This window comes from Epibacterium sp. ABV4_022, from assembly GCF_056159345.1.
Genome location: NZ_JBSWVA010000001.1, coordinates 284,699 through 395,526 on the forward strand (window position 1 = coordinate 284,699; position 110,828 = coordinate 395,526).

Annotated in this window: 110 protein-coding genes (2 of these 110 running past the window's edge); 50 read left to right on the forward strand and 60 right to left on the reverse strand. The window is 60.9% G+C overall.

Annotation, left to right across the window (positions count from 1 at the left end; translation table 11 throughout):
- A protein-coding gene (locus ACXAF5_RS01340; protein ID WP_239322180.1) for an ABC transporter ATP-binding protein crosses the window boundary here: on the reverse strand, positions 1-199 show its 5' portion. The gene continues 398 nt to the left of window position 1, outside the view; the window shows 199 of its 597 coding nt (coding positions 1-199); the start codon lies at positions 197-199; the stop codon falls past the left edge of the window.
- Positions 199-1,884: a flagellar basal-body MS-ring/collar protein FliF gene (fliF, locus tag ACXAF5_RS01345; RefSeq protein WP_474945265.1), complete on the reverse strand. Its 1,686-nt coding sequence runs from the start codon at positions 1,882-1,884 to the stop codon at positions 199-201. The genes ACXAF5_RS01340 and fliF overlap by 1 nt, the downstream gene beginning before the upstream one ends.
- 119 nt (positions 1,885-2,003) lie before the next feature.
- On the opposite strand from fliF, the gene ACXAF5_RS01350 reads away from it, so the two are divergent.
- The 9 genes from ACXAF5_RS01350 to ACXAF5_RS01390 all read left to right on the forward strand — a co-directional run bounded on the left by ACXAF5_RS01350 (position 2,004) and on the right by ACXAF5_RS01390 (position 11,687).
- Positions 2,004-2,528 carry a flagellar basal body-associated FliL family protein gene (locus tag ACXAF5_RS01350; RefSeq protein WP_239322178.1) on the forward strand — a complete coding sequence of 175 codons (525 nt, stop codon included), beginning with the start codon at positions 2,004-2,006 and terminating at the stop codon, positions 2,526-2,528.
- Positions 2,529-2,537: 9 nt separating this feature from the next.
- Entirely contained in the window at positions 2,538-3,017 is a 480-nt protein-coding gene (locus ACXAF5_RS01355; RefSeq protein WP_474945266.1) for a hypothetical protein, read from the forward strand.
- Positions 3,017-3,628 carry a MotE family protein gene (locus ACXAF5_RS01360; RefSeq protein WP_239364000.1) on the forward strand — a complete coding sequence of 204 codons (612 nt, stop codon included), beginning with the start codon at positions 3,017-3,019 and terminating at the stop codon, positions 3,626-3,628. Before ACXAF5_RS01355 ends, ACXAF5_RS01360 begins: the two co-directional genes overlap by 1 nt.
- 74 nt (positions 3,629-3,702) lie before the next feature.
- Positions 3,703-4,572: a flagellar motor stator protein MotA gene (motA, locus tag ACXAF5_RS01365; protein ID WP_239322175.1), complete on the forward strand. Its 870-nt coding sequence runs from the start codon at positions 3,703-3,705 to the stop codon at positions 4,570-4,572.
- The gene (locus tag ACXAF5_RS01370; RefSeq protein ID WP_474945267.1) at positions 4,569-7,013 is read left to right on the forward strand and encodes a hypothetical protein; all 2,445 of its coding nucleotides are present in this window, start codon (positions 4,569-4,571) and stop codon (positions 7,011-7,013) included. The genes motA and ACXAF5_RS01370 overlap by 4 nt, the downstream gene beginning before the upstream one ends.
- A gap of 369 nt (positions 7,014-7,382) precedes the next feature.
- Positions 7,383-9,422: a flagellar biosynthesis protein FlhA gene (gene flhA / locus ACXAF5_RS01375; protein WP_370687480.1), complete on the forward strand. Its 2,040-nt coding sequence runs from the start codon at positions 7,383-7,385 to the stop codon at positions 9,420-9,422.
- Positions 9,419-10,198 carry a flagellar biosynthetic protein FliR gene (locus ACXAF5_RS01380; protein WP_474945268.1) on the forward strand — a complete coding sequence of 260 codons (780 nt, stop codon included), beginning with the start codon at positions 9,419-9,421 and terminating at the stop codon, positions 10,196-10,198. The genes flhA and ACXAF5_RS01380 overlap by 4 nt, the downstream gene beginning before the upstream one ends.
- A complete protein-coding gene (flhB, locus tag ACXAF5_RS01385) occupies positions 10,195-11,286 on the forward strand; it encodes a flagellar type III secretion system protein FlhB (protein WP_239322171.1) in 1,092 nt (363 codons plus the stop codon). Before ACXAF5_RS01380 ends, flhB begins: the two co-directional genes overlap by 4 nt.
- Positions 11,283-11,687 (forward strand): hypothetical protein, encoded by a 405-nt coding sequence (locus ACXAF5_RS01390; RefSeq protein WP_474945269.1) that lies wholly within the window; start codon positions 11,283-11,285, stop codon positions 11,685-11,687. The genes flhB and ACXAF5_RS01390 overlap by 4 nt, the downstream gene beginning before the upstream one ends.
- Before the next feature lie 70 nt (positions 11,688-11,757).
- On the opposite strand, the gene ACXAF5_RS01395 is transcribed toward ACXAF5_RS01390, so the two are convergent.
- The 9 genes from ACXAF5_RS01395 to ACXAF5_RS01435 are packed head-to-tail and all read right to left on the reverse strand — an operon-like array spanning position 11,758 to position 16,356.
- Entirely contained in the window at positions 11,758-12,282 is a 525-nt protein-coding gene (locus tag ACXAF5_RS01395) for a flagellar basal body-associated protein FliL (RefSeq protein ID WP_239322169.1), read from the reverse strand.
- A 12-nt stretch (positions 12,283-12,294) separates the two neighbouring features.
- The gene (gene flgH / locus ACXAF5_RS01400) at positions 12,295-13,032 is read right to left on the reverse strand and encodes a flagellar basal body L-ring protein FlgH (protein WP_239322168.1); all 738 of its coding nucleotides are present in this window, start codon (positions 13,030-13,032) and stop codon (positions 12,295-12,297) included.
- Positions 13,032-13,448 carry a flagellar basal body P-ring formation chaperone FlgA gene (gene flgA / locus ACXAF5_RS01405; protein ID WP_239322167.1) on the reverse strand — a complete coding sequence of 139 codons (417 nt, stop codon included), beginning with the start codon at positions 13,446-13,448 and terminating at the stop codon, positions 13,032-13,034. Before flgA ends, flgH begins: the two co-directional genes overlap by 1 nt.
- Positions 13,449-14,234 carry a flagellar basal-body rod protein FlgG gene (flgG, locus tag ACXAF5_RS01410; RefSeq protein ID WP_239322166.1) on the reverse strand — a complete coding sequence of 262 codons (786 nt, stop codon included), beginning with the start codon at positions 14,232-14,234 and terminating at the stop codon, positions 13,449-13,451.
- Positions 14,235-14,243: 9 nt separating this feature from the next.
- Positions 14,244-14,960, reverse strand: a complete 717-nt coding sequence (locus tag ACXAF5_RS01415; RefSeq protein WP_239322165.1) for a flagellar hook-basal body complex protein — start codon at positions 14,958-14,960, stop codon at positions 14,244-14,246.
- A 3-nt stretch (positions 14,961-14,963) separates the two neighbouring features.
- Positions 14,964-15,233 (reverse strand): flagellar biosynthetic protein FliQ, encoded by a 270-nt coding sequence (locus tag ACXAF5_RS01420; RefSeq protein ID WP_474945270.1) that lies wholly within the window; start codon positions 15,231-15,233, stop codon positions 14,964-14,966.
- A gap of 3 nt (positions 15,234-15,236) precedes the next feature.
- Positions 15,237-15,533: a flagellar hook-basal body complex protein FliE gene (fliE, locus tag ACXAF5_RS01425; protein WP_239322163.1), complete on the reverse strand. Its 297-nt coding sequence runs from the start codon at positions 15,531-15,533 to the stop codon at positions 15,237-15,239.
- A 23-nt stretch (positions 15,534-15,556) separates the two neighbouring features.
- The gene (flgC, locus tag ACXAF5_RS01430) at positions 15,557-15,949 is read right to left on the reverse strand and encodes a flagellar basal body rod protein FlgC (RefSeq protein ID WP_239322162.1); all 393 of its coding nucleotides are present in this window, start codon (positions 15,947-15,949) and stop codon (positions 15,557-15,559) included.
- A gap of 17 nt (positions 15,950-15,966) precedes the next feature.
- The gene (locus ACXAF5_RS01435) at positions 15,967-16,356 is read right to left on the reverse strand and encodes a FlgB family protein (protein ID WP_239322161.1); all 390 of its coding nucleotides are present in this window, start codon (positions 16,354-16,356) and stop codon (positions 15,967-15,969) included.
- 88 nt (positions 16,357-16,444) lie between these two features.
- Here ACXAF5_RS01435 and ACXAF5_RS01440 point away from each other — a divergent pair, with 88 nt between their 5' ends.
- Positions 16,445-17,773 carry a FliI/YscN family ATPase gene (locus ACXAF5_RS01440; protein WP_474945271.1) on the forward strand — a complete coding sequence of 443 codons (1,329 nt, stop codon included), beginning with the start codon at positions 16,445-16,447 and terminating at the stop codon, positions 17,771-17,773.
- 287 nt (positions 17,774-18,060) lie between these two features.
- On the opposite strand, the gene ACXAF5_RS01445 is transcribed toward ACXAF5_RS01440, so the two are convergent.
- The 6 genes from ACXAF5_RS01445 to ACXAF5_RS01470 all read right to left on the reverse strand — a co-directional run bounded on the left by ACXAF5_RS01445 (position 18,061) and on the right by ACXAF5_RS01470 (position 22,591).
- Positions 18,061-20,013: a DUF1217 domain-containing protein gene (locus ACXAF5_RS01445; protein WP_474945272.1), complete on the reverse strand. Its 1,953-nt coding sequence runs from the start codon at positions 20,011-20,013 to the stop codon at positions 18,061-18,063.
- Positions 20,010-20,414: a flagellar biosynthesis repressor FlbT gene (flbT, locus tag ACXAF5_RS01450; RefSeq protein WP_126136029.1), complete on the reverse strand. Its 405-nt coding sequence runs from the start codon at positions 20,412-20,414 to the stop codon at positions 20,010-20,012. Before flbT ends, ACXAF5_RS01445 begins: the two co-directional genes overlap by 4 nt.
- Positions 20,415-20,416: 2 nt before the next feature.
- Complete coding sequence (gene flaF / locus ACXAF5_RS01455) at positions 20,417-20,788, reverse strand: flagellar biosynthesis regulator FlaF (RefSeq protein WP_239322158.1); 372 nt, start codon at positions 20,786-20,788, stop codon at positions 20,417-20,419.
- A gap of 83 nt (positions 20,789-20,871) precedes the next feature.
- Positions 20,872-21,720: a flagellin N-terminal helical domain-containing protein gene (locus tag ACXAF5_RS01460; RefSeq protein WP_239363976.1), complete on the reverse strand. Its 849-nt coding sequence runs from the start codon at positions 21,718-21,720 to the stop codon at positions 20,872-20,874.
- A gap of 215 nt (positions 21,721-21,935) precedes the next feature.
- A complete protein-coding gene (gene flgN / locus ACXAF5_RS01465) occupies positions 21,936-22,304 on the reverse strand; it encodes a flagellar export chaperone FlgN (RefSeq protein ID WP_474945273.1) in 369 nt (122 codons plus the stop codon).
- Positions 22,301-22,591 carry a rod-binding protein gene (locus ACXAF5_RS01470; protein ID WP_239322155.1) on the reverse strand — a complete coding sequence of 97 codons (291 nt, stop codon included), beginning with the start codon at positions 22,589-22,591 and terminating at the stop codon, positions 22,301-22,303. Before ACXAF5_RS01470 ends, flgN begins: the two co-directional genes overlap by 4 nt.
- 828 nt (positions 22,592-23,419) lie before the next feature.
- Here ACXAF5_RS01470 and ACXAF5_RS01475 point away from each other — a divergent pair.
- Genes ACXAF5_RS01475 through ACXAF5_RS01485 form a run of 3 tightly spaced genes read left to right on the forward strand, consistent with a single transcriptional unit; the run spans position 23,420 to position 25,921 of the window.
- Positions 23,420-24,310 (forward strand): flagellar hook-length control protein FliK, encoded by an 891-nt coding sequence (locus ACXAF5_RS01475; protein WP_474945274.1) that lies wholly within the window; start codon positions 23,420-23,422, stop codon positions 24,308-24,310.
- Positions 24,311-24,314: 4 nt separating this feature from the next.
- Entirely contained in the window at positions 24,315-25,013 is a 699-nt protein-coding gene (locus tag ACXAF5_RS01480; protein ID WP_474945275.1) for a flagellar hook capping FlgD N-terminal domain-containing protein, read from the forward strand.
- 23 nt (positions 25,014-25,036) lie between these two features.
- Positions 25,037-25,921 carry a phosphotransferase gene (locus ACXAF5_RS01485; RefSeq protein WP_474945276.1) on the forward strand — a complete coding sequence of 295 codons (885 nt, stop codon included), beginning with the start codon at positions 25,037-25,039 and terminating at the stop codon, positions 25,919-25,921.
- Here the strand turns inward: ACXAF5_RS01485 and ACXAF5_RS01490 are convergent.
- The 5 genes from ACXAF5_RS01490 to ACXAF5_RS01510 form a co-directional block, all read right to left on the reverse strand.
- Positions 25,894-27,201 carry an NAD(P)/FAD-dependent oxidoreductase gene (locus ACXAF5_RS01490; RefSeq protein WP_474945277.1) on the reverse strand — a complete coding sequence of 436 codons (1,308 nt, stop codon included), beginning with the start codon at positions 27,199-27,201 and terminating at the stop codon, positions 25,894-25,896. The genes ACXAF5_RS01485 and ACXAF5_RS01490 overlap by 28 nt on opposite strands.
- Positions 27,198-28,016: an ABC transporter permease gene (locus tag ACXAF5_RS01495; protein WP_239322150.1), complete on the reverse strand. Its 819-nt coding sequence runs from the start codon at positions 28,014-28,016 to the stop codon at positions 27,198-27,200. The genes ACXAF5_RS01490 and ACXAF5_RS01495 overlap by 4 nt, the downstream gene beginning before the upstream one ends.
- Positions 28,013-28,894 (reverse strand): ABC transporter permease subunit, encoded by an 882-nt coding sequence (locus tag ACXAF5_RS01500; protein ID WP_474945278.1) that lies wholly within the window; start codon positions 28,892-28,894, stop codon positions 28,013-28,015. The genes ACXAF5_RS01495 and ACXAF5_RS01500 overlap by 4 nt, the downstream gene beginning before the upstream one ends.
- Positions 28,894-30,021, reverse strand: a complete 1,128-nt coding sequence (locus ACXAF5_RS01505) for an ABC transporter ATP-binding protein (protein ID WP_239363947.1) — start codon at positions 30,019-30,021, stop codon at positions 28,894-28,896. The genes ACXAF5_RS01500 and ACXAF5_RS01505 overlap by 1 nt, the downstream gene beginning before the upstream one ends.
- A 102-nt stretch (positions 30,022-30,123) precedes the next feature.
- The gene (locus ACXAF5_RS01510) at positions 30,124-31,209 is read right to left on the reverse strand and encodes a polyamine ABC transporter substrate-binding protein (RefSeq protein ID WP_239322147.1); all 1,086 of its coding nucleotides are present in this window, start codon (positions 31,207-31,209) and stop codon (positions 30,124-30,126) included.
- A gap of 86 nt (positions 31,210-31,295) precedes the next feature.
- On the opposite strand from ACXAF5_RS01510, the gene ACXAF5_RS01515 reads away from it, so the two are divergent.
- The 6 genes from ACXAF5_RS01515 (at position 31,296) to ACXAF5_RS01540 (ending at position 39,120) form a co-directional block, all read left to right on the forward strand.
- Positions 31,296-32,042, forward strand: coding sequence for a GntR family transcriptional regulator (locus ACXAF5_RS01515; protein ID WP_239322146.1), 747 nt, complete (start codon positions 31,296-31,298; stop codon positions 32,040-32,042).
- Positions 32,043-32,107: 65 nt separating this feature from the next.
- Positions 32,108-33,505 (forward strand): aspartate aminotransferase family protein, encoded by a 1,398-nt coding sequence (locus ACXAF5_RS01520; protein WP_474945279.1) that lies wholly within the window; start codon positions 32,108-32,110, stop codon positions 33,503-33,505.
- 314 nt (positions 33,506-33,819) lie between these two features.
- Positions 33,820-34,920 (forward strand): ABC transporter ATP-binding protein, encoded by a 1,101-nt coding sequence (locus ACXAF5_RS01525; RefSeq protein ID WP_239322144.1) that lies wholly within the window; start codon positions 33,820-33,822, stop codon positions 34,918-34,920.
- A gap of 96 nt (positions 34,921-35,016) precedes the next feature.
- Positions 35,017-36,120 carry an extracellular solute-binding protein gene (locus ACXAF5_RS01530; protein WP_239322143.1) on the forward strand — a complete coding sequence of 368 codons (1,104 nt, stop codon included), beginning with the start codon at positions 35,017-35,019 and terminating at the stop codon, positions 36,118-36,120.
- Between the two features lie 139 nt (positions 36,121-36,259).
- Entirely contained in the window at positions 36,260-37,939 is a 1,680-nt protein-coding gene (locus tag ACXAF5_RS01535) for an ABC transporter permease (RefSeq protein WP_474945280.1), read from the forward strand.
- A gap of 5 nt (positions 37,940-37,944) precedes the next feature.
- Positions 37,945-39,120 carry an ABC transporter permease gene (locus tag ACXAF5_RS01540; protein ID WP_239322141.1) on the forward strand — a complete coding sequence of 392 codons (1,176 nt, stop codon included), beginning with the start codon at positions 37,945-37,947 and terminating at the stop codon, positions 39,118-39,120.
- 85 nt (positions 39,121-39,205) lie between these two features.
- On the opposite strand, the gene ACXAF5_RS01545 is transcribed toward ACXAF5_RS01540, so the two are convergent.
- On the reverse strand, positions 39,206-40,573 hold the full coding sequence (locus ACXAF5_RS01545) for a lytic murein transglycosylase (protein WP_474945281.1): 1,368 nt from the start codon (positions 40,571-40,573) through the stop codon (positions 39,206-39,208).
- A 118-nt stretch (positions 40,574-40,691) separates the two neighbouring features.
- Positions 40,692-41,384 carry a helix-turn-helix transcriptional regulator gene (locus tag ACXAF5_RS01550; RefSeq protein ID WP_239363932.1) on the reverse strand — a complete coding sequence of 231 codons (693 nt, stop codon included), beginning with the start codon at positions 41,382-41,384 and terminating at the stop codon, positions 40,692-40,694.
- Between the two features lie 86 nt (positions 41,385-41,470).
- On the opposite strand from ACXAF5_RS01550, the gene ACXAF5_RS01555 reads away from it, so the two are divergent.
- A complete protein-coding gene (locus ACXAF5_RS01555) occupies positions 41,471-42,184 on the forward strand; it encodes a glutathione S-transferase family protein (protein ID WP_474945282.1) in 714 nt (237 codons plus the stop codon).
- A 186-nt stretch (positions 42,185-42,370) separates the two neighbouring features.
- On the opposite strand, the gene rnr is transcribed toward ACXAF5_RS01555, so the two are convergent.
- From rnr to dapE, 3 genes are all read right to left on the reverse strand, one after another.
- Positions 42,371-44,656, reverse strand: a complete 2,286-nt coding sequence (gene rnr / locus ACXAF5_RS01560; RefSeq protein WP_474945283.1) for a ribonuclease R — start codon at positions 44,654-44,656, stop codon at positions 42,371-42,373.
- Positions 44,657-44,761: 105 nt separating this feature from the next.
- Positions 44,762-45,184: a GNAT family N-acetyltransferase gene (locus ACXAF5_RS01565; protein WP_474945284.1), complete on the reverse strand. Its 423-nt coding sequence runs from the start codon at positions 45,182-45,184 to the stop codon at positions 44,762-44,764.
- Complete coding sequence (dapE, locus tag ACXAF5_RS01570) at positions 45,181-46,326, reverse strand: succinyl-diaminopimelate desuccinylase (RefSeq protein WP_474945285.1); 1,146 nt, start codon at positions 46,324-46,326, stop codon at positions 45,181-45,183. The genes ACXAF5_RS01565 and dapE overlap by 4 nt, the downstream gene beginning before the upstream one ends.
- A gap of 473 nt (positions 46,327-46,799) precedes the next feature.
- Here dapE and ACXAF5_RS01575 point away from each other — a divergent pair, with 473 nt between their 5' ends.
- Positions 46,800-47,897, forward strand: coding sequence for a Hint domain-containing protein (locus ACXAF5_RS01575; protein ID WP_474945286.1), 1,098 nt, complete (start codon positions 46,800-46,802; stop codon positions 47,895-47,897).
- Between the two features lie 70 nt (positions 47,898-47,967).
- Positions 47,968-49,035, forward strand: a complete 1,068-nt coding sequence (locus ACXAF5_RS01580) for a transporter substrate-binding domain-containing protein (RefSeq protein ID WP_474945287.1) — start codon at positions 47,968-47,970, stop codon at positions 49,033-49,035.
- A gap of 42 nt (positions 49,036-49,077) precedes the next feature.
- Here ACXAF5_RS01580 and ACXAF5_RS01585 read toward each other — a convergent pair whose 3' ends face one another.
- Positions 49,078-49,443 carry a hypothetical protein gene (locus tag ACXAF5_RS01585; RefSeq protein ID WP_239322132.1) on the reverse strand — a complete coding sequence of 122 codons (366 nt, stop codon included), beginning with the start codon at positions 49,441-49,443 and terminating at the stop codon, positions 49,078-49,080.
- A gap of 164 nt (positions 49,444-49,607) precedes the next feature.
- On the opposite strand from ACXAF5_RS01585, the gene ACXAF5_RS01590 reads away from it, so the two are divergent.
- On the forward strand, positions 49,608-51,188 hold the full coding sequence (locus ACXAF5_RS01590) for a choice-of-anchor L domain-containing protein (protein ID WP_474945288.1): 1,581 nt from the start codon (positions 49,608-49,610) through the stop codon (positions 51,186-51,188).
- Here the strand turns inward: ACXAF5_RS01590 and ACXAF5_RS01595 are convergent.
- On the reverse strand, positions 51,182-51,925 hold the full coding sequence (locus ACXAF5_RS01595; protein ID WP_474945289.1) for a GntR family transcriptional regulator: 744 nt from the start codon (positions 51,923-51,925) through the stop codon (positions 51,182-51,184). The two genes, ACXAF5_RS01590 and ACXAF5_RS01595, sit on opposite strands and share 7 nt — an antisense overlap.
- A 37-nt stretch (positions 51,926-51,962) precedes the next feature.
- Here ACXAF5_RS01595 and ACXAF5_RS01600 point away from each other — a divergent pair, with 37 nt between their 5' ends.
- Positions 51,963-52,493: a HutD/Ves family protein gene (locus ACXAF5_RS01600; protein WP_474945290.1), complete on the forward strand. Its 531-nt coding sequence runs from the start codon at positions 51,963-51,965 to the stop codon at positions 52,491-52,493.
- On the opposite strand, the gene ACXAF5_RS01605 is transcribed toward ACXAF5_RS01600, so the two are convergent.
- Positions 52,468-53,832: a formimidoylglutamate deiminase gene (locus ACXAF5_RS01605; protein ID WP_474945291.1), complete on the reverse strand. Its 1,365-nt coding sequence runs from the start codon at positions 53,830-53,832 to the stop codon at positions 52,468-52,470. The two genes, ACXAF5_RS01600 and ACXAF5_RS01605, sit on opposite strands and share 26 nt — an antisense overlap.
- Positions 53,833-53,908: 76 nt before the next feature.
- On the opposite strand from ACXAF5_RS01605, the gene hutI reads away from it, so the two are divergent.
- Genes hutI through hutU form a run of 4 tightly spaced genes read left to right on the forward strand, consistent with a single transcriptional unit; the run spans position 53,909 to position 59,098 of the window.
- On the forward strand, positions 53,909-55,126 hold the full coding sequence (gene hutI / locus ACXAF5_RS01610; protein WP_474945292.1) for an imidazolonepropionase: 1,218 nt from the start codon (positions 53,909-53,911) through the stop codon (positions 55,124-55,126).
- The gene (gene hutH / locus ACXAF5_RS01615) at positions 55,123-56,646 is read left to right on the forward strand and encodes a histidine ammonia-lyase (protein ID WP_474945293.1); all 1,524 of its coding nucleotides are present in this window, start codon (positions 55,123-55,125) and stop codon (positions 56,644-56,646) included. The genes hutI and hutH overlap by 4 nt, the downstream gene beginning before the upstream one ends.
- On the forward strand, positions 56,643-57,419 hold the full coding sequence (gene hutG / locus ACXAF5_RS01620) for an N-formylglutamate deformylase (protein WP_219174874.1): 777 nt from the start codon (positions 56,643-56,645) through the stop codon (positions 57,417-57,419). Before hutH ends, hutG begins: the two co-directional genes overlap by 4 nt.
- Positions 57,416-59,098: a urocanate hydratase gene (gene hutU, locus ACXAF5_RS01625; RefSeq protein WP_474945294.1), complete on the forward strand. Its 1,683-nt coding sequence runs from the start codon at positions 57,416-57,418 to the stop codon at positions 59,096-59,098. Before hutG ends, hutU begins: the two co-directional genes overlap by 4 nt.
- Before the next feature lie 77 nt (positions 59,099-59,175).
- Here hutU and ACXAF5_RS01630 read toward each other — a convergent pair whose 3' ends face one another.
- The 4 genes from ACXAF5_RS01630 to ACXAF5_RS01645 all read right to left on the reverse strand — a co-directional run bounded on the left by ACXAF5_RS01630 (position 59,176) and on the right by ACXAF5_RS01645 (position 62,293).
- Positions 59,176-59,571, reverse strand: a complete 396-nt coding sequence (locus ACXAF5_RS01630; RefSeq protein WP_239322123.1) for a VOC family protein — start codon at positions 59,569-59,571, stop codon at positions 59,176-59,178.
- A gap of 171 nt (positions 59,572-59,742) precedes the next feature.
- A complete protein-coding gene (gene dapD / locus ACXAF5_RS01635; protein ID WP_239322122.1) occupies positions 59,743-60,570 on the reverse strand; it encodes a 2,3,4,5-tetrahydropyridine-2,6-dicarboxylate N-succinyltransferase in 828 nt (275 codons plus the stop codon).
- A gap of 121 nt (positions 60,571-60,691) precedes the next feature.
- Positions 60,692-61,291 (reverse strand): GntR family transcriptional regulator, encoded by a 600-nt coding sequence (locus tag ACXAF5_RS01640; RefSeq protein WP_474945295.1) that lies wholly within the window; start codon positions 61,289-61,291, stop codon positions 60,692-60,694.
- A gap of 48 nt (positions 61,292-61,339) precedes the next feature.
- The gene (locus ACXAF5_RS01645; protein WP_474945296.1) at positions 61,340-62,293 is read right to left on the reverse strand and encodes a threonine/serine dehydratase; all 954 of its coding nucleotides are present in this window, start codon (positions 62,291-62,293) and stop codon (positions 61,340-61,342) included.
- Between the two features lie 210 nt (positions 62,294-62,503).
- On the opposite strand from ACXAF5_RS01645, the gene ACXAF5_RS01650 reads away from it, so the two are divergent.
- A complete protein-coding gene (locus ACXAF5_RS01650; protein WP_239322119.1) occupies positions 62,504-63,352 on the forward strand; it encodes an LOG family protein in 849 nt (282 codons plus the stop codon).
- A 206-nt stretch (positions 63,353-63,558) separates the two neighbouring features.
- Here ACXAF5_RS01650 and ACXAF5_RS01655 read toward each other — a convergent pair whose 3' ends face one another.
- From ACXAF5_RS01655 to ACXAF5_RS01670, 4 genes are all read right to left on the reverse strand, one after another.
- Positions 63,559-63,762: a hypothetical protein gene (locus ACXAF5_RS01655; protein WP_239322118.1), complete on the reverse strand. Its 204-nt coding sequence runs from the start codon at positions 63,760-63,762 to the stop codon at positions 63,559-63,561.
- Between the two features lie 154 nt (positions 63,763-63,916).
- Positions 63,917-64,072, reverse strand: a complete 156-nt coding sequence (locus ACXAF5_RS01660) for a hypothetical protein (RefSeq protein WP_474945297.1) — start codon at positions 64,070-64,072, stop codon at positions 63,917-63,919.
- 172 nt (positions 64,073-64,244) lie between these two features.
- Entirely contained in the window at positions 64,245-65,438 is a 1,194-nt protein-coding gene (rlmN, locus tag ACXAF5_RS01665) for a dual-specificity RNA methyltransferase RlmN (protein WP_239363869.1), read from the reverse strand.
- Positions 65,439-65,660: 222 nt separating this feature from the next.
- Positions 65,661-66,194, reverse strand: a complete 534-nt coding sequence (locus tag ACXAF5_RS01670; protein ID WP_239322115.1) for an invasion associated locus B family protein — start codon at positions 66,192-66,194, stop codon at positions 65,661-65,663.
- 227 nt (positions 66,195-66,421) lie between these two features.
- Here ACXAF5_RS01670 and ACXAF5_RS01675 point away from each other — a divergent pair, with 227 nt between their 5' ends.
- Positions 66,422-67,429, forward strand: coding sequence for an asparaginase (locus ACXAF5_RS01675; RefSeq protein ID WP_474945298.1), 1,008 nt, complete (start codon positions 66,422-66,424; stop codon positions 67,427-67,429).
- A gap of 18 nt (positions 67,430-67,447) precedes the next feature.
- Here the strand turns inward: ACXAF5_RS01675 and ACXAF5_RS01680 are convergent, their stop codons facing one another.
- Together ACXAF5_RS01680 and serB are read right to left on the reverse strand one after the other, a co-directional pair.
- Positions 67,448-68,206, reverse strand: coding sequence for a TSUP family transporter (locus ACXAF5_RS01680; RefSeq protein ID WP_474945299.1), 759 nt, complete (start codon positions 68,204-68,206; stop codon positions 67,448-67,450).
- A 4-nt stretch (positions 68,207-68,210) separates the two neighbouring features.
- Entirely contained in the window at positions 68,211-69,086 is an 876-nt protein-coding gene (gene serB / locus ACXAF5_RS01685) for a phosphoserine phosphatase SerB (protein ID WP_474945300.1), read from the reverse strand.
- A 235-nt stretch (positions 69,087-69,321) separates the two neighbouring features.
- Between serB and ACXAF5_RS01690 the strand changes: the two genes are divergently transcribed.
- Both ACXAF5_RS01690 and serA read left to right on the forward strand, forming a co-directional pair.
- The gene (locus ACXAF5_RS01690) at positions 69,322-70,467 is read left to right on the forward strand and encodes a phosphoserine transaminase (RefSeq protein WP_239322111.1); all 1,146 of its coding nucleotides are present in this window, start codon (positions 69,322-69,324) and stop codon (positions 70,465-70,467) included.
- Between the two features lie 93 nt (positions 70,468-70,560).
- Complete coding sequence (gene serA / locus ACXAF5_RS01695) at positions 70,561-72,156, forward strand: phosphoglycerate dehydrogenase (protein ID WP_474945301.1); 1,596 nt, start codon at positions 70,561-70,563, stop codon at positions 72,154-72,156.
- 67 nt (positions 72,157-72,223) lie between these two features.
- On the opposite strand, the gene ACXAF5_RS01700 is transcribed toward serA, so the two are convergent.
- Entirely contained in the window at positions 72,224-72,592 is a 369-nt protein-coding gene (locus ACXAF5_RS01700; protein ID WP_474945302.1) for a hypothetical protein, read from the reverse strand.
- Between the two features lie 141 nt (positions 72,593-72,733).
- On the opposite strand from ACXAF5_RS01700, the gene ACXAF5_RS01705 reads away from it, so the two are divergent.
- Positions 72,734-73,468, forward strand: a complete 735-nt coding sequence (locus ACXAF5_RS01705; protein WP_474945303.1) for a metallophosphoesterase family protein — start codon at positions 72,734-72,736, stop codon at positions 73,466-73,468.
- 228 nt (positions 73,469-73,696) lie between these two features.
- Here ACXAF5_RS01705 and tdh read toward each other — a convergent pair whose 3' ends face one another.
- The 3 genes from tdh to ACXAF5_RS01720 form a co-directional block, all read right to left on the reverse strand.
- Positions 73,697-74,728, reverse strand: coding sequence for an L-threonine 3-dehydrogenase (gene tdh, locus ACXAF5_RS01710; protein WP_474947781.1), 1,032 nt, complete (start codon positions 74,726-74,728; stop codon positions 73,697-73,699).
- 16 nt (positions 74,729-74,744) lie between these two features.
- Positions 74,745-75,929, reverse strand: coding sequence for a glycine C-acetyltransferase (locus ACXAF5_RS01715; RefSeq protein ID WP_474945304.1), 1,185 nt, complete (start codon positions 75,927-75,929; stop codon positions 74,745-74,747).
- 163 nt (positions 75,930-76,092) lie between these two features.
- Positions 76,093-76,659 carry a helix-turn-helix domain-containing protein gene (locus ACXAF5_RS01720; protein ID WP_474945305.1) on the reverse strand — a complete coding sequence of 189 codons (567 nt, stop codon included), beginning with the start codon at positions 76,657-76,659 and terminating at the stop codon, positions 76,093-76,095.
- A gap of 108 nt (positions 76,660-76,767) precedes the next feature.
- Here ACXAF5_RS01720 and ACXAF5_RS01725 point away from each other — a divergent pair, with 108 nt between their 5' ends.
- Positions 76,768-77,943 (forward strand): acetyl-CoA C-acyltransferase family protein, encoded by a 1,176-nt coding sequence (locus tag ACXAF5_RS01725; RefSeq protein WP_474945306.1) that lies wholly within the window; start codon positions 76,768-76,770, stop codon positions 77,941-77,943.
- 101 nt (positions 77,944-78,044) lie between these two features.
- On the opposite strand, the gene ubiB is transcribed toward ACXAF5_RS01725, so the two are convergent.
- The gene (gene ubiB / locus ACXAF5_RS01730) at positions 78,045-79,571 is read right to left on the reverse strand and encodes a 2-polyprenylphenol 6-hydroxylase (RefSeq protein ID WP_474945307.1); all 1,527 of its coding nucleotides are present in this window, start codon (positions 79,569-79,571) and stop codon (positions 78,045-78,047) included.
- 3 nt (positions 79,572-79,574) lie between these two features.
- Positions 79,575-80,327 carry a bifunctional demethylmenaquinone methyltransferase/2-methoxy-6-polyprenyl-1,4-benzoquinol methylase UbiE gene (gene ubiE, locus ACXAF5_RS01735; protein WP_474945308.1) on the reverse strand — a complete coding sequence of 251 codons (753 nt, stop codon included), beginning with the start codon at positions 80,325-80,327 and terminating at the stop codon, positions 79,575-79,577.
- An 86-nt stretch (positions 80,328-80,413) separates the two neighbouring features.
- Here ubiE and mutM point away from each other — a divergent pair, with 86 nt between their 5' ends.
- From mutM to ACXAF5_RS01770, 7 genes are all read left to right on the forward strand, one after another.
- Positions 80,414-81,265: a bifunctional DNA-formamidopyrimidine glycosylase/DNA-(apurinic or apyrimidinic site) lyase gene (mutM, locus tag ACXAF5_RS01740; protein WP_474945309.1), complete on the forward strand. Its 852-nt coding sequence runs from the start codon at positions 80,414-80,416 to the stop codon at positions 81,263-81,265.
- A gap of 66 nt (positions 81,266-81,331) precedes the next feature.
- Positions 81,332-82,108 carry an enoyl-CoA hydratase gene (locus ACXAF5_RS01745; protein WP_239322102.1) on the forward strand — a complete coding sequence of 259 codons (777 nt, stop codon included), beginning with the start codon at positions 81,332-81,334 and terminating at the stop codon, positions 82,106-82,108.
- Between the two features lie 288 nt (positions 82,109-82,396).
- Positions 82,397-82,660 (forward strand): 30S ribosomal protein S20, encoded by a 264-nt coding sequence (rpsT, locus tag ACXAF5_RS01750; RefSeq protein ID WP_239322101.1) that lies wholly within the window; start codon positions 82,397-82,399, stop codon positions 82,658-82,660.
- Between the two features lie 597 nt (positions 82,661-83,257).
- Positions 83,258-84,670, forward strand: coding sequence for a chromosomal replication initiator protein DnaA (dnaA, locus tag ACXAF5_RS01755; protein ID WP_474945310.1), 1,413 nt, complete (start codon positions 83,258-83,260; stop codon positions 84,668-84,670).
- Between the two features lie 282 nt (positions 84,671-84,952).
- The gene (gene dnaN, locus ACXAF5_RS01760; RefSeq protein ID WP_239363817.1) at positions 84,953-86,074 is read left to right on the forward strand and encodes a DNA polymerase III subunit beta; all 1,122 of its coding nucleotides are present in this window, start codon (positions 84,953-84,955) and stop codon (positions 86,072-86,074) included.
- A gap of 67 nt (positions 86,075-86,141) precedes the next feature.
- Positions 86,142-87,239 carry a DNA replication/repair protein RecF gene (gene recF / locus ACXAF5_RS01765; RefSeq protein ID WP_474945311.1) on the forward strand — a complete coding sequence of 366 codons (1,098 nt, stop codon included), beginning with the start codon at positions 86,142-86,144 and terminating at the stop codon, positions 87,237-87,239.
- Positions 87,236-87,856, forward strand: coding sequence for a LysE family translocator (locus tag ACXAF5_RS01770; protein ID WP_474945312.1), 621 nt, complete (start codon positions 87,236-87,238; stop codon positions 87,854-87,856). Before recF ends, ACXAF5_RS01770 begins: the two co-directional genes overlap by 4 nt.
- Here ACXAF5_RS01770 and ACXAF5_RS01775 read toward each other — a convergent pair.
- Positions 87,849-88,436, reverse strand: coding sequence for a TetR/AcrR family transcriptional regulator (locus tag ACXAF5_RS01775; protein ID WP_474945313.1), 588 nt, complete (start codon positions 88,434-88,436; stop codon positions 87,849-87,851). The genes ACXAF5_RS01770 and ACXAF5_RS01775 overlap by 8 nt on opposite strands.
- Before the next feature lie 114 nt (positions 88,437-88,550).
- Here ACXAF5_RS01775 and ACXAF5_RS01780 point away from each other — a divergent pair, with 114 nt between their 5' ends.
- Entirely contained in the window at positions 88,551-89,144 is a 594-nt protein-coding gene (locus ACXAF5_RS01780) for an NAD(P)H-dependent oxidoreductase (RefSeq protein WP_474945314.1), read from the forward strand.
- A gap of 84 nt (positions 89,145-89,228) precedes the next feature.
- Positions 89,229-91,646 (forward strand): DNA topoisomerase (ATP-hydrolyzing) subunit B, encoded by a 2,418-nt coding sequence (gyrB, locus tag ACXAF5_RS01785; protein WP_474945315.1) that lies wholly within the window; start codon positions 89,229-89,231, stop codon positions 91,644-91,646.
- Positions 91,647-91,832: 186 nt separating this feature from the next.
- Here gyrB and ACXAF5_RS01790 read toward each other — a convergent pair whose 3' ends face one another.
- From ACXAF5_RS01790 to ACXAF5_RS01805, 4 genes are all read right to left on the reverse strand, one after another.
- Positions 91,833-92,285: a YaiI/YqxD family protein gene (locus tag ACXAF5_RS01790; RefSeq protein WP_474945316.1), complete on the reverse strand. Its 453-nt coding sequence runs from the start codon at positions 92,283-92,285 to the stop codon at positions 91,833-91,835.
- A complete protein-coding gene (gene sthA / locus ACXAF5_RS01795; protein ID WP_474945317.1) occupies positions 92,282-93,796 on the reverse strand; it encodes a Si-specific NAD(P)(+) transhydrogenase in 1,515 nt (504 codons plus the stop codon). The genes ACXAF5_RS01790 and sthA overlap by 4 nt, the downstream gene beginning before the upstream one ends.
- A 4-nt stretch (positions 93,797-93,800) precedes the next feature.
- Positions 93,801-94,634 (reverse strand): S-formylglutathione hydrolase, encoded by an 834-nt coding sequence (gene fghA / locus ACXAF5_RS01800; protein WP_474947782.1) that lies wholly within the window; start codon positions 94,632-94,634, stop codon positions 93,801-93,803.
- 217 nt (positions 94,635-94,851) lie between these two features.
- Positions 94,852-95,784: an AEC family transporter gene (locus ACXAF5_RS01805; protein ID WP_474945318.1), complete on the reverse strand. Its 933-nt coding sequence runs from the start codon at positions 95,782-95,784 to the stop codon at positions 94,852-94,854.
- 237 nt (positions 95,785-96,021) lie between these two features.
- Here ACXAF5_RS01805 and ACXAF5_RS01810 point away from each other — a divergent pair, with 237 nt between their 5' ends.
- From ACXAF5_RS01810 to ACXAF5_RS01820, 3 genes are all read left to right on the forward strand, one after another.
- Positions 96,022-96,639, forward strand: coding sequence for a TetR/AcrR family transcriptional regulator (locus ACXAF5_RS01810; protein ID WP_474945319.1), 618 nt, complete (start codon positions 96,022-96,024; stop codon positions 96,637-96,639).
- An 85-nt stretch (positions 96,640-96,724) separates the two neighbouring features.
- Positions 96,725-97,438, forward strand: coding sequence for an ArsR/SmtB family transcription factor (locus ACXAF5_RS01815; protein WP_474945320.1), 714 nt, complete (start codon positions 96,725-96,727; stop codon positions 97,436-97,438).
- Between the two features lie 31 nt (positions 97,439-97,469).
- The gene (locus ACXAF5_RS01820) at positions 97,470-97,814 is read left to right on the forward strand and encodes a DUF2794 domain-containing protein (RefSeq protein ID WP_039982542.1); all 345 of its coding nucleotides are present in this window, start codon (positions 97,470-97,472) and stop codon (positions 97,812-97,814) included.
- 150 nt (positions 97,815-97,964) lie between these two features.
- On the opposite strand, the gene ACXAF5_RS01825 is transcribed toward ACXAF5_RS01820, so the two are convergent.
- From ACXAF5_RS01825 to ACXAF5_RS01835, 3 genes are all read right to left on the reverse strand, one after another.
- Positions 97,965-98,705 (reverse strand): C40 family peptidase, encoded by a 741-nt coding sequence (locus tag ACXAF5_RS01825; RefSeq protein WP_474945321.1) that lies wholly within the window; start codon positions 98,703-98,705, stop codon positions 97,965-97,967.
- Entirely contained in the window at positions 98,702-100,120 is a 1,419-nt protein-coding gene (locus ACXAF5_RS01830) for a leucyl aminopeptidase family protein (RefSeq protein WP_474945322.1), read from the reverse strand. The genes ACXAF5_RS01825 and ACXAF5_RS01830 overlap by 4 nt, the downstream gene beginning before the upstream one ends.
- 131 nt (positions 100,121-100,251) lie before the next feature.
- The gene (locus ACXAF5_RS01835; RefSeq protein ID WP_239322087.1) at positions 100,252-100,590 is read right to left on the reverse strand and encodes a hypothetical protein; all 339 of its coding nucleotides are present in this window, start codon (positions 100,588-100,590) and stop codon (positions 100,252-100,254) included.
- Between the two features lie 196 nt (positions 100,591-100,786).
- Here ACXAF5_RS01835 and ACXAF5_RS01840 point away from each other — a divergent pair, with 196 nt between their 5' ends.
- The gene (locus ACXAF5_RS01840) at positions 100,787-101,437 is read left to right on the forward strand and encodes a carbonic anhydrase (protein ID WP_474945323.1); all 651 of its coding nucleotides are present in this window, start codon (positions 100,787-100,789) and stop codon (positions 101,435-101,437) included.
- Positions 101,438-101,544: 107 nt separating this feature from the next.
- Here the strand turns inward: ACXAF5_RS01840 and ACXAF5_RS01845 are convergent, their stop codons facing one another.
- Complete coding sequence (locus ACXAF5_RS01845; RefSeq protein ID WP_474945324.1) at positions 101,545-102,696, reverse strand: DUF3095 domain-containing protein; 1,152 nt, start codon at positions 102,694-102,696, stop codon at positions 101,545-101,547.
- A gap of 304 nt (positions 102,697-103,000) precedes the next feature.
- On the opposite strand from ACXAF5_RS01845, the gene ACXAF5_RS01850 reads away from it, so the two are divergent.
- The 3 genes from ACXAF5_RS01850 (at position 103,001) to ACXAF5_RS01860 (ending at position 106,275) form a co-directional block, all read left to right on the forward strand.
- Positions 103,001-104,023, forward strand: coding sequence for an aspartate-semialdehyde dehydrogenase (locus tag ACXAF5_RS01850; RefSeq protein WP_239322084.1), 1,023 nt, complete (start codon positions 103,001-103,003; stop codon positions 104,021-104,023).
- A 150-nt stretch (positions 104,024-104,173) separates the two neighbouring features.
- Positions 104,174-105,820 carry a DUF4139 domain-containing protein gene (locus ACXAF5_RS01855; protein ID WP_474945325.1) on the forward strand — a complete coding sequence of 549 codons (1,647 nt, stop codon included), beginning with the start codon at positions 104,174-104,176 and terminating at the stop codon, positions 105,818-105,820.
- A gap of 131 nt (positions 105,821-105,951) precedes the next feature.
- The gene (locus ACXAF5_RS01860) at positions 105,952-106,275 is read left to right on the forward strand and encodes a hypothetical protein (RefSeq protein WP_239322082.1); all 324 of its coding nucleotides are present in this window, start codon (positions 105,952-105,954) and stop codon (positions 106,273-106,275) included.
- 81 nt (positions 106,276-106,356) lie between these two features.
- On the opposite strand, the gene ACXAF5_RS01865 is transcribed toward ACXAF5_RS01860, so the two are convergent.
- The 5 genes from ACXAF5_RS01865 to hpaD all read right to left on the reverse strand — a co-directional run.
- Positions 106,357-107,136, reverse strand: coding sequence for an HpcH/HpaI aldolase family protein (locus ACXAF5_RS01865; RefSeq protein ID WP_474945326.1), 780 nt, complete (start codon positions 107,134-107,136; stop codon positions 106,357-106,359).
- Positions 107,137-107,148: 12 nt separating this feature from the next.
- Positions 107,149-107,949: a 2-oxo-hept-4-ene-1,7-dioate hydratase gene (hpaH, locus tag ACXAF5_RS01870; RefSeq protein ID WP_474945327.1), complete on the reverse strand. Its 801-nt coding sequence runs from the start codon at positions 107,947-107,949 to the stop codon at positions 107,149-107,151.
- Positions 107,946-108,803: a fumarylacetoacetate hydrolase family protein gene (locus ACXAF5_RS01875; RefSeq protein ID WP_474945328.1), complete on the reverse strand. Its 858-nt coding sequence runs from the start codon at positions 108,801-108,803 to the stop codon at positions 107,946-107,948. Before ACXAF5_RS01875 ends, hpaH begins: the two co-directional genes overlap by 4 nt.
- Positions 108,803-110,215 (reverse strand): pyridoxal phosphate-dependent decarboxylase family protein, encoded by a 1,413-nt coding sequence (locus ACXAF5_RS01880; protein WP_474945329.1) that lies wholly within the window; start codon positions 110,213-110,215, stop codon positions 108,803-108,805. Before ACXAF5_RS01880 ends, ACXAF5_RS01875 begins: the two co-directional genes overlap by 1 nt.
- 104 nt (positions 110,216-110,319) lie before the next feature.
- Positions 110,320-110,828, reverse strand: the 3' portion of a protein-coding gene (gene hpaD, locus ACXAF5_RS01885; RefSeq protein ID WP_474945330.1) for a 3,4-dihydroxyphenylacetate 2,3-dioxygenase. Its footprint extends 472 nt past the window's final position; 509 of the gene's 981 nt are visible here — the last part of the coding sequence; the start codon falls outside the window, past its right edge; it ends in the stop codon at positions 110,320-110,322.

Consider the following 110,828-nt stretch of genomic DNA (forward strand, 5'->3'; position numbering starts at 1 on the left):
CTTCGAGCGATCCGGCAAGGGTTGCGGAGATCCGTGTCGTCTCCTTGTCCTTGGCGTCGATCGCATCGTCCCAGCCTGCGGTGTAGCCCTTTTCAAAGGATACAAGCTTGGCTTCTTCCACGATTTCCTCGGAGAAGTTGCTCACGGGTTCGACCGGAGTCTTCACGCCGAAATCTTCCAGAAGATGTGCAATGGTCATCAGGCACGCTCCTCGTTGTTTTCTTCAAGCCACCCGCGCAGGATCTGCACGGTCTCTTCCTGACGCTCGCCGATCATCGAGCGCAAACGGTCCACCGGATCGTCGCTCATGCCGCCGCCGCCAAAGCTGTTGAGCCCATCGCCCATGCCCGGCAGGCCGCCCATGCCGCCCATCGGGTCGAACTGATCGTCCTCGCCATTGTCGATCTCGCCATCGAGCGCGATGCCAGCACCGAGATTGGGGTTGGTCATGAACCCCGAATCGCCGCCCATGGCAGGCAACTCCGGCAGGCCGCCGGCAGGGGCAGGGCCATCGGGACCCGGCAGCGCTTTCACCGATGCACCGTTGCCGGCGAGGATCGGACGCACCACAAAGAGCCCGAGGATCAGCGCGACCACTGCCAGGGCAGCCATCTGGATAATCGACATGACATCAAAGTAGAGATTGTCGAAGAATGACGCCTCGGCTGTGGTGCCTTGCGGTTCCACATTCGGCAGATCCATGGATTTCAGGGTGATGACATCACCGCGTTCCGCGTCGAAACCAACGGCGGCGGAAATCAACTCGCGCAGGGCGTCGAGTTCATCCTGGGGGCGCGGCTCGAAGACGGTCTGACCCTCATCGCCGCTCTCTGTGGTGATACCATTGATCAGCACCGCAACCGTGAGGCGCTTGATCGCACCGGGTCCACGGATAATTTCTTTTTCGGTTTCCGAGATCTCGTAGTTCACACGCTCGCGCGTTGCGTTGGTATTGGCGCGAGAGCCTTCACCGGTGCCGGCATCACCATCCGGGATATTCGAGGCCACAGTGACCTCCCCCGCCTGATTCTGCGAGCTGTCGGTGCGTTCTTCGACATCGGTGCTGATGGCAACGCGGCTGTCGGGATCAACCCGCTTTTCGCGAATGGATTCCGTGTCGGTTACGGTTTCAACACTGATTTCAACGACCGCGTTGCCTTGTCCAACGCGCGCTTCGACCAGGCGCAAGACCCGTTCACGCAGCGTTTGAGAGCGATCGTCCGTGCCCGCGCCCGCGGCCGCCGCGGCCTCTGGAGACCCGATCAACGCGCCATTGGCATCAATCACCGCAACATTATCCACTGCGAGACCGGCCACGGCTGAAGCAACCAGGAAGCGAATCGCGTTGGCCTGCGACGGGGTGATCGGGGTTCCCATTGGGGTGACCGAGACCGAGGCCGTGGGTTCGATGGTTCTCTGAAACGGGTTGTTGCTGGTGTTGGCGATATGAACACGCGCTTGGGTGACATGGGGGTTGGCGACAATGGTGCGGGCCAGCTCCCCTTCTTTGGCGCGCCAATAGGCGGCGTCAAACATCTGCGATGTCGTCCCAAAACCGCTGAGCGAATCGAGGAGTTCATACCCTTTGCCGCCATTGGCGGGCAGACCCTGGCTTGCCAGCGTCATTCTCAATTCATCGCGTTTGTTTGCGGGGACATAGATGGATCCACCGCGAACTTCATAGTCGACAGCACTCTGTTCCAGAGCGCTGACCACATCTCCGGCCGAGCTGCTTTCGAGCCCGGCATATAGTAGTTGCATGGTTGGCTTGTTGGCCACCATGGACATCAGGAAGAAGGTGAAGATCACGGCGAGTGTCGCCCCGATTCCCATCATCCGCTTCCGCGTGTCCAAACCTGCCCAGACATTCTTGATCTGCTGCACATTAACCTCCGTCGCACCGGCGTTCTCTCCGGCCTGCAACCCTTTTCTCCGATTGGCCTTAACATTCGGTTAGTTCCTGTCGGGTTATGAACGGGGTGCACGACGTTTTAGGAAAAGCCATGACAGACGCTGTAGCTGATGTAGAAACAGAAGGATCGGCGAAGAAGAGTAAGATGCCCCTTATCATTGGGCTCGTACTTGCCATTGCCGGTGCAGGGGGCGGGTTTTACGCCGTTCAGTCAGGCCTTCTTCCCTTTGGGAGCACTCAGGCGCCGGAAGATGCGCATGCGACCAAAGAGGCACCAGAAGGTGTGAGCAAAGGTGAGTCGGCGGAAGAGATCGCCAGCCTCGCCTTTATCGAAATGGAACCGATCGTGATCACGCTGAACAAAGCCAGCGGTGTTCAACAGCTTCGGTTCCGTGCGCAACTCGAGGTCAACCAGGCCGATCAGGCCGAGGTTGAAAAAGTCCTCCCCAGGGTTGTCGATGTTCTGAACAGTTATCTGCGGGCGCTGGAGCTTGAGGATATGACCGATCCGATGGCCTTGCCGAAACTGCGGGCACAGATGCTACGGCGGATCAATATCGCGACCGGTCAAGGGCGCGTGCGCGATCTGCTGATCATGGATTTCGTACTCAACTAGGAGGACAGGATGGAACTTATTGCTGATATCCTGCTTGCGGCCGGAGCACTGGGTGCCGGGTTTTATTGCCTGGTGCTGTCGCGCCGTCTGAAACGCTTCAATGATCTCGAAAAAGGGGTCGGAGGCGCGGTGGCGGTGCTCTCATCGCAAGTAGATGACTTGAACAAATCGCTGGTGGCAGCCCGTCAGATGTCTGACGGATCCAGCCGGGCCCTGGAGCAGCTGACCGGACGCGCCGAATCGGTGGCGCACAAGCTGGAGCTGATGATGGCGTCGATGCACGACATCGCGCCGCAGCAGGATGCTCAGCCGGCCGCTCAGTCGGCCGCCCAGGCAACCGAGGAAAACGACGCCTTGGCCGAAGCGTATGAAGCGGATGCGCAAGTGGAGGAGCCGGCCGAGCCGGTTCAACCCGAGCCGCAGGAGGAGTCGAAACCTGCGGGGCTGATGTTTGTGCGTCACAACCGGAATCAGAACCGGGTGGCGTGATGGCGAAGGCAGACAAATCCAAGAAGATGGAAAAGGCCAAGCGTGGCACATTGATGTTGCTGGCCGTGTTCCTGATGGGCTCTGCAGCTGTCCGCATCGCGCTGGAGGCTGGTCCGGCGATCGCGCGCGAAGTGGCGGAGCTTCAATCCGACGCGCCGAACGAACAGGCCGGGCCAATGACGCGACAGGCGGTTCCCGATTCGGCGGAAATGCAGGCGATGCTGGCAGCCTTCAAGAAGCGCGAAGCCATGCTTGATGAGCGCGAAGCCGAGATCGAAGACCGCATGAAGGCGCTCGAGATCGCGGATGAGGCGATCGAGAAGAAGCTGACGGATCTTCAGCAGGCGGAACAGAAACTGCTGGCAACACTGGCCCTGGCGGACGGTGCGGCTGAAGCGGATGTCACCACGCTGACCTCTGTCTATGAGCAGATGAAGCCCAAGGACGCAGCGGCGCTGTTTGAGGAAATGGATCCGAGTTTTGCCGCCGGTTTTCTGGCGCGGATGCGTCCCGATGCGGCCGCTGGCATCATGGCCGGTCTGAGCCCCGAAGCCGCCTATACGATCAGCGTTGTGCTGGCCGGACGAAATGGTGAGGTGCCCAAGGAGTAACTTGGGCGCGCACTCAGCCTTTCTTAACAAGACTCGCCTACCTTCAAAGTAGTGACGGAATTTGGAGCTTACCTATGATCGGGATTGTAGGGATCATCGTGATCTTTGCCATGGTGTTTGGTGGTTACCTTCTTGCAGGGGGTAAACTGGGCATCATCCTCAAGTCTCTCCCTTTCGAGATGATGATGATTGGCGGTGCGGCGATCGGGGCGTTCCTGATCAGCAATGACATGGGCGGCGTCAAGCACACGCTCAAGGACATGGGAAAGGTCTTCAAGGGACCGAAGTGGAAACCTGATGACTACAAGGATCTACTCTGTCTGCTGTTCGCCCTGATTCGTATCGCTCGGGCCAACCCGGTCGAGGTCGAACAGCATATCGAAGACCCTGAAAACTCTACGGTCTTTGGCAAATACCCAAAAATCCTTGCGGACAAGGAAGCGGTCAACTTGATCAGCGACACCATGCGTTCTGCATCCATGAACTATGATGACCCGCATCAGGTGGAGGAGGTTCTGGAGAAGCGGATCGAGGCGAACCTGCACCACGCGCTGCATTCAAGCCATGCGCTGCAGACCATGGCTGACGGTCTGCCAGCCCTTGGGATTGTTGCGGCGGTTCTGGGGGTCATCAAGACCATGGCCTCGATCGACCAGCCGCCAGAAGTTCTGGGTAAGATGATCGGCGGCGCGCTTGTGGGGACGTTCCTCGGGGTGTTCCTCTCCTACGGTCTGGTCGCGCCCTTTGCGGGCAAGGTGAAATCCGTGGTCGAGGAAGACGCGCATTTCTATCAGTTGATACGTGAGGTTCTCGTCGCGAATCTTCACAACCACGCCGCAGCCATCTGTATCGAAGTGGGGCGTCAGAACACGCCATCCCACATCCGGCCCGGGTTCTCCGAGCTGGAGGAAGCTTTGAATGAAGTGAAACAGGACGCAGCATGATCTCGCGAGCAATCGCATATGCCACCGCAATGGTGATAGCCGGATACGCAAGCGCGCAGACCATTGTCGCCAGGTCCGGAGAACACGAGGATTTTACACGTCTGGTAATGCGAATTCCGGATGGTGTGGAATGGTCTCTGACGCAGAGCGACCGTATTGCGACAATCAACGTCGGATCGCCGACCGCGGTGTTCAATACGCGCAACGTGTTTGATCTGATCCCCCGCACCCGGGTCCGCTCTGTGAGCCAGACCGGCCCGGGGCAACCGCTCCGGATCGAACTGGGGTGCGAGTGCGCCGTGGACTATTATCAGCAGGCCGATGGCTATCTTGTCGTGGACGTTCGGGAAGGCCGGTCGCTGAAACTGGATGCGCCAGCGGACACAACCAGCCTGCCCCTTACATTTCCGTCCGCCGTGATCGGGGGCGGCTTTCAACTTGGCCAACAGGATTTGGCCAGTGCGCGGGTTGCAATGGACCTGGCGGATGCTGTGGCCCAAACCTTTGGCACAGCTCAGCAAAGCCCGCGGCATACTGGTCCCGTCCAGTTGCCATTGAATGCAGCCGATCCGGATGGCGCCCCGCTAGAGGGAACAGGTGCCGGTGGTACGCAATTGGCCGAGGATACACCCGAGGTCGGTGCGAACGAAAAAACCGAAGATGGTAAATCAGAACCTGCCTCGCTGGAGTCGGATGCCAGCCTGTTGATGGATCTCGACGAGAACCGGCGGGCGGCAATGGTCAATGATACCGAAGCGCGAATCCTGCAACAGATCGGACGCGCCAGCGATCAGGGGTTGCTGCAACCGACAGATCAGGACGCCGCGACCAACCAGCTTGATCCGCTTGGCAACGAGAACCGGCCGCTCAATCCGCTGGACAATATTTCGGTGACATCGGCCATCGACCGTGAAACCGGCTTGCTGGCCGTCGGAGCCGGAGGCGATTCTCAGGACACGCATTGCATTGCGGATCGCGAACTGGCGATTCACGATTGGGGTGATGATCAGCCGTTTTCCGAGCAGATCAGTGCGCTGCGCAACAAGATCCTTGGTGAATTTGACCAGGTGAATCGCGAGGCGACCCTTCGACTGGCACGCACCTATCTGTATTTTGGTTTTGGTGCCGAGGCGGCCGCGACCTTGAACCTGATCCCGGACGATGATCTGCCAACGCGGTCCCGCGAGATCATGACGACCATGGCTCGAATCCTCGATTCTGCGGATTTGCCCGTGAACACCGTTTTCTCCGGTCAGCAAACCTGCGGCGGAGATGCGGCCTTCTGGGCGGCGATGTCGGACGGTGTTGTGAAAAAAAGCGCCAACACCGATGCCATCCAGCAGGCCTTTGCCAAGATGCCGCCTCACCTTCGGGTTCAGCTGGGTCCAAGGGTCAGCACCTTCTTCGCCGAAGCGGGTGATCCCCATGTTGCCAAAGTCGCGATGCGCGCCGTGGAGCGTACCGGCGTCGAGAACATTCCTGATCGCAATCTGGCAGAAGCGGCCATCGCCGCACTTGAGGGAGACAGTGACGCGGTTGCTCGCAACCTGACGGAAGAAGTCGCTGCGCAGAGTGAAAATACGCCGCGTGCTCTGATCGACCTGATCGAGCTGAGCTTTCAAGAACGGCGGGCTTTGTCTCCGGATGTGCCAGAGTTGGCGGCATCTTACGAGTTGGAAAACCGCGATACGGAACTTGGTGCGGATCTGCGTGTGGCTGAGGTCACCGCGCTGGCGCTGGTTGGCCGCTTTGACGAGGCTTCTGCGCGGTTCAATAGGCTCACGGCCCGCGACGGGGTCGCGGCGCGCAACCGGGCAAACATTCCGTTCATGACCTTGCTGACGGAAAACGCGGATGATGTCACTTTCCTCAAATATGGCCTCATTTTTGCCGAGGACAGTGGCGCAACACGTGCAGCGCAGGTCGGAGAGATGGTCGCGCGACGCCTGCTGGATCTGGGCTTTCCCGAGCAGGCAGAGAACCTTCTGCGCAAGATGAGCCTGGAGCCGGGCAATCAAAACCGACGCATGATGAGTGCTGAAGCACATTTGGCTATGGAGCAACCGCAGCGTGCATTGGTGGAGTTGATGGGGCTTGAAGGTGAGCAGGCGGATCGCATGCGCGCCAAGGCCCTGTGGTTGAACAAGGAATACAATCGCGCCAGCGAGTACATGCTGTCCGCACAGGAGTTGAACGAGGCTGCCCGTGGTTTCTGGCACTCGGAAGATCGTCAGGCCGTGGAAACACTGGATCAGGACCGGGCGCCATTCCGTGCCGTTTCCGATCTGACGGATCAGATTGATGCGGCGGTGCGCGAACCACAAGGACTGCCACCGCTGGCCGAAGCGCGCGCGCTGGTCGAAAGCAGTATGGGCGCACGCAGTTCGATCGAAGAGCTGTTGCGGCAGGTTGAACGCGACACAGCCGCAGACGAACCGTAATGCGATAACTCTGCAGGTGACATGGCCGTCCTTCGGGGCGGCCATTTCCTTTCGCGGTGATAACACTTTGTAAATCCTGGACGCCTAACCTGAATTCCAGGGAAGAATCCTGAATTGGAACAGGCAGAATGCCAGTGAACGCGATGAAATTTACCGTGCCGCGAGGCCGGTTGTCCGTGGCCGTGCCGCATTGCTTTGCATTGCCGTCGCGGCTTTTGGCGTTTGGTCTTCTGAAACACCTGTGGTTCGACAGATCTCGCCCTGTCCCGACCGGTGCTGCCGGCCTGTTTCTGATCGCTTTCACATAAGAGAAAAACCGTGCCGAATCTGTCAGTCAAAGAGCTTTTCAGCCCGACAATCCTGCTCGCTATGGCGCTCATGGCGATTATCGTCATGATGATCCTGCCAATGCCAGCCTGGGTGCTGGATGTTGGCCTTGCCACATCCTTTGCGCTCGCCATCCTCATATTCACGATCACGCTTTTCATCGAAAGGCCGCTGGATTTCTCGTCGTTCCCGACCATCCTGCTCGGGTCTTTGATGTTGCGCCTGTCGCTCAATGTGTCGTCGACCAAGCTGATCATTGGGCAAGGTCACTCCGGTACCGATGCGGCCGGGAACGTGATCGAAGGGTTTGCCAATTTCGTCATGGGGGGCAGCGTCTTCCTTGGCCTCGTTGTGTTCGGCGTGCTGCTCATCGTGAATTTCATGGTGATCACAAAGGGCGCGGCCCGAATGGCCGAAGTGGGCGCGCGTTTCGCTCTTGATGGCATGCCGGGCAAACAGCTGGCGATCGACAGTGATATGTCCGCGGGTGCGATCGATCACGCGACCGCTAAGGAACGTCGCGAGACAGAGCAGAAAGAGACCACCTTCTTTGGTTCGCTGGACGGCGCATCAAAATTCGTCAAGGGCGATGCCATTGCGGGCCTGTTGATCACTCTGCTGAACCTGATCGTCGGCTTGATCATGGGGGTTCTGATCCATGGCATGCCCCTGGGAACCGCGTTTGAAACCTATGCGATCCTGACCGTCGGCGATGGCCTCGTTTCCCAAATCCCTTCGGTCATCATCTCCATCGCGGCGGCGTTGCTGCTGGCCCGCGGTGGCGCTACCGGTGCGACCGACGCGGCGATTTTCTCGCAGATGAGCAAATATCCCGGAGCGCTGGCGGCTGTCGCTGTCTTGATGGTGCTCTTTGCCCTGGTTCCGGGTCTTCCTTTTGTCCCCTTCATCACCGGCGGCGCAGTGCTGGGTTTCTTCGCCTACCGCATGCAGAAGAAGAACGCCGAGGAGGCGCAGAAGGAAATTGATGCCAAGGTCGAGGAAGTGCAGTCGCCGGAGAAATCGAAAGCGCTTGGCGATATTCTCGATCTTGATGATCTGCACCTGGAGTTCTCGCAAGACCTGGTGTCGATGGTTCTGGACCCAGGAACGGGCCTCGACGCGAGGATTGCCAACATGCGCACGCATGTTGCGACCACGTTTGGTCTCATCCTGCCGGAAATCCGTTTGACCGATGAGGCTGAACTGGAAAACGGGACCTACGTCATTCGTATCCAGGGTGTTGAGCAGGCACGGGGCACGCTTCATGCCGATATGGTGCTGGCATTGATGCCGGACAATCATGCTGCGCTGCCCAAGGGCACTGATGTTACCGAACCGGTCTACGGCGCGCCCGCGCGCTGGATTTCCACGAAACACCAGGAAGATGCCGCCCTTATGGGGGCCACCGTTGTATCGCCGCCGGAAATCCTGGCCACCCATCTTTTGGAAGTGGTCAAGCAGAGCTTCCCGCGCCTTCTGACACTCAAGGCGTTGCGCCGCCTGCTGCGCGAAATGACCGAACTGTCGGACGAGTTCCGGGCCAATGCCAACAAGAAACTGCTGGATGAGCTGATCCCGGACAAGGTGCCGATCGACACGCTGCACGCGGTGCTGCGGCTGCTGCTGGAAGAGCGCGTATCGATCCGCAACATGCCACTTATTCTGGAGTCCATTGCCGAAGCTCGCATGCGGACCACATCGCCGGAACTGATCACCGAGCATGTCCGTCAACGCCTGGGGTTCCAGTTGGTCGCGGAAATGAAACGCGAGGATGGTACCATCCCGTTGGTGCAACTGGCGCCTGAATGGGAAGATGCCTTCAACACCTATCAGGTGGAAACCCAGTCCGGCCTCGATATCGCCTTGCCGCCCGACACGTTCAACAAACTGGTGGAGGCGATGAGCGACAAGATCAATCAGGTCACGGAACAGGGGGTGTTTGCTGCGATCGTCACCTCGACCCGCCGCCGGCGCTACCTGCGCACAATTCTGAGGTCGCGCGGGATTCAAAATCCGGTGCTGTCGTTCGAGGAGATCGGCCTCGAGGCACGCCCGGCCCTGGTTGGCATGGTCCCTGCATGAGATTCGAAGGCATCACTCCGGAACTGATGGCACTGCTTGGCATTGGCTTTTGGCAGGCGGCCATCGTGTTCCTGCGTATCGGTGCCATGGTGTCGATTATGCCGGCGTTTGGCGAGCAGATGTTTCCGACCCAGATGCGGCTTGCAGTCGGGCTTGTGTTCACGGCCGTCGTTGCGCCGGCGTTGCCCCAAATGCCGATACCGGAGACGATCATGCAGTACGCGGGGCTGATTGCAACCGAGGTTGTGGTGGGGCTGGCGCTTGGTATGGCGCTGCGCATGTTCATGCATATGTTGCAGACTGCGGGCTCCATCGCGGCCCAGTGTACCTCTCTGAGCCAGGTGCTCGGCGGGGCCGGGGTCGATCCGATGCCAGCTGTCGGCGCGGTCCTGTGGATCGCGGGGATCGCTCTGGCGATCTTGCTCGACCTCCATATCCGCGCCGTCGAACTGATGATCGGCTCCTACCAGTTGTTTCCCGTTGGGCAGTTCCCGGAGGCATCGGGACTGTCGGAATGGGGCGTGTTCCGGGTTTCGCAGGCCTTTTCCGGCGCGTTCACTCTGGCAGCCCCCTTTATCATCACTGCGGTGATCTACAATCTCACCCTCGGCATCATCAACCGGGCCATGCCGCAGTTGATGGTGGTCTTTATCGGGGCGCCGGTGATTACCCTCGGCGCGTTGTTCCTGCTGATGGTTAGCGCACCGATGATCCTCGACGTCTGGGGGCGTAACTTGCTGAGCTTCTTTGCCAATCCCGGCGCAGGTATGCCATGAGCGACGACAGCGACGACTCTGATAAGTCATTCGAACCAACACCGGAAAAGCTGCGCAAGGCGCGTCAGGATGGTGATGTTCCAAAGTCCAACGATCTGTTGCAAGCGGCCTCCTATCTGGGGCTGCTGATTGCATTGTATTCCGCAGGCAGCGCCTCGGTCGAGAAGCTGGGCACGGTGCTGATGGCCTTTATCGATCAGCCGGATCGGTTGGCGCCAGTGTTCCTGAGCGATGGGCTCGCAGCACCGGTGGCCGGGGAATTCATGCGATCGTCGGTTGCCGCAGTGTTGCCCTGGTTTATCGTTCCGGCTGCGCTGGTTGTGCTTGCGGTCTTTGCGCAAAAGGCGATGGTGTTTGCGCCCAAACGCATTGAACCAAAGCTGTCGCGCCTGTCGGTCATCAAGAACGCAAAGAACAAATTCGGGCGCTCCGGCCTGTTTGAGTTTGGCAAAAACTTCTTCAAACTGATGCTCTACTCCATCGCATTGGGCATCTACCTCAGTTGGCGTTTGCCCGAGATGGTGGCGTCGGTGGACACCAGCGCGTCGACGGTGGTGCCGTTCCTGGTGCAGCTCGCGTTGGAGTTCCTGATCCTGACGCTGGTGATCGCCCTTGGAATCGGCATGGTGGATGCGTCTTTCCAACAGGCAGAATTCATTCGCAAGAACATGATGTCCCGCAAGGACGTCATGGACGAGATGAAGAATTCCGAAGGGGACCCGCAGATGAAGGGGCAGCGCCAGCAGAAAGGGCGCAAGATCGTCAGCAAGCAGATCGCGGCCGCGATTCCCGAGGCGGACGTGGTGATCGTCAACCCGACCCATTACGCGGTTGCACTGAAATGGAGCCGGGCTTCGGGCAGTGCGCCGGAATGCGTCGCCAAGGGCGTGGACGAGGTTGCGGCGGTGATCCGGGAAATCGCTCAGGAAAACGGCGTACCGCTGCACAGCGATCCGCCCACCGCGCGGGCACTCTATGCCACCGTCGAGGTGGGTGAGGAAATTGCCGAAGAACATTATGCGCCGGTCGCCGCGGCAATCCGGTTCGCCGAAGAGATGCGCAAGAAAGCCAAGGATAGCATACTATGAAACAGGACAAGATGTTGGGTCAGATGCGTGCCGTGACCAACGCGGTCTATCTGAGGGAACATGCAAAGGTGAAACCGCTGCTGGATCGTGAGGCGCAGCTGCGCGGCAAACTGTCGATGTTGAAACAGCAGGTCGAGGACTCAAAGGCCTTGATCAACAAGAGCCACGAGATGAAAACGCTGGGCGTCGATCTTCAATGGCAGCAATGGCATACCAACGCCCGCCGCGATCTCAATCAGGAGCTGGCGCAAGTGACGGCGCAGAAATTCCGCGCCATGGACAAGCTCCGGCAGGCCTTCGGGCGCAAACATGCGGTCGAAACCATGGAGAGCAAACATAAGGCAGATGCAAAGGCGCATCGCAACAAGATGTTGTTCGACCGGCTGATGAACCTGGATTGATCACCAGAACCAGCACTAAAAAAGCCGCCCTCGTTTCGAGGGCGGCTTTTTAATGTGTATCAGTGTTTGTTCAGACGTCCTGGCGGGTGATTTCGAGGATCAAGACATCCACGAGGTCCTTGCCAAGGAAGCGGCGCGCCTCCTCCCGCAGGGATGTGCGCAGCGGATCAAGCACTTCGGAGCGGGTGAAGGCACCGCGGAAGCCGCCCATGTTGGCATGATCAAACAGCACCCTGAGAAACACATCGCGCAACTTCGGTTCGAATGCATGGACCTTGGAGGCCATTCCGGGCTTGGTTTCCAAGCTCAAGGACACCACCACCATCGACGCCAGCTGATCGCGTTCGACCACGGGGATCACAAACTGGTTGTTGATCTTGATGAACTCATTTGCAGGTGCATCGCTGGCGGCGTCGTGATCGTCCGCGGTGTCATCCGTATCGGTGCCAGCCTCCGTGGTGGCATTCTCGTCAGCCTCGGCGTCTGAACTTGCCGGTGTGATGGGCTCTTCGGGCGCGGGCGCCAGCATTATGCCGGCGCCGATACCCCCTCCAAGTCCGATGATCAGCATGATGACTGGAAGCAGTTTTGACATCACAAGTTCACCTCAGAACGGCAGGACGGCGTCCAGCACCTGCTGACCGTAGCGGGGTTGCTGAACATCGGTGATTTGTCCGCGGCCGCCATAGGACACCCGTGCAGACGCGATCTTGTCATAAGTGATCTCGTTCTGGCGGCTGATGTCATCGGGACGCACATACCCGGACACCAGAAGCTCGCGCAGTTCGAAATTCACCCGAAGCTCCTGCGATCCGCTGATGGCCAAGACACCATTGGGAAGCACGTCGACAACGGTGGCGGCAACGCGCAGCTCCAGTTTTTCGCTCCGGCTGACCGAGCCGCTGCCCCCCGAGGAGGAGGAGGACCCAAGGTCTACAAGATCCGCACTGGAGGCGCCGTCCGGCAATTCCTCGTTCAGGCGCTGGGGCAGGCCAAGGAGCTGAGGCACCTGCATGCTCTCGGAAGACGTGCGCGAGCGTTCGGTGTCATTGGAGATGGACGCCTCTTCGTCGATTTCGATCACGACCGTCAGGATATCGCCCTTTTTCGTGGCACGACGGTCCCCCAGCAAGGATTGCCGTGACCGGCTCCACAACGAGGCATTGTCGACAGCGCGCTGTGGCTGCGAGGTCAGGGGCAAGCCCTGATAGAGCATCGCAACGTGCTCCTGCGTTTCGTTCGCGGGCGTGAAGCTCGGCGGTTTGCCCAGGTGATCCAGACGTGCACATCCGCCCAGAAGGCCGAGACCGAGGACTGCACATTTGACTGCGAGAATGGGTTTCATCAGTTTACCTCAATATTGCCGTCGGCCCTGATCCGGCCAGTGACCGTTGTGCGCGAAGACAGGTTCATGACACGGATCAGTTCGCCTTCGGCGCCGCGGCCGAGCGAACGGCCTTCCGTGGTGATTTCGAGACCGCCGTGGCGAAAGATCAGCTTTACCAGATCGTTGCGGTCCACCAGCGCCGGCGGCCCGATGTCGCCGGCGTGAATGGGACGGCTTGCATAAAGCGCAACCCGTGCTTCCTGCCCGATCAGCTCTTCCGGTACGCTCAGGGCGCCGGGCGACTGGATGTTCTTGAACACCAGATCTTCGGCGGCGATGATCTCCTTTGCCCGGATGGTCCGAACTGGCACGAGCACATCTGCCAGGGCGGATTGGGCGAAGAGAAGGCCGATGAGGACGGGCAGGAGTTTCATTTAACGCACCTGTGTGGTTGCCGACATCATCTGGTCAACGGCGGAGATCACTTTGGAGTTCATCTCGTAGCCGCGCTGGGCTTCGATGAGATCCGTGATCTCGCGCACAGCATCAACGGAGCTGTCTTCCAGATAGCCCTGTCTCAGTGTGCCCAGACCGTCTGCACCGGGTTCGGTGGTGATGGGCTGACCAGAGGCTTCGGTCTGTTTGAACAGGTTGCTCCCGACGGCCTCCAGTCCTTTGGGGTTGGTGAAACCCGAAAGGGTGAACTGGCCCAGAAGTTCCGCTTCCACCGTATCGCTGAAATAGGCGTAGAGCTCGCCTTCGGCATTGATCGACAGCGATGTCGCGTCCTCCGGCACGGTGACCTCGGGCGAGACCGGGTAACCGTCGCTGGTCACAACCAGACCTTCGGCAGAGCGTTTGAACGAGCCATCACGGGTATAGGCGGTCTCTCCCGACGGCAGGGTCACTTCAAAGTAGCCGTTGCCGTCGATCGCCAGATCCAGGTCATTCCCGGTCTGCGACAGGGCGCCCTGGTTCAGATAGACCGAAACCGCCGAAGGACGTACACCCAAACCAACCTGGACACCGGTCGGCAAGACCGTGCCGTCAGATGCGTTGACGGTGCCGGCGCGCGAGACCTGCTGATAATGCAGGTCAGCGAATTCGGCACGTCGCGCATTGTAGGCGGTGGTGTTCATGTTGGCGAGGTTGTTGGAGATGGTTTCGACGCGCAGCTGTTGCGCGCTCATCCCCGTGGCGGCGATTTTAAGTGCACGCATGATGATCTCCTATGATTTCATAAGGTTGTCGATGGCCGCGCGGATGCGTTTATCCTCGTGGTCAAGAAAGCTCTGTCCCATTTCGTAGGCGCGCTGCACCTCGATCATGCGGGCCAGCTGGTGAATGGTGTTGACGTTGGACCCTTCGAGGAAGCCTTGAAGCACCTGGGCACCGTCAGCCGGAATGGTCTCGCCTTCGACGCGGAACATCACCCCGTCTTCGCGCAGGATCTGAGCCTCTTCATCCGGCTGGAACAGGCCGATCTGGCCCAATTGCCGACCATCCGCGCTCAGCGTGCCGTCGGCGCCGAAGGCGATGGATTCCGCGTCACCGGGGACAAACAACGGCGCTTGTCCGGCATCCAGCACGCGGTAGCCATCCGCCGTAACCAGGTCCCCTGCAGCGTTCGGTGTGAAATTCCCAGCCCGTGTCAGGCGGTTGCCGGCCGGGGTCTCCACCATGAAGAACCCATCCCCTTCGATGGCGAGGTCAAAGCTGCCGTTTGTCTGGCTCAGGGTGCCCTGTTCCAGTGAGGTGTTGCGAATGTTCGCCCGCCCCATCGAAAGGCTTTCCTGCCCCGGGGCAGATTTTACATATTCCGAAAAGATCAGACCTTCGGAGCGATACCCGGTGGTGGCGGAGTTCGCGATATTGTTGGCCACGACCTGCATTTCGTTCAGCAGGCCGGATTGGCGCGACAGGGTCGCATAACCGATGGAGCCCATATCCTATCCTCCTTGAATCAGCGGAATGACGTGGCCGCTAAAGAATGCGACCAGCGTTTGTGTCATGATGCCCATCGTCAGCCAGACGACGATGAGCACCCCGGCCAGTTTCGGCACGAAGGTCAGTGACATCTCCTGGATCGAGGTCAGCGCCTGAAACAGGCCAACAATGAGACCAATGACCAATGCTGCTGCCAGGATCGGCATTGCCATGGAAATGGCGGCGAGGATTGCCTGACGCAGCGTGTCGTAAAAGAGACCTTCGGTCATCATGGCTCAGACCGGCATCCGGAGGATTTCCTGATAGGCCTCGACCACTTTGTTGCGCACCGTTACCGCGGTTTCCACAGCCAGTTCGGTCTGGGCCAGGGCCTGTACCAGCGCGTGCGGATCCGCGCCTTGGGTCATGGCCTGCACGGACACCTGTTCGCTGTTTGCGAGCGTGTTGGTGAAATCCTCAAAGCTTGTCTTGGCCTGCTCCTGAAAGGTGCCGGGAGTGTATTCCGGATCAACCTGTGTGGCAGGGCGGGCGGCTGCATAGCCGGAGGTGGCGTTGATAGCACGAATATCCATTCTGGATCTCCATTCGTTTCAGGTTAGCGACGCAACAGATCCATCAGTGAGGCCGACATTTGCCGGGTCTGATCGAACATTTTCAGGTTTGCTTCGTAGGTCCGCTGCGCCTCACGCGCATCGGCAACTTCGATCATCAGATCGACGTTCGACCCTTCGTAGTGACCGGTTTCATCGGCCATCGGGTGCGAAGGATCATAGACCTTTTCCAGTTCGGTTCTGTCCAGCGACACGCGACCGACCCGGACCTGGCTCACATCCGTCTCCAGATCGCGCACGGCCTGAAAGGAAACCGTCTTGCGGCGGTACCCAGGGGTATCCGCGTTCGAGATGTTTTCCGACACATGGGTCAGACGCGCGGCCTGGGCCCGCAGGGCGCTGGCGGTTACAGCCAGGGATTTGGAAAAATCACTCATTGTTCAAACTCCGTCGATCAGCTGCGACCAAGACTGGCGCGTAGGATGTTCATCGATGACCGGTAGATGGCGAGCGCGCGGTCGTGCTGGCGCTTGGCATCCACACCGTTGAGAATCTGCTCTTCGATCGAGACGGAGTTGTTATTGGGGTCGACGGACGATTCATTCGTCGTCACCGCCCAGTCAAATCCCGAGCCGTCCACACCATGCATGTGTGAACCACGGGAGGACATCATGTCCCCCTGCGCTTCACCTGCGGCAAAGACTTCCTTGAAGGGTTTGATATCCTTGGCGTGATACCCGGGGGTATCCGCGTTTGCGATATTTTCCGAGACAAGCGCCTGACGCTTGCCCGCATGAGTCGCCATGGAATAGGCGATATTAAAAACATTCAGTCTTTCGAACACCGGGGCTTCTCCCTCGATCAATTTCAATCAAGGCTTAACCCTGATTCCTTTAGAAATTGTTTTCAGAGGAATGTTGGAGAACCCGCAGATGATGAAATCGATCCAGGCGCTCAGTCAGGAACTGGCCAATACACGTCTCGCGGCCCCGATGGGGCGGGTGACCGGAATTTCCGGCGGCGAGATCGAGGTTTCTGGACTGGAAGGGCAGGCCCGCATCGGTGACCGACTGCTGTTGCGGCGCGGCAAGAAGGACGATCTGCATGGCGAGGTTCTAGCGATCGGCGGCGACCACATCCGCATGCTGCCCGATACCGCGCCCGAGCGCGCCTCGATCGGCGATGCGGTGCTGCTGTTTCCGACACCGGAGTTTGCACCCGACGACAGTTGGATCGGACGGGTCATCGACCCATTTGGCGAACCGCTGGACGGCAAGCCGATGCTGCGTGGCGTGGACAGTCGCGATATCATGGCAAGCCCACCAAAGGCCGCGGCACGGCGTGGGCTTGGCGCGCGTTTGTCCACCGGGCTTGCGATTCTGAATACCGTTCTCCCGATCGTGAACGGTCAGCGTGTTGGTCTCTTTGCGGGGTCAGGCGTTGGTAAATCCACCTTGATGGCCCAGCTTGCACAGAACATGGAGGCCGATGTCGTCGTCATGGCGCTGATTGGCGAACGTGGCCGCGAGGTCAATCACTTCGTCAAGGAGGTGCTCGGTCCGGAGGGGATGAAACGCGCCGTCGTGGTTGCGGCCACGTCAGACCAATCGGCACTGGTGCGGCGGCGATGTGCCTGGGCGGCGATGTCGGTTGCAGAGCATTTCCGCGATCAGGGGCTGAACGTCTTGTTCATGGCCGATTCCATCACCCGTTTCGCAGAAGCGCATCGTGAAATCGCGGTGGCCTCGGGAGAAGCCCCGGCCCTGCGCGGCTTTCCTCCCTCCGTGACGCCGCTGATTACCGGGCTTTGCGAGCGTGCGGGTCCGGGCTCTGATGGGCAGGGTGACATTACGGCGGTCTTCAGTGTGCTTGTCGCAGGGTCCGATATGGACGAGCCGATCGCGGATATTTTGCGAGGTGTCCTGGATGGTCACATCGTTCTTAACCGTGAAATAGCGGAGCGCGGCCGCTTTCCGGCGATCGACGTGTCGCGGTCGGTGTCGCGCAGTCTGCCCGCGGCGGCCAGCAAAGATGAGAACGAGATGATTCTGGCGGTGAGGAAATTCCTCGGTGCCTACGAGCAATCTGAAGTGATGATCCGTGCGGGGCTCTATTCTGAAGGCAACGACCTTGTGCTCGACCAGGCCGTCAAGGTCTGGCCGGAACTTGATAATTTCTTCGGGCGAGCGGAAGTGGACGGCATCAAAGGCAGCTTCAATCGTCTTGCCTTGTTGCTGCGCCGAATCGGATCTGGTCGCTGAGACCGAGTGCCTTTGCGGTGACTGGATCGTGACAAGGCTGGCGGGATCGCGCCAGCCTTTTCCTTGTCGAACAGATGCAAGCGTGGCCTGCCTCGCCTCTGGGAACAGGATTAAGCGATCAGGCGCTGCGATCCGCCTTCGCGGCGGAATAACCCCAAGTAGAAAGGCAGAGGGCCGCGCGCGGTGAGCGTTGGGTCGTGACCGGAGGCTGCATTGAGGCGTGCGGAGAGGGCAACGGTCATCACTCAAAGAACGTATCTAAGTGATGACCGTTCGGTCTTTCAAACCTAGCTGCGCAACATCATCAACGCGGCGTTGCCGGAGCTGTAACCGCTGTTGATCGAATTCATCTGGGCGCGCGTCAGATACAGGTTCACGAGATCATCCATCTTGTCGCCTGCAATGAATTCGGACGGTTTGTCAGTGCCGAGGACATCTTTTGCCTTGCGTTTGTAAACCTCGACAGCCTGGTCAATGTCCATCTGGCCCACTTCCTTGGGCAGGCCGAGCGCAACCTGCATGAAGTCGGTCATGGCCTGTTGCCCCATGATCGTGAACCACTGCGAGCTGGCGCTGGGCCCGTCATCTTCGTCATTCATGGTGCGCAGTTCTTCCAGCGCATCCTCGAACTCCTGCTCCGCATCCGTGTCATCGGTCTGGAACAGGGTGTTCAATTCCCGCTCTGCGATCTGCGTGTAGTAGGTGATGAAGAACTCGCTCTCACCTGCAGCCTCTGCGTTGGTGCGATACGCGTCGCTGAGTGCGCCCATTTGATACGGGCCGGTCAGCTCGTTCAGATCCTCGGTGCCAAACAGTTCGGTCGCCTTGTCTTTGTAGATGGTCAACTGTTCGTCGATGGTCAGGTCGTCAAACACCTCCCCTGCGTCGAGCGCCGAATTCACATCCAGAGCGGTTTGCAGGAAGCGCGGGACACCGGTTTGCCCCATGATGCTGTACCAGCCGGCATCAATTTCAGCCGCTGCGGCCGCATTTTCCCCGTCTTCATCGACCACATCGGTAGAGTCGAAGGAGAATTCAAAGATGGTCTCAACTGTTCTCAGAGTGGAGGTGATTTCGCTGTTCGTCATTCCGGCGGCAGAGGCTTTCTCTCGATAGACGCCAAGTGTTGCGTCGAGCTGATCGCTGCTGGCAAACACGTTGGGATCATCGGTGCCGAATTCCTCGATCGCCTTTTCGCGATAAATTCGCATGGCTTCACTGGTGGGACGTTCGGCGATGTCATCGGGAAGATCGAGGGCCACCTTCATGAAGTCGGCCAATGGATCCTGCCGGGAGATAAAGTCCCATTCCTCGTTCAGCGCTGCGTCCCGTGAGACCAACTGGTCCAGGATATTCTCCGCAAGGGTCGCAGTCCTGGCGATATCTTCGCTCAGATCACCATCCACCGTTGCACGTGTTTTATAGCCGGAGATGATTGTTGCCTTGTTGTCCGCGGAAAAGAACACAGTGGGATCGTCACTGCCAAACACGATCATCGCCCGATCCCGATAGGTCTGGATCAGTTCCTCCTCCTCCAGCCCCGCAGCGGCAGGCGGCAGTCGCAGCGTCGTGTTGAAGAAATCGGTCAGCACGTCCCGCTGAACGATGTCTTTCCACTGATCCTCAACCGAGGTCACCCCCTGCGGGCCATCTTCAGCACCGTTGATTTCCTTCAGGGTGAGGTCGAATTCGCGCAGTGCGCGCTCTTTCACGCTCAGTTGGGACACATCGTCCTCGTCCGGCTCGCCAAAGACCTCGAGCATGGCCCGTTTGGCAAACAGGGCCGTGCGCATCGTTTCATCGACTTCGCCCACGGCTTCTTCGAAGGAAGCCGACTGGAACTTGTCCATGACGGCTTGCATGGCTTTTTTGTCGCCGGTCATGGGCGATTGCCCCGGACCAAAGCCGAAGGCCTCGGAGAAATCCACGTAGCGCTCGTCATTCATGGTATTGGCGAGCGCATCATCCGCCGACGTCCCTTCATTTAGCGCGCGTTGAAGCAAGGCCCGGTAGTTGATTTCCTCTTCCAACCCGAACGCCTTGACCGCCACCTGAAGCAGGCGGCGGTCATTGAGCAAGTCATCGCTGGAGGTCACTTTGCCGATATTCTCGGCAAAGTACTCGCTGTCGTTCTTTAACTGTCCCGACTTGATGAAAGCATCGTATTGCCGGTCATAGGTCGATTGCAAAAAGTTCCAGCCCGCGACCCCCGAAGACGGAATATGCGGTGTGAAGCTCATTGTGATCTAACGGCCATCAGCCGCTCCTCGCGAGGCAGCAAGGCCCGCAAGGCCTTGAGGCAGCGATAGTGGTTGTTGCTGATCACCGCCTCCGTGGCCTCCGAGAGGGCCGCACGGCTATCCGGGTCGGTAAAGACCTGGCTCAGCTCTTCGATACGACGCAGCATCGGCAGGCGATCTTCTTCGGGGTCGACGTCGCCGGACAGGACCAGCTGTGCAGCATAGCACACACGGCGCACCGGCGTATTCGCTTGTTCGGGGTGGATCGCATCTCGCAAGCGCAGGATATGCGCATCAGGGGTGACGATCGACAAGCGACTGCGGCGATCTCCGTTTTCGATCACGGCTCCGTTGACCAGGACGCGCTCTTTGGGCGCGAGTTTAAGGACCAATCCACTCATGTTCAGGTCGCTCCGCTTCTGAGGCCACGCATGATGGCCGTGTTGATTTCTACCAGCGGCTGGACCGAAGCCTTGCGGGCGAGGACCTTGCTGCTGTGTTCACGCGTGAAGCGGGCCAGATGAAACAGACGTTGTTTCAACTCGGTTGGCAGTTTGTTGCCGTCCTTGGCCAGATCCGAAGTGAAGAGCGTCCAGAGTTTTCGATTGTCGGAAACAGCTGCGACGAGCTCCTTGAATCCGTCCGAACCCTTGCTGTTTGCCACGATCATCCGATGCGTGATGCGCGCAAGGATCTCATATTCGGTGTTCCGTGCTGTACGGGTCGGGGCTTTTGCCGCCGCGTAGGCGCTCTTCGCCTTTAGAAGGGCATTCACGTGTTATCCTAACGTATTATTGTTCACTGATTCTCAGAGAAGTAAGCTGGTTGGGGCGCTGGAGCGCCCCAACCAAAAGGCGGTTAGCGGAAGAGCTGCAGCAGCGAACCCGGCGCCTCGTTGGCGATGGTCAAGGACTGCACCGCGAGTTCCTGCTGGGTCTGCAGGGCGCTCAATCGAGCCGACGCTTCTTCCATATTGGTGTCGGTCATCGTCGACACACCGAGGGTCATCGAGTCTACCAGGTCGGCCACGAACATGGACTGATCCTCCAGTCGTGCGGCAGACGCACCCAGGGCAGCAGCGCCGGTGATGGCGGTCTGGAGGTAGGTCTCGATTTCACCCAGCGCGGACGCCGCGGAGGTGGTATCGGTGATCGAGGTCAGGCTGGTGCTGAGGTTCAGGCTGGATTCGAAATCAACGGTCGCGATGGTGATTTCCACAGCAGACACGGTGCCGCCTGCGCCAACGCGGTCAAGCGATGCAAGAACGCCCATTTGCGTGGTGGTGTTGCCATCGATATCGGTGGCCAGGAGGTTTGCACCGTTGAACTGCGCCGCGGAAATGATCGCTTCGACCTGCTCGACCTTGGAGGTGATGTCGGTCTGGATCTTGCCGTGGTCCACGTTCTCGGACTGAGCAGAGACGATCAGCTCTTTGATTTCTGTCAGTTTTTCCACGATTTGTTCGGCACCGGCCGAGGCCACTGCGACGGTCGCTTCGCCAACGGCGAGGCCTTCTTCGATGGCTTCGAAACCGGCGATGTCGGATTCCATGGTCTTGGAAATCGCCCAGACAGCGGAGTTGTCTTTGGCGGTACCGATTTCTTTACCGGTGGAGATGGCGTTTTGCGTGTCGGTCAGGTCGTCATTCACAGACTTGAGGGTCTGCAGAGCAACCATTGCACCATTGTTCGTCAGAATGCTGGACATAGCATGAGTTCCTTTGATTTAGGGCAATTTAGCCCCTGATTTGGTAATCCCAACCCCGTCTCCGGGGCTCTCTCTGTCGTCGTTCTGACCGTGCTTCACCTTTCGGTTTCCGCGCCACCTCGCTTGAGATGCAAGGCGACATTGGCGTATCAGGTGCTAAGAGAGTGCTAATGGTGCAATTTGCATTTTTAAAATTGTCCCGACCTCCACAGGGCTTACGCGCGCTTCTCCAGTTTCAGACTGCCGCTGGTTGTGTAGCTGGTGCGTTGACCGGACCGATTGTAGACCTCGAGCCCCTTGCGCACCTTGCGCAGTTCCGCCATTCGCGTTGCCACAGCCTTGATCCCCTGCATGGCGCTGCCCAGAAGCGCCTGGTTGCGGGTGACCTTGCCGTGGACGTCGTTGAGGCTCTCCTGTTCCAGGTCGGAAATCCGGTTCAGCTGGTCAAACAGCGTTTCCTTGCGCTCCAGGATGTCTTCGAGTTTGCTCAGTTCCCCTTTGGTCAGGGCTGCGCGTTCTTCTTCCAGCAGCGTGTCGAGTGCATCGATAAGGCTTTGCGGGGATAGATCGCTAAGTGTGCTCATTCTTGAGAGTCCTTCAGAGAGTTGTAGATGGATTCGGCGAGGCCGATGCCGCCAGCTTCGGCCATGGCGCGTGCTTGCTCGTTTACGAGGAGGCCGGAAAACTGGTCCTCTCCCGCGCCGCCACCAAAGGCTTCGGGGGATTTGCCGAGACCGGCGGCTTTCAGCATTTCAGATAGAAAGGAGGCTTCGAGGTCGATCGCTGCCTCGCGCAACGCGGCATCCTTCGGATCGGCAGCGTGCTGCAAAGAAGCTGCCGCTGGCGGCAGGGAAACACTTGGTATGGGCATTTTGCCTCAGTCCTCTGTACTGTGTCGAATTCTTCGATTTCTGCACTTTGAACAAAAACCGGTTAAAAATGCCGTAACCGGTTTGCGATATTCATGAGTCACACGAGATAGAACATCCGGTGGATCATGATTGTGAACATCCTTTCGACTCAGGCAGTTGGCTCAGGGCCAGCCGAGTCGCAGCGCTCCGAACCGTCCCGTCGACAAGGTGATTCCTTTGAGTCCGTTCTTGCGCGCGGTACAGATCAGCAAGACCAACCTGCGGAACAAAGCGAGGCGACGGAAGACACCTCAGCAGAGGTGGAGCAGGCCGGTGCCAACACGGATCGGCGTGCAGACACCGACGGGCGACGAGAGAGCGCTGATGCTGTTGAAAGTGAGGAGGAGACCCCGGAAGCGGAGTTGGCCGCGCTTACTGATTCTGCTCAGGAAACCAAGCCGACGGTTGCTCCACAGGCGGGTAGCGCGGCTGAGGCCTCTGGCAAAGCGGATGCGACGCCCAGTCCCGCTGCGGCAGGAGAGGAACAGGCCGCGGCGTCACCTGCTGTGAACCCGGATGGATCCGCAGGTGCAAAAGCTGACGCCAACGCGTCTGCTGACACATCGCGTGGCACTGGCGGTACCGCTGCACAGCAAAACACCGCAACTCCGGCTACCTCTGAGGCTGGCGGAGCCCAACCCGCCTTTGCTGCGGGTGAAGGCAAAGAGAGCGGAACGGGTCCGCGCGCGGACAAGGCCGATCACCCGATGGCCGCCGTGCGGGCGGATCAAATGGCGGCGCAGGAAACCCGAAATGCAACCTCGGTTCCGCTCGAGCAGCACCGCGATATGCAACGGCGCCAGGTTGCCGGCTTGAGCGGGCAGCCGACGGATATGCCCGCCTCGCCGCCAAAGACACGCAGCGCACCGCAACAGGAGGCGGCGATACCGGGGCTGATCCCGCAACCGACTGCGGACAAGGATGCGACGCCGCTGCGCCTGCGTGACATGCCGCTCACCGGGCAGCAGGCTCAGTTTGCATCAGCCACGCCTCCGATGCGCGCGAATGTGACGCCGGCGTCGGCCCGGACCGCAGCACCGTCGATAACCGGATCAACGCCAGCGGGAGGGGCTCTGCAGTCCCTTTCTGGCACATCTGTGCTGCAAACACCGTCCTCTGTCGTCGCAGGTGTTTTCGGAGCCAGTGACAGTGCGCGCGTCGGAGAGGATGTGCTGACACAACGCGGCGCGGAGAGCTTTGCCCTGCCGCAATTGCTGGCAGAAGCATCTGTACGTTCGGGGGCCGCAAACTATCGCGCCGAAACCCCACGGCATGTGGCGCAGCAATTGGCCGAAGCCGTGGCCACGGCCGGGCGTCGCAACGTGGATGTGTCACTCAACCCGCGCGAACTTGGCCACGTGAATATGCGCCTGATCACGACCGATGTCGGGGTGACCGTGACCATCAATGCGGAACGGCCCGAAACCGAGGACCTGATGCGGCGTCACATTCAGGATCTTGCCCGCGAGTTCAAGGAAATGGGGTTCAGCGATATCTCTTTTCAGTTCGGCTCGGATACGCAGGCCGGTGATACCGGAGAGGATGACGGTGCATCTGCGTCCGGCTCTGGCGGACGCGGTTCGGAAGATGACGCGGGCGCAAATATCGGCGAGCGGGCAGATCAGCTGCCGTCCCAACAACTCAACATTGCAGCCGATGGGCTGGACATGAGGATATGATAAAATGACCACACCAGTATCGAGCTTTGGAACCCAGCAAGCCACCGGGGGGAGCGGCAGCACAGCCGCCAGCCAGTCCGCCACCAGCGCACTGACCTCTGATTTCGAAACCTTCCTGAACCTCATGACCACGCAGGCCAAATACCAGGACCCGCTGGAGCCGATGGATTCCTCCGACTATACGGCACAGCTGGCACAGTTCTCCTCGGTCGAGCAGCAGGTGCTCACCAATGAGACCCTGTCCAGCATGCTGTCGGCGTTGTCTCTGGGCAATATGTCCCAGCTGACCGGCTGGGTGGGCAAAGAGGTCCGCGCACAGGCCGCGGCGCATTTTGATGGTTCCACGCCGGTGGCGGTTGCACCCAACCCCGCTGCGGTGGCGGATGAGGTCAAGATGGTCATCTATGATGCCGAAGAAAACGAGGTCGGTCGGATCGATCTGCCCGTTTCGGCCGAGCCCTATCAGTGGTCGGGTGAGGACGGCGATGGCAACACCCTCCCCGAGGGATCATACACATTTGTCGTGGAAAGCTACTCCAATGACGAGGTGATCCTGTCCGAGGTTGCAGAGGTCTATGGGCGCGTTGAGGAGACTCAGAACGTCAATGGCGAAGTGGCCTTGATCATGGAGAGCGGAAGCGCCATCCTTGCCTCTGCGGTCACCGCCCTGCGGGATCCCGAAGGAACCTCGGGGGACTCCTGACCAATTGGTGCCGGTCCCTATGGATGCCGGGGAGAAGGGGCGATCCGGATATCGGAGTCCTGATCCTGACACTGGACACCTTACAGATACAACCAGCCCTGTTTCGTCATCTGGCGCAGCAGGGCTGGTCGCTTTCAGAGCCGGTCCCCTTGCACGGGGGTCGGAGCAACCACGTCTGGCGCGCAGGCGATGTGGTGGTGAAACTCTATCGTCGACAGCGCGCCAACCCGCTGTTTGCAAATGACCCTGTGCGGGAGCGGGCCGCGCTCCTGGCGCTGGGCGGATCCGGCATAGCGCCGCGCTTTCTCGGATACGGCCGGTGGCAGGGTCGGGACTGGTTGATCTACCGCCATGTGTCAGGGACCCCCTGGCGAAAAGGCGCCGCTCAGGTGGCGCGTTTCCTCGGGGTGTTGCATCAACAGGCTGGCTTTTCCGGGTTGCCGGCAGGGTGCAACGGCTCGCAGGAACTGGCGGCGCAAACCGGGGCGATACTGGCCGAATGCGCGGCGCCTGACGACCTGTACCAAGTTGCTCCTCGTGGAGCGGTAGCGCCCACCAGACATCTTTGCCTGATCCATGGTGATGCCGTACCCGGAAACTTGGTTGTGCGTGAGTCCAGATTGGCGCTCATTGACTGGCAGTGCCCACAACGCGGAGATCCGGCAGAAGACCTTGCGCTGTTCCTGTCCCCGGCGATGCAGTTTCTTTATCGGGGCGCGGTGTTGTCACCGGACGAAGAAACAGAGTTCACCTTAGCCTATCCCGTGCGCGAAGTTGTGGCGCGGTATCATGCCCTCAAACCTTGGTTTCACTGGCGTATGGCGGCCTATTGTCAGTGGCGGGGGGATCTGGAGGCGCGGGATCTGGAGATGGCGGCGCTTCAGTCCATGAGCCCGAGCAGCCCGTAGGCCGGGGGCATCAGCAAGCGCCTCGCACGCCCCAGCGGGAACCGGGGCAGGCGCTGCATGACCTTTGAATACGGCATGTCCGGTGTGCTTCCCTGCACGAGCTGCGCCAGAAGCGCGCCGGAATAGCTGCCCATGGCAACGCCATTGCCATGATAGCACAGCCCTGCAAACAGGCCGGGATGGTCTGGAACAGCGCCCACAAAAGGGACCAGGTTGCGCGACAGGCAGACCATCCCGGACCAGCTATGTGAGGTGTCCACATGCCGCCAGGCCGGAAACAACCGTTCAAAATGGCTGCGCAGCACAGCGCGAATCTTTTTCTCTGCGCGGGGTGAGGACGTCAGCCCGCCGCGCATTCCGAACAGAAATCGCCCATCCGGCATCAGGCGGAAATAATGCAGCATATGTCGGGTGTCATAGGCCATCTGCGCTGAGGTCCAGCCTTGCCGTGCCTGTTCATCCGGCGTGATGGGGCGGGTGACCATCACCGTGGACTGGGCCGGCATGTAGCGGCCTGCAAGCCAATCGGGCAGGTTTTCGCTGGAATACCCATTGGTCGCGATGACCATCCGTGAGGCGCGCAACCGACCTGTTGGCGTGACAGCGTGCCAGTGTTTGCCGTCAGGGTTCAGGCTGATCGCAGGGCTGTTCTGATAGAGATCTGCACCTGCCGTCTGCGCAGCATGTGCCAAACCAAAGAGGTATTTACGTGGGTTGAGGGCAAAGCCCACAGGTGTGGTGAGGGCACCGTGGAATGCACCACCAAGACCCTGGGCAGCCAAGTGAGGGGCGTCGATGAACTCGGCCTGTTCATTTTCGGCCTCTCGCATCAGGGCGGCGCGGGCCTTGGCGGAATGCGCCATGACGGTTTCGCCCTGCGAATGTGTATCCGCATCGATCCGATGGCGGGCGATCAACTGTTCCACCAGGCGGACAGCGGCCTCCTCGCCCGCCTGATAGACCTGTGTTTCGGTGCTGCCGTAGAAGCGCGCCATGGCGCGCGCGCCAAGTTTGGCGCCGCCGAGGCAACAAAATCCGCCATTGCGCCCTGATGCACCCCAACCGGGTGTTTCGGCCTCCAGAACCGCAACATTCAGCCCCGCCTCCGACATATGCAGTGCAGCCGAAAGCCCTGTGAACCCGCCACCGATGATCGCCACATCAACGGTCTGATCCCCCTGAAGCTCTGGCCAGATGGGCGCGGGGCAGGTCTCATCCCACCAGCAGGTGCTGCGTGGACCTGCCCCATAGGCGTAGTCGGAAAAGATGCGGCGCATCATGCGGTGCGCACCGCTTCCTGTTCTTCGCGTCTCTGCTTGACCAGGGCCCGTTTGCTGACGAGCGATGCGCTGATTACGCCGACCGTGACGATGCCGATCATAATGGTTGAGAGCGCGTTGATCTCCGGGCTGACACCGAGTCGCACAGCCGAGAAGATCTTGATCGGCAGGGTCGTGGCGGCCGGACCGGTGGTGAAGGAGGCGATCACCAGGTCATCAAGCGACAGGGTGAAGGCCAAGAGCCAGCCGGAGACCACAGCCGGCGCGATAATCGGCAATGTCACCAAACGGAAAGCCTGCGCCTGCGAGCAGCCCAGATCCAGCGCCGCTTCCTCCAGTGAACGATCAAATGTCGCCAGTCGCGAGGAGACCACAACAGAGACGTAGCACATGGAGAAGGTGGTATGTGCCAGCACAATGGTGAGTACGCCGCGGTCCAACCCAATGCCGATGAACAGCAACAGCAGCGACAGGCCGGTGATCACTTCGGGCATGACCAAAGGCGCGTAGATCATGCCGGAAAACAACGTCCGGCCCATAAAGCGCCCGCCGCGCACCATGACGTAAGCGGCCATGGTTCCAAGCACGGTGGCGATGGTTGAAGAGAATACTGCAACTTTTACGGTAACCCATGCGGCTTGCAGCATGGCCTCGTTCTGCATCAATTCGGCATACCATTTGGTCGAAAAGCCCGCCCAGACCGTCACCAGTTTGCTTTCATTGAAGGAAAACAGGATCAGGATCAGCATCGGGATGTAGAGGAAGGCAAAGCCCAGCGTCAGCGAGACCACATTGAATGCGCTTAGACGTTTCATGCGTCGCCCTCCTGTTCTTTTTGCTGATTGCGCTGGAACAGCACGATCGGCACCACGAGGATCAACAGCAGGATCACCGCCACCGCGCTTGCCACCGGCCAGTCGCGATTGGAGAAGAACTCCTCCCACAGCACTTTGCCGATCATCAGCGTGTCAGATCCGCCGAGCAGCGAAGGGATCACGAATTCGCCCATGGCAGGAATGAAGACGAGGAAACAGCCCGCGATGATGCCCCCTTTGGACAAGGGTATGGTCACCAGCCAGAACGCCGATAGGCGCGAACAGCCCAAATCCTCGGCCGCTTCGATCAGGCTGTCGTCCATCCGTTCCAGCGCCGCGTAGATCGGCAGGATCATGAACGGCAGATAGGTATAGACAATGCCGATATAGACGGCGGTGGTGGTGTTCAGGATCTGCAGTGGTTCGGATACAAGGCCGGTCCACATCAGGAACTGATTGAGGAAGCCTTCGTTCGACAGGATGCCCTTCCACGCATAGACGCGGATCAGGAATGAGGTCCAAAACGGTAGAATCACCAACATCATCAGCGTCGGCCGCCATTCTTCGGGCGCGCGCGCCATGCCATAGGCGATGGGGTAACCCACGATCAGCGTCAGCAGAGTTGAGGTCAGCGCGATCTGAAGGCTGCTGAGATAGGCTTTCCAGTAGAGGTCATCCTCGATGAGCCATGTGAAATTTTCAAAATCCAGCTCAGCAAGAAACGCACCAATGCCTGCGGCCCAGTCGAACTGCGGGACATAGGGCGGGCGGGCGATGGCCGCATCCGACAGCGAGATCTTCAGGACGATGACGAAGGGCACCAGAAACAGTGCCAGAAGCCAGACGTAGGGGACTGCGATCAGAAAGAAACGGCGCATCACTCACCCAGCAAGACGCCGCCGGTGGCTGTCCAGGACAGCCAGACGGTGTCTTCCCATGTGTAGGCACGACGCGAAATGCGGCGGGTGTTGGCGGTTTGTGCCTTGATCACATCGCCGGTGGGCAGTTCCACGTGGTAGGTCGAGAGGTTGCCGAGATAGGCGATATCCAGGACCTTGCCCTGGACCACGTTGTCAGCGCCGTCGGGTTTGTCGGCGCTGATGGTCACCTTCTCCGGGCGGATCGCCAGATGCGCGGTTTGGCCATCAGAGATTGTGTTTGGCGATTTAACCACCAAAGGTGCGGCACCCTCGCGCCAGTGCAGCGCGTAGGTGGCTTCGCCGGTTGCGGTGACCGTGCCCTTGATCAGGTTCACGTCGCCAATGAAATCAGCGACATAGACGGAATTTGGTGCCTCGTAGATATCTGCAGGTGTGGCGACTTGCATCACCTTGCCATTGTCCATCACTGCGACCCGGCTGGCCACTGTCATGGCTTCTTCCTGATCATGGGTGACGATCACAAAAGTGGTGCCGGTCTTTTCCTGAATGTCCATCAGTTCGAACTGGGTTTCCTCGCGCAGCTTCTTGTCGAGCGCGCCGAGCGGCTCATCCAACAACAACAGTTTCGGGGCCTTGGCGAGACTGCGGGCCAGTGCCACCCGCTGGCGTTGTCCGCCGGAAATCTGATGCGGTTTGCGACGGGCGAATTTTTCCAGCCGGGTCAGGCGCAGCATTTCTTCGACGCGGGCGCTGATCTCGTTGCGGGGCATGCCTTCGCGTTTCAGGCCAAAGGCGATGTTTTCCCAGACACTGAGGTGAGGAAACAGCGCGTAGGACTGGAACATCATGTTCACGGCGCGCTGGTTTGGGGGAACGGGTGCAATATCTTGCCCGGCGAGAAAGATCTTGCCCTCTGTCGGGGCTTCGAACCCGGCGAGCATCCGCATCATCGTGGTCTTGCCGCAGCCCGACGGCCCCAGTAGCGCAAAGAACTCGCGCTCGAAGATGTCGATGGTCAGGTCGTCGATCGCGGTGAAATCGCCAAAGCGCTTGGTCACGTTCTGGAACTGGATCAGCGGCTTTGCCTGCGGATCCGTCCAGGGTTCAAATACCGGTAATGCCAAAGTGTGCCCCCATTCGGGCGGCTCGAAACCTGCCCGTTATCGTCTGTCAGTCGGGGCAGGGCGCCTGGATGCGCCCTGCCGGAAGGGTCGGCCTGATGGGTCTCAGGTGCCGGATTTCACACGGGTCCACAGGCGCGTCACGACACGCTGGACCTTCTGCGGGTAGGGGCCCTTGATGTAGGTGTTGTCCAGCGCCGCGGGGGTCGGATAGATCGCCGGATCTCCGATCACGTCCTCGGCGAGGAACTCCTGCGCGGCTTTGTTGCCGTTGGCGTAGTAGACATAGTTCGACGCGGCGGCCATGTTCTCGGCATCAAGGATGAAGTCCAGGAACTTGTGCGCAGCCTCCGGGTTCGGCGCATCCACCGGGATCGCCATCTGGTCGAACCACATCAGAGCACCCTCAGACGGCGCGTTATAGGTAATATTGACGCCATTGTCGGCCTCGGCAGCACGGTCGCGGGCCTGGAGAATGTCGCCGGACCAGCCGAAGGCCACGCAGATATCACCATTGGCGAGCGCGTTGATGTATTCGGACGAATGGAACTTTTGAACATAGGGGCGCACCGCTTCGAGCGCATCGGCCGCTTGTTCGAGGTCATCCTTGTCGTGGCTGTTCGGGTCAAGCCCGAGATAGGTCAGCGCGGCAGGGATCATCTCATCCGGAGCATCGAGGAAATGCACGCCGCATTCGGAGAGCTTTTCCATGTTGGCAGGGTCGAAGACCAGCGCCAGGCTGTCGATCGGGGCGTCCTCGCCCAGGGCTTCGCTTACCTTGCCGGTGTTGGCGCCGATCCCGGTGGTGCCCCACATGTAGTTGATCGAGTAGTCGTTGTTGGGGTCAAACCGGGCGGTGCGGTCCTGGATCACATCCCAGACGTTGCCGTAGTTTTCCAGCTTGTCCTTGTCGATTTTCTGGAACACGCCGGCCTGGATCTGACGTTGCAGGAACGAGCCGGTGGGCACGACGACATCATAGCCGGACCCCCCTGCGAGCATCTTGGTCTCCAGCAATTCGTTTGAATCGAAGACATCGTAGATCAGGTCGATACCGGTTTCCTGCTCGAATTTCTCCAGCAGCGACTCGTCGATATAGTCGGACCAGTTGTAGACGCGCACCTCATCTGCCGAGGCGGCTGCCGCGCTGAGTGCGATGGCGGACACGATGGTGGCCGTTTTGAGTGTCATGAGAATCTCCCCTGTGCATGCCGGCGTCTTTCTGTCCGGCTGTGGGCTATTTTGATCAAGTTTTGCCTCATCCGGCAAGACACTTTATGTTTTCATCTGCATTTCGTTGGTGCAAGCTGCCCGAAAATGAGAAGGATCCAAGTTCGTTGAATGTGCCAAATCCGCCATCCGGGCCCCCGTCGGAAGGGGGGGCAAAACTGCCCGCTCACGAGCAGGTCTATCAGCGTTTGCGGGCGCAGATTTTGTTCGGGGAACTGGCCCCCGGACAGGCGGTCACGATACAGGGGCTGGTGGAGGCGCTGGAGAGCGGCATGACACCGGTGCGCGAAGCGATCCGCAGGCTGATTTCGGACGGGGCCTTGGTGTTTCAGGGCAACCGTCGCGTATCGGTGCCCGAACTGCGGGCCGAGGATATAGATGAGCTAGTTTATGCAAGAAAAACAATAGAGTGTGAGCTGGCGCGTCGCGCGGCAACACGCATGCCTGCGCCCAAGGTGGACAAGTTGGAGGCGTTGGATCTGACACTGGACAAGGCGATCTCCTCCGGGGATGTGGCGGGCTATCTTGAGCTGAACTACCAGTTCCACACCGCCTTGAACGCCCATGCGGGTGCGCCCATCCTTGCGGATCTCGCCGACCGGCTTTGGCTGCGCTTTGGCCCCTCGCTCCGGGTGGTCTGCGGACGCTTCGGAACGCAGAGCTTTCCAGACCGTCACAAGGACATCCTTGAGGGGCTGCGTAAAAAAGATGCGGATCTGGTGGCGCTGGCCATGGAACGGGACGTGTTGCAGGGCATGGAACAGGTCCGGGCGGGGCTGACGCCGATCAACTGATTCGATTGACAGTGTGATTTTTGATCATATTCTGGACGAAAGCTTTCCGTTCAGGAGTGTCCCCAATGACGACGATTACCAATCATCTGCCCACCACAGAACTGCAAGCGCTGGATGCGGCGCATCACATGCATCCGTTCACCGCAAACGGCGGTCTGGCGCAGAAGGGCGCGCGGGTCATCACGCGCGCCAATGGTGTCACCCTGACCGACAGCGAGGGGCACGAGATCCTCGATGCGATGGCGGGGCTGTGGTGCGTCAACATCGGCTATGGCCGTGATGAGCTGGCCGAGGTGGCGGCGCGCCAGATGCGCGAGCTGCCCTATTACAATACCTTCTTCCAGACGACGCATGTGCCCGCTATCGCGCTGGCCGCCAAGATCGCCGAACTGGCGCCGGGGGATCTGAACAATGTGTTCTTCGCCGGTTCCGGGTCCGAGGCCAACGACACCAACATTCGGATGGTGCGTCACTATTGGGCCATGAAGGGCAAGCCGACCAAATCTATCATCATCTCGCGCAAGAACGCCTATCATGGCTCTTCGGTTGGGTCTGGGTCTCTTGGTGGCATGTCGGCGATGCACGCACAGGGTGGCCTGCCGATCCCGGATGTGCACCATATCAACCAACCGAACTGGTGGGCCGAAGGGGGGGATACGAATCCCGAAGAGTTCGGTCTGGCGCGCGCGCAGGAGCTGGAAAAAGCCATTCTGGAACTGGGCGAAGACCGTGTGGCGGCCTTTATTGCCGAGCCGGTCCAGGGGGCCGGGGGGGTGATCGTGCCGCCCGCAACCTATTGGCCCGAGATCCAGCGTATTTGCGACAAGTATGACATCCTACTGATCGCGGATGAGGTGATCTGCGGTTTTGGGCGCACAGGCAACTGGTTCGGCTCCGAGACTATGGGTATCCGGCCCGATATCATGACCATCGCCAAGGGGCTGTCCTCGGGCTATGCGCCCATCGGCGGCTCCATCGTCTCGGACGAGGTGGCCGGTGTGATCGCACAGGACGAATTCAACCACGGCTACACCTATTCCGGTCACCCGGTGGCGGCTGCTGTGGCGCTGGAGAACCTCCGCATTCTTGAGGAGGAGAAGGTTCTGGAGCACGTCCGCGACGTCGCTGCACCCTATCTCAAGGAAAAATGGGAGGCACTGACCGATCACCCTCTGGTCGGCGAAGCCAAGATCGTCGGGATGATGGGCTCCATCGCGCTGACGCCAAACAAGGCAACCCGCGCGGCCTTTGCATCGGACGCGGGAACGGTGGGCTTCATTTGCCGCGAGCGTTGCTTTGCCAACAATCTGGTGATGCGCCATGTGGGCGACCGCATGATCATCTCTCCGCCGCTGGTGATCACGACGGAAGAGATCGACACATTGATTGCGCGCGCAACCAAGTCGCTCGATGAATGCTACGCCGAACTCAAAGCGCAGGATCTGCTTGCCGAAGCGGTTTGATCCGGTTGTTCACCTGATTCGAATCATCAAAAGGGATCGTTAGCGGTCCCTTTTTTGTGCGTATGCAAAAAAAATCATCGCGTCAGCTGTTGTGCTTAGGGGTAAAAATGTCCAAAAATGGCGCAAACAAGCAAGTAAGGGTCGCAAATCGTCTGGGTTCGCGATCCATTCCTCCGGGAGAGTTGAGAAACCCACCGGGACGCCGAGCCGGAGCCGATTGATCCGGTTGCACAGTGGAGTGCCGCTGTGCTTACACTAATGAATAAAGAGCGGATCAAAGCCGCCGGGATAAGAACATATACGGGGAGCCTGATTTGGCCGATGCGTCGAATACTGACGCGTTCGTTGAATTCGAACGCGTGCAAAAGAGTTATGACGGTGAGACACTTGTCGTCAAAGACTTGAACCTCACCATGCCCAAGGGCGAATTCCTGACCATGCTGGGTCCGTCGGGGTCGGGGAAAACCACTTGTCTGATGATGCTGGCCGGCTTCGAGACCGCCACTCATGGCGACATCCGCCTCGGCGGTGTCTCGATCAACAACATCCCGCCGCACAAGCGTGGCATTGGCATGGTGTTCCAGAACTACGCCCTGTTTCCGCATATGACCATTGCCGAGAACCTGAGCTTTCCGCTCGAGGTGCGTGGAATGGGGAAATCCACACGTGAAGAAAAAGTCAAACGTGCGCTCGACATGGTGGAGATGGGCAGTTTTGGCGGCCGTCGCCCGGCGCAGCTGTCCGGTGGCCAGCAGCAACGTGTTGCGCTGGCCCGTGCCCTGGTGTTCGAGCCCGAACTGGTGCTGATGGACGAGCCGCTCGGTGCGCTCGACAAGCAGCTGCGCGAAAAGATGCAGTTCGAGATCACCCATCTGGCGCACCAGCTCGGGATCACCACGGTCTATGTGACCCACGACCAGACCGAGGCGCTGACCATGTCGGACCGCGTCGCCGTGTTCGACGATGGTCGTATCCAGCAGCTGGCGCCGCCGGATCAGCTCTATGAAGAGCCGGCAAACAGTTTCGTGGCCCAGTTCATCGGCGAGAACAACACGCTGGAAGGCGTGATCAAGGAAATCTCCGATGGCCGCGCCCTGGTGCAGCTCGACGGTGGGGAACTGATCGACGCCATGCCCATCAACGTGTCCGAGGTGGGACAGCGCACACGCGTATCGATCCGCCCGGAACGGGTGGAATACAACAAGGATCGCCTGCAAGAAGGCGTGCACACCCTGAAGGCCGAAGTGCTGGAATTCATCTACATGGGTGACATCTTCCGCACGCGCCTGAAGGTCGCGGGCAACGATGAGTTCATCATCAAGACCCGCAACGCGCCGGATCAGGTTCGCCTTCAGCCCGGACAGCAGATCGAAATCGGCTGGCTGCCCGAGGACTGCCGCGCGCTGGACGCTTGATCGCGACCGGTTGCGCATAGGAACCCCCGGCGGTGCTGAATGGATCGGGGGGCCAAACACATGAATAATCAGTGTCTCAACAAGGAGAATACGAATATGAAACTGCGTAAACTGACGGCACTCGCCGCCACGACCGCTCTCTGCGCGCCGATGGCTTTTGCCGCGGATATGGCGGATGAAATGACCATCGTGTCCTGGGGCGGAGCCTACTCCAACTCTCAGCTCAAGGCCTATCACGAGCCCTACGCCGAAAAGACCGGCGTCAAGATCATCAATGACGAAAGCTCCAACGAGGCCGTTGCCAAGCTGCGTGCAATGAACGAAGCTGGCAATGTGACCTGGGATGTTGTCGACGTTGTGGCCGCGGACGCAATGCGTCTGTGCGACGAAGGTCTGGCGATGGAAATCGATCCCGATGAGCACCTGGCGGCTGCGCCGGACGGCACCTCTGCCGAAGAAGACTTCGGTGAACTTCTGGTGTCCGACTGCTTCATCCCGCAGATCGTCTATTCCACCACCTTCGGCTATCGCACCGATCTGGTCGGTGACACCCCGCCGACAAGCGTTTGCGACGTGTTTGATCTCGAAGCCTATCCGGGCAAGCGTGCGCTGGAGAAGCGTCCGATCAACAACATGGAATGGGCTCTGCTCTGCGACGGCGTCGCCAAGGACGAAGTCTATGACGTGCTGGAAACCGAAGAAGGTCAGGAGCGCGCGCTGGCGAAGCTCGACACCATCAAGGACAGCGTGATCTGGTGGTCCGCCGGTGCCGACACGCCGCAGCTGCTCGCCGATGGCGAAGTTGTGATGGGCTCCACCTACAACGGCCGTCTGTTCTCGGTGATAGAAGAGCAGGATCAGCCGGTGGCGATGCTCTGGGACGCACAGGTGTTCGACCTGGACGGCTGGATCATTCCGGCGGGTCTCTCGGATGAGCGCAAGGCACGTGCCCTGGACTACATCTATTTCGCCACCGACACTCAGCGTCTGGCGGATCAGGCGAAATACATCTCCTACGGCCCGGCGCGTGCCTCTTCCGCACCGCTCGTCGGCAAACATGCCGAGCTTGGCATCGAGATGGCGCCGCATATGCCGACCGATCCGGCAAACGCACAGAACACGTTCCTGTACAACTACGAGTTCTGGGCTGACTATCGCGACGACATCGACGCGAAGTTCCAGGCCTGGCTGGCCAAGTAATCGGATCTGATGATGCCGATGCCGGAGAGCGGTCTGCGCTCTCCGGCTCCCTCTCCGGCGCCGCGTCCCCAGGGCGCCGCCGCGGCGGAGACCTCCACCCCGCAGATTTGAAAAACGCGGGAAGACAACAGGGACAATCATGAGTGACACAACTCAATCCGGCCCGGTCCTAGCGGCTGACGGTACGCCGTTGAAGCGCAGCCTGGCCCGCGCGTTGAGGATGCAGAAAATGCGGGCCTTGATGCTGATCGCGCCGCTTCTGGTCTTCATCCTCCTCACCTTTATTCTCCCGATCGCGGATATGTTGTTCCGCTCGGTCGAGAACCGAATCGTGTCAGACACGCTTTCCGAAACCGTGGTGACCCTGAAAGACTGGGATGCCCTCGGTGACGAGGCTCCGGGCGAGGCGGTGTATGAGAGTCTCTATTACGATCTCTTCGTTGCTGCCGAAGCCAAGGAACACACCAAGCTCGGTACGCGCCTGAACTATGAGGAAACCGGGATTTCCTCTCTGTTCCGGGGCAGCGGGCGCAAGGTTGATGATGTTGGTGAGGACCACGTCAAGGCCATCGAACGCGCCAATGATGGCGCTCTGAAGGATGAGGCGCTCTGGTTTGAAATCATGACCGGGGGCAGCAGCGCCGAGGGCAACACCGGCCTTCTGGACGCGCAGCGGGCCAAACTCAGCCAGCTGACCGGTGACAGCTTTGCCGGTGATATCGGCTTTGTGCCGGGCGCCGAGATCAGCGCGCTCTTTCCTCGCATGGCGACAGCCTACACGGATTTTGCTCTGTTCACGGCAATCGCGGAAGAGGACGTCGTCGCTGAAGAAGATCCCTGGGAAACCGTTTTTGTGGCCTTTGCCACCGCCGTTCAGTCGGCTGACGGTGCGGAAAAGCTCGCTAGCTACTCGGGCCCGGGCGCAGCCGAGTTGACGGCCGCAGCCGAGGCACTGGCGGAGTTGGAGCCGATTTCCTTCAAGGCCGCCTTTCTCGACATGGATGAGGATTGGGGCGATCTGGGCAACTGGCGCACGATCCAGACCTACAGCCCCAATTACACCAGCGGGTATTTCCTGAACTCCATCGACATGCAGAAGGGCCCCGAAGGCGCAGAGCCGCGGCCCGAGAACCAGCAGATCTATATCACGCTGTTCCAGCGGACTCTGGTCATGTCGCTGGTGATCACCGGCTCCTGCATTCTGCTGGGCTATCCGGTTGCCTGGATTCTGGCCAACCTGCCGACCCGATCAGCCAATATCCTGATGATCCTGGTGCTGCTGCCGTTCTGGACCTCGCTCCTGGTCCGGACATCGGCCTGGAAGGTCATGCTGCAGCAACAGGGTGTTATCAATGATGTGCTGGTCTGGCTGGGACTGGTCGATGACGCGGCGCGACTGGTGATGATCAACAACCAGTTCGGCACTATCGTGGCGATGACCCACATCCTGCTGCCATTCATGATCCTGCCGATGTATTCGGTGATGCAGACCATCAACCCGTCCTATCTGCGCGCGGCAAAGTCGCTGGGTGCGACCAACTGGACGGCGTTCTGGCGGGTGTATTTCCCGCAGTCGGTCCCGGGGATCGGCGCGGGGTCGATTCTCGTCTTCATTCTGGCGATCGGCTACTACATCACGCCCGAGATCGTGGGCGGCACCAAGGGGGTCTTTATCTCCAACCGGATTGCCTATCATATCTCGTCCTCGCTCAACTGGGGTTTGGCGGCGGCGCTCGGGAGTATCCTCCTGGCGGTCGTGCTGCTGCTCTACTGGGCCTATGACAAGATCGTCGGCATCGACAACGTGAAGCTGGGATAAGACAAATGGCATTGACACCTGTTCAAAACCAAACTCCCGCCTTCACCGCTGCCGTATCCGCTGCCGCAGGGGGCTTCTTCGGCCTCTTCGTGGGCACGGCGCAGGGATCGGGCCTGCTCGGGCTTGTGATCGGCGCGGTCCTTCTGGGCGCCATGGGCTTTGTGTACTGCAACCTGCTGGCGCAGGAGAAACCCGTGCGTTGGGCCACAGTCGCCGTGTTTGCAATCGCCGGGTTCCTGCTCGGCGGTCTGCCCGCCCTCGTGGTGGGGGCACTGTTCGGCTGGTTCGCGGGCTGGTTCATCTTCTGGCTCGCCACGTCGAGCTATCGCAAGCACCTGCCCCCCTATCTGACGCCCGGTCAGGTTCTGTGGTATTACAGCTTTCGGGTGATCTGCGGCGCGATCTTCGTGTTTCTGATCACGCCGATTCTGGTGGTGATGCCGCTCTCGTTCAACGCCGAGAACTTCTTTACCTTCACACCGGAAATGCTGCGGTTTGACCCGGAAGGCTATTCCCTCAAGCACTACCAGGATTTCTTCAGCAACGATGACTGGCAGCAGGCGCTGTGGAATTCGCTGCGGATTGCGCCTATGGCGACCTTCCTGTCGGTGAGCTTCGGCACGCTTGCGGCGATCGGCCTGAGCCAACCGCATGTACCGTTCCGCCGAGCGATCATGGCGGTGCTGATCTCGCCGATGATCGTGCCGCTGATCATTTCGGCTGCGGGGATGTACTTCTTTTACAGCCGTATCGGCTTGCAGGGGACGTATTTCGGGGTCGTCCTGGCCCACGCCGCCCTCGGCATCCCCTTCGTCATCATTACGGTGACTGCGACTCTGGTGGGGTTTGATCGCTCCCTGACACGTGCCGCGGCGAATATGGGGGCCGGGCCGATCACCACTTTCTTCCGGGTGCAGATGCCGCTCATCCTGCCCGGCGTGATTTCCGGGGGGCTGTTTGCCTTCATCACCTCCTTTGACGAGGTTGTGGTGGTGCTCTTTGTCGGGTCTGCTGGCCAGAAAACACTGCCGTGGCAGATGTTTACCGGCCTGCGCGAACAGATCTCGCCCACCATTCTGGCGGTGGCGACGATCCTTGTGGCGATCTCGATCTGCTTGCTGACCACGGTTGAGCTTTTGCGTCGCCGCAGTGAGCGTTTGCGCGGCATGAGCCCGAGCTGACCCACCTCATGACAAGAAAAAGCCCCGCCATTGAGCGGGGCTTTTTTGTGTGCAGGGGCTGAGCGCCCTGAGGTGTTATGGGGTGTTAGCGTAGCTTCTCCAGCAGTGTCAGCGAGGCATAGCCGTCCGGCATCAACCCCTTGGCGCTCTGATAGGCGCGCACAGCGGCCACGGTCTTGGGTCCGATGCGCCCGTCGATGCCATCGGTGCTGAAACCGGCGCGTGTCAGACGTTGCTGCAATTCCTTACGCTCCGCAAAGGTCAATGCGCGATCTCCACGGGGCCAGCTGCCCTTGATCTTGTCGCCGCCGCGCAGCCGGTCGCTCAGGTGACCAACGGCGATCACATAGGCATCGGCCGTGTTGTAGCGCTCGATCACAGAGAAATTCTTGAAGATCATGAAGGCGGCACCCTTGCCGCCAGCCGGCAGCAGGATCGAGGCCTCACCATGATTGGGCACCGGCTGGCCATTCATCGCACGCACACCAAGCCGAGCCCATGCCTCCGGACTTTTCTTGATCTTGCGGTTGGCCAGCGTGAAGTCAAAAGTGTCGGGCAGCGTCACTTCCACCCCCCAGGGCTGTCCGGAGACCCAGCCGAATTTCTTCAGATAGGCCGCGGTCGAGGCCAGGGCATCCGTCGGGGTATCGGACCAGATGTCCCGTTTCCCGTCGCCGGTGAAATCCACCGCGTAATCGAGGTACGATGTTGGGATAAACTGCGTGTGTCCCATTGCGCCGGCCCAGCTGCCGGTCATCTCCCGCGGCGCCACATCGCCGGATTGCAGGATCTTCAGCGCGGCAATCAGCTGCTCTTCGAAGAAGGCGCCGCGCCGACCATCAAAGGCGAGCGTTGCCAGGGAACGAATGATGTCCATATCTCCACGAAAGCTGCCATAGCTGCTTTCCAGCCCCCAGACGGCAACCAACACTTCCTTTTCGACCCCGTAGTGCGCCTCTATTCGTTCCAGCGTATCCCGTTGGCCTTGAAGAGCCGCCTTGCCATTCTGCACACGACTGTCGGAGGCAGCACGATCTAGGTAATCCCAGATCGTTCTGGTGAACTCGGACTGGTTGCGGTCCCGCTCGATGACGGAGGCGTCATAGGTGACGCCGTCGAGTGCGCGGTTCAAGATCTCCGGCCGAATGCCCTGTGCCTGCGCGCGGGAGGCGAAGTCGCTGAGCCAGGTTTTGAAGTGTACGTCTTTATCGTGGTCCGAGCGGGGGGCCGACAGCGCAGCTTCGGTCGTGGCGGCGACGCTGGTGCGTGCCACCGGACGAAGTGTGGTGGCGGTGGCGAGCTGGACGCGCGCCGCCTGCGCCTCGGGACCGGCGGGGCGCGCCTGCGGTCGCGGCGTCTCCGTGAGGATTTGTTGTTCCGAAACGGCTGCTTGCGCCATCCATGCCGGAAGGGTGAACCCGACACATAGCGCTCTTTTAACCCAACTGCGCATTTTGAACCTCAACACCTGCTCTGTTTATTGTCATCAACTGTAGCGTGACTGGGCCGCGGGCAAAAGAACTCAGACAGGCGCCGCCGCTCCTCAGCGCTCCTCTGCCTGTTGGACACCTTCAGCCATAGGCCTGGCTGCGAAGATGGTCGAGTGCGGCGCGATAAAGCCGAACACGATGCGGGCGAAAGGATGTCTCCGTCACCTCAAGCCCCTGCATGCGATCCAGGCGAAACACCCGAAAGTCCCGACGCAGGAGGCACCATGCAATCAAGACCGAGGAATTGTCGAAATAGACCAGTCCAAGCGGTTTCACCTGTCGCCATGTGCTTGCACCTTTGGCGTCCACATAATCAAACCCCACCTCGCGCTCGTCCCACGTCGCCTGTCTCAGTTCGGCTGCATCCACCGTCGGGGCGTGCGGCGGCGCAAAGCTATGCGCAGAGAGGACCGCATGCTGCAATCGGTCAGCCTGGCTCTTGGGCAGGCGGGCGCGCAGTTTTTTCAGGGCGGTGCGGGCCGCATCTGCCAGATCGGGATCGCCCTTCTGCTGAACCTCGCAAAGGCCCAGCACCAGCGCCTCCAGTTCGGTGGCTCCAAACCCGAGCGGGGGCAGCGTTGCATCCTCGACAAGCGTGAAGCCAAATCCCGCGGCCCCGTCAATCACGGCCCCCAATGCCCGGAGCGCGTCAATATCGCGATGGATGGTCCGACCAGAGACACCAAGATCCTGGGCGAGCTGTTCAGCCGTCACCGGTGGCGGGAGCTGGCGCAGGGTCTGCATCAGGCGAAAGAGGCGTTCTGTTCTGGTCATACCCTGCGTGTACTTTCCCCTGATGACAAAAACTGACAACAGGCCCGTATAGCACATCCTCATCACATCCCAAATGGAGAGAGACGATGTTGACCCTATTGACCCACGGCGGTGGCGACGGTTTTTACAGCTACAGCATGTTTTGTACCAAAGCGGCGCTGCTGCTGCAGATGTCTGGTGAGGACTGGCAGCGGCAGGATGTGCACGACCCGGCAGAACTCGCACGGATGCCGCACAGCAAGCTTCCCGTGGTGCAGGACGAGAACGGTACCCTGACCCCCGACAGCGAAGGCATCCGTGGTTTCCTCGAAGACCGGGGCGCGGAGTTTGATACGGGCCTTAGTGCTGTGCAAAAAGGTCAGTCACGCGCGCTCATCCGCATGGTGGACGAGTCGCTGTGGTTGCAGCTTATGTGTGCCCGCTGGCTCGAAGATGAGGGCTGGGCAGGGATGCTGCAGACGGTTTTTGCGGGTGTGCCTGAAGAGCCCGTTAACAGCTTTCGCGCCAAGGTGCTGGACGGTCTGCACTTCACGGGGCATTCGCGGTTTGACCGGGCGGAGCGTCTGCAGCGGCTGGAGCAGGATCTGACAGCGATAGAGGATATTCTGGGCGATCAGCGTTTCTTGTTTGGGGATCAGATGACCGCCGCTGATTGCTCTGCCGCGCCGATGATTGAGGCCCTGTCCCGTGCACCTGCCGCGCCGCAGGTGGTGGAGGTGACACAGCGCCACGGTGCACTCTTGACCTATGTGTCCCGCGTGATGGAGCAGAGCGCGCTGACGCTCCCGCAGGCGGCGTAGGTTTCGCGCAGTTGATGACACTTTATAGGGGCCGGGGGGCTCCCGCGCGTCACCCTTGCATTAAAATGCAAGGGCGCCCCTTGGGCCGGGCAGGCCGCGCCGAAGGCGCGGCCTGCCCCCCGGCGATCCGCAAAGCGGAGCGCAAAACCTCTGGCGCGCCCCCTGGAGGCGCGCGACGCGACCGGGTTATTTGCGTTTTCGGGTCACCTTGCGCTTTACCTTGGCTGCCTTGTGCTTTGATTTTGCAGCCTTGCTGCGAGACACGGTGCGACCCGCAGGGCTCCGACGGCGACCGCCTTTACCGGCATCGCCGCGCCCTTTTGGCAGTTCCGCATCTTCAAGGGCCAGCAATTCCAGCTCCAACCCGCCGGTCACCGGTGCAGCCTGGGTCAGACGCACCGTGACTCGTTGGCCGATGGCGATGATCAACCCGGTGTCAGACCCCATCAACGTTCCAGCCTGCGCGTCAAAATGGAAATACTCCCGTCCGATCGAGCGCACTGGCACCAGCCCGTCGGCTCCGGTTTCATCCAGTTTCACAAAGGCGCCAAAGCGAGCGATGCCGGAGATCCGACCGGTGAACTCATTGCCCACGCGTTCCGCCAGATAGGACGCAAGATAGCGGTCCGTGGTGTCGCGCTCCGCCAGCATCGAACGACGCTCGGTTGCGGAAATATGAGTCGCGGTGTCCTCCAGCCGCTCGACCTCGTCAACCGAAAGCCCGTCCTTGCCCCACCCATGGGCCGTGATCAGGGCGCGGTGCACGATCAGGTCGGCATAGCGGCGGATCGGCGAGGTAAAATGCGCATAGTTGCGCAGCGCCAGACCAAAATGGCCGAAATTCTCCGGGTAGTAATAGGCCTGCTGCATCGACCGCAGGGTGGAGATGTTGATCAGCTCCGCATCATCGGTTCCCGCGGCGGCATTCAGCAATGCGTTCAGGTGCCGCGTTTGCAGCACCTGTCCTTTGGCAAGGTTCAGACCCGCCGCCTGCGCCGTGTCGCGCAGCGCGTCCAGTTTGTCCTGAGCGGGTTCTTCATGCACCCGGAACAACAGCGGCTGGCGCTTCTTGATCAGGGTTTCGGCGGCGGCCACATTGGCCAGCACCATGAATTCCTCGATCAGCCGGTGGGCATCGAGGCGGTCGCGGAAATTGACCGAGGCAACCTTGCCTTTGTCGTCGAGCACGATCTTGCGCTCTGGTAGGTCGAGATCCAGCGGTTGGCGCGCGCCACGGGCGGCTTTGAGCGCTTCATAGGCGGCATACAGCGGCTTTATGACGTCTTCCAGGAACGGCTCCGTGCGCGCGGTGACGCGACCATCCATGGCGTCTTGCACCTCGCCGTAGTGCAAGGAGGCCTGTGATTTCATTAGCCCTCTTACAAACCGGTGCGCGAACTTGTTGCCCTCGGCGTCGATCTGCATGCGCACCGCCAGACAGGGACGTGGCACACCCTCGTGCAGAGAGCAGAGATCGCCCGAAAGCCGGTCCGGCAGCATCGGTACCACCCGATCAGGGAAGTAGCTGGAGTTACCGCGTTTGCGTGCTTCGCGGTCCAGCGCCGAACCGGGCGTCACATAGGCCGCGACATCGGCGATCGCGACCCAGATCACATGGCCACCGGGGTTCTTGGGGTCCTCATCCGCGTGGGCAAAGCAGGCGTCGTCGTGGTCGCGGGCATCGGCAGGGTCGATGGTAATCAGCGGCAGGTCGCGCAGATCTTCGCGCCCCTTGAGGCCCATTGGTTTGGCGCTGTCAGCCTCGGCAATAACCGCATCGGGGAAGTGATCGGGAATGCCATGCTGGTGGATTGCGATCAGCGACACCGCCTTGGGGGCGGATGGATCGCCGAGCCGTTCGACGATGCGCGCTTTGGGCAAACCCATACGGGCCTTTGGTCCGGCAAGCTCTGCCTCGACCAATTCGCCGTCCTTGGCGCCATGGGTGTTTGCTTCGGGCACCTGCCACTCGTTGGAGCCCGCCTTGTCGATGGGCACAATACGCCCGCCTTCGGACCCTTGGCGATAAATACCCAAAATGCGCTTCGGGTTGGTCCCGATGCGACGGATCAGGCGGGCCTCATAGTTGTGATCCGCTTCCTGCACCACGGTCAGGCGCGCAAGGATACGGTCGCCTTCACCCAGGGCCGGATCCGACGCACGCGGGATCACCATCACGATGGGTTCAACCCCTTCGCCATGCCATTCCAGCGGCTGGGCAAACAGATCGCCATTGTCATCGGGGGCTTTGACCAGCAGAACCGTGACCGGCGGCAAACGATCCGGGTCGGTGTAACTGCGCTTGCGCTTTTCCAGATGCCCTTCGGCCTCCAACTCCTTCAGGAGGCGTTTGAGGTCGATCCGCTCAGCGCCCTTGATGCCAAAAGCCTTGGCAATGTCACGTTTGGAGTTCTGGGTCGGGTGGGCGGAGATCCAGTCCAGAATCTCGGCCTTTGTGGGAATACGCGCCATAGATCTGCCGTAGCATGGCGCGCAGGGAACGTCATGCTGAAAACACCAAATGACAGGCGGCGAAATATGGACCGACCTTTTACCAGGTGGCGCCTGCTGAGTGACCTATAGCGGTTTTACCATATCCCGATGATCTATACCCGCATCGAGGTAAACAGGCCCAAAGGCCTCAAAGCCAAGCTTCTCATAAAAACCAATGGCGTGGATCTGCGCACCGAGCTTGGCCCGGGTGATCCCCTGCCGCCCTCTGGCAACGTCGACGCAAGCCTCGATCAGCCGTGCACCAAGCCCCGTACCGCGTGCGGATTTTATCACACAGACCCGCCCGATCTTGGCAATATCGCTCTGAAACACAATCCGCGCGGTTCCCACGGGTGTGCCATCCTGCGTCGCCAGAAGATGCGTGGCAGAGTCATCGAGCGTATCGCGCTCTTCCTCCGGGGGAACGCCCTGCTCTCGTACAAACACCTCGAAGCGCAGCTCCAGGCAGGTGTCGAGATCTTCCGTTTCCGCGATCAACAGGCTCATGCGAAGTAATCCGTCAAAATGCGGGTGTAGATGGCCTTCAGTTGATGGATCTGGGCGACCTCAACATTTTCATCGACCTGATGCATGGTTTTGCCCACGAGACCGAACTCCACCACAGGGCAATGCGCCTTGACGAAACGCGCGTCGGATGTGCCGCCGGTGGTCGACAGCTCCGGGACCTGATTGGTTTCGGTCTGTACAGCCTGGGCCACCAGATCGGACAGGTCACCCGGGGGGGTGATAAAGCTCTCGCCAGAGATCTTGACGTCCATGTCGATCCTGAGACCGAACTCTTCGGCCACCTTGTCCGCTTCCTCTTGCAGCCAGTTGGTGAGCGAGGCGCCGGAATGCAGGTCGTTGAAGCGGATGTTCACCGCCGCGCGGCCCTGGGCGGGGATCACATTGGTTGCAGGATTGCCGGTGTCAATGGTGACGATCGCCAGGGTGGAGGCGTCGAAATGCTCGGATCCGTCATCAAGCTGATGGCTGCCGAGGCGATCCATCAGGCGCGAGAGGCCATTCAAGGGATTGTTGGCACGATGCGGATAGGCCGAATGCCCCTGCACGCCCGTTACCGTGAACCATGCTGTCATGGAGCCACGGCGGCCGATCTTGATCATCTCGCCCATGTGATTGGGGCAGGTGGGTTCACCCACGAGGCAGACGGACATCTTCTCGTCCGCCTGATCCATGTACGCGAGCAGGGCCGTGGTGCCGTCCACCGCGTCGCCTTCCTCATCGCCGGTGATGGTCAGAACCACGGCACCGTCGGGCGGTGTCTCGCGCACAAAGTCGATGGCGGCGGCGGCAAAGGCCGCAACGCCGGATTTCATGTCGGTGGTGCCCCGACCATACATCACCCCATCGACCACGTCGGCGCCAAAGGGGTCGTGGGTCCATGCGGCCTCGTCACCGACGGGAACGACATCGGTGTGGCCGTTAAAGCCGAAGGTCTTGGCATGGCCCTTGTCGCCCCAGCGGGCAAAGAGGTTGCAGACGCCTCCGCGATCAACCCGGGTGCAGGCAAAGCCCGCATCGCTCAGCAGTCGTTCCAGCAACACCAATGCGCCGCCCTCTTCTGGTGTGACCGAAGGGCAGCGAACGAGGTCCGCGGTCAACTGGACGGGATCGGTGGCGGTCATGCGGGGTCCTCCTGAAATCATCGTCAGTGACCTAGCGCGAATTGCGGAGGCGGTGCAATTGTCATCGCGCCTTGCGGGGACCTGTGGCCGAAATGCTCGGGCAGTCGCATCGTGGGCAATCGTGCCCTGACAGGGCGCGCGGCGCGTGCTAGGGTGGTGGGAATAACAGACCGAGGCATGGAACGGGACGGCGACAAGATCGCCCGGACGTGCGACGAGCAGGACTACCAAAGCGAACAGAGGCGGACCGTTGGATCACTTGATTCACCGAACCCGATTGTCGCGCTGTGTCATCCTTCTGCGCCGCATGGCGTCCCTGACCGGGAACATCGGGACTGAAACTGAGGGACGCCCCGGGCACCAATAAGGCCGACGCATGCGCCACCCGCCCGGGGCACGACATAGATGCGCTGCGAGGTGTAGATGGCAGGATACAGACGGCACGATGTTGGTGCCCCGACCGGGGGGCATGAATGAGCTGGCTGGGCCTGTGGCACAATCAAGCGCAGGTGTTTGATCCTGCCGGATTGACGCCCGAAGGTGCGAAGTACTGTCTGCTGTTGCGTGAACCGAACGCGCTGCTGGCGACCGGCGCGCTGGTGCTGGAGATCAGCCTGCCGGAACTGCGCAAACCCGAACCGCTGGTCCTGTTCGAGCGCGGCGGCGATTGGCCGGTGCGCTTCCAGGTCTCGGCGGTGCCTGGCGGCGGCATCAATCTGGTGCTGGAGCAATATGGCGCCGTGCTGCACAAAACCATGAACCCGACCAGACGGGGCCGCACCGACCAGGTGCGCCTGACCTACAGCTGGGATGCGCCAGCCTTTCGCGGTCAGCTGGCGCTGGAACATCTCGACGGTGGGCGGGCTGACATCATGCCGATCGACGCCCCGCGCCCGTGGCGGCTGGAGGATCTCCGGGCCCTGATGAGCGGCACGCCACAGTGCTACATTGCCCCTGATGTCGACTATATCGCGCTTTCAGATTGCCAGGAGCCGGTTGGCCCGATGCCGGGCCTGACGCCGGAGACGCCGCTGGCGACAGACACCGGGATGCGTCCGGTCCGGGATCTGCGACGGGGCGATCTGCTGCGCTGCGCCAGCGGTGCGCTGGTGCCGGTGCTGCATGTGATCCGCCGGCAGGTGCCTGCGCTGGGCAGCTTTCATCCCGTGCGGGTGCGGTCGCCCTATTTTGGTTTGACGCAAGACATTGTGGTCGCACCGTTCCAGCGCATGGTGCTGACGGGGTCAGATGTGGACTACCTGTTCGGCTGCGAGGCGGTGCTGGCGCCGGCCGAGACCCTGGCGGGCACGCGCACGGCGCATCCCGAGCCCGCCGCCGGTGTTTTGGCAACCTATATGCAGGTCATCTTGCCGGGGCACGAGGTGCCGATGGCGGCGGGACTGGGGATCGAAAGCCTGTTCCTCGGCCGGATTCGCCGTGATCGACCAGCACTCGCCGCGAGCCTCCTTGCGGATCTGGACCGCAACAGCCTGCCGGAACATGCCCACCCGCGATATCCCGTGGTGCGCGCGTTTGATGCCGCAGTTCTGGCCGAACAGCGTACCGCCTGAGCGCTGGGGCTTGAGAATCATGGCGCAGCCCTTCTAAGGCAGGTCGGACATTGGATTCGAGACCTAGATCATGACCCTGCGTTCCCTTTGGTTCTGCCTGATAACAGTTCTGATGAGCCTGCCCGCGTTTCCGCTGCGTGCGCAGGAGCAGGTTGTTGTCAACACAGTCACGCGCCCGCCGTTCTCGATGCAGGTCGGAGGGCAGGACGTCGGCTTCACCATGGACCTGATGCGAGAGGTCGCGCGGCGCCTGACCTGGGACATCAAAATCAACCGTGTCGACAGTTTTGTGCAGATGCTCGAAGAGGTCGAGCGCGGCGAGGCGGACATGGCGGCGGCCAATATCTCGATCACGGCGGGGCGCGAAGCGGTCATGGACTTCAGCCAGCCCATCTTTGAGAGCGGCCTGCAAATCATGCTGCACGAGGATGACATATCAGAGCCGAGCCTGATTGCGGCGCTGTTGTCCTGGGACCTGTTTGCCGCCATCGGCATCGCCTTTGTGATCCTGTTGGTCGGGGGCATGCTGATGTGGATCTTCGAACGCCGCGCGCAGCCCTACTTTGATCGCCCGCTAAAAGAGGCATGGTTCCCGTCGTTCTGGTGGGCGCTCAACCTGGTTGTGAATGGCGGCTTTGAAGAACGGGTTCCGCGCAGTTTCCTCGGCCGCATCTTTGGCGTGCTGCTGGTGTTGTCCTCGCTGTTCGTGGTCTCCGTTTTCGTGGCCAAGATTACGGCGGCAATGACGGTCGAAGCGATCAACGGATCGGTCAATTCCGTCAACGATCTCTACGGCAAACGGGTCGGGACCATCCAGGGGTCGACCGCTGCGGGCTTTCTGGACCGGCGTGAAATCGACTATGTCGCGTTTCCGGGTCTGGGCGAGCTGCTAAAGGATTTCGAGGCCGGCGAAACCCGCATCGTCGTGTTCGATTCGCCCGTTCTGAACCACTATGTAAAGACCGATGGTGCGGGGATCGGGCATGTGATGGGGCGCAAGTTTCTGACCGAATACTACGGTATCATCTTCCCGCAGGGATCTGACCGGGTCGAGGCGGCCAATCGGGCGCTTTTGTCCATGCAGGAAGACGGCACCTACGAAACGCTCTATCGCAAGTGGTTTGGCAGCCGGTCCTGAGCGCTCAGCAGTACTGGTCCGTCACCGCGGCCGCCGTGAACTTCAGTGCAAGGCGTCCGTGTCGCTGTCGTGCTGCAGTTCGTCCCCAAAAAACGGGGTCATCTGCGCGACGATCACCGCGTTTTCATCCAGCGCGCGCTGCATCAGATCGCGTTCTTCGTCCGCAATCTCGTGGCCCTCGGCTTCACGCTCGGCGAGCGTGCCGTAGCCGGTCACATCCAGCGGGGCGGTATCCGCCTGTTTCAGGATGGCGACGGTTTCGCGCACGGCTTCTGCCTCGTCGACGCCCGACGCATACACCATGAGCGCCGCGCCGGTCGCCCCGTCGGGCAGGCCATCGCCGTCTTTGCGGCCAATCTGGACGAGCAGCGTGTAGACCTGCTGGCGGGAGGGTTTTTTCTGGGTCATGGGCTTGCATTAGCTGGGCCAAGCGGGGAAGGTCAAACCAATTTGCATACAATTGCGCCCAATTCCTGCCCCGGTTTGACCATATTTGAAGCGCATCTAAAGGGCGCGTATGGGGAACCGCGTTTATAATCCTCGATGTTGCGACCAATCTTGGTGATCATATTATGGCGACTGCTCAAGAACTGCCCGTAAATACAAATGCCTCAGCCGAGGAAATGGCCGAGGCAATGTTCGGCAATGGAATTTCCATTGAATCGGCCAGCTACACCGGTGCTGGCGGGGCCTCCGGTATCTATAGCGATGGCGATACGGTGGCTCCGGATGTGACGCCTTCGGACAGCGGTGTCATCCTGTCGACCGGCAACGCGACAGATTTCACCAACAATTCGGGCACGACCAACACCAACACAACTGCAAGCACAACAACCCAGCATGGCACCGCAGGCGATTCGGATCTGGACGCGATCGCGGGCGGCACCACCTATGACGCGGCAGTGTTCGAGGCGGATTTTGTTCCCGAAGGTTCAACCCTGTCGATGCAGTTCGTGTTCTCTTCGGAGGAATACCTGGAATATGTCGGCTCCGGGTTCAACGATGCCGTTTCGGTCTGGGTCAATGGTGTCGAGGCGCAGCTTGTGGTGGGCGATGGGGACATCACCATCAACAACATCAACGATGGTTCGAACGAGAACCTCTATGTCGACAACCCGGAAGACGAGGACAATTACAACACCGAGATGGACGGTTTCACGGTCACGTTGAAGCTGACGGCCCCCGTCAATCCCGGTGAGGTCAACTCGATCAAGATCGCGATCGCCGACACCGGGGATGCGAGCTATGACTCCAACCTCTTGATTGCAGGCGATTCGATCCAGACCGCGCTGATCGCAGGCGATGACGATGTGTCATTGCAGGAAGGCACCACCACGACGCTGGATGTGTTGGCCAATGATGAGCAGGTCGACGGCACCCAGCTTACCATCACCCACATCAACAACCAGCCCGTGACCGCCGGCAGTTCGGTGACCCTCGCCAATGGCGAGATCGTCACGCTCAACGAAGATGGCACCTTTGACATCACCGGTCAGGATGACGTCGATGATGACGAGACAACGGTCTTTACCTACACGGTCGAAGACGATGACGGGAACTCCGATGTCGCGTTTGTCAATCTGACCACCACCCCGTGCTTTGTGGCGGGCACCCTGATCGAAACCCCGCAGGGGCCAGTCGCCGTCGAGGCGCTCGAAGTGGGTATGATGGTGCAGACGCGCGATCACGGGGCGCAGCCGATCCGCTGGATCGGGCGCAGTGAGCGGACCGCGTCCGGCAAGGATGCGCCGGTGCGGATCGCCGCCAATGCGCTGGGGCAGCACGATGAGATCGAGCTTTCCCCCAGTCACCGGGTGCTGCTGTGTTCGGCCACGGCCGAGGTCCTGTTTGGTCAGGACGAGGTGCTCGTGCCTGCACATCACATGATCAACGACACAACCATCCGCCGGCGCGCGGATGGGCAGGCGGTGACCTACTTCCACCTGCTGTTCGAGAATCACGAGATTATTCGTGGCAACGGGTTGGAGAGCGAGAGCTACCATCCCGGGGCAGCCAGCCTGAAAGGTCTGGACGCCGATACGCGAGCGGAGTTCTTTGATCTCATGGGCGACAGCTGGCGCAGCTACAAGAACATGGCGCGCCCGACGCTGAAATCCTACGAGTCCCAGGTGCTTCTGGGCGATCTTCAGTAGCGGCTGCGCATGCGGTAGCCGGGGTGAAAACTCATCCGGGCGAAGGTCACCGGCTGCGCCTGAAACCAGGTTGCACGCTCCATCTGGAACAAGGGCGCGCCGGGCGCACAGGACATATAGTCTGCGAGGGTGGCATCTGCGGCGCTGGCGAAAAAGCTGACCTCCGCATTGGAGAACGGCACCGCCGCCAGCAGCCATTCCCCCGGGGGTGTTTCCGAAAAATCCGCCGTTTCGCTGTCCGGGACAGCGGCAATATTGATCCAGCGATCCTCGAATTGAAACGGCTGGCCATCGGCGTAATGCATCACGTCCATGTGCAGAACGCGGGCGTCAAAGGGCAGGTCCATTTGTGAGCTGAGCCAACCCGGCGCCGTTTGTATCGTGCGAGAGACCAGCGCATAGCGATAGGTGGCGTTGCGCTCTTCCACGAGCCGGCGGGTGGTGGCGATTTCCAGTTTGGCCTGTTTGACCGGAAGCGTTGCAACCCGCGTGCCGCTCTTGCGCTTGCGGTCAATAATGCCGCGGTCTGCAAGTTCGCGCAGTGCGCGGTTGACAGTGGCGCGGGCGCAGCCAAACTCTTCTGCCAGATCGGCCTCGGTCGGCAGGAGCGCGCCCTGATCCCAGACCCTTGCCTCAATCCGGCGCATAACTTCGTCACGCACATCCTGAAAGCTGGTTTTCTTCTGTTGTTGCACTTCAGGGCTCCGCGCTGAATAATAACTCTGGCTAAATGCCATTATGTCTGCATTAAAATGCACTTGTAAAGGAGAGCCCATGCGCTTTGACGCTGCGCAGATCGAACCGATGCCATGGAAGAACGGTGGCGGCACCACGCGAGAGCTTGCGGTGCGCGAAGGGGCGGACGGCCTAATCTGGCGTCTGAGCCTTGCGGAGATTGCGCAAAATGGGCCGTTTTCTGCGTTTTCTGGATTGTGGCGTGTCCATACCATCATCGCAGGCCAAGGGCTGCGTTTGTACAGTACAGACGCAGAGCTAGAGGCCAAGCCGTTGACACCGCTGGAGTTTGACGGAGGTTTGGCATTGGAGGCGCAGTTGATTGATGGCCCGTGCCGCGCCGTGAACGTGATCTGTGACCCACGGTACGTGCAGGTGAAGGCTCAGGTGCATCAAGGGGATTTTGCTGGGCAGGCGGGTGATCTGGTCTTTGTGATCGACGGCGCGTTGCACCTTGGCAGGGATCATTTCGTCGCCGCGCAAGGCTGCGAGCTGGAGGCACCGGCCCAAGGTGTGGTCGAGGGCACGGTGCTGCATGTTCAGATCAAAGCTTTGAAAGAAGCGATGTGATCGCCGTGCGATAGGTTTCGACGATAGCGTCACGGGCGATGTGGCGCCCCTCTTGCACCATGTGACGACCGGCCGCCCAGACATCGGTGACAGTTTGGTCGTCAGCCGCAAAACACAATCCATCCAGAATTTGCGCCTCTGGCAAGCCAAACAGGGCGGGATGGTTGCGGTCAATCGCAACGAGATCCGCAAGCGCGCCAACCTCCAGCCGTCCGGCGTCCCGGCCAAGCGCCTGTGCCCCACCCTTGGCCGCGCCCATATAGAGCGTTTCACCGACGGAGCCTTCGTGGGGAACCAGCACGTTGCGCGCCAGATCGCGGAGGCGTTGTGAGTATTCAAGTGTGCGCAACTCTTCGACCAATGAAATCCGCACGTTGGAATCCGAGCCAACGCCAAAGCGCCCGGCCTCCGCCAGAAACTCCGGTCCATTGAAGGGGCCATCGCCGAGGTTTGCCTCTGTCACGGGGCAGAGGCCCGCCACCGCGCCGGATCTTGCCATGCGCCGGGTTTCCTCGTCCGTCATATGCGTGGCATGGATCAGGCACCATTGGTCATTTACTGGTGCATTCGCGAGCAGCCATTCCACTGGACGTGCGCCGAGCCATGCTTTGATCTCGGCCACCTCACGCGGTTGTTCGGCGATGTGGATGTGGATGGGGTTTTCGGCGGCGACCGGCAACACCGCGGCAAGATCCTCGGGGCAGGTGGCCCGCAAGGAATGCGGCGCGATACCGACGCGCGTGTCGCCCCCGAGCTCTTGCGCCGCACCGCGGGCCTCGGTGACAAGACGCGAGAAACGCTCAACATCATTGCCAAACCGCAGCTGCCCGCCCGCAAGTGGTTGTTTTTCCGCACCGCCGTAGGTGTAGAGCACGGGCAGATGTGTGAGGCCGATGCCGGTCTGTTGAGCGCCCGCCATCACCCGCTGGCTGAGTTCGGTGAGGCTCTCATAGGGCGCACCGCCGGGCTGATGATGGACATAGTGGAATTCACCGACAGAAGCATAGCCAGCCTCCAGCATCTCCATGAACGTCAGCGCCGCCACGGCCTCGTATTGTTCAGGCGTGAGGTGGTCGAGGAAGCGATACATCAGCTCCCGCCATGTCCAGAAACTATCCTGCCCACCCGCGCGATACTCCGTGCGGCCAGCCATGGCGCGCTGAAAGCTATGAGAATGCAAGTTCGCAAGCGCCGGCAGCAAGACATCGACGCGCGTATCGCCGGGTGCGGCGGTGGCGGCGCTCTCAATACGTGTGATGCTGCCGCCTTCAACGGTCAGGCGGACATCCTGAACCCAGCCCTCGGGCAGGCAGGCGGTTGCGGCAAAAATTGTCTGCATCTGGCCCTCTTATGTATAGACATAATGAGAATAAGCGCATACCGTTTGTGGAGCAAGAGGATTCTGAGGGGGCGAGATGCGCGACAAATACGTGTTGAGTGGAGCCAAGCTGGCAACGATGGAGCCGGGCGCGCCATATGGGATGATCGAAGCGGGGGCCGTCGCCATCGACGGCGCTACAATCGTCTGGTGCGGTCCTGAAGATTCCCTTCCGGCGGAGTATAAAACTTGGCCGCATGAGGATCTGGGCGGACGGTTGGTGACGCCGGGGCTGATCGATTGCCATACGCATATTGTCTTTGGCGGTGACCGCGCGGGCGAGTTTGAGATGCGCCTCAATGGGGCGAGCTATGAGGAAGTCGCAAAGGCGGGTGGCGGAATCGTATCCACGGTGACGGCGACCCGGTCGGCGGATCTGGACGCACTTGTTGCTGGTGCGCTGCCCCTTCTGGATGCGCTGCTTGCTGAGGGCGTGACCTCGGTCGAGGTGAAATCCGGCTATGGGCTTGATCGCGACACCGAGCTCAACATGCTGCGCGCGGCGCGCCGTTTGGGCGAACTGCGGGATGTAACGGTCAAGACCACTTTCCTCGGCGCGCATGCGGTCCCGGCGGAATATGCAGGCCGTGCGGATGAATATCTGGATGCGGTCTGCCTGCCGACCTTGCGCGCTGCATATGCCGAGGGGCTGGTGGATGCGGTGGATGGCTTTTGCGAGGGCATCGCCTTTTCTGCCGAACAGATGGCGCGTGTCTTTGATGTTGCAGCCGAGCTGGGTCTGCCGGTGAAGCTCCACGCTGAGCAGCTGTCCCATCAAGGGGGCAGCAAGCTGGCGGCAGACCGCGGCGCATTGTCTGTTGATCACGTGGAATACGCGACCGAGGAAGACGCCCGCGCGATGGCGGCCTCCGGGTCTGTTGCCGTGCTCTTGCCCGGTGCTTTCTACACGATCCGGGAAACGCAATTGCCGCCGATGGAGCATTTCCGCGCCCATGGCGTGCCCATGGCTTTGGCGACCGATTGCAACCCCGGCTCCTCACCGCTGACCTCGTTGCTCCTGACGCTCAACATGGGCTGCACTCTGTTCCGGCTGACACCCGAAGAGGCATTGGCCGGGGTAACGACCCATGCGGCTCGCGCGCTGGGCCTCTCGGATCGGGGACGTATCGCGCCCGGTCTGCGCGCAGATCTTGTGGTCTGGGACGTCGCCCGCCCGGCAGAGTTAGCCTATCGCATTGGATTTAACCCGCTGCATGCCCGCGTTATGGGCGGCAAACTGGAGGTTCGCACATGATCGAGATGATCCCCGGCACCGTAACCCTCGCCACGTTGGAGCAGATCTGGCGCAATGGCACCCCCGCACGTCTGGCAGACTCTGCCCGCTCAGGTGTCGAGGCGGCAGCCGCGATGGTGGCCGAGGCCGCCGCTGGCGAGGTGCCTGTCTATGGCATCAACACCGGATTTGGTAAACTGGCCTCGACCAAGATCGCATCCGAAGATACCGCAACCCTTCAGCGGAACCTGATCCTCAGCCATTCCTGCGGCGTCGGTGAGCCATTGGCCGAAGACAAAGTGCGGCTGATGATGGTGTTGAAGCTCTTGTCGCTTGGGCGCGGTGCCTCGGGTGTGCGCTGGTTGGTGATCAATCAAATCGAGGAGATGCTGGCCCGTGGCGTGACCCCGGTTGTGCCGTCGCAAGGATCTGTGGGCGCATCGGGCGACCTTGCTCCGCTGGCGCATATGACAGCGGCGATGATTGGTGAGGGTGAGGCGACGTTTGAAGGCGAGCGCCTGTCCGGAGCCGAAGCGTTGAAGCGCGCGGGGCTGCACCCCATCGTGCTGGGGCCGAAAGAAGGCCTCGGCCTGATCAACGGAACGCAGTTCTCGACCGCTTGCGCGCTGGCTGGGCTGTTTCAGGCGCTGGATCTGGCGCGGGCATCCATGGCAATTGCGTCTCTGACGACCGATGCGATCATGGGCTCCACCGCACCGCTGGTGGCCGACATCCACACTCTGCGTGGTCATGCGGGGCAGATCGATGTGGCGCAGGTGATGCGTGACATCATGGACGGGTCGGAAATTCGCGAAAGCCACCGTGAGGGCGACACCCGCGTCCAAGATCCCTATTGCATCCGCTGCCAGCCGCAGGTGGTGGGCGCGGCGCTTGACGTGCTGCGCATGGCCGCGCGCACGCTGGAGATCGAGGCCAACGCGGTGACCGATAACCCGCTGGTGCTGGTCGAGGCTGGTCAGATTGTTTCGGGCGGCAACTTCCACGCCGAATATGTGGGTTTTGCCGCAGATCAGATCGCGCTCGCCGTGGCAGAGATCGGCGCGATTGCGCAGCGCCGGGTGGCCTTGATGGTCGACCCGACCCTGAGCCACGATTTACCGCCCTTCCTGACGCCCAACCCCGGCCTGAACTCCGGTTTCATGATCGCCGAGGTCACCACCGCGGCGCTGATGAGCGAGAACAAACATCTGGCAAACCCCTGCGTGACCGATTCCACGCCGACCTCTGCCAACCAAGAAGATCACGTATCGATGGCGGCCCACGGCGCGCTGCGTCTGGCGAAGATGACAGCGAACCTCTCGGTGATCCTCGGGGTGGAAATGCTCTGCGCCGCGCAGGGTGTGGAGGCGCGCGCGCCGCTCAAAACCTCCGCCCGGTTGCAGGATCTCCTGACGATGCTGCGCGGTGAAATCCCCAGCCTGGGCGAAGATCGCTATCTCGCGCCTGAGATCGAAGCCGCCAGCGCCATGGTGCGCGCTGGTCGCGTGGCTCAGGCCGCGGGTGTGGAGGTCGCGATATGATCGAGGTCACGCAAGGTTCCTCGCCGCTGGTCCTTGGTCTGCCGCATACGGGGACCGAGGTGCCCGCAGAGGTTGCCAAGGATCTGAACGAACGTGGTCTTGGTCTTGCCGATACGGACTGGCATATTCACGACCTTTATGCGGATCTGGTGGAGGGCGTGACCACTGTACGCACACCCATTCATCGCTATGTGATCGACGTAAACCGTGATCCCGCAGGCGTCAGCCTCTATCCCGGCCAGAACACCACCACGCTGGTGCCACTCACGGATTTTGATGGCAACCCGATCTGGACCCGTGAGCCGGATGAGACGGAAATCGCCCGCCGCCGCGAGACCTATCACGCGCCCTATCATGCCGCGCTCACGGCAGAGATGGAGCGGGTTGCAGGCATCCACGGCTTTGCAATTCTGTATGATTGCCACTCGATCCGGGGTGACATTCCGTTCCTGTTTGATGGCCGCCTGCCGGATTTCAACGTCGGCACCAACCTCGGCACCACCTGCGCGCGCGATCTTGAGGTGATGGTCTTTAATCACTGTCAGCGTGCGGAAGGGTACTCTTCTGTGCTGAACGGTCGTTTCAAGGGGGGGTGGACCACGCGCCACTATGGCCGTCCCAACGAGGGCTGGCACGCGATCCAGATGGAACTCGCCCAAGCCACCTATTGCGACGAGACCCCGCCCTGGAGCTATGACCCCGCACGCGCCGACCGGCTGCGCACGCATCTGACCCAAATTCTCACCGATCTGACTGAATGGAGGCCCGCATGAGCGATCCCCGCAAGAACACCCGCGACATCTATCCGGCCACTGGCACCGAGATCACCGCAAAGTCCTGGCTGACCGAGGCACCAATCCGGATGCTGATGAACAACCTGCACCCCGATGTGGCTGAAAACCCGCATGAATTGGTGGTCTACGGCGGCATTGGCCGCGCCGCGCGCACCTGGAAGGATTTCGACCTCATCGTCGAGACGCTGAAGAATCTGGATGAAGATCAGACCTTGATGGTGCAATCTGGCAAGCCAGTTGGCGTTTTCCAGACCCACAAGGACGCGCCCCGTGTGTTGATTGCAAACTCCAATCTGGTGCCGCATTGGGCCAATTGGGACCACTTCAACGAACTCGATAAAAAAGGCCTGATGATGTACGGCCAGATGACCGCCGGGTCCTGGATCTACATTGGCACCCAAGGCATCGTGCAGGGCACCTATGAGACATTTGCCGAAGCAGGTCGTCAGCACTACGGGGGCGATCTGACCGGCAAATGGATTCTGACCGGTGGTCTCGGCGGCATGGGCGGCGCGCAGCCGCTGGCGGCTGTTTTTGCTGGTGCCTGCTGTCTGGCCGTGGAATGCAATCCCGACTCGATCGATTTCCGCCTGCGGACCAAATACCTCGACGAAAAGGCCGAGACACTGGACGAGGCGCTGGAGATGATCGACCGTTGGACCAAGGCGGGCGAGGCGAAATCCGTGGGCCTCTTGGGCAATGCGGCGGATGTCTTTGCCGAACTGGTGGAGCGCGCCAAAGCGGGCGGCATGCGCCCCGATATCGTCACAGACCAGACCTCCGCGCATGATCCGGTCAATGGCTACCTGCCGCAGGGCTGGACCATGGCGCAGTGGAAAGAGAAGCGCGAGACCGACAAAAAGGCAGTGGAGAAAGCCGCGCGTGCCTCGATGCGCGTGCAAGTCGAGGCGATGGTGGCGTTCCACGATATGGGCGTCCCAACAGTCGACTACGGCAACAATATCCGTCAGATGGCGCTGGAAGAGGGTTTTGAGAACGCCTTTGCCTTCCCCGGTTTTGTGCCCGCCTATATCCGTCCGCTGTTCTGCCAGGGGATTGGCCCGTTCCGCTGGTGTGCGCTGTCGGGTGATCCCGAGGACATCAAGAAGACCGACGCCAAGATGAAGGAGCTGTTCCCCGAGAACGAGCACCTGCATCGCTGGCTCGACATGGCAGATGAGCGGATCGCCTTTCAGGGCCTGCCCGCGCGGATCTGCTGGATTGGTCTGGGCGACCGCCACAAGGCTGGCCTCGCGTTCAACGAGATGGTGCGCAATGGCGAGTTGTCCGCACCGGTTGTGATTGGCCGCGACCACCTCGACTCTGGTTCTGTGGCATCGCCGAACCGTGAAACTGAGGCGATGATGGATGGCTCTGACGCGGTGTCGGATTGGCCGCTGTTGAATGCACTGCTGAACACCGCATCGGGTGCGACATGGGTGTCGCTGCACCACGGCGGCGGCGTCGGCATGGGCTTTTCGCAGCATTCCGGCGTGGTGATCTGCTGTGACGGAACCGAGGATGCAGATCGTCGCATCGGTCGGGTTCTGTGGAACGATCCGGCCACGGGTGTCATGCGTCATGCGGATGCCGGATACGACATCGCGCAGGATTGCGCCCGGGAACATGGTCTGAACCTGCCCGGCATCCTTGGCTGACCGTGGGTACTCACACCACTTGAGAGAGCCTTGACTCAAGGCTCTCTTTGCCGCGAAACCACGCCTTTTCTTGGTACTCAGGCGGGGCTGGTTGCCTGCGTTGCCACCCACCAGGTGGTGCCGCTCGGGCCCTTGATGCCGCCGCGAATGTCGTCGTTCGGGCGTTTTCGAATGGGTTCCTGCACGACGGTTCCCCCGGCGGCAACAGCGCGATCAAACGTCGCCTGCGCGTTGGGCACATAGAGGTGGATATGGGCCTCGTTCTCACTCGCTTCGGGCAAGCCACCGATCATGAGCACGCTGTCGTCGAGGCGAATTTCGGCGTGCATCAGGCTGCCGTCGTCACGATCTAGCCGGCGCAAGACAACCGCGCCGAAGGCCGTTTCCAAGAAGGCGATCGTCCCCTCGGCATCGTGACACACCAGATAGGGGCTCAGAGAAGGGTAACCGTCTGGTTTCCAGGATGCTGGCATTGGGGCAACTCCTTCTACATCTCACATCCGGGCGGACTCTGACCGTCCATACAATAATCTATCGCAACTTTTCAAATATTCCACAAACGCGATTCGTTTGGTAATAAAAAACCAGACAGCCGGCGCTGCCTGGTTTCAAATCTCTGTGTGTTTTGCGCAGATGCCAGAGGGTCAGTCGCGCAGCAGCTCGTTGATCCCGGTTTTGGAGCGGGTCTTTTCGTCCACGCGTTTCACGATCACCGCACAGTAGAGGTTGATGCCGTTCTTGGAGGGCATGGAGCCTGCCACGACGACCGAGTAGGGCGGCACTTCGCCGTACATCACTTCGCCGGTTTCACGGTCGACGATCTTGGTCGACTGGCCGATGAAGACCCCCATGCCGAGCACGGACCCTTCGCGGACGATCACGCCTTCGACCACTTCGGAGCGCGCGCCGATAAAGCAGTTGTCCTCGATGATGGTCGGGCCCGCCTGCATCGGTTCCAGCACGCCGCCGATGCCGACACCACCGGAGAGATGCACGCCTTTGCCGATCTGCGCGCAGGAGCCGACAGTGGCCCATGTGTCCACCATGGTGCCTTCGTCGACATAGGCGCCGAGGTTCACGAAAGACGGCATCAGCACCACGCCGGGGGCGATATAGGCGGATTTGCGGACGACGCAGTTCGGCACCGCGCGGAAGCCTGCGGATTGCCAGTCAGACGCCTCCCAGCCCTTGAACTTGCTGTCGACCTTGTCCCACCAGCCGGAGCCCTGCGGGCCGCCGGATTGCTCTTCCATGTCCTTCAGGCGAAAGCCCAGCAGCACGGCTTTTTTGGCCCACTGGTTCACGTGCCAGTCGCCGCTGTCCTGCTTTTCCGCCACGCGCAGTTTGCCGCTGTCGAGGGCGGCGAGCGTCGCCTCGATGGCGTCGCGGGTTTCGCCTGTCGTGGCGGGGGTGATGGTATCGCGGGCCTCCCAGGCGGCCTCGATTGCGGTTTCCAGCTGCGCGTTGGACATATGTTCCGGCTCCGGGTTTTGGTTGGATGTTCTGTTGGATTCGGGCGCTTATAGCCGCAAAACCCACCTGCGTCATGCCCTGAACGCGCCTCAAGGTGGGGGCGGAGCGACGCCTGCCGGGTTAGCTGACCCGACGAAGGTGACGCCGCAAGAGATCGCAGGCCTGCGCCAGATCCTGCTTCTGCACAGCTGTCATGAGTGCGGCGTGATCTCCATCCGGGCGCGGGGCCCAGCGTGTTCGCCAATTGGCGAACATGTGGCGGGCGGCGGTGATGTGCAGATCCTCGATCGAGGCTAGCAGGCGCGGCATCGCGCAGGGCGCCAGCAACGCAAGGTGAAAGCGCCGATTGCAGCGGTCCCAAGTCACCATGTCGGTGGCCGCATCGCAGTCCCGGCGGGCTGCTTCGGCGATCAAGATGCTCTCGGCATCGTGCCGGGGCATCGCGTGGGTCAGCGCCAGCACTTCCAACGCCACCCGCATCTCGATCACCTCGCGGATTTCGGTCGGTTCCAACGCGGTGACGCGCATCCCCTTGTGTGGGATGGATTTCGCCAGGCCTTTTGCTTCGAGCCGCAAAAACGCCTCGCGCACGGGAACATGGCTGACCTCGTAGTCCCGCGCGATATGGTCCTGCCGCAGTTTCTCGCCCGCGGGCAGGTCGCCGGTGACGATCCGCTCCATCAGCGCGCGAAAGATCTTGTCGACTGCGGTTTCACTCATGCCCGTTCGATAGGGGGCCGCGCGGCGCGCCGCAAGGCTTTCTAATGATCAGGTGAAGGAGACATCAAGCTGTGTGGCGGGATCGCTCAGGGGCTCGGGGTCGATATTGCCTCCACACAGCAGGACAGCAACCTTTTCGCCCCGTGCAGGCAGATAGGCGCCGCACATCAGGGCCGCGAGCGCGGTCGCCCCGGCAGGCTCCACCAGAAGACGATGGTCCCGCCAGAGCGCATGTTGCGCGGCCTCGATCGCGGCATCGGGAACAATGACGCTGGGCGTGCGCGCGTTCTGCGCGAGGTCGAAACAGATGTCCCCGATACGCCGCGCGCCAAGCGCATTGGCAGCGATACCGCTGACCTCGACATTGGTGGGGGTGCCTGCTGTGAGCGCCGTCTTCAGCGCGCAGGAGGTTGCGGGTTCCACGGCCACCACCTTGCGGTTGCCCTGGAACCAGCCCAATGCGCCGCTGATCAGGCCACCGCCCCCCACTGCGATCAGAACAGTGTCAGCGTCGAGCCCCTGCTCTTCCCATTCTGCAAACAGCGTTCCCTGACCCGCGACCGTTGCAGGGGCATCATAGGCGTGGATCTGCATGGCTCCGGTCTGCAGCTCCCAATCCTGGGCGGCTTCCAGCGCATTGGCATAGGCTCCCGGGACAATCTCCAAATCTGCACCGGTAGAGCGGATCAGGTCGATCTTGGTCTGCCCGGCAATCTCGGGCACGTAGATCTTGGCGGTGTGACCAAGAGCGCGCGCGGCAAAGGCCACCGCCGCACCATGGTTGCCGCCGGAGGCCGCAACCAGACCCGCCTCCGGTACCGGTTCCGACAACAGCGTGTTGAAAGCGCCGCGTGCCTTGAAACTGCCGGCGTGTTGCAGATGTTCGAGTTTCAATTCCACCGGGAAGGCAAGGCCGAAGCTCTGGACCGAGACAGTCGGGGTTTTCACCACATGCGCGGCAATCCTGTTGCGCGCGCCGGAAATCAGGGGTGTCCAGTCCATCGTCATACCTCGCCTCAGTGTATTTGCGCCGAACCCTAGGCACGAACCTTTAATTTCGCAACCAGATGCGCAGAGGGGATGGCCGCTTCGTCGCTGGGGGCGTTTTGTCGGGATCATCTGGATTGGCGCGATCACGGCGCTGGTTTGAGTGTTGCTTCCGGGCTATGAGGGGGTCTGACCTTTTTGACCCCAAGACAGGCAAGATTTGATATGAGTGACGACCGCCACAGCCGTTTCCCGGATGCCCGCGCCGACCGCAGCCGTGCGGAACATGTTCCAGTGACACCGCAAACCCAGTCACCGGTCTATCAGCTTGCCTTTGCCGACGAGGGGTTCCTGTGTCGCGAGGAATTGCGCCCGGTGCGCTTGCAGCTGGAACTGTTGAAGCCGCAGTTGATGCTGGATGAGAAAGGCGTCGAAAGCACCGTGGTGATGTTTGGCGGGGCCCGTATTCCAGCGCCGCGTGACAAGGACAAGGCGCGCACCCAGACACTTGCCGACCTGAGCCATTTCTACGACGAAGCCCGCAGCTTCGCGCAGAAGATGACGGAAAAGTCAAAGGCCACCGGCGGGCGCCGTCATGTGGTGGCAACGGGGGGCGGCCCCGGTGTGATGGAGGCTGGCAATCGCGGCGCCGTCGATGCGGGGGGCGAGTCGATCGGTCTCAACATCGTGTTGCCGCATGAGCAGGCGCCAAATGAATACGTGACGCCGGAGCTGTGTTTCAACTTCCACTATTTTGCGATCCGCAAGATGCATTTCCTGATGCGGGCAGAGGCGATCTGCGTCTTTCCCGGCGGGTTTGGCACGCTTGATGAGCTGTTCGAAGCGCTGACACTGATCCAGACCGGACGTATGGAGCCGGTGCCCTTCCTGCTGTTTGGCCGCAGCTTCTGGGAAAAGATCATCAACTGGGAGGCGCTTGCCGACGCTGGTACCATTTCAGAACAGGATCTCGACCTGTTCAAATTCGTTGAAAGCGCGGACGAGGCGATCGCGGTGATCGACGCCTGGAACCCGGTACCGGCCCGACAGAACCTCCCAGGCCGGGAACGCTGACGACTTCGCTCCGGCCGCCCGATAGGGGCACTAGAACCTGCGGTGAACGGCCGCGCGCCGGGCCCGTTGGGCCCGGCGCGCGGGTCCGCCCGAAAGGGCGGAAGCTTATGGTCAAATTGGGGTGTCCCTTTTGGGTGGGGTGGGAACGTTTGTGGGAACGTCGGGAGTCGATCAGACCATAAGTCTATGGGGGCATGGCTGCGCGATCAGCTCATGTCAGCAGGCAGCACACCAAGGGCCTCGCCGCGCGGCAGACGAGTCAGCACCTGCATCCCGTCTTCGTCGCGGATGGCATACCCGTAGCCGCGCAGGCGGAACTGCCATTCACGCGGGCTCAAGGCCTTGCGCCGCTCCTCTCGCACCAGCGAGAGAATACCGTCGTCCATTGTTGCGGTCTGCTGTCCAATCATCTGTCTGCCCCTTGCTCTGACTGTCGTGCGGAGTTGATGTCCGCGCACTGTTTCTGATTCAGAGATTGTCGGCGGCAAATGGCGCAATTTTTGCTAAAATTGGGAAATAATAAGGCGCGCCCTGATGGGCGCGACGTCGCAGCGGGGCGAAAGATCAGTCGGCCAGGGTCAGGATGTCCGTTGTGATCTCGACAAGGCGCTCCGGGCTCAGGTCCGGCACGGTGGCGTTGCGCATCGGGGCGTCGGACACGTCGGTCGCTGCGATGCCGGTGCCGAGGGCAACGGCAGGAAGCGAGGTCAGAGGCTTCATGCGGGCGCTCTTGTGATCTGAGGCAAGGTCGCCTGTTTGCGATAGCAGCCGCACCTGCGCGCACCTGTTCACAACCGATCCATCATGTCGTTCCTGGTGCGAGGTTCGGGGTTTGTGCACAGGAAGATCCAGTGCCGCGACCACAGCGGCACCAAAGAAGGCTGCAGGCCAATCAGCCTTTGGCAACACCTGCCTCGGCCTCGATCTGCTTGCGGCTCTTGCGGGCGCGCTCGGTTGCGGATTTGAGCTGCCCGCAGGCGGCCATGATGTCATCGCCACGGGTTTTGCGAATCGGCGACGCGTAGCCCGCCTGATAGATGATGTTCGCAAAGGCCCGGATACGGTTGTTCGAGGACCGCTTGTAAGGCGCGCCGGGCCATTCGTTAAAGGGAATGAGGTTGATCTTGGCCGGGATGTTGTAGCGCTTGATATGGTCCAGCAGCCGATGCGCATCCTCATCGGAATCGTTCACCCCATCCAGCATCACATACTCAAAGGTGATCCGCTCGGAATTCGAGACCTTGGGATAATCCGATAGCGCCTGCAACAGCTCGTCAATGTTCCAACGCCGGTTGATCGGCACCAGGACATCACGCACCTCGTTGGTGGTGGCGTGGAAGGAAATCGCCAGCAGGCAGCCGATCTCCTCGGCGGTGCGCGCGATTTCGGGCACCACCCCGGAGGTCGATAGCGTGATGCGGCGACGCGAGAGCGAAATCCCTTCGGGGTCCATCGCGATCTTCATCGCGTCGCGCACGTTTTCAAAGTTGTAGAGCGGCTCACCCATGCCCATCAGGACAATGTTGGACAGAAGGCGCGTCTCGTCCTTTGGCGCGCCGGGTGTCGGCCATTCCTCGAGGTCGTCGCGGGCCATCATCACCTGACCGATGATTTCGGCAGGTGTCAGGTTGCGCACCAGCTTCTGCGTGCCCGTGTGGCAGAACGAGCAGGTCAGCGTGCATCCGACCTGCGAGGAAATGCACAAGGTGCCGCGATCATCCTCGGGGATATACACCACCTCGACCTCGTGGCCGCCGTTGATCCGCACCAGATACTTGCGGGTGCCATCGGTGGAGACCTGCTTCGACACCACCTCTGGAATGCGGATCTCGAATTTTTCCTCAAGCTGGGCGCGATAGGCCTTGGCGAGATTGGTCATCTCCGCAAAGTCGCGCACGCCCCACTGGTAGATCCATTGCCAGATCTGCCCGACACGCATCTTGGCCTGCTTTTCGGCTGTGCCGTTCTCGATCAGGACCGCACGCATCTGGTCGCGGGTCAGACCGACAAGGTTGATCTTGCCGCTTTCCGGCTCCTTGCGGGGCAGGGTCAGAACATCTTGGGTGATCGGCGCTGAGGCTGTCATGAGACGGGTCTCGCTGGCTTGTGTCAAAACGGGGCTGGATGCGGCTCTATATAGGAGATTGGGCCCAGATCAAAAGGATTCTCGCTCAACCCTGCTATGCGTTGGCCGCGCGCCGCCCCAATGGTCTAACCGAAAACGCCTCCGAGTGCGAGCTGTGCGCCACAAAAGCAAACGGCGAAGCCCGTGCTTCGCCGCCACATTCGTGCAGGATGCCCGGGTCTGTCAGCCGGCGCAGCGTTTTTCCGCGTCTTCGATCGCGGCTGTGAAGCCAAGCAGCGAAAACGTGTCCTTGGTTTGCGTCCCGCGCGAGGAGCGGGCTGTAAGCGTCGCGTCCGTACCACGTTTCATCGCGGTGATGATTTTGGCATCATCGGTTGGCGTTGCGGGCCATGCCCATTCGCCTTCTGTGAACAGTTCGAATTCGGAATCACCAATCTGCATGTTCACCGTGGAGCCCGGTGCAAACGGGTACCCGCCGGTGAATGTGACCTGACCCTTGTTCTCGCTGTCGGGGCGATAGAACACGAACAGCCGGATTTCGCTCCGGCGGACGGCAACAACACGGCCATCACGGGTGTTCACCGTCTCTTTGGGCGCCGAAACGCCAATACACTCTCGCGGAGAGGTTTCTTCGAATACGCTCCAATCCACATGAGCGCCCACGCGATTTTCCGTCGTTTCCTGCTGCGCGGCTGCAGCGGTGGCCATGCCAGCCACCAAGAGCGCGCTTGCCAAGCGACCGAATTTCAATGCCATGCGTCCCGCCTCCAAGACTGTCTTTTTCATTAATGTCCCCGGGCGCCCGCGGTGTTTTCCACACCGTCTTAGCCCATGCCTCATGATCCTTGACACAAGCATATTAGCGGAACAAGGGCCATGCGCAAATGCCGGGTTTGGCGGGATTCTGCCGTCTTTTCCTTGAAAACCCGGGGATTTGATTGTCAGCTGGCGTCGAATACATCCCAAAGCAAAGAGCCCGCGCCATGACCCGTCCGAATGCACCCGCTCCGTTCACCGAAATCTGGCGGGGCAAGCTGCTCGAGAGCCAGCATTTCGGTCATGCCGTGATTTGCAATGGCAAGGGCGAGGTGGTGCGTGCCTGGGGCGATCCGGAGCAGGTGATCTATCCGCGCAGTTCCTGCAAGATGGTGCAGGCGCTGCCCCTTCTGACCTCGGGCGCGGCAGCGCGCTACGGGCTGACATCGCAACAGCTGGCACTGGCCTGTGCGTCACACAACGGCGCCCGTATTCATGTCGACCGGGTGACCACCTGGCTCGAACAGCTCCAGCTGAGCGAGCGGGATTTGCGCTGCGGTGCGCAGATGCCACGCGACAAGGAGGTGATGCATGGGCTCATCAAACAGGATGACAGCCCGTGCCAGATCCACAACAATTGCTCGGGCAAACACGCGGGCTTCCTGACGCTTTCGCAGCATCTGGGGGCGGGGGCTGAATATGTAGAGATCGACCATCCGGTACAGCAGGCCTGCCAGGAGACCTTCGAGGAAGTGACCGGGGAAACCAGCCCCACCTACGGCATTGACGGCTGTTCTGCCCCGAATTTCGCCTGCACCATCACGGGACTTGCGCGCGCCATGGGCTGGTTTGCTTCGGCACACACCCGCAACGGGCGCGCTGATGATGCGGCGGTACAGTTGCGCGAGGCCATGGCGCTGCATCCCGAACTGGTTGCGGGAGAGGGGCGCGCCTGCACGGCGCTGATGCGGGATATGGGCGGCAAGGTTGCTGTCAAAACCGGGGCGGAGGGTGTATTTGTCGCCATCCTCCCCGAGCAAGAACTGGGGATCGCGCTGAAGGTCGCCGATGGCACCACGCGCGCGGCGGAGAACGCCATCACCACCTTGCTTGTCAGCCTTGGCGCGCTTGATCGCAACAGCCCCTCTGCCAAGGCCTATATGACGGCGCCGATCACCAACTGGAACGGTATCCACTGTGGCGACATGCGCCCCGCCGCTGGCCTGCAGTTCTAACTGCCCAGATTTTGCAGGTTACAGAAGATCCCAGATCAGTTTCAGGGCAAGGGTGACGGTGGTCAGAACCAACAGCGGCTTGATCACCTTTGCCCCCTGTTTTTGGGCCAGCCCCGCACCAACCCGCGCGCCTGCGATTTGGGCGATCCCCATTGCAATGCCGGTGAACCACCACGGCGTCGCCACCACGGCAAAGGCCGCCAGTGCGCCCGCGTTGGAGGCGAAGTTCAGTAGTTTCGTGTGCGCGGTCGCCTTGAGCACCCCGTAGCCAGCGAGACCCACAAAGGCGAGCATATAGAAACTGCCCGCACCGGGACCGAGCAAACCGTCATATGCTGCACAGAGCGGCACCATGGTGGCCGCAAACACTGCCGGCGACAGACGGCGTGCGCGGTCCACGTCGTTCAGCCCCTTCTTGGTGGCAAAAAACACTGCGATTCCGATCAATAGAATCGGCAGGGCATAGCGGATCAGATCGACTGGAAGCACAGATACCAAAAGCGCACCGCCGATGGAGGCGAAAAACGCGATTACCGCAGGTTTCCATTGCGTGCGAAGGTCGACATGGCCGCCGCGGGCATAGGTGATCGCCGCCGTGGCCGCGCCAAACAGCCCCTGGATCTTGTTGGTCGCAAGCGCCGTGACCGGGTTGGCACCTGCAATGAGCAGGACGGGCACCGTGATGAGCCCGCCACCACCGGCGACCGCGTCAATAAAACCAGCGGCAAAGCCCGCTGCCATCAACAGCAGCAGCACCTCGAAGGTGACTTCGAACATTCAATTATCCTTTGAAATCGTCCCGGCTATAGCCCTGCACATACAAGAGAGCCGTCAGATCGCCGTGATTGATGCGGATGTTGCACTCTGCCGCGACCGAGGGTTTGGCGTGGAGCGCCACGCCAGCCCCCGCACGGGTCAACATGCCAAGATCATTGGCTCCATCACCAACCGCAATCACCTGTGCCTCGGAAAGACCAAGGCGCGCAGTGATTTGTTCGAGCGCTTCGACCTTGGCTTCGCGGCCAAGGATTGGGTGGCCCACCTCGCCTGTCAGCGTGCCCTCTGCGACGACCAGAGTATTGGCGCGGTTTTCGTCAAACCCCAGTTCTGCCGCGACACGCGCGGTAAAGGCGGTAAATCCACCAGAAACCAGCGCCGCATATGCCCCATCGGCTTTCATCGTCGCCAAGAGCGCGCGGCCTCCCGGCATAAAGGTAATGCGGCTGTTCAGAACCTGCGTGATGACGTCCTCCGGAAGGCCCTTAAGCAATCCCACGCGTTCGGTCAGCGCACCCTCGAAATCCAATTCGCCGTTCATGGCACGGGCGGTGATGTCTTTGACGCGCGCGCCAACGCCGGCTTCATCCGCCAGCTCGTCGATGCACTCCTGCTGGATCATGGTCGAGTCCATGTCTGCCAGCAGCATCTTCTTGCGCCGCCCCTCAGTGGGTTGAAGCACCAGATCGACGCCCATGCCTTGCAGATCGTTCCAGACCTCCCATTGATTGTCGGGAAGCGCTTCCAGCGTGAACTCCGCCGCAATGCCGGGGTTCAGCCAATGCGCCTCTCCACCGCCCCAAGCGTTCCTCAGCGACTCGACCAATGAAGGCTCCAGCGTCGGATTGGCAGGGTTCACGAGCAGGGTGGCGACATACATGGGTGTTCTCCGGTCAGGGCGGGTTGTCTTCTCTTAACGAGGGCTTACCCGTGGCACCAGCCCGGAGGGGCATGGACCCCGAAGTTTCCGATTGGCGTCATTCGGGGTCGCAAAAATTTTCCAAAGCGACGCAAACGGTCGATTTTCCCAGTTGCGCGGAATCGCCCCCCCGCATATCGCTGTTGGTGGGACACCCCTCCCCAACGAGGGGCGCTTATCTGGAAGGGTAGCATTGATGGCTATTGCACAACCGGCATCGCGGCCGGCCAATCCGCGTTTTTCTTCTGGCCCCTGCGCCAAACCCCCCACCTACGATCTGTCCAAACTCGCTGGCGCGCCTCTGGGTCGCAGCCACCGCGCTGCCGTCGGCAAGGAAAAGCTCCTCGCTGCCATCGAAGGCACCCGCGAGGTTCTGGGCATCCCCGCAGACTACAAGATCGGCATCGTGCCTGCGTCCGACACCGGCGCGGTCGAGATGGCGATGTGGAACCTGCTGGGTGAACGCAAGGTCGAGATGCTCGCCTGGGAAAGCTTTGGCGCAGGCTGGGTCACCGACGTGGTGAAGCAGCTTAAAATCGACGCCGAGGTCAAGACCGCCGACTATGGCGACATCGTCGATCTGGCGACGGTGGACACCGATAATGACGTGGTCTTCACATGGAACGGCACCACCTCCGGCGTGCGGGTTCCCAATGGCGACTGGATCAAAGACGACCGCGAAGGTCTGACGATTTGTGACGCGACCTCTGCCGCCTTCGCACAGGAACTGCCGTGGCAGAAGCTCGATGTGACGACCTTCTCCTGGCAAAAAGTGCTCGGCGGTGAGGCCGCGCATGGCGTGATCGTCCTCAGCCCCCGCGCAGTCGAGCGCCTGGAGAGCTACACGCCCGCATGGCCGCTGCCGAAGATCTTCCGCCTGACCAAGGGCGGCAAGCTGATCGACGGGATCTTCACCGGTGCAACCATCAATACGCCGTCGATGCTGGCGGTTGAGGACTATCTGTTCGCGCTCGATTGGGCGCGGTCGGTCGGTGGCCTTGAGGGGCTGATTGGTCGGGCCAATGCCAATGCGGATGCGATCCACGCCTTTGCCTATGCCAACGACTGGATCGACAACCTCGCCAATGATCCGGCGACGCGGTCAAACACCTCTGTGTGTCTGAAGTTCACCGACAAGCGGATCAAGGATGGCGCGAGCTTTGCCAAGGCTGTGGCCAAGCGGCTGGAGGCCGAGGGCATCGCCTATGATATCGGTGCTTACCGTGACGCGCCTGCCGGTCTTCGGATCTGGTGTGGCGGCACGGTCGAGACGGCCGATATCGAGGCCATGCTGCCATGGCTCGCATGGGCCTTTGAGGCCGAGATCGCCGCGCAAGGCTAACGCAAGTCGCCCGGGCGACAGCCCGGGCAGCGCCCAACCACTCCCGCTATTTCAGGCCGCACCCCGGCCCCCGCAGACAAAGGACCAATGCAAATGGCCCCCAAAGTACTCATCTCCGACAAACTCTCGGACGCCGCCGTTCAGATCTTCCGTGACCGCGGCATTGACGTGGATTTCCTGCCCGACGTGGGCAAGGACAAGGAAAAGCTGGCGGAAATCATCGGCCAATATGATGGCCTCGCGATCCGCTCCGCCACCAAGGTGACACCGACCATTCTGGAACAGGCCACCAAGCTTAAAGTGATTGGCCGCGCCGGGATCGGCACCGACAACATCGACAAGGAAGCCGCGTCGAAAAAGGGCGTGATCGTCATGAACACCCCCTTCGGCAACATGATCACCACCGCCGAACATGCCATTGCAATGATGTTCGCCGTTGCGCGTCAGATCCCGGAGGCCTCCGCCTCCACCCATGCCGGGAAATGGGAAAAGTCCAAATTCATGGGCGTCGAGCTGACCGGCAAGACTCTCGGCGTGATCGGTGCGGGCAACATCGGTGGCATCGTCTGCGACCGCGCCCGGGGCCTCAAGATGAAGGTTGTGGCCTACGATCCCTTCCTCTCGGAAGAGAAGGCCAAGAAGATGCAGGTCGAAAAGGTCGAGCTGGACGAGCTGCTGACCCGCGCCGATTTCATCACCCTGCATGTGCCGCTGACCGATCAGACCAAGAACATCCTGAGCCGTGAAAACCTCGCCAAGACCAAGAAGGGCGTGCGCGTCATCAACTGTGCCCGTGGCGGTCTGGTCGACGAGGCGGCACTGGCAGAGGCCCTGACCTCGGGTCACGTCGCCGGCGCGGCCTTTGATGTGTTTTCGGTGGAGCCGGCCAAGGAAAATCCGCTTTTCGATCTGCCGAATGTGGTCTGCACGCCGCACCTCGGCGCCGCAACGAGCGAAGCCCAGGAAAACGTGGCGCTACAGGTCGCGGACCAGATGGCCAATTATCTGCTGACCGGGGCGGTTGAAAACGCGCTCAACATGCCGTCGGTCACGGCCGAAGAAGCCAAGGTCATGGGGCCGTGGATCAAACTCGCCGATCACCTCGGTGCCTTTGCCGGCCAGATGACGGATGAGCCCATCAAGGCGATCAATATTCTCTATGATGGTGTCGCGGCGGAGATGAATCTCGAAGCGCTCAACTGCTCTGTCGTGGCCGGCATCATGAAGAAGGTGAACCCGGACGTGAACATGGTGTCCGCCCCGGTGGTGGCCAAGGAACGTGGCATCCAGATTTCCACCACCAATCAGGACAAATCCGGGGCCTTTGACGGCTACGTCAAGGTGACCGTCGTGACGGCGAAACGGGAACGGTCCGTCGCAGGGACAGTGTTTTCCGACGGCAAGCCCCGGTTCATTCAGATCAAGGGGATCAATATCGACGCCGAGGTGGGGCAGCACATGCTCTACACCACCAACAATGACGTTCCGGGTATCATCGGCGCATTGGGGCGCACCATGGGCGACATGGATGTGAATATTGCCAACTTCACCCTTGGTCGTTCGACCGTGGGCGGTGAAGCAATTGCATTGCTCTATGTGGATGCGCCTGTCCCCGCGGATGCACGCGCAAAGCTGGCGGAAACCGGGCTGTTCACCCAGATCAAGCCGCTGGAATTCGACGTCGCCTGAGCTGCGCTTGTGCAGGCAGACCTATGAAAGGAACGGGTTCGCCAGGGATGGCGGACCCGAACTTGCGTCACGCGGCACGGCTGCGGATCACCGTGAAAAGGAAGATCAGGGCGCTCGCAAGCGTGAGAAAACTGCCCAGAATCGCCAGCACATCACCGCCGCCGCTTTGGGCGATGGCGATACCCGGCGCGATGGTGCCCACCGCCAGCACCGAAATCGCCAGGTGCAGGCGCGGCAATCGGCCCTGTGCGGCGGCGGGCACCGCGTGATAATAAAGCCCATAGAGCGCAAAACCGACCCAACCGATCAGGTTCAGATGCGCATGAGCATTTGCCAAAGTGTGATCCTGCGAGGCCGCCATCTGGATGCCCCAGATCATTCCGAGTATGCCCAAACAAACAGCCAGAACCATGAATCCGAATGCAATTCCCTTCATTCCGCGTTCCTTCCCTGGGTGACGGGTTTTCACCTTGCCCTCGGTGTCCCGTTTGCCTTTGTTACCGGTCGAGATGTTATCTCTCCGTGATCTTACCCGGATAAGACCGGGGCTTGCAGAAAAACTGAAAGAAGAACCACTATGACCAGACCCATCTATGCCATTGGCGATATTCACGGACAGACCGCGCAACTGAACCGCGCGCTGGAATTGATCGCGATGGATGGCGGCGTGGACGCGGAGGTGGTCTTTGTCGGCGACTACGTTGATCGGGGCCCGGACAGCCGGGGCGTGATTGACCAGCTGATGGAAGGTCAGGCGGCGGGGCGCAACTGGACGTGCCTCAAGGGCAATCACGACCGGATGTTCTCATGGTTTCTCGAAGAGTTCCCGCGTGAAGACCCGCATCTGCCGGTAGAGCTCTATTATCTGCAGGAACGCATCGGCGGCGCGGCGACGCTGGCCTCCTATGGGGTGAGCTGTCAGCCGCGGGACCGGACGTCGCTGGTGCATGAAAAGGCGCGTGCTGCGGTGCCAAGCACCCATCTGGAGTGGCTGGATCAGTTGCCCCTGTGCCACCAGACCGAGGAGCTGTTTTTTGTCCATGCGGGCATTCGCCCGGGTGTTTCACTCTCGCAGCAGGTCGAACAGGACATGCTCTGGATCAGGCAGGGGTTCCTCGAACATGCCGCTGCGCACCCGCGATTGATTGTGCATGGTCACACCGCCGAAGAACGCCCGGTCCACTATGGCAATCGGATCGATATCGACTGCGGCGCGGGCTACGGTCGGACATTGGTGCCGGTGGTGTTCGAAGGGCGTGAGGCCTGGTGCTTGACAGAAGAAGGGCGACAGCCCCTGCGTCCTGCTGCATAGACACATCCATATTCCGGGCCGAGTGTTATCCTTGCACACCGTATAGAAGAGTGTTGTTGATATTGCTCGCGTAATAGGTGTAGCAAGAGGGGCATGACTGACGTCGCGACCTGTTTGCATTCCCCTGCACGGCAGCTCCCTGTCGCCGGTGGCGTCGCGTTATGCTTCACGTTGTCCTGACTGTGGCAGGCTCTCCGACCGGGGTAGCCTGCCACTTTTTTGCAAGGGTCAATGCCCGGTCCAGTCCAGCACAACCTTGCCACTCTGCCCTGACTTCATGGTGGCGAAGCCCTGGGCAAACTCATCGACTGCAAACCGGTGGGTGATGACCCGGCTGACATCCAGGCCGTTTTGCAGCATGGCGATCATCTTGTACCAGGTTTCAAACATTTCACGGCCATAGACACCCTTGAGCGTGATCGCCTTAAAGACGATGCGCGACCAATCGACCGGGGATTTGCCCGGTGGAATCCCAAGAAGCGCGATCTTGCCACCCATCACCAGAGCCTCAACCATTTGGTCCAGCGCCTGCTGGTTGCCGGACATCTCAAGCCCGACGTCAAAACCTTCTTTCAGACCCAGCTCGTGCTTCACGTCATTCAGGTCTTCCTTGGCCACGTTGACGGTACGAACCCGCGCGACCTGTTCCGCCAAGGTCAGACGGTCGACGTTCACATCCGTGATGACCACATGTCGCGCCCCGGCGTGGCGGGCGACGGCTGCTGCCATGATGCCGATGGGGCCTGCGCCGGTGATCAGCACATCTTCACCCAGCAGATCAAAGCTCAGCGCGGTGTGCACGGCATTGCCCAGCGGGTCGAGGATCGCGCCGATTTCATCCGGAATGTCGTCGGGCAGGGGCACCACATTAAACGCGGGAAGGCGCAAATACTGCGCAAATGCGCCTTGCTCGTTGACCCCGATCCCGCGCGTGCCCGGATCAAGGTGAAACTTTCCGGAACGTGATTGACGGCTCTCGGTGCCGATCAGATGCCCCTCGCCCGAGCAACGCTGCCCGACCGAGAGCCCGGTCACGTTCCGCCCCAGCTCCACGATCTCGCCTGCGAATTCATGGCCGGTGATCATCGGCACGGGCACCGTGTGTGCGGCCCAATCGTCCCAGTTCCAGATGTGAATGTCGGTGCCGCAGATGCCGGTTTTGTTGACCTTGATCAGCACATCATCCGGCCCGATGTCCGGTACCGGCGCCTGCACCATCCAGAGACCCTCTTCGGGTTTGGATTTTTCAAGGGCTTTCATTGTGTTGGGCAGCATGTCAGATCACTCCACAGGCTTTGCCCGCACGCTCAAACGCGCCGAGGGCTCGGGACAATTCCTCACGGGTCAGGGCGGCATTCATCTGGGTGCGGATGCGGGCCTGGCCCTTGGGCACAACGGGAAAGAAGAAGCCGGAGACATAGACACCTTCGTCAAAGAGCCTGGCCGCCATGGCTTGTGCAAGCTTGGCATCTCCCAGCATCACCGGGATGATCGGGTGTTCGCCGGGCAGCAGGTCAAACCCCAGCTCCGTCAGGCCCTCACGCCAGAATTTGGCGTTTTTAAACAGCTGCTTGCGGAGGTCCTCGCCTTCTTCAACCAGACGGATCGCTTCCAGGCCCGCCGCTACGACTGCAGGCGGCAACGAGTTTGAAAACAGATAGGGCCGTGCGCGCTGACGTAGCAGGTCAATCACCGGCTGCGGTCCGGCGATATAGCCGCCGATCGCACCGCCCAGCGCCTTGCCCAGCGTGCCGGTCAGAATGTCGACGTCGACGCCAAAATGATCCGGCGTGCCGGCCCCATGTGGCCCCATGAACCCCGTCGCATGACAGTCATCGACCATAACCACCGCATCATAACGGTCGGCAATCTCGCGGATTGCAGGCAGGTTGGCCAGGTAGCCATCCATGGAGAACACGCCATCGGTGGCCACCATGATGTGGCGTGCACCGGCTGCACGGGCGTCTTTCAGCTTGGCCTCCAGATCCGCCATGTCGTTGTTGGCATAGCGATAGCGCTGCGCCTTGCAGAGGCGGATGCCGTCGATGATGGAAGCGTGGTTCAGACTGTCGGAGACAATCGCATCCTCCGGCCCAAGCAAGGGTTCGAACAGCCCGCCATTGGCGTCAAAACAGGCGGCAAACAGGATCGAATCGTCCTTGCCCAGGAATTTTGCAATGCGCTGCTCCAGCGCGCGGTGCAGATCTTGCGTGCCGCAGATGAAACGGACCGAGGCCATTCCATAGCCCTTGTCGTCCATCACAGCCTTTGCAGCGGCAATCAGATCTGGATGATCAGCCAGGCCAAGATAGTTGTTGGCACAGAGGTTGATGACCGCGCGGTCGCCCACGTGGATCTCGCCCGCCTGGGGCGAGGTGATCATTCGTTCGCGCTTGTAAAGACCGTCCGCTTCGATCTGCGTCAGGGTTTCGCTGATGTGGCTGAGAAAAGCATTGGACATGAGCACGACTCCGGTTGTTTCCCGAAGTCTGTCATAGTGGACGTGCGTCCGTAAAGGTGGAATTTCAGCTTTGCGGAAAAAAATCCGCAATTACGGAATCCTCACCTTCTCACCGAAACTATCCCAGGTGAATTGGCCGAGAGGCCAAGAGGGGCCGCGCCCCTCAACTGTTCTTCACAATCAGGAACACCCGCGCAGCGCCGTCCGGGGCGGCAATCGCATGTGAAACATCGGCCGCATAGCGGGCTGTATCGCCTGGCAAGAGGCGATCCTCCGCCGTGCCGGAGGTCAAGACAACCGTTCCTTCGAGCACCGTCAGTTGTTCCCGCGTGCCGGGCGTGTGTGGTTGGCTGATCAAGGCCCCTCCGGCAGCAAAGCTGATGTCATAGACCTCATGCCCGCCGACATCTTCAGGCGGAGACAGGATGGCGATGGTGCATTGCGCGGCCTTGCTGTCGATCACGGGCACATCCCGCGCGCGCAGAACATCGATGCGGTCGACCGTCTCGCTGGCCTCCAACAGTCCGGCGAAATCCACCTGAAGCGCGCGGGTGAGATTCCAAAGCGTTGCGATCGTGGGCGAACTCTCCCCTCGTTCGATCTGGCTCACCATTGAGCGGCTGACTCCGGAAAGGTTCGCCACTGCTTCCAGGCTCAACCCTTGCGCCCGGCGTGCCTCTTTCAGGCGGGCGGGCAAAAGGGTCAGGATATCGTCTGTCGTGTCCGTCATGACGGAAGTAGTGGCGCGGCCAGACGATGCTGTCAATGACGGGACGTCCTGCGGGACAGGTTTATGCTGCGGGTGCATACTGGCGCAAACGGACATGAGGAGTGAGACATGACGGATATCGTGATTCTGGACGGCGCGCGCACGGCGATTGGTGCCTTTGGTGGCGCATTGGCACAAACTGCGCCGATCGATCTGGGCGCGACGGTGGCCAAGGCAGCAATGGAGCGTTCCGGTGTTGAGCCTGCGCAAATCGGCACCGTGGTTTACGGCCATGTCATCAACACCGAGCCGCGTGACATGTATTTGTCGCGGGTGGCCGCGATGCAGGCAGGTATTCCCGAAACCACACCGGCGATGAATGTGAACCGGCTGTGTGGATCGGGCGCGCAAGCGATTGTCTCGGGCATTCAGGCCTTGATGCTGGGCGACGCGGAGTTTGCACTTACGGGTGGTGCCGAGAACATGTCGCGCAGTCCCTTCATCACACCCTCGACTCGCTGGGGGCAGAAAATGGGCGATGTAAAATCGCTCGACATGATGCTGGGCGCGCTCAACTGCCCCTTTGGGACCGGCCATATGGGGGTGACCGCAGAGAATGTCGCAAACGAGCATGAGATCACCCGTGAACAGATGGACGCATTTGCCATGGCCAGCCAGACCCGCGCGGCGGCAGCGATTGAGGCAGGCTATTTCCAAAGCCAGATCGTACCGGTCGAGGTGAAGGTCAAACGCGATATGGTGCCGTTTGAAGTGGATGAGCACCCCAAAGCCACCTCGCTGGAAGCGCTCGCAGGCCTGCGCCCGGTGTTTCAGAAGGAGGGTCGTGTCACTGCGGGCAATGCGTCGGGGATCAACGATGGCGCGGCGGCATTGGTGTTGGCAACTGGTGAGGCGGCGGAGAAGGCCGGTCTGAAACCCAAGGCGCGGGTGCTGGGGTATGCCCATGCGGGCGTGCGGCCAGAGGTGATGGGCGTTGGTCCGATTCCGGCGGTGGAGCAGCTGTTGAAGCGCATCGATATGACCGTCGGGGATTTTGACCTGATCGAGTCGAACGAGGCCTTTGCAGCGCAGGCACTGGCGGTGAACAAAGCGCTCGGGCTGGACGCCGCCAAAGTGAACCCCAATGGCGGTGCGATCGCATTGGGGCATCCGGTGGGGGCAACCGGAGCCATCATCACCGTCAAGGCGCTGTATGAATTGGAACGCACGGGCGGTCGCCGGGCGATCATCACCATGTGTATAGGTGGTGGTCAGGGGATTGCACTGGCAATCGAGCGTCTTTGATCTGATCGGGCGGAGGGGCGGTGCCCCTCTGCGCTGGCGCGCATTCACCCCAGGATATTTTTGGTTAGATGAGGGGGCTGAGATCGTCGGCCCCCTTTTTGTTACGCCAGATGCGTGATGATGAGAGTGGCGAGGACGCCAACAGTCGCGCCTGCGGCCGCGGCACGTTTCCAAGGGCGGCGGGCTGATGTATCTTCCGGTTCCTGCGCCTGCGCGATCAGGGCGCGTTCCACCAACGTGGGCAGACGCGGGCCAAAGCGGGCCAAGACCAACGCAGTCTTGCCCAGATCAGACGCGATAGCGCGGGGGCCGATGGAGGATTTGATGTAGTCCTCCACCACCGGCTTTGCGACATCCCAGATGTTGATGCGCGGATCAAGCGAGCGGGCGACGCCTTCGACCACCACCATGGTGCGCTGCAACAGGATCAACTCTGTGCGCGTTTCCATGCCAAAACGCTCTGTCACCTCGAAGAGGTAGTTCAAGAGCCGCCCCATGGAGATATGCGTGGCGTCCATGCCAAAGATCGGCTCTCCAACGGCCCGCAATGCGCGGGCGAACTCGTCGACATCCTGCGTGGCGGGCACATAGCCTGCCTCGAAATGGACTTCGGCCACGCGTTTATAGTCGCGTTTGATGAACCCATAGAGGATCTCGGCATAGACCCGGCGGGTATATAGGTCGATATGGCCCATGATGCCAAAGTCATAGGCAATGATGTCGCCATTGGCGGCGACCTTCATATTGCCCTGGTGCATGTCAGCATGGAAATACCCATCGCGCAGCGCATGATTCAGGAACAGCGACAAGACCCGTTCACCCAGCGCGTGACGATCATGACCGGCGGCATCCAGCGCGTCATTGTCGCCGATCGGCAACCCGTCGGCCCAGCCCAGCGTCATCACCCGGCGGGCTGAGTAATTCCACAGCACTGGCGGTAGTTGGAAGCCCGCGTCATTGGAGGTGTTATCCGCGAACTCTGAGGCGGCCGCACTTTCAAGGCGCAGGTCCAGTTCGCCACGGACAACGCCATCGAAGTGGGTGATCACATCCATGGGGCGCAGGCGTTTGGCGCCGGGTGCGAACAGCTCTGCGATGCGGGCGGCGAAATAGAAGGCGTCCACGTCCTTGCGAAAGGCGCGTTCGACACCCGGGCGGAGTACCTTGACGGCGACGTCCTGGCCGGTTTCAGCAAGCTTGGCATGATGAACCTGCGCAATGGAGGCAGCGGCGATCGGCTCGGAAAACTCCGAGAAAACCTCGTCCACGGATTGGCCCAGTTCCTTGGCGACCTCATCCATGGCGACTTCGCACGGGAAGGGGGGCAGCTTGTCTTGCAAGACGCGCAATTGCCGCGCCATATCCTCGCCCACCACGTCGGGGCGGGTCGAGAGCACCTGACCGAACTTGATGTAGGCCGGCCCCAAAGCGGTGATTGCGCGGGTTGCCGGTGGCATGGATGGGTCGCCCTTGTAGCCAAGCCACTGGAACGGCCAGCCAAGGGTATAGGCGACCATGCGCAACGGGGCCGGGGCATCAAAGGCGTCGAGTACCACATTCATGGCACCGGTCCGCACGAAGGTGGCGCCTGTTCGGATCAGGCGAATGATGTTGTGAGGTCCGCGCATCGATCAGATCTTCCAGCCCGAATGCAGAGCGGCAATGCCCATCGACAGGTTTCGGTATTTGGCGTTTTCAAATCCGGCCTGTTTCACCATCCCGAGGAACGTTTCCTGGTCCGGGAAGTTGCGGATCGATTCCACCAGATACTGATAGCTGTCGTAATCGCCGGCGATCATCTGTCCCATACGGGGAATGACGTAGAAACTATAGAGGTCATAGAGCTTTTGCAGCCCGTCGTTCGGCAGTTGGCTGAACTCCAGCACCATCAGGCGGCCACCGGGTTTTAGGACGCGGAAGGCTTCGTTCAGGGCCTCTTGCGGGCGGGTCACATTCCGGATGCCGAAAGAAATGGTGTAGACGTCGAATGTGTTGTCTTTGAACGGCAGCGCCATGGCGTCGCCGGTGACCCAGTCCAGACTGTCGGCCATCTGCTCGGCCTCGGCCCGCTTGCGCCCCTCTTCCAGCATCGGCCGGGTGAGGTCGAGCACGGTGGAGTGTCCGTAGCCCGCGCGTTTCAGGAAGCGAAACGAAATATCGCCGGTCCCACCCGCCACATCCAGCAGGCGTTGACCGGGGCGCGGTGCCAGCCAGTCCATCATCGCATCCTTCCAGATCCGGTGGATGCCGACGCTCATCACGTCGTTCATGATGTCGTATTTCGAGGCGACGGAGTTGAAGACCCCCTGCACCCGGCCTGCCTTTTCGTGCTCCGGCACGGATTGAAAGCCGAAATGGGTGGTGCTGTCAGATTTCTCGGTCATGGGCCTTGTCGTCCTCGCAGTTTCGCCCTTGTTATAGAGCGCTCACGGGGCGGCACAATGCGCCCTTCTGTCAGGGGAGTCCTCTAATGCCTGAATTGCCCGAGGTCGAGACGGTGATGCGCGGCCTGCGCCCTTCGATGGAAGGCGCCGTGATCGCGCGCGCGGATGTGAACCGCCCCGATCTGCGCTGGCCGTTCCCGGACCGGATGGCGGAGCGTCTGTCGGGGCGGCGTGTCATGTCGATGCGGCGACGGTCAAAGTACATCCTTGCGGATCTCGATAGCGGCGAGACGCTTTTGATCCATCTCGGCATGTCCGGGCGGATGACCGTTTCTGGCGATCCCCTGGGGCAATTCGTGCACGATCACCCCGCGCAAGAGAAACACGACCATGTGGTGTTTCACATGGACAACGGCGCCCGTGTCACCTTCAACGATCCGCGCCGCTTCGGCGCGATGGACCTGCTGGAGACCGCAACGGCGGAGACGCACAAGCTGCTCGCGGTGCTGGGGCCGGAACCGCTGGGCAACGATTTTCACGAGCAGCACCTGATTGCTGCGTTCAAAGGGCGCCGGACGCCGGTGAAATCAGCGCTGCTCGATCAGGGAATCATCGCAGGTCTTGGGAATATATACGTCTGCGAAGCCTTGTTCCGTGCCGGAATTTCGCCACGTCGCGAAACGGGCCGGATCAGCGCTGCGCGCGTCGCCGCGCTGGTCCCGATCATCCGCGAGGTCTTGCAGGATGCCATCGCGGCGGGGGGATCCTCGCTGAAGGATTTTCGCCAAGCCAATGGAGAGCTTGGATATTTTCAGCATACCTTTGATGTTTACGGGCGCGAGGATCAGCCCTGTCGCCGTGCCGAGTGTGGCGGTATCGTAAGCAGAATCACCCAGTCGGGGCGGTCGTCCTTCTACTGTGGCAAGTGCCAAAGATAGCTTGAAAGAGCGAACCGCCGTGATAAGGACTGATGGTTCAGGAGCAACAACCGAAAGCGAATTGCCATGGCCTATGAGACGATCAACGTCGATACTCAGGACCACGTCTGCCTCATCAAGATGAACCGGCCTGAAGCGTTGAACGCGCTCAATTCTGTCCTTCTGGGCGAGTTGTGTGCCGCTTTGGAAGAAGCGGACGCCAGCGACAAGGTGCGCTGTATCGTGCTGACCGGCTCGGAAAAGGCATTTGCTGCCGGCGCCGACATCAAGGAGATGTCGGAGATGAGCTTTGTGGACGTCTTCACCACCAACCTCTTTGCCGATGCAAATGACCGGATCTCGGCGGTGCGCAAACCGATTATTGCGGCGGTCTCCGGCTATGCGCTTGGCGGCGGGTGCGAAGTGGCAATGATGTGCGACTTCATCATCGCGGCCGACACCGCCAAGTTCGGTCAGCCGGAAATCAACCTTGGTGTTGTGGCCGGTATGGGCGGCACCCAGCGTCTGACGCGGTTTGTCGGAAAGTCGAAGTCCATGGACATGAACCTGACGGGTCGTTTCATGACTGCCGAAGAGGCAGAGCGCGCCGGTCTGGTCTCGCGCGTGGTGCCGGCGAAAAAGCTGATGGACGAGGCGATGGGCGCGGCCCAGAAGATCGCGGAGAAATCGGTTCTGACGTCGATGGGGGTCAAGGAGTCGGTCAATCGCGCCTACGAGCTGCCGCTGAGCGAGGGCATGCTGTTTGAACGCCGGGTCTTTCATTCCATGTTTGCAACGGAAGATCAGAAGGAAGGCATGTCGGCGTTCCTTGAAAAGCGCGAAGCGCAATTCCGCGACAAGTAACACGCGACCAGCTGCGCGTCGCTGCGGTCGCTGTGACCACATCAATTCGCGTCACGTCTGGCGCATCGGGAAAGCGGGCTTTGGGCCCGCTTTTTTGTTGAGGGGTGGCGGTGGTTGGGCCCTGAGGCAATGGTGGCTTGCGCTTTGTGCGCGAATCCAGTATCCACCGCCGTCATACATGCGCGTGCAGCCCGCTCAGGCTAGAATCACGACCGGTGATCCGATCCGGGTTCGGCTGGCATTCGCCATAATTGAATACAACGAACCCGAACATAAGGTCACCATATCATGGCAAATACTCCTCAGGCCAAGAAGCGCGCACGTCAGAACGAAAAGCGCTTTGCCATCAACAAAGCTCGTCGTTCGCGCATCCGCACCTACCTGCGTAAAGTCGAAGAAGCCATCGCCTCCGGCGACAAAGAAGCCGCAACCGCAGCCCTGCGCGCGGCGCAGCCCGAGCTGATGCGCGGTGTGACCAAAGGCGTGTACCACAAGAACACGGCGTCCCGTAAAATCTCCCGTCTGTCCGCGCGTGTGAAGGCGCTGGCATAAGCCACAGCAGGCTTTGTGACAGGCGATTCCGGGGGCACAGCGCTAGCGAGCTCCATCCGGATTTCAACATAAAAAAGCACCGCCAGAGGCGGTGCTTTTTTGTTTGAAGGATTTCGGTCACTTCCGTCGAGTCGCAGAGATTCTTTGCCGGGTAAGCCCGAGTCAACATCATAGTTTCGTTGCCGCTCCACGCCGGAAATTGCTACCACTGTTCCAGCGATTCATTCGCTGGGGGGACAGGCTGCTCGCAACAATCCTAACGGGCATTAGGGTTGTTATGGCCGATGATCCGCGCGCTGCGCGTGGCATTGGCAACGGTATTCTATCGGCATCTTTGGCCGATACCGTGCTTTTGGCATCTGTCCCATCACAGCGAATAAAGGGCGAGCGTTTTTTCGTCGCGGACTTTTGTGTGTTGCCGCGCGTTTTACAACGTTGTTTTCGGTTTTCGAAACACGTGAAGGCCAGTTTGCTTGCAGGCTGGCGGCGTTCTTTCTGTGCCCGATCGCCACCGGATTGTTCTGAAGGGAACAGTCAGACTGGGACGAAACGATAGGCCGAAAATCCGGCCATAACACAGGATGCGTGAGGCGCAGCATGACAGAGGACACATGGGGTCTACTAAGAAAACGTTTGCTAAAGACGGTCGGGCAGAACAACTTTACAACATGGATTGAGCCGCTTGAGCTGGATCAGGTTGACGGGGGGGTCGCCACCTTCCACGTGCCCACGAACTTCATGGGCAATTATGTCAGCCAGAACTTTGCGGATTTGATCCTGCATGAATTCAACATGTCGGGTGAACCCGTTCAGCGCCTCGCGTTCAAGGTCGCTGCCAATTCTCCGACTCGGCCGGTGCAACCGTCCGTAACCGAAGCCATTGAAGCGCCAGCGCCCGTGTCTCCGCCTGTGGTGGACCAAGGTGCGTCGCAGGAGGGGGCTGCCGCTGTGAAATCGCCCCTGGAAGACCTGCAAGCCGCGCCTCTGGATCCGCGCTTCACGTTCGACAGCTTTGTCGTCGGCAAGCCCAACGAGCTTGCCCATGCGGCCGCGCGCCGCGTTGGCGAGGGTGGACCCGTGACCTTCAATCCGCTGGTGCTTTATGGCGGCGTGGGCCTTGGTAAAACGCACCTGATGCATGCGATCGCCTGGGAGCTGAAAGAGCGCAATCCTGACCTGAACGTTCTCTATCTGTCGGCAGAGCAGTTCATGTATCGCTTTGTGCAGGCCCTGCGTGAGCGCAAGATGATGGACTTCAAACACCTGTTCCGTTCCGTGGACGTGTTGATGGTGGATGACGTTCAGTTCATCGCCGGCAAGGACTCCACCCAGGAAGAGTTCTTCCACACCTTCAATGCGCTGGTGGATCAGAACAAGCAGATCATCATTTCCGCGGATCGCGCCCCCGGCGAGATCAAGGATCTTGAGGATCGTGTGAAATCCCGCCTGCAATGCGGCCTGGTGGTGGATCTGCATCCCACCGACTATGAGCTGCGCCTGGGCATTCTTCAGACCAAGGTGCAGCAGAACCGCAAGAACTACCCGGACCTGAAAATTGCCGATGGTGTGCTGGAGCTGCTTGCGCATCGCATCTCGACCAATGTGCGGGTGCTTGAAGGCGCGCTGACCCGTCTGTTCGCCTTTGCCTCCCTCGTGGGGCGCGAGATCGACATGGATCTGACCCAGGATTGTCTGGCGGATGTGTTGCGCGCTTCCGAGCGCAAGATCACGGTGGAGGAAATCCAGCGCAAGGTCTCGGAATACTACAACATCCGCATGTCCGACATCATCGGGCCCAAGCGTCTGCGGTCCTATGCGCGGCCGCGTCAGGTGGCGATGTATCTGTGCAAACAGCTGACCAGCCGTTCGCTGCCGGAAATCGGCCGTCGGTTCGGGGGGCGTGACCACACCACCGTGATGCACGGGGTGCGTCGCATCGAAGAGCTGAAGACCATCGACGGGCAGATCGCCGAAGACGTCGAAATGTTGCGGCGCGCGCTCGAGGCGTAAGGTCGCCATATATCGACAGGCTGCGCCTCAACTTTGCCTGTCAGGAGATCACGGCCCCGGAATGCCCACCGGGGCCGTCTTTGTTTGGGACGCGGCAAATCAGACGCATCCCCAAGGGGATTTACGACTTTCGGTGGTGGCGTGGCTCTCTGCTCTTGACCCCCGCCGCAATCCCTTGGAGAAATCAATAAAAACCTTGTGTTGAAGGGTCAGGGCGTTAATCTGCCGCTCCGCTCGAACCACATGTTTCCAAAGACTGCCAGCCGAAGAGGATAGAGGGAAATGAAGATCAGCATTGAACGCGCAACGCTTCTGAAGGCTGTGGCGCAGGCGCAGTCGGTGGTTGAGCGCCGCAACACCATTCCGATCCTCGCAAATGTTCTTATCGAGGCCGAGGGCAGCGACGTGATGTTCCGCGCCACCGACCTGGATATCGAGGTGGTCGACAAGGCGCCCGCACAGGTCGAGCGTGCCGGAGCCACCACCGTCGCAGCCACCACCCTGCATGAAATTGTGCGCAAGCTGCCGGATGGCGCATTGGTCACCCTGACTGCGGATGCGGCCACCGGTCGCCTGACGGTGGAGGCCGGCCGGTCGAACTTCTCGCTGGCGACGCTGCCGCGCGAGGATTTCCCGGTGATGGCCACGTCGGAGTATCACTCCAACTTCACCGCCAACGCCGCGATGCTGCGACGCTTGTTTGACAAGTCGAAGTTCGCGATTTCCACCGAGGAGACGCGGTATTACCTGAACGGTGTCTATATGCATGTGGCCACCGGCGAGAGCGGTGGTAAGGCCCTGCGCTGTGTGGCGACCGATGGACACCGTCTGGCCCGCATCGATGCGGACTTGCCGATGGGGGCAGAGGATATGCCCGGCGTCATCGTGCCGCGCAAGACCGTGGGCGAGTTGCGCAAGCTTCTGGATGATGACGAGATGGATATCGCTGTGTCCGTCTCCGAAACCAAGGTGCGCTTTGCGACGCCGAACATCACCCTGACCTCGAAGGTCATCGACGGCACATTCCCTGACTACACTCGCGTTATTCCGGTCGGCAACACCCGCCGTCTCGAGGTTGATGCGAGCGAGTTCGCCAAGGCGGTGGATCGGGTTGCGACGGTGTCTTCGGAACGCTCCCGCGCGGTGAAGCTGCAGCTGGACGAGGACCGCCTGGTCCTGTCGGTGAATGCCCCCGATAGCGGTGCCGCCGAAGAAGAGCTCGCCGTGGCATATAGCGATGAGCGGTTGGAGATTGGTTTCAACGCCAAATACCTCCTTGAGATCGCCAATCAGGTGGACCGCGAAAATGCCGTGTTCATGTTCAACTCCTCTGGCGATCCGACATTGATGCGCGAAGGCAGCGACGAGAGCGCGGTCTATGTGGTCATGCCGATGCGCGTCTGACGCATCGGTTGGAACGGGCCTGAGGGCCCGGCCTCCGGCGGAGGTATTTTGGAAAAGATGAAGGCCCGTGCTGGCACTGACGTCCCTGTTCATGTCTCATTTCCGCTCGCATCTGCGGGCGGATTTGCATTTGGATGCGCGCCCTGTTGCGATCCAAGGCGACAATGGTGCGGGCAAGACCAATATCCTTGAGGCGGTGTCGCTGTTTTCGCCGGGGCGCGGAATGCGGCGGGCGTCGGCTGCGGATATGGCGCGCCAACCCGAAGCTCTGGGCTGGAAGCTGAAGGGGGTGTTACAGACCCGCGGCCAGGCCGTTGAGGTCGAGACCTCCTCGGAGGCGGGCAATGCCCGTCAGGTGAAGATCGACAACAAAGCCGCCAGTCAGGTCGCCTTGGGGCGCATCGCGCGCGTGGTCTGGTTGATTCCGGCGATGGATCGTCTGTGGATTGAGGGCGCTGAGGGCCGGCGGCGGTTCCTGGATCGGATTGCGCTCAGTTTTGATCCCGACCATGCCGAGGCGACGCTGACCTATGAGAAGGCCATGCGCGAACGCAACCGCCTGCTCAAGGACAATGTGCGCGATGCTGCATGGTACCGCGTGCTGGAAGGACAGATGGCGGAGACCGGGTTTCGCATCCATCAAGCCCGCGTCGATGCGGTGGACCGGTTGGTCGCGGCGCAGACAGAGGCGGAAACCGCTTTTCCGGTGGCTGATTTGAAGCTGATCCAGGCCGAGGGTGAGATGCCCGAGAGCGCCGATGCATTGCGTGCCGCGCTGGATGCAGGGCGCATGCGGGACTTGTCCGTCGGGCGGACGTTGGTGGGGCCGCATCGCAGTGACCTGATGGGGGCCTATGCGGCAAAGGGCCTGCCCGCAAAGGACTGCTCCACAGGTGAGCAAAAGGCGCTTCTTGTGTCGCTGATCCTTGCCAATGCACGGGCGTTGCAAGCCGAGGAAGGGGCCGCACCGATCCTCCTGCTGGATGAGGTGGCAGCGCATCTGGATGCGGGGCGTCGCGCCGCACTCTATGACGAGATTTGCGCGCTTGGCACGCAGGCCTGGATGACGGGAACCGGTCCGGAACTGTTTCAGGAACTGGGGCAACGGGCACAGCATCTGAAGGTCACCGATCAGGATGGGACAAGCGAAGTGATTCAGGAATGACGCTGACCATCTGGGATCTCGCCATATATGCTAGCGCTGTATTTGTTCTGTTCCTGACGCCGGGGCCGGTCTGGCTTGCACTGGTGGCGCGCTCCATGGCGGGCGGGTTTCACGCGGGCTGGCCGCTGGCATTCGGCGTCGCGATCGGAGACGTCTTCTGGCCGCTGATCGCGGTTGTCGGGGTCAGCTCCATCTCTGCGGCGTCAGAACTGATCGCGGTGGTTTTGAAGGGGGTGGCGGTGGTGATGTTCCTAGTGATGGGGATCAGTACGATCCGCAGCGCAGGGCAGCCGATTGCCGCCAATCGCCAGTTGACCAGACCGGGGCGCTGGGCGGGGTTTGTCGCCGGGGTCATCGTTATTCTGGGCAACCCGAAAGCGGCGCTGTTCTACATGGGGATCTTGCCGGGGTTCTTTGATCTGACCGCGACAACAGCACAGGACATCGCGGCGATTGTCGCGGTGTCGATGGCGGTGCCGTTGATCGGAAACGTCATCTTGGCCGGCTGCGTCAGCCGTGTGCGGCTGCTGTTGTCGTCCCCCACCGCACTGAGGCGCATGAATCTTGGGGCTGGCTACTTGTTGATCGCGGTTGCCTGCATCATTCCCTTTACCTGAGCAGCCACTGCTCCAGATAGGGCACAAGCGCTTCGGCAGGGGGGGGCATGTCGCCATGTTCCATGCAGAACCCCGTTGCAAGCACGTGGTTCAAAAAGGCCTGGATGCCTTCGGCCAGTATTTCTGGGCTGGCGTGGGCGGGCAGGGTGCCGGCGGCCTGCATCCGGGCAATCCAGCCTGCAAACAGGGCGATCTGGCGCATGAAGCCCTGCGTGACCACCTCGTCCACCTCTGCGCCAGTGGTGCCGGAGTAGCGCAGCAACAGATCGAAGATCATTCTGTCCTGCGCAATGAAATCCAACAACGGTGCAAGCCGGTGCGCGATCTCTTGCGGCGTCCGGGGCTCTGGCGCGGCTTCCATGGTCTCGATGTGTTGCATCACGCGGGCGCCCAGAATCACCGCCAGCAGCCCGTCCTTGTCCCCAAAATGGGAAAAGAACGTCCCCTTGGCGACCCCGGCACCAGCGACAACATCCTCGACCCGCAGCGCGGAGACACCGTTGGCGTCGATAATGTCTTCCGCGACGGACAGTAGCTTCGCCCTTGTTTCCAAACGACGTTTCTGCGGCGCGCGTGACATGTGTGATGTTCTCCCGGCTAAATATTGTGACCACGGTCAATTATTAAATTGACCGTGGTCGAATTTTTGGTCAATAAAATGACCGTAGTCACATTTAGCAATGCGGAGGACCTCATGTCCACACGAAAGATCATCATCCTGAATGGCCACCCCGGCCAGGAATCCCTCAACAAGACACTGGCAGAAGCCTATCGCGATGCCGCGAAGGGGGCTGGCCACGATGTGCGCTATCATGACCTCTCCGCCATGGAATTCGACATGGACTATGGCATTGGCGGATACCATAACTACAAACCCCTCGAACCAGATCTGGAGGCTTTCCTGACGGATCTGGAGTGGGCCGAACATGTGGTGCTCACGACGCCGCTGTGGTGGGGCACGCTTCCGGCAAAGCTCAAGGGCGTGTTTGACCGGGCCTTGCTGCCGGGCCGCACCTTTGACACGCGCAACACCTCGATGCTGGGTTTGCCGGCGCCGATGCTGACGGGGAAGACAGCCCGTGTCCTGCTGACCTCCGACACGCCCGCGGTGTTCCTGCGGCTGTTTTACAGCAACGCGGTCAAGAAGATCCTGTCGCGCCAGATACTCGGGTTTGTGGGGGTCCGGCCCACCCGTTTCACGTCTTTTGCGCCCGCTTCGCACCCGGTCGCTTCGACCGTGGCGGCCTGGTGTCAGAAAGCTTCGAGACTGGGAGAGCGAGCCGCATGATTCCCTAAGAAAAAAGGGGGCTTGCGCGTGACATCCCGCCCCGGAGCGCGTATAAAATCGACAGTTAAGAATAGGAAGGCGTGAATGTCCGAAAACGAGCAAACTCCGGCAGAATATGGCGCAGATTCCATCAAGGTTCTCAAGGGGTTGGAGGCCGTGCGCAAGCGGCCCGGAATGTACATCGGCGACACCGACGACGGCTCCGGTCTGCACCATATGGTCTATGAGGTGGTGGACAACGGTATCGACGAGGCACTTGCCGGGCATGCGGACCGCGTCACGGTGACGATCCACGCCGATTCCAGCGTCTCTGTAAGCGACAATGGCCGCGGTATCCCTGTCGATATTCACGCCGAAGAGGGCGTTTCCGCGGCCGAGGTCATCATGACCCAGCTGCACGCGGGCGGGAAGTTCGACAGCAACTCCTACAAGGTGTCCGGCGGTCTGCACGGCGTTGGTGTTTCGGTTGTGAACGCGCTCTCGGATTGGCTGGAGCTGCGCATCTGGCGCAATGGCAAGGAACACGTTGCCCGATTTGAACGCGGCGATACCGTGAAACACCTGACCGTCGTGGGCGACTGCGGCGATCGCACCGGCACCGAGGTGCGCTTCCTTGCCTCGACCGACACCTTCTCCAACCTCGAATACTCTTTCGAGACGCTGGAAAAACGCCTGCGGGAACTGGCGTTCCTGAACTCTGGCGTGCGTATTGTCGTGGCGGATGAACGCCCGGCTGAGCGGCTCGAGAGCGAGCTGTTCTACGAGGGTGGCGTCAACGAGTTTGTCAAATACCTCGACCGCTCCAAGACCCCGGTGATGGACGCGCCGATCTACATCAAGGGCGAAAAGGACGACATCGGTGTCGAGATCGCCATGTGGTGGAACGACAGCTACCACGAGACGGTGCTGCCCTTTACCAACAACATCCCCCAACGCGATGGCGGCACCCATGTGGCGGGCTTTCGGGGGGCGTTGACCCGGACCATCAACAGCTATGCGCAGTCCTCCGGCATCGCCAAGAAGGAAAAGGTCTCCTTCACCGGCGATGATGCCCGCGAAGGTCTGACCTGCGTGCTGTCGGTGAAAGTGCCGGATCCGAAATTCTCCTCTCAGACCAAGGACAAGCTTGTGTCCTCCGAGGTGCGCCCGGTGGTCGAGAGCCTGATGGGCGAAAAGCTCGCGGAATGGTTCGAAGAAAACCCCAATGTTGCCAAACAGGTGGTCGGCAAGATCATCGAGGCCGCCCTGGCCCGCGAAGCTGCCCGCAAGGCACGTGAACTCACCCGCCGCAAAACTGCGATGGACGTGAACTTCCTCGCCGGCAAGCTCAAGGATTGTTCCGAGAAAGACCCCTCGAAGACCGAAGTCTTCCTCGTCGAGGGTGACTCTGCGGGTGGCTCTGCGCAAACGGGCCGTGACCGTCAGACCCAGGCCATTCTGCCCCTGAAAGGCAAGATCCTGAACGTGGAGCGTGCCCGGTTTGACCGCATGCTCTCCAGTCAGGAGATCGGCAACCTGGTAATGGCGCTTGGAACCGGTATCGGTCGCGATGAATTCAATATCGAGAAGCTGCGTTACCACAAGATCGTCATCATGACCGACGCGGACGTCGATGGCGCCCACATCCGGACGCTGCTGTTGACGTTCTTCTACCGCCAGATGCCGGAGCTGATCGAAGGCGGGTATCTCTACATCGCGCAGCCACCGCTCTACAAGGTGAGCCGTGGCAAGTCCGAGGTCTATCTGAAGGATCAGGCCGCGATGGAGGATTACCTCATCAACCAGGGGGTTGATGGTGCGATCCTGCGTCTCGGCGACGGTTCTGAAATCGCTGGTCAGGATCTCACCCGTGTGGTGGACGAGGCGCGCCGTCTGAAGCGTCTGTTGGATGCGTTCCCGACCCATTACCCGCGCCATATTCTCGAACAGGCCGCGATCGCAGGGGCGTTTGTCCCTGGTGCGGTGGACAGCGACCTGCAAGGTGTGGCTGACAAGGTGGCAAGCCGCCTTGACCTGATTGCGCTGGAATACGAGCGTGGCTGGCAAGGGCGGATCACGCAGGATCACGGTATCCGCCTGGCGCGTATCCTGCGCGGTGTGGAAGAGGTGCGGACCCTGGACGGCCCGATGCTGCGGTCCGGTGAGGCGCGCAAGACCGGCAGCTTCACCAAATCCCTGCAAGAGATCTATGGCACACCTGCCGTGCTGCATCGCAAGGATCGCCAGCAGGCCATCTATGGCCCGCTCGACCTGCTCAAGGCTATCCTGGAAGAAGGCGAGAAAGGGCTGACCTTGCAGCGCTACAAAGGTCTGGGCGAGATGAACCCGGATCAGCTGTGGGAAACCACCCTGGACCCGGATGCCCGGACCCTGCTGCAGGTGCGCGTGGATGACATGATCGAAGCGGATGATCTGTTCACCAAGCTGATGGGCGACGTCGTGGAGCCGCGCCGCGAGTTCATCCAGAAAAACGCGCTGAGCGTCGAAAACCTCGACTTCTAGTGATTGCAGGATCGCGCATGATATTGCGCGATCCCCGCTCCGTTGTGCGGGTTCCGCTTGGTCCTGCGCGAAAGTAGACGGAATGTCCGAGAAACGTATGCTCTGCGACACTTGAAGCGCAGAGTGCAGCCCGGCTGCGGGATTGACGGTCCCGCCACAAATGCCGGGGGCTTGGCTTGAGCCGGGTTACCTTTTTGCAGCCCGGATCTCCCGCTCCAGCGAGTCGAGGAACCGCGACCGATCCGCCTTCGAAAACCCTTTGCCCCCGCCCTGCATCCCCAGAGGGTTGGCGGCACGCAAATCGGTCATCAGATCGCGCATCGCCAGTTGTTGGCCGATGTTGGCCTCGGTAAAGCGCTCGCCATTGTGGCGCAGCACCCGCGCGCCGGCCTCGATGCATTTGGCGGCCAGCGGGATGTCTCCCGTCACCACCACATCGCCCGGACCGCAGCGTTCGGCGATCCACATGTCGGCCACATCCGCGCCTGCATCCACGATGACGTTTTCCACCAGCGGGTTTTGCGAGGGCCTGAGGCCCCCGTTGGAGACCACAAACATGTGCCATTTGTGGCGGGTGGCGACCCGCTCTGCCTCGGCTTTGACCGGGCAGGCGTCGGCGTCGATGTATAGCGCGCTCACTCTGCTGCCTTGTCCTTCTTGGCGGGGTCGTCCTTTGTCGCCTCTGCCTTCTTTGCCGGAGCTTTCTTGGCCTTGGAGGGCGCGCGCAGGTCCTTGTATTCATCCGGGATTGGCATCCGGTTGAAGGCATCCAGCCCGGCGATCTTATAGGCCTCGGCCAGGGTCGGATAGTTGAAGGTGTTCTGGACGAAGTAGTCCACCGTACCCTTGAGGTTCAGCACCGCCTGAGCGATGTGAATAAGCTCGGTCGCGCCTTCGCCGACGATCTGCACGCCCAACACCCGGCGGGTCTTGAGCGAAAACAGCATCTTCAGCATGCCGTGTTCCAGCCCCATGATGTGCCCGCGCGAGGTTTCGCGGAACCGCGCGATGCCGACCTCATACGGGACGCCGCGCTCTTTCAGTTCTTCTTCGGACATCCCACAGGTGGACATTTCCGGCACCGAGTAGATGCCATAGGGGAACCACGGGCTCTCGGGCACGGTGGGCACGTCCATCGCATGACAGGCCGCAACGCGGCCCTGTTGCAGCGAGGTGGAGGCCAGCGACGGATGCCCGATCACATCTCCGGTGGCATAGATATGGGGCACTTTGGTCTGATAGGTCTTGCGCTCTACCTCAAGGCGGCCGCGATGATCCGTCTCCAGCCCCACGGCCTTGAGGTTCAGACGATCCGTGTTGCCCATGCGCCCGGCGGCAAACAGCAGCATCTCGCCGCGCACGTGGCGGCCGTTTTCCAGCGTCACTTCGATATGGCTGCCTTCGTCCTCGATCTTTTCAATCGCAGACCCCAGCCGCAGATCGACGCCGTTTTCGCGGATCTGGTGGGTGAACTCCTGAATGAGCGTGCGGTCGATGAAATCAAGGAAGCTGTCGCGTGGCTCGATCAGGGTGACGCGCACATCCAGCGCCGAAAACATGGTGGCATATTCTACGCCAATGACGCCTGCCCCCACGACGATCAGCGAGCGCGGGATTTCCGCCATCTCCAGGAACTCGTCACCATCCACCACGGTCTTGCCATTAAAGGGCACGGTATCGGGGCGGTAGGTGCGGGTGCCGGTGGCAATCAGGAATTTCTCGCCGGTGACGCGGGTGGTGTCGCCCGCCTCCACTTCCACCTCGACCTCATTGGGGCCGGTGAAATGCGCCATGCCCGCCAGCATATCGACGTGGTTGCGGTTGAACTGATGTTCCAGCACATCGACCTCGTGATCGAGCGTCATATGCAACCGCGCCTTCAGGTCATCGGCCTTGATCTGATCCTTCACCCGGTAGGCGCGACCATAAAAGCTGCGCTCGCGCCAGCCGGTGAGGTTCAGCACGGTTTCCCGCAGCGTCTTGGAGGGCACCGTGCCGGTATGAACAGAGACCCCGCCCAGGCGATCCTTGCGGTCAATCACCAGCACCCGGCGCTTGAGCTTGGCGGCCTGAATGGCGGCGGTGCGGCCAGAGGGGCCGGAGCCGATGACGATCAGGTCATAGTCGAACTTGGAAGGGGTCTCGGTCATGGTGTTACTCCCGGTAGAGGGCGTCTGCGTGGAAGGAGACATGCTCCTCCATGAAGGTGGAGACAAAGAAGTAGCTGTGGTCATAGCCCTTCTGCATCCGCAAGGTGGCCTCCTGACGGCGTTCCGCGATGGCACTGGCGAGCGCTTCGGTTTTCAGCAAGTCGCCAAATTGATCCGCCGTGCCGGTGTCGATCAGAACGGGGCCGTCAAAGCCCACATCTCGCATCAAGAGAGACGCGTCATGTTTGGCCCAGAGGCTCTCATCCGCACCAAGATAGGCGCTGAGCTGTTTGCGGCCCCAATCGCTGTTGGTGGGGTTGCAGATGGGCGCAAAGGCGGAAACCGAGCGGTAACGCCCCGGCAGGTTCATCGCCAGCGTCAACGCGCCGTGACCGCCCATGGAATGGCCGGTGATGGCCTGACGGGACATGTCGAGGTTGAACCGTTCGCCCAAGAGCGCGGGCAGTTCGTCGGCCACATAGTCCCACATCTGGAAATGCGGCGCCCATGGGTCTTGGGTCGCGTTGACGTAAAATCCCGCACCCTGTCCCAGATCATAAGCTTCGTCATTGGCAACACCTTCGCCGCGTGGGGAGGTGTCGGGAAACACCATTGCGATGCCTTGCTCGGCGCACCACGCCTGCGCGCCGGCCTTTGTCATGGCGTTTTCATGGGTGCAGGTGAGGCCGGAGAGATACCACAGCAGCGGCACCGGGCCGTCCTTGGCGTCTTCTGGCAGGAACAGGCCAAAGGTCATGTCGCAGTTGGTGGCGGAACTGGCGTGGCGGTAGACGCCCTGTGTGCCGCCAAAGGCCCGGTTCTCGGCCAGGGTTTCCATCGAAGTTGCCATCGAGACCTCCATAATTCGGTGTTGGCTCATCGCTAACGGGGCAGGGCGAATTAATCCAGTGCTGGCACGTCGCCTCGGCCCGTTTTTGCGCCAGAAGCTTGCAATTGGCTAAAGATCGCTTTTCCGATGTGCGGGTATGTTCGTCCGGCCGACAGGTCGGACAGCCCCCGACCTCCCCCCAGGGAGGGGGCTGTCCTCTGTGGCGCTATAACAGCGTATTTGCCCAAGCGATGACAAAGGGCACCGTCACGATCGACACCACGGTCGAAATCAGGATCGCTGCCGAGGCCCGTTGCGGTGCGACGCCATAGTGTTGCGCCAACATATAAACATTGCCCGCCACCGGCAGCGCGGCGGCAGAAATCGCCACCGCTGCAGAAAAGGGCGTAACCGGCATCAACCACAGCACCCCCGCTGCCACGCCCAAGGGGTGCAACACGAGTTTGGCAAACGACAGCCAGCCTGCGACCTCCACCCGTTCGGCGGATTTGGAGGCCAGTGATGCACCAATCGCAAACAGCGCACCGGGGGTGGCTGCGCCTCCCAGGATCGCCAGGAAATCATTCATCGGCGTCGGGATCGGCACCTGCCCTGCGGACCATGCAAGACCGGCAACAATCGACAGGATCATCGGGTTTTTCAGCAGCCCCACGCCCACCAGTCGCAGCGTCGCAAGGCTCAGCCCCGCGCCGCGATGGGCGTTGATCAGCACCACGATCAGCGAGGAAAACACCACCAGATCCACCGCCAGCACCAGCATCATTGGCCCCACAGAGGCCTCTCCAAAGAGGATCACCATCATCGGGATGCCAAGAAAGCCCACGTTTCCGATCGCCGCGCATTGGGCCTCGACCGCGGCGGTCGATATATCCTGCCGCCGCAGCATCGCCACCACGGTCGCCACCACATAGACGCCAAGCGTGCCCGCCAAATAGCCGATGATCAGATTGGGGTCGAAAATCTCTGCAACAGAGAGGTTCGCGGCAAAGCGAAATATCATCGCCGAGAGCGGAAAGAAGAACACGAATTTCGTAAGATAGGCTGTCGCCTCATCGGTGAAAAACCGGGTGCGCCCTGCCCAATAGCCAAGGCCGATGATTGCAAAGAACGGAAGTGTGCGAAAGAAAATCTCGGCCATCGCGGAAATTGGTAACCTGAGTTGACCAGAAGAAAAAGAGTTTTTGCTTTCAGGTTTCAGGGCGATCACGCGACTGTCGCTTTCCTGCTGCTGCCGGGTGCGGTATGGCTGAAAAACTGCAGTCCGCCACAGGGGCTTGAAAAAGCCCTTTGGGCAGGTGGGGTGTCAGACGTTAGGGCTAGCGCAGTCAAAGGGGGCAAGGGACGGCCCCGGTTGCGCGGGAGGAGGATGGAAAGAGTGACGAACCAAAGCGCAGCTGTCGTGCGCAGGGGGCGGAAGTTTGATCAGGTGCTGGATGGGGCTCGCAAGGTCTTTTTGGCCGATGGGTTTGAAGGCGCCAGTGTTGACGATATTGCCCGTGAAGCCGGTGTTTCCAAGGCGACCCTATACAGCTATTTCCCCGATAAACGCTTGTTGTTTATGGAAGTGGCGCGCAGTGAATGTGCCCGGCATGCCACCCAGCAACAGGATTTTCCCGAAGGCTCCAGCCCGCGTCAGGTGCTGACGCTGGTGGCACGCCATATCCTGTCGGTGATCCTGTCTGACGTGGGCCAGAAGATCTATCGTATCTGTGTGGCAGAGACCGAACGCTTCCCCGATCTGGGGCGGGAGTTCTTTGCCAGCGGCCCGCAGGTCGAGCGCGAAAAGCTCAAATCCTATTTGCGTGCTGCTACCGCACGGGGCGAATTGCAGATCGAGGATTTCGATATGGCAACCGAGCAATGGGCGGCCTTGCTGCGCACTGATCTGTTCCCGCGGATGATCTTTAACCTGCGCGACAGCGTCACCGAGGCTGAAATTCACCGCGTCGCGGACGCCGCTGTCGACATGTTCCTCGCCCGCTACGGGGTCTGACGGAGCGATCCCGCGTGCTGAGACTTCGGCGCTGGGCGAAGTGTTTGTCGTGGGCAGCCCCCCGCATCAGCGCTAGGGTGGTCCCATGGCAACACCACGTTTTGATATCATTGGGCAGGCCATCGCGGATGCCAGTCGCACCCGGATGCTCTGCGAGCTGATGGAGGGGCGCTCCTTCACCAATAAAGAATTGGCCAGCGCCGCCGGGGTCACGCCGCAGACCGCGTCGGCGCATCTGCGTCTGTTGCAGGATGCGGGCCTCGTGGTGGCAGAAAAGCGCGGGCGCTGTGTGTTTCACCGCCTGTCCGGACCGGAGGTCGCGCAGGCGTTGGAACAGCTCGCGGCGATTGCGCCAATGGACAGCCTTTACCGGGCGCAGCGGCGCAAGGCAGGTGGGCTGGCGCAGGTGCGCAGCTGTTATGATCACCTCGCCGGACCGCTTGCGGTGGCGATGACCGATGCGCTGATCGCGCGCGGTCATCTGCGCGAAGAAGGCGGCGGCTTTCATCCGATTGCAGGCGAGATCTGGGCGGGGTTGGGCGTGCGCCTGCCAGACCGTGTTACGCGCGCGCCCTTTGCACGGCCCTGTATGGACTGGACAGAGCGGCGTCTGCATATCGCTGGCCCCATGGGGCGGCAAATCCTGACCCATGCGCTGGAGGCAGGGTGGCTGCGGCGTCCGCTGCGCGGACGGGGGCTGGAAGTGACCACACCGGGACACCGCGCCCTGGAAGAGCGGCTGGGCCTTGGATGCGCACTTGCGGGGCTCTCAGGTCTCAAAAGCTGCGAAGAGGCTTGATTTGCAGCGCAAATGCGCGGACCTTAGAAGGATGAACCAACAGAGCACCGGGGCCTTCCCGCCTTCGCCACCGCCTGAGCAGATCGTTTTCCACCGGAGCGAACTCTCCGTGATCATGTCGCTTTATGGCCGCATGGTCGCCGCTGGGGAATGGCGCGACTACGGCCTGTCGCATCTGCGCGAAATGGCCGTGTTTTCCGTATTTCGCCGCACCGCCGAGAACCCGCTTTATCGCATTGAGAAACGCCCCAAGCTGCGCAATCGGCAGGGGCAATATTCGGTTGTGGGGATGGACGGCCAGATCCTGAAACGCGGCAATGATCTCAAAACAGTGCTTCGGGTTCTGGAGCGCAAATTGATCCGCGCCGTGGAGTAAACGGCGGTTGCGTCGCAGTTCACGGGCTTTGTCGGGGTGGCCGGGGCCGCGCGGGGCCAGAGGCCCCGCGCGGCCCCGGCCCGGATCGCTTGCGCGATCCGACCGTCTCTTGATCGCAAGGTTTTTCGCCAGTCATGCATTCAGGGCGGTTCAGCCCAAGCGTTTATGGGCGGTTACCGGCCCGTCACCCTGTTCTATAATGCGGGTGATGGCGGCCTGAAGGGGCTCCAGCGTCACCGCCATTGTATGGGCATTCGCATGCAGCAACGTCAGCGGGTCACGCACCCACCCCACATGGCCCTTCCAGAACAAGAGGTCCCCCCGCTCATAAGGGCTGCCCTCGGGCAAAAGCCTGCCCAAAGACGCCTCCTGCGGGCCGCTGTCGCCGGGGCATTCGATACCGCAGGCATGGCAGGACAGTTGCACCAGACCGGAACAATCAATGCCAAAGCGGCTATTGCCCCCCCAAAGATAAGGCGTACCCAAGAGCGTTTCGGCAACTGCCACCGGATCAGGCGCGCGCGTATTGAGCGGTGTCAGATGGACCAGCGGCACAAACCCCTGATCCGTCTGGGCAAAACGTGCCTCCGTACCCCGGACCGCCAGCTGACTGCCAAGGCTGAGCGAGGTCAGCTCCGGCGATTTCAGATCCGCGCGCGTGTAGGCATGGGTGGCGGGGGCGCTGACCCAATGGGTCATGGCAAGCGGGTCTGCCAGATGATCTTCGGCGACCCAACCCGTGTAGCCATCCTTTTCGGCGCGCAGGTGGCACCAGCCGTCCTGACGCGACAGGATCTCGGCGTGATCGCCCATCAGCAATTGTCGGTCGCGTGCGCCATTCGGCGCTTTGCACAGGTCTGCAACGGGGCGGGAGATGCGGGTGCGGGTCATGACAGCCCCAGCATTTCTGGTAGGGCCTGAAACAAGGCGCGGGTGCCTTGACCAACGCCGCCTTTGGGCCGTGCGGGCAGGCTGGACGGGCTCCAGCCAAAGACGTCAAAATGCATGTAGCGCGCATCACCGGCAAAGCGGCGCAGGAACAAAGCGGCGGTGATCGCCCCGGCAAATCCCCCCGCTGGGGCGTTGTCCAGATCGGCAATGCCGGGCTCGATCATCGCCTCGTAGGGGTCATGAAACGGCAGCCGCCAGACGGGATCTGCCGCGTCTTGGGCGTTGCTTGCCAGTGTCACCGCATCGCCCTCACGGTCGGTAAAAAACGGGGCAATGTCGGCGCCGACAGCGACCCGTGCCGCTCCGGTCAGGGTTGCCATGGAAATCAGCAGATCGGGAGTGTCTTCCTGAGCCAGCGCCAGCGCATCAGCCAGCACCAGACGGCCTTCGGCATCGGTGTTGTTGATCTCAACCGTCAGCCCCTTGCGGGAGGTGAAGATATCACCGGGGCGGAAGGCAGGACCAGAGACGGCGTTTTCGACCGCCGGGATCAGCACCCGCAACTGCAGCCTGAGACCCGTCGCCATGATCATATGCGCCAAGCCCAGCACATTTGCAGAGCCGCCCATGTCTTTTTTCATAAGCGCCATGCTGGCACCGGGTTTGAGGTTCAGACCACCGGTGTCGAAACACACGCCCTTGCCCACCAGCGTGAGCGTCGGCCCCTCGTTGCCCCAGCGCATGTCGATCAGGCGCGGCGCGCGGTTCGCGGCGCGGCCCACGGTGTGAATGAGCGGGAAGTTCTGCGCCAGCAAATCTTCGCCGATCACAGTGCTCACGGTGGCTCCGTGCACCTCGGCCAGCGATTCGACGGCCTGCTGCAACTCTGCCGGTCCCATGTCCTCGGCGGGGGTGTTGATCAGCGTGCGGGTGAAGGTTTCGCCTGCGGCCATCGCCTCCACGCGGGCGGCATCAACACCGTCAGGGGCGATCAGGCGGGCCTTGGCTCCGGTGGTTTTTGCATAGCGATCAAAGGCATATTGCGCCATCAGCCAGCCAAAGCACTCGACCTCCGCCGACAGATCCGCGGGCAGATCCGAGGCCAGCGCATAGGTGCCTTCGGGCAGTTTTGCAGCGGCTGCGGCCAAAAGGAATCGCTGGCGCTGGCGGGTTTTGGGCGTGCCTGCACCGATCAATGCGCCGCGGATGGTGCCATCTGCGCCCGGCAGCACCACAACCTGGCCCCATGCGCCGCCAAAGCCCATGGAGCGCGCCCAGCCTGCAGTGGTGCCGTCCTGTTGCGCCAGCCAGGCGTCCAGTGTGCGTTCAGTGACGATGTGCAGGGGAAGCCCCGCGTCGGAAGCGGGGGCAAAGGTTGGAACGGCCAGATTGGGCACGGCAAAATGGGGCTGCATGGACAGGTCCTCTTGGTATGGCTTGGGTCTATCACCTCTTGCCACCAGAGTATCCGTCGCAGCCGCCGCCGCAAGCCCAACCGGGCCGTACTCAAAACCCACATGGATGCGCCGCTGTGGCGGCGAGTCCGTCAGACCGAAAGGTCGTGTTGTTCCCAGACCGCCGTCAGCGAGCTTTCGCCAACGCGGATCAGGCGGAACAGCGTTGCTGCCACCGCCGGAGAATCTTCGGCATCAATGGCGTTGGTCACATCGCGTGCGATATTGGCCATCGCCATCATGCCGATCTGTTCCGAGATCGCGATCAGCGAGCGCGCGCTCTTGCGCAGGTTGTCCACGTCGCTCTGGCGCCACAGGCGCTCGCAATGCGTCAGGCGCACGGCGAGTTCCTCGATGGCGCGGCAGACGACGTCCTCGGCACTTGTCTCGCCAAGCTGTGAATAAAGATCAGTCAGCTTTTGCGGGTCCAAGTGGACGTTTTCCCTATGATTGACTGTAAGTATGTTAGCCACCACTATTCACCCCGTATTCGGTATGCCCCCACGGCATAGGCCCAATCTGCGCCGCACTGGTTGTCAAAAGGTTTCGATCCGAAACGTATATCTCTCGAATTTGGTGTGAATTGCGGTTATCACACCCGACAGTCGATAACCCGAGGTGTATGACATGGACTATGCAAAGCCCCTGCCGAACTATCTGGTAACCCGTTACCATGGCTGGAAAGCGACCGCCTACGAGGAGAACCAGGGCTGGTATCGCCGCCTGGCCAAGGAGGGCCAGCGCCCGCGTGCCATGGTGATTTCCTGCTGTGACAGCCGGGTGCATGTGACCTCGATCTTTGGGGCGGATCAGGGTGAGTTTTTCATCCACCGCAATATTGCCAATCTGGTGCCGCCCTATGCGCCCGATGGCGACCACCACGGCACCTCGGCCACGGTCGAATATGCGGTGACGGTGCTGAAGGTGGCGCATCTGATCGTGCTGGGCCATTCGCAATGTGGTGGCGTTCAGGGCTGTATCGACATGTGCAAGGGGCATGCGCCTGCGCTGGAGGAAAAGACCAGCTTTGTCGGGCGCTGGATGGACATCCTGAAGCCGCGCTTTACCGCGGTGGAGGACATCGTGGATGAGCAGGAGCAGGCCCGTCAGTTTGAGCGTCAGGCGGTTGTGGCCAGCCTTGAAAACCTGATGACCTTCCCGTTCATCGAGAGCGCGGTGAAGTCCGGCGAGCTAAGTCTGCATGGGCTTTGGACCGACATCGGCGAGGGCGGGCTGGAGTGCTACGACCCGAAATCGAGCGTCTTTCACCCGGTTTGAGAGGCCAAGCGATCCGCTGAAGGGCTGGACATCTCCGATCCCGGACAGAGCAAAGCCCCTACCCGGGCGCGGGCAGGGCGTCCGGGGGCGAGCTGCGGCAGCAGGAGTCAGGTCCGGTTCGCCGCCTTCAGCATTTGGGCCGCTTGGGCATAGCCGCCTGAGGCGCCATCAACGAAATGCATGTGATCGTCCTGCATGGGTGAAGGAACGATGCAGGTCACTAGAGCCTCGTCCTGCGCGTGCAGCCCGTAGCGGGCGATACGCTTGGCCTGCGCCTGGACCAGCAGTGCTTCGAGCGCCATGCGGGTCTCGGCACTGCAGTCCAGTGTCATCTTCAACCCATCATCAAATTTGCGGAAATCCGCATTGGCGGTGATCATGTTGCGATAGTGGGTTGGATCAAACCCGCCGGTGGGGCGTTTGCGCAAGAACATCAACGCCGCAAAGGCGGATTGGAAAAACAGCGAGACTGTTCTGAAAATTGCAGGTGTATTGCGGCGCGACAATCGCGCCTCCACGCTCAATCCGGGGGGCGGGAACTGCATGTTGGGCCCGGTTTCTGGCAGCGGGTGGCCTGCGCGTTCCGATCCGGCGACCTCGGACAGGATCTCTGTCACCAATGCGTCGAACTTTTCTGCCGAGGCGTCGGGGTGGGGTAGAACCAGCAGCGACAGGATCTGGCCATGGACCGCGGGCACACTGTTCCAGCGGCAAGACAGCCCTGTCAGGTCAGGGGATTGAACCGGGTCTGCCGGGGCGATTTCAAAACGGCCCGCTTTCATTTGCTCTTCGAGCCAGGCCAAACCGCCGCCCTCGAACATTGCATAGTCCAGATGCTCGGACGCGGCAAAGCGGGCCACCCGCACGTCACGGCCGGCGCGACGAACCTCCGCTACGGGCAAGAGCGCTGCGCGCAATTCGACCGCAAATTCCTGCGCCACCCAGGCGCGCAGTTTGGCAAGCTCTTGCCGGGCAATGTCCGCGAACTGCGGCGGCAGTGCAAAAGAGGTGCCATCGCCCCCAAACACAAAGGGAAACGGCGCGTGGTCAAAGGCATTCATCAGCGCGGCAATGGAGGAGGCCCCCACCATATTGACGGTCTTGTAGTGCCCCTGCGCCAGCAGCCCGGTCGAATCCACGATGTCGCAGCACCCCACCAACCAGTCCTGAGGCAGTGGTGCAAAGCGATCCCCGCGGGTCAGATTGGCAAAGGTGCGCACCTTTGGAAGCTGAGCGTAGAACGGATCCTCGAGCGTCATCTTGGGGCGGTCTCCAATACGGGCGGCGCACCCCGCGGCGGGGGCCTGCGTGATAGATGCAGCATCCGGGGCATGCGACAAGGGGGACTCGCGCAGCCGTGACAGGCTGTGGACGCGCCATATCCGTGTGGTTTTTCCAATCTTGCGGCGATGAGCGCCAAGATACCGGATAATTCGCCGGAAACCGGGGAACAATTCACGCCTTGAACGCGTTTGTTGCTGAATCGCGCCTTTCAATGCAGGCGCAGAAACTATATCACACCGCGAGCCGGTCATGAGGCCGGACAATATTGGAGAAACAAACATGGGTTATCGCGTCGTTGTCGCCGGCGCCACGGGCAACGTGGGCCGTGAAATGCTGAACATCCTGGCCGAGCGCCAGTTCCCGGTGGATGAGGTTGCCGTTCTGGCGTCCCGTCGCTCGCTGGGCACTGAGGTCACATTCGGCGACAAGACATTGAAGACCCAGGATCTCGACACCTTCGACTTCACCGGCTGGGACATGGCGCTGTTTGCCATTGGCTCTGACGCGACCAAGAAATACGCGCCCAAGGCGGCAGAGGCCGGTTGCGTCGTGATCGACAATTCCTCGCTCTATCGCTACGATCCGGACATCCCGCTGATCGTGCCCGAGGTGAACCCGGAGGCCGTGCACGGCTATTCCAAGAAGAACATCATCGCCAACCCCAACTGCTCGACCGCGCAGATGGTTGTGGCGCTGAAGCCGCTGCATGACCGCGCCAAGATCAAGCGCGTTGTGGTGTCGACCTATCAGTCGGTCTCTGGCTCTGGTAAGGACGCCATTGACGAGCTCTGGGATCAGACCAAGGCGCATTACAACCCGACCGATGATTACGAGCGCAAGGTCTACCCCAAGGATATCGCGTTCAACGTGATCCCGCATATCGATGTCTTCCTCGACGATGGCTCCACCAAAGAAGAGTGGAAGATGGTCGCGGAAACCAAGAAGATCATCGACCCGTCGATCAAGCTGACTGCGACCTGCGTGCGCGTGCCGGTGTTTGTGGGCCACTCCGAGGCGATCAACATCGAGACCGAGGACTTCCTGGATGAAGACGAGGCCCGCGACATCCTGCGCGAGGCACCGGGCATCATGGTGATCGACAAGCGCGAAGACGGCGGCTACGTGACGCCGAAAGAATGCGTTGGCGATTTTGCCACCTTCATCAGCCGTATCCGTCAGGACTCGACGCTGGATAACGGTCTGAACCTGTGGTGTGTCTCTGACAACCTGCGCAAGGGGGCCGCGCTGAACGCGGTACAGATCGCCGAGCTCTTGGGCCGTGAGGTTCTGAAGAAGGGCTGATCGCCAGCTGTCCGACCTATCGGCCGGACGGTGACTACCTTCCATCGGCCAATATCCGATCATCGAGAGGCGTCCCACCGGGGCGCCTCTTGCTTTTTTGTCCTGCGCAGAAGACGCTCGCCGCATCCCATTGTCAGCTTGGTGATTTTGATGCGCTTTGTTCTCTCTTCCGTCCTTGTTGGGGCTGCGGCCCTGTTGTCCACGACCGCATTGGCGGAGACCTTTTCCGCCACCAGCCGCGTCAGCGCGGTGACCGTCTATCCCAGCGAGGCATTGATCACCCGCACCGCCGACGTCACGCTGCCCGCAGGCCGCCACCGGATCGTGATTGGCGGCATGCCTTTTGTGGACGAGATCGAGAGCCTTCGGATCAGCCATCCCAGCGTGCGCCGGATCGGGCTCTATCTGCGCGAGAGCTTCCCGGTCTTAGAAGACGCTTCAACGCCCGAGCAAGAGGCGGCTGAGGCGCGCGTGGCAGACATAGAGGACCAGATGGACGCGCTGCGCCGGACCTCGGAGGAGGCGCGACTGGCGGCCGAAGGCGCAGAGGCGGCGATTGCCTTTCTCAATGCGCTCAATCGGGGCGAGGGGGCGGCACTGCCCGATCCCGATCAGCTGCGCGCGCTGGTGGGCACCGTGCGCGAGGAAACCGCCGAGGCGCGCGAGACCATTTTGCGGGCCAAAGCACAGGAGCGCGGGTTTCAGCGCCAAATGACGGATCTGGAGGCAGATCTGGCCCGTGCACAGGCGGAGCTTCAGGCGCTGTCGCAGCAGGATGATGAACAGATGTTCCTCGCACTGGATGTCGAGGCGGATGAGGAGGTGACGGTGCCGCTCAGCCTCAGCTACCCCAATGATGCGGTGTCATGGGGGCCGTCCTACGAGTTCAATCTGGAAACAGGGGTGAGGCCGCAGGTCACCTTGCGCCGGGATGTGATGATCCAGCAGGCCACCGGCGAGGACTGGGTGGATGTGGCGCTGCGGGTCTCTACCTCGACTCCGGATCAGCGGATCAATCCGCATGACCTGCGCCCCGATCGGCGCTGGATCGAGGACGAACAACAGGCCAAGCAGCGGTTCACATCAGAGAGCCGGGTGATGAGCGACGTCGCCGAGCTGGCAGTCGAGGCCCCGACTATAGTTGAGGAAACCGGTTCATCATTTGGTATCGTTGCCAGCGAGGCGGGGGTTTCCTACAGCTTTGACGCACCGGTCAGCCTGCGCTCGGGGGCGGAGCTGGCCTATCTGAACCTGCCGGACGTCACCTTTAGAGCAGAGGTCTCCGCCCGTGCCGCGCCGCGCCGCGATCCCACCGCCTTTCGCATCGCGCGCATTGTGAACACCAGCGGCGAGGAGTTGCTGGCCAGCGCCAACAGCCGCTTTTTTGTCGACGGAGAGCTGATCGGGTCCGGGTATTTCGAGGGGCTGCCCCCCGAGGCGGAGCGGGATCTGGGCTTTGGCCCCATTGATGGTTTGCGCATCAAACGGGATCTTCTCGATCAGAGCGAAGGCGGGCGCGGCGTGATTTCGCGCAGCAACCAGCGCGACACCGTGGCGGAGATCGAGGTGGAAAACCTCACCGGTCAGGTCTGGCCGGTGCGGGTGCTTGATCTGGTGCCGTTCAGCGAACAGGAGGATCTGGAGATCTCCTGGTCTGCCAGCCCCACGCCCTCAGAAGAAAACGTCGACAAACAGCGCGGCATCCTTGCGTGGGATCTGGAAATGCAGCCCGGATCGGTCCGGATCATCACGCTCAATACCCGTCTGGATTGGCCCGAAGGCAAGGTTCTGCGGTAACGCATGCGGGGTGCGCGATCTTTCAAGAGTATAGAAAACTGTACCTTTGGGCCGCGAAGGAACCAATAGAGTGCCCCAATTTCGCCTCTCATACAGGTACCCTTGAACCAGAGTGGATTGGAGGGTGAACCATGAGTTATGATGATCGGACCACCGAAAACGAGGACCTCGCCTACGGGCAGACCGCGTGGGGATGTGCAAGCACGCGGGCGCGTCTGGACTCGGAATCGATGATGCTTCTGCGGGCCAATCTCAGCGAGCCCATGACCAAGGCGGACAGCTGGCCGACTCTGCGCGAGATGCTGCGCGGCAAGGGGTTTGACATGAAACCGCGTGCCGGGCGTCTGCGTCTGGTGGATCTGCAAAGCCGGGTGGAGATCTGTACCTTCGGTTTGCTGGGTCACCCGCGCGTGGAACTGGAGAAACGTTTCGGCGGTCTGCCTCAAATGCATTGAAGGCGCTGCCCGATGAAACGAACCTGCCGTTCCCTTGGGCAAGCGGAACGGCGGGTTGTTCGCATTGGCAGAGACCTTGCTTCAGTCGGTGCCGTGCGCTGACCATCTTGATGCCAGCGCGCGTGCACTCTGTGCCAGCAAGACCACATCGATCCCGACCGCGAGGAACTGCGCGCCCATGTCTGCATAGGCCTGTGTCGCCTCTTCGGTGACACCAAGAATGCCGGGCGCCTTGCCTGCGGCCTTGATCCTTTTGATGGCGTCGGCGATCACCGCGCGCACCTCCGGATGGGCGGAATTGCCCTGATGGCCCATGTCGGTGGACAGATCCGCCGGTCCGATGAAAACGCCATCGACCCCCTCGACCGCGAGGATTTCATCAAGGTTCTCAATCCCTTTGCGGGTTTCCACCTGCAGCAACAGGCAGATCTGCGCGTCTGCGGTCTGGATATACTCCGGCGTGCCGCCAAAGCGGGTGGCGCGCGCCCCGGCCGCGCCGACACCGCGTGTGCCCTCGGGCGGATAGCGGCAGGCGCGCACCAGTTCGGCGGCCTGATCTGCGGTTTCCACCATTGGCACCAGAACCGTCTGCGCGCCGGCATCCAGCACCTGCTTGATGATCCAGGTCTCGCCGATCGGCACCCGCACCACCGCTTCGGCGCTGGATGTCGCGAGCGCCAGCAACTGGTCGCGGATCGAGCGGATGTCATTGGGCGCATGTTCGCCGTCGATCACCAGCCAGTCAAACCCCGCAGTGCCCATCAATTCGGTGGTGATCGCCTCGCCGAAGCTGCACCAGCAGCCGATCTGACGCTGGCCCTCGGCGAGGGCCTGTTTGAAGTGGTTTTTCGGCGCGGCCATGTCTAACCTCTTTTATTCAAATGAAATCTCAACTGTGCCGAAATCGGCAAAATCGGCGTGTATCTGGGTGCCGGGCGGGCACTCAACAGGGCGGATGAACGATCCCGACAGAACGATATCGCCCGCCTCGATCTGTTGTCCATAGTCCGCCATGCGCCGCGCCAGCCACAACACGGAGGTGACCGGATCGTCCAGCACGCCCGCGCCCAGGCCGGTTTCCTCTACCACGCCATCGCGTTTGAGGATCGCACCGACGCGGCGCAGATCAAAGGCGTCAACTGCGTGTTTGGCCGCGCCCATCACGAGGCCCGCATTGGCGGCGTTGTCGCTGATGGTGTCGGTGATGATCCGCGCCTGCCCCGTGGCGGGATCGGCGCGCAGGATGCGGGTGTCGAGGATTTCCAGCGCAGGTGCTACATAGTCCGTTGCGGCAAGTATATCGTCCCGCGTGCAGTCCTGCCCCGTAAGCGGGGATTTCATCACAAAGGCGATCTCGGCCTCGACACGGGGCTGGATAAACCGCCCCTCTGGCACGGTGCTGGCATTTTCAAACACCATATCATCGAGGAGCACGCCCGAGTCCGGCGTGGTGATATTTAGCGCCTGCTGCATGGCGCGGCTGGTGAGGCCGATTTTCCAGCCGATTTTGCGGCGACCCTGCGCCAGTTTCTTTGCCACCAGCGCCTTTTGCACCGCATAGGCATCATCCAGCGTCATGCCTGGATAGGCGAGCGAAAGGAGACCGCATTGCTGACCTGTCTGCTCGGCGCGTAACAGCTGGGCGGCGGCCTCTGCGTGTTGATCCGGCGTCATGCCTCATCCTCTACTGTGTTGCGCAGAATGCCGATGCCTTCGCCCTCGACCTCGATCACGTCGCCGGGTTTGAGGAACTTCGGCGGATCAAACCGCGCGCCTGCGCCGGTAGGGGTGCCGGTGACGATGATGTCGCCCGGAACCAGCGTGGTAAAGGTTGAGATATAGGCGATCTGACGGCGGATCGGGAACAGCATCCGCGAGGTGCGATCATCCTGGCGCAGCTCGCCATTGACCTTGGTGGTGATGCGCACGTCATCAAGCTGCGCTGGCGCGGTGAAGGGCATTAGCCACGGGCCGATTGCACCGGAGGAATCCCAGTTCTTGCCCTGCGTCACGTTGAATTTGGCATGGCGCACCCAGTCGCGGATTGTGCCTTCATTACAGAGAGTTATCGCGGCAATGTGGTCATAGGCGTCTGCCTCAGGAATGCGGCGCCCGCCCTTGCCGATGACGATGGCGATCTCGCCCTCGTAATCCAGTTGCGGGCTTTCCGGCGGGCGGATCAGGGGACGGTCCGCCCCGGTGAAGCTGCGCGCAAATCGTGGAAACAGCGACATGTTCGGCGGGGCGTCTTGTCCGTCCTTATATTCTTCGTTGCGATTGGGAAAGTTGACGCCGACGCAGATGATCTTTTCCGGGCGGGGCACCGGGATTTGATAGGTGATCTGGTCGAGGGAATGGGTCACATCCCGCCCCTGCGCGGCTTGGGCGAGGGTGTGGAGGCCTTTGTTCTCAATGACTTCCCGTAAGGTGGGCCACTCGGGGAACTCTGGTGAGAGAGCGATTGCGCCCGCGTCGGTGATGACGCCATAGAAGGTTTCAGCGGCGGCGGTGTAGGTGGCAAAACGCATCAGGTCAGTCCTCGTGCAAGTTCTGTGATCACATCATGGGCGCGCATGATGTCAGCCTCGGTTGTTTCAAACGCGCCCGCCTGAAACCGGATCACCAGCGCGCCGTCGACGCGGGTTTGTGTCAGGTAGATGCGGCCGTCGTCATTGATCCTGTTGACTAGCTCAAGGTTCAGCGCATCGAGGTCCGTGGCCCCATCAGGCGCGTAGCGGAAAGTCCAGAGCGACCACATCGGCGGGGTGACGATCTCAAAATCCGGCTCTTGCGCAAGCGCGTCGTGAAGCTGGCGTGACCATGCAACGTGATTGCGGATACGTTGTCGCAATCCTTCAAGCCCATAGGTGCGGATCAGGAACCAGATCTTCAGCGCGCGGAAGCGGCGGCCCAAGGGGACAGACCATTCCGAATAGTTGATGATGCCGTCGTGACCATGGGTCTTGAGGTATTCGGGGCTGATGGCGAGGGTGCGCACCAGATCGTCCGCATTGCGCAGAAAATGCGCCGAGCAGTCAAACTGCGCGCCGAGCCATTTATGCGGATTAAAGACGATGCTGTCCGCCCCCTCAATGCCCGGCCAATAGGCGCGAAACTCCGGGCAGATCATCGCGGAACCGGCCCATGCGGCATCCACATGGGTGTAAAGCCCGTGATCTTGCGCCACTTTGATGCAGTCCGCGATGGGGTCAGTGGCACCGGTGCCGGTGCCGCCCACACAGAGGATCACCCCGGCTGGCTGAAGCCCGGCGGCCTTGTCGGCCTCAATGGCGGCGTCAAGGGCGGCGGGGTCCATGCCGCGCCAGTCGCCTTTGATTGGCACGCGCACAAGGTTGGCCTGACCGATGCCCGCAACCCAGATGGCGCGGTCCACCGACGTGTGCACCTCTGCCGAGCAATAGATCCGCAAGGTCGGCTGGCCCGCGAGCCCCTGTTGATTGCCCTGCCAGTTCAAGGCCCGTTCGCGCATGGTCAGGACGGCGGCAAGGGTGGCGGAGGAGGCGCTGTCCTGGATGACGCCGCGAAATTCCCCCGGCAAGCCAAGGGATTGGCGCAGCCAGTCCATCATCCGGGTCTCCATCTCGGTCGCCGCCGGAGAGGTCTGCCAGAGCATACATTGCGGGGCGATAGCGGAGGTCAGGAATTCCGCCAGCACCGAGGGCGCTGCGGCGTTGGAGGCGAAATAGGCAAAGAAGCGTGGGTGCTGCCAATGAGTGATGCCGGGCATCACCTTTTCCTCAAAATCGGCAAAGATCGCCTCCATCCCCTCGCCGTGTTCCGGCGGGGTCTCGGGCAGGGCGTTCAGCATATCACCGGGTTTGGTCTGCGCGCGCACCGGGCGCTCGCCAACCGTGAGGTGATAGTCCTGCGCCCAGTCGGCGACCTTGCGGCCCCAGGATGCGAAATCGGTCCAGTTCATTTTGTGCTCCATTGTTCGTGCCGAAAGCACGGACAGCCCCCGACCCTCCCCACGGGAGGGGGCTTTCGCCCCCACCCAGGCTCGGGCGCTGTCCTTCTGTCATTTTATGGCGCGATGATCGGCTGCGCTTTGAGGTCACTTTCACGGATCTCGGCCCCGTCGAACAAGGAGCCTTCTTCGAACCAGCTGCGCGGTGCGGGTGCGCCCCAGAGGGTCTGGCGCTGCGGGTCGGTGAGGGACCATTTGATCGGCTCCAGATCCGCGTCGCAGGTCTGATAGTCCGAGCAATAGATCTCAATCCGGTGGCCATCAGGGTCGCGCACATAAAGGAAAAACGCGTTGGAGATACCGTGGCGACCGGGGCCGCGTTCGATATTGGCGACATAGCCGGTGGTCGACATCAGATCGAGCAGGTCGATGATGTTGAGCGGGGTTGGCACCCAAAAGGCGGTGTGATGCAGACGCGGGCCAGTTCCATTGGTGAAGGCCACATCATGCACGCCGCCCTTGCGGTGCATCCACGCGGCCCAGACGCGGCCAGACTCGTCATCCTCGGTATATTCGGTGACGCGAAACCCCATCTCGCCATAAAAGGCGATGGCCTCGTCGACAT

Bases quoted from the DNA above. Each gene is read 5' to 3' on its own strand.
- ACXAF5_RS01395 (WP_239322169.1), bottom strand. From the start codon at position 12,282: ATGTCAAAACTGCTTCCAGTCATCATGCTGATCATCGGACTTGGAGGG.
- ACXAF5_RS01690 (WP_239322111.1), top strand. From the start codon at position 69,322: ATGGCTATTGCACAACCGGCATCGCGGCCGGCCAATCCGCGTTTTTCT.
- ACXAF5_RS01370 (WP_474945267.1), top strand. From the start codon at position 4,569: ATGATCTCGCGAGCAATCGCATATGCCACCGCAATGGTGATAGCCGGA.
- ACXAF5_RS01545 (WP_474945281.1), bottom strand. From the start codon at position 40,573: ATGCGCAGTTGGGTTAAAAGAGCGCTATGTGTCGGGTTCACCCTTCCG.
- ACXAF5_RS01815 (WP_474945320.1), top strand. From the start codon at position 96,725: ATGGCAACACCACGTTTTGATATCATTGGGCAGGCCATCGCGGATGCC.
- ACXAF5_RS01880 (WP_474945329.1), bottom strand. From the start codon at position 110,215: ATGAACTGGACCGATTTCGCATCCTGGGGCCGCAAGGTCGCCGACTGG.
- ACXAF5_RS01675 (WP_474945298.1), top strand. From the start codon at position 66,422: ATGACCCGTCCGAATGCACCCGCTCCGTTCACCGAAATCTGGCGGGGC.
- flgN (WP_474945273.1), bottom strand. From the start codon at position 22,304: ATGAGCACACTTAGCGATCTATCCCCGCAAAGCCTTATCGATGCACTC.
- ACXAF5_RS01655 (WP_239322118.1), bottom strand. From the start codon at position 63,762: ATGATTGGACAGCAGACCGCAACAATGGACGACGGTATTCTCTCGCTG.
- ACXAF5_RS01535 (WP_474945280.1), top strand. From the start codon at position 36,260: ATGAGTGACACAACTCAATCCGGCCCGGTCCTAGCGGCTGACGGTACG.
- ACXAF5_RS01670 (WP_239322115.1), bottom strand. From the start codon at position 66,194: ATGGCATTGAAATTCGGTCGCTTGGCAAGCGCGCTCTTGGTGGCTGGC.
- ubiB (WP_474945307.1), bottom strand. From the start codon at position 79,571: ATGCGCGGACCTCACAACATCATTCGCCTGATCCGAACAGGCGCCACC.
- ACXAF5_RS01350 (WP_239322178.1), top strand. From the start codon at position 2,004: ATGACAGACGCTGTAGCTGATGTAGAAACAGAAGGATCGGCGAAGAAG.
- ACXAF5_RS01415 (WP_239322165.1), bottom strand. From the start codon at position 14,960: ATGGGCTCCATCGGTTATGCGACCCTGTCGCGCCAATCCGGCCTGCTG.
- ACXAF5_RS01595 (WP_474945289.1), bottom strand. From the start codon at position 51,925: ATGGCATTTAGCCAGAGTTATTATTCAGCGCGGAGCCCTGAAGTGCAA.
- rnr (WP_474945283.1), bottom strand. From the start codon at position 44,656: ATGGCGCGTATTCCCACAAAGGCCGAGATTCTGGACTGGATCTCCGCC.
- serB (WP_474945300.1), bottom strand. From the start codon at position 69,086: ATGTATGTCGCCACCCTGCTCGTGAACCCTGCCAATCCGACGCTGGAG.
- ACXAF5_RS01680 (WP_474945299.1), bottom strand. From the start codon at position 68,206: ATGTTCGAAGTCACCTTCGAGGTGCTGCTGCTGTTGATGGCAGCGGGC.
- dnaA (WP_474945310.1), top strand. From the start codon at position 83,258: ATGACAGAGGACACATGGGGTCTACTAAGAAAACGTTTGCTAAAGACG.
- dnaN (WP_239363817.1), top strand. From the start codon at position 84,953: ATGAAGATCAGCATTGAACGCGCAACGCTTCTGAAGGCTGTGGCGCAG.
- ACXAF5_RS01725 (WP_474945306.1), top strand. From the start codon at position 76,768: ATGACGGATATCGTGATTCTGGACGGCGCGCGCACGGCGATTGGTGCC.
- ACXAF5_RS01520 (WP_474945279.1), top strand. From the start codon at position 32,108: ATGACGACGATTACCAATCATCTGCCCACCACAGAACTGCAAGCGCTG.
- tdh (WP_474947781.1), bottom strand. From the start codon at position 74,728: ATGAAAGCCCTTGAAAAATCCAAACCCGAAGAGGGTCTCTGGATGGTG.
- fghA (WP_474947782.1), bottom strand. From the start codon at position 94,634: ATGGAAACCCTGGCCGAGAACCGGGCCTTTGGCGGCACACAGGGCGTC.
- flgC (WP_239322162.1), bottom strand. From the start codon at position 15,949: ATGAGTGATTTTTCCAAATCCCTGGCTGTAACCGCCAGCGCCCTGCGG.
- rlmN (WP_239363869.1), bottom strand. From the start codon at position 65,438: ATGACAGCCTCAGCGCCGATCACCCAAGATGTTCTGACCCTGCCCCGC.
- ubiE (WP_474945308.1), bottom strand. From the start codon at position 80,327: ATGACCGAGAAATCTGACAGCACCACCCATTTCGGCTTTCAATCCGTG.
- flgG (WP_239322166.1), bottom strand. From the start codon at position 14,234: ATGCGTGCACTTAAAATCGCCGCCACGGGGATGAGCGCGCAACAGCTG.
- ACXAF5_RS01600 (WP_474945290.1), top strand. From the start codon at position 51,963: ATGCGCTTTGACGCTGCGCAGATCGAACCGATGCCATGGAAGAACGGT.
- ACXAF5_RS01865 (WP_474945326.1), bottom strand. From the start codon at position 107,136: ATGGCCGCGCCGAAAAACCACTTCAAACAGGCCCTCGCCGAGGGCCAG.
- flgH (WP_239322168.1), bottom strand. From the start codon at position 13,032: ATGAAACCCATTCTCGCAGTCAAATGTGCAGTCCTCGGTCTCGGCCTT.
- ACXAF5_RS01575 (WP_474945286.1), top strand. From the start codon at position 46,800: ATGAGCTGGCTGGGCCTGTGGCACAATCAAGCGCAGGTGTTTGATCCT.
- ACXAF5_RS01820 (WP_039982542.1), top strand. From the start codon at position 97,470: ATGAACCAACAGAGCACCGGGGCCTTCCCGCCTTCGCCACCGCCTGAG.
- ACXAF5_RS01640 (WP_474945295.1), bottom strand. From the start codon at position 61,291: ATGAGTGAAACCGCAGTCGACAAGATCTTTCGCGCGCTGATGGAGCGG.
- ACXAF5_RS01605 (WP_474945291.1), bottom strand. From the start codon at position 53,832: ATGCAGACAATTTTTGCCGCAACCGCCTGCCTGCCCGAGGGCTGGGTT.
- gyrB (WP_474945315.1), top strand. From the start codon at position 89,229: ATGTCCGAAAACGAGCAAACTCCGGCAGAATATGGCGCAGATTCCATC.
- motA (WP_239322175.1), top strand. From the start codon at position 3,703: ATGATCGGGATTGTAGGGATCATCGTGATCTTTGCCATGGTGTTTGGT.
- ACXAF5_RS01445 (WP_474945272.1), bottom strand. From the start codon at position 20,013: ATGAGCTTCACACCGCATATTCCGTCTTCGGGGGTCGCGGGCTGGAAC.
- ACXAF5_RS01780 (WP_474945314.1), top strand. From the start codon at position 88,551: ATGTCCACACGAAAGATCATCATCCTGAATGGCCACCCCGGCCAGGAA.
- ACXAF5_RS01550 (WP_239363932.1), bottom strand. From the start codon at position 41,384: ATGACCAGAACAGAACGCCTCTTTCGCCTGATGCAGACCCTGCGCCAG.
- ACXAF5_RS01490 (WP_474945277.1), bottom strand. From the start codon at position 27,201: ATGATGCGCCGCATCTTTTCCGACTACGCCTATGGGGCAGGTCCACGC.
- hutH (WP_474945293.1), top strand. From the start codon at position 55,123: ATGATCGAGATGATCCCCGGCACCGTAACCCTCGCCACGTTGGAGCAG.
- ACXAF5_RS01720 (WP_474945305.1), bottom strand. From the start codon at position 76,659: ATGACGGACACGACAGACGATATCCTGACCCTTTTGCCCGCCCGCCTG.
- ACXAF5_RS01485 (WP_474945276.1), top strand. From the start codon at position 25,037: ATGCCGGGGAGAAGGGGCGATCCGGATATCGGAGTCCTGATCCTGACA.
- ACXAF5_RS01845 (WP_474945324.1), bottom strand. From the start codon at position 102,696: ATGACGCTCGAGGATCCGTTCTACGCTCAGCTTCCAAAGGTGCGCACC.
- flgA (WP_239322167.1), bottom strand. From the start codon at position 13,448: ATGAAACTCCTGCCCGTCCTCATCGGCCTTCTCTTCGCCCAATCCGCC.
- ACXAF5_RS01585 (WP_239322132.1), bottom strand. From the start codon at position 49,443: ATGACCCAGAAAAAACCCTCCCGCCAGCAGGTCTACACGCTGCTCGTC.
- ACXAF5_RS01840 (WP_474945323.1), top strand. From the start codon at position 100,787: ATGGACTATGCAAAGCCCCTGCCGAACTATCTGGTAACCCGTTACCAT.
- ACXAF5_RS01390 (WP_474945269.1), top strand. From the start codon at position 11,283: ATGAAACAGGACAAGATGTTGGGTCAGATGCGTGCCGTGACCAACGCG.
- ACXAF5_RS01565 (WP_474945284.1), bottom strand. From the start codon at position 45,184: ATGAGCCTGTTGATCGCGGAAACGGAAGATCTCGACACCTGCCTGGAG.
- ACXAF5_RS01715 (WP_474945304.1), bottom strand. From the start codon at position 75,929: ATGTCCAATGCTTTTCTCAGCCACATCAGCGAAACCCTGACGCAGATC.
- ACXAF5_RS01705 (WP_474945303.1), top strand. From the start codon at position 72,734: ATGACCAGACCCATCTATGCCATTGGCGATATTCACGGACAGACCGCG.
- ACXAF5_RS01830 (WP_474945322.1), bottom strand. From the start codon at position 100,120: ATGCAGCCCCATTTTGCCGTGCCCAATCTGGCCGTTCCAACCTTTGCC.
- ACXAF5_RS01855 (WP_474945325.1), top strand. From the start codon at position 104,174: ATGCGCTTTGTTCTCTCTTCCGTCCTTGTTGGGGCTGCGGCCCTGTTG.
- flbT (WP_126136029.1), bottom strand. From the start codon at position 20,414: ATGAGTGGATTGGTCCTTAAACTCGCGCCCAAAGAGCGCGTCCTGGTC.
- hpaH (WP_474945327.1), bottom strand. From the start codon at position 107,949: ATGACGCCGGATCAACACGCAGAGGCCGCCGCCCAGCTGTTACGCGCC.
- ACXAF5_RS01380 (WP_474945268.1), top strand. From the start codon at position 9,419: ATGAGATTCGAAGGCATCACTCCGGAACTGATGGCACTGCTTGGCATT.
- ACXAF5_RS01645 (WP_474945296.1), bottom strand. From the start codon at position 62,293: ATGGACTGGACACCCCTGATTTCCGGCGCGCGCAACAGGATTGCCGCG.
- ACXAF5_RS01700 (WP_474945302.1), bottom strand. From the start codon at position 72,592: ATGAAGGGAATTGCATTCGGATTCATGGTTCTGGCTGTTTGTTTGGGC.
- ACXAF5_RS01825 (WP_474945321.1), bottom strand. From the start codon at position 98,705: ATGACCCGCACCCGCATCTCCCGCCCCGTTGCAGACCTGTGCAAAGCG.
- flhA (WP_370687480.1), top strand. From the start codon at position 7,383: ATGGCGCTCATGGCGATTATCGTCATGATGATCCTGCCAATGCCAGCC.
- rpsT (WP_239322101.1), top strand. From the start codon at position 82,397: ATGGCAAATACTCCTCAGGCCAAGAAGCGCGCACGTCAGAACGAAAAG.
- ACXAF5_RS01580 (WP_474945287.1), top strand. From the start codon at position 47,968: ATGACCCTGCGTTCCCTTTGGTTCTGCCTGATAACAGTTCTGATGAGC.
- ACXAF5_RS01650 (WP_239322119.1), top strand. From the start codon at position 62,504: ATGAGTGACGACCGCCACAGCCGTTTCCCGGATGCCCGCGCCGACCGC.
- ACXAF5_RS01475 (WP_474945274.1), top strand. From the start codon at position 23,420: ATGCAACGGCGCCAGGTTGCCGGCTTGAGCGGGCAGCCGACGGATATG.
- ACXAF5_RS01440 (WP_474945271.1), top strand. From the start codon at position 16,445: ATGATGAAATCGATCCAGGCGCTCAGTCAGGAACTGGCCAATACACGT.
- ACXAF5_RS01860 (WP_239322082.1), top strand. From the start codon at position 105,952: ATGAGTTATGATGATCGGACCACCGAAAACGAGGACCTCGCCTACGGG.
- ACXAF5_RS01875 (WP_474945328.1), bottom strand. From the start codon at position 108,803: ATGCGTTTTGCCACCTACACCGCCGCCGCTGAAACCTTCTATGGCGTC.
- ACXAF5_RS01510 (WP_239322147.1), bottom strand. From the start codon at position 31,209: ATGACACTCAAAACGGCCACCATCGTGTCCGCCATCGCACTCAGCGCG.
- dapD (WP_239322122.1), bottom strand. From the start codon at position 60,570: ATGTCCAACGCGCAGCTGGAAACCGCAATCGAGGCCGCCTGGGAGGCC.
- hutG (WP_219174874.1), top strand. From the start codon at position 56,643: ATGATCGAGGTCACGCAAGGTTCCTCGCCGCTGGTCCTTGGTCTGCCG.
- ACXAF5_RS01660 (WP_474945297.1), bottom strand. From the start codon at position 64,072: ATGAAGCCTCTGACCTCGCTTCCTGCCGTTGCCCTCGGCACCGGCATC.
- hutU (WP_474945294.1), top strand. From the start codon at position 57,416: ATGAGCGATCCCCGCAAGAACACCCGCGACATCTATCCGGCCACTGGC.
- ACXAF5_RS01850 (WP_239322084.1), top strand. From the start codon at position 103,001: ATGGGTTATCGCGTCGTTGTCGCCGGCGCCACGGGCAACGTGGGCCGT.
- ACXAF5_RS01515 (WP_239322146.1), top strand. From the start codon at position 31,296: ATGTTTTCATCTGCATTTCGTTGGTGCAAGCTGCCCGAAAATGAGAAG.
- ACXAF5_RS01770 (WP_474945312.1), top strand. From the start codon at position 87,236: ATGACGCTGACCATCTGGGATCTCGCCATATATGCTAGCGCTGTATTT.
- ACXAF5_RS01500 (WP_474945278.1), bottom strand. From the start codon at position 28,894: ATGCGCCGTTTCTTTCTGATCGCAGTCCCCTACGTCTGGCTTCTGGCA.
- flhB (WP_239322171.1), top strand. From the start codon at position 10,195: ATGAGCGACGACAGCGACGACTCTGATAAGTCATTCGAACCAACACCG.
- ACXAF5_RS01470 (WP_239322155.1), bottom strand. From the start codon at position 22,591: ATGCCCATACCAAGTGTTTCCCTGCCGCCAGCGGCAGCTTCTTTGCAG.
- ACXAF5_RS01360 (WP_239364000.1), top strand. From the start codon at position 3,017: ATGGCGAAGGCAGACAAATCCAAGAAGATGGAAAAGGCCAAGCGTGGC.
- ACXAF5_RS01630 (WP_239322123.1), bottom strand. From the start codon at position 59,571: ATGCCAGCATCCTGGAAACCAGACGGTTACCCTTCTCTGAGCCCCTAT.
- mutM (WP_474945309.1), top strand. From the start codon at position 80,414: ATGCCTGAATTGCCCGAGGTCGAGACGGTGATGCGCGGCCTGCGCCCT.
- dapE (WP_474945285.1), bottom strand. From the start codon at position 46,326: ATGACCGCCACCGATCCCGTCCAGTTGACCGCGGACCTCGTTCGCTGC.
- ACXAF5_RS01530 (WP_239322143.1), top strand. From the start codon at position 35,017: ATGAAACTGCGTAAACTGACGGCACTCGCCGCCACGACCGCTCTCTGC.
- ACXAF5_RS01460 (WP_239363976.1), bottom strand. From the start codon at position 21,720: ATGTCCAGCATTCTGACGAACAATGGTGCAATGGTTGCTCTGCAGACC.
- sthA (WP_474945317.1), bottom strand. From the start codon at position 93,796: ATGACCGAGACCCCTTCCAAGTTCGACTATGACCTGATCGTCATCGGC.
- ACXAF5_RS01480 (WP_474945275.1), top strand. From the start codon at position 24,315: ATGACCACACCAGTATCGAGCTTTGGAACCCAGCAAGCCACCGGGGGG.
- ACXAF5_RS01590 (WP_474945288.1), top strand. From the start codon at position 49,608: ATGGCGACTGCTCAAGAACTGCCCGTAAATACAAATGCCTCAGCCGAG.
- ACXAF5_RS01745 (WP_239322102.1), top strand. From the start codon at position 81,332: ATGGCCTATGAGACGATCAACGTCGATACTCAGGACCACGTCTGCCTC.
- ACXAF5_RS01540 (WP_239322141.1), top strand. From the start codon at position 37,945: ATGGCATTGACACCTGTTCAAAACCAAACTCCCGCCTTCACCGCTGCC.
- ACXAF5_RS01355 (WP_474945266.1), top strand. From the start codon at position 2,538: ATGGAACTTATTGCTGATATCCTGCTTGCGGCCGGAGCACTGGGTGCC.
- serA (WP_474945301.1), top strand. From the start codon at position 70,561: ATGGCCCCCAAAGTACTCATCTCCGACAAACTCTCGGACGCCGCCGTT.
- ACXAF5_RS01555 (WP_474945282.1), top strand. From the start codon at position 41,471: ATGTTGACCCTATTGACCCACGGCGGTGGCGACGGTTTTTACAGCTAC.
- hutI (WP_474945292.1), top strand. From the start codon at position 53,909: ATGCGCGACAAATACGTGTTGAGTGGAGCCAAGCTGGCAACGATGGAG.
- ACXAF5_RS01495 (WP_239322150.1), bottom strand. From the start codon at position 28,016: ATGAAACGTCTAAGCGCATTCAATGTGGTCTCGCTGACGCTGGGCTTT.
- ACXAF5_RS01420 (WP_474945270.1), bottom strand. From the start codon at position 15,233: ATGATGACCGAAGGTCTCTTTTACGACACGCTGCGTCAGGCAATCCTC.
- ACXAF5_RS01775 (WP_474945313.1), bottom strand. From the start codon at position 88,436: ATGTCACGCGCGCCGCAGAAACGTCGTTTGGAAACAAGGGCGAAGCTA.
- fliE (WP_239322163.1), bottom strand. From the start codon at position 15,533: ATGGATATTCGTGCTATCAACGCCACCTCCGGCTATGCAGCCGCCCGC.
- ACXAF5_RS01805 (WP_474945318.1), bottom strand. From the start codon at position 95,784: ATGGCCGAGATTTTCTTTCGCACACTTCCGTTCTTTGCAATCATCGGC.